Source organism: Halomonas sp. MES3-P3E, assembly GCF_002836035.1.
Lineage (GTDB): Bacteria > Pseudomonadota > Gammaproteobacteria > Pseudomonadales > Halomonadaceae > Vreelandella > Vreelandella arctica.
The window spans coordinates 1-113235 of record NZ_PJBT01000184.1 but is presented as its reverse complement, the minus strand read 5'-3'; the positions used below and the strand labels follow the sequence as shown (position 1 = coordinate 113235).

Here is a 113235-nt window from a genome sequence, read left to right as displayed (position 1 = left end):
CTTGAAGCACTGGTTGCTGACCTGAAACGCCTCAAGCCGAGCGCGTCGAAAGGCATTTACTTTAAGAAAATGACCATGTCCACTACTATGGGTCCGGGTTTGACCATCGATCACACTTCCTTCGCGTAAAACAAGTCTGTTTTCGTGTAAGACAAAAGATCGATAGGTTTGAAGTAACAGGTTTGAAGTAAGAAGTTTGTAGTAAAAACTGAGCAAGAACTTTGCGGTCCCCCGTTTGGTTGTTAAAACTGCCGGGGCATCGTCAAAGACCGCAGGTGCCGCGCTTGGCAAGTACGCTTTACGGTACATACAAGCGCGGCTTAATTGCCTCAGAAGCGCCTGCGCAGATGGTGTGGCCGCCAGTTGGTTAAAGCTTAAACGGCTTTCTGGTGAGCACCATCCCCAAGGCTTCCCGCGTTGCAATACGTTATTTGCAATAAGACGCGGGAAGAGATGGTAACCACCGGAACCTTCCTGGGTTCCGGCACGAAGGAGTGATCACTGTGCCACTAGCACTTGAAGGCAAGAAAGCGATTGTTGCCGAGGTCAGTGAAGCGGCCAAGGGCGCACTCTCCGTCGTAGTTGCTGATTCTCGCGGCGTTACGGTTGGTAAAATGACCGATCTGCGCAAGCAAGCACGTGAGAATGGTGTAGAGCTACGTGTTGTTCGTAACACGCTGGCTCGCCGCGCTCTCGAGGGCACTCAGTGGGAGTGCTTAAACGATAGCTTCGTTGGTCCTACGTTGTTGGCCTTCTCTACTGATCATCCGGGCGCTGCCGCTCGTCTGTTCAAAGAGTTTGCTAAAACGGACAAGAACTTCGAAGTAAAAGCGTTGGCCTACGAAGGTGAGCTGATTCCGGCTGCTGACATCGACCGTCTGGCAACCCTACCGACTTACGACGAAGCAATTGCCAAGTTGATGTCGGTAATGAAAGAAGCCTCCGCTGGCAAGCTGGTTCGTACTCTGGCCGCACTACGCGACCAGAAGCAAGAAGCCGAAGCTGCTTAAGCAGTGTTTCTTGCAGGCGGCGTGAACGATCTGATCGATACGCTGCCTGAACCGAGCAATGAATCCTGAGTTCTCGGCTGACCGAGACTCCCGCAAAGTTAGGAATGAAACAATGGCACTGTCTAAAGACGATATCATCAATGCTGTAGCCGACATGTCCGTAATGGAAGTTGTCGAGCTGATCGAAGCAATGGAAGAGAAATTCGGCGTTTCTGCAGCGGCTGCCGTCATGGCTGGTCCTGCTGCTGGCGGCGAAGTAGCTGAAGAACAGACTGAATTTGACGTCGTTCTGACCGCTGCTGGCGACAAGAAAGTTAACGTGATCAAAGCAGTACGTGAGATCACTGGCCTTGGCTTGAAAGAAGCTAAAGGTGCTGTTGACGGCGCTCCGGCGACCATCAAAGAAGGTCTGTCTAAGGACGACGCTGAAGCAGCTAAAGCTAAGCTGGAAGAAGCGGGCGCAACCGTCGAGCTCAAGTAAAACTTGTGCGGACGGCTTTACGCGCTGCGTAAGCTTCCACGGCTGGCGGCGGGATATCCCGCTGCCGGCCTTTTTCTGTTGTTACTGATGTTTGATATATAAAGGCAGCAGTGCTGTTTGCATACAGCAGAAACAACAGAAACGTAGAAATAGTGTGATCTACGACAGTGTTATCGACGACTGAGTTATCGAACTAGATTTTCGACGGCGAGCTACCGATTTAGGAGCTTGCTGTCTGTGTCTGACGAAGCCCGCCGGGCAGCGATGACCACGCATCGGTCACCCATGGTGAACAAGCTGGGGAATACAGATGGCTTACTCATATACTGAGAAAAAACGCATCCGCAAGGATTTCGGCAAACTGCCCCAAGTGATGGATGTGCCTTACTTGCTGGCGATCCAGCTTGATTCCTATTACGACTTCCTCCAGCAAGATCGTTCGCCCGACGAGCGTCACGAAATTGGTCTACACGCGGCGTTTAAGTCCGTGTTTCCGATTGAGAGCTTCTCCGGCAATGCGGCGCTTGAGTACGTCAGCTACCGTTTCGGCACGCCGGCGTTCGATGTCAAGGAGTGTCAGCTGCGCGGCGTGACTTATTCCGCCCCGCTGCGTGTTAAGGTTCGCTTGATCATCTATGATCGCGACTCCTCGAACAAAGCAATTAAAGATATCAAAGAGCAGGAAGTCTACATGGGGGAAATCCCCCTGATGACCGAGAACGGTACCTTTGTTATTAACGGTACTGAGCGGGTTATCGTTTCCCAGCTCCACCGCTCGCCCGGTGTGTTCTTCGATCACGACAAAGGTAAGAGCCACTCCTCTGGTAAGTTGCTCTACTCAGCCCGCGTGATTCCTTACCGTGGCTCCTGGTTAGACTTCGAGTTCGACCCTAAAGACAACGTCTTTGTACGTATTGACCGTCGCCGCAAACTGCCGGCCTCGGTACTTATGCGTGCGCTGGGAATGAACACCGAAGAGATTCTTGCTGAGTTTTTTGAAACCAGCGTCTTCCACATCGAGAAATCCGGTTTCTCTGTGGAGCTGGTACCGTCGCGTCTGCGCGGCGAGACGGCGACTTTCGACATCAAGGATGGCGAAGGTAATGTGATTGTTGAAGAAGGGCGTCGTATCACCCAGAAGCACATTCGCCAGCTAGAAAAAGCCGGCCTTGAGCGTCTGGATGTGCCGATGGAGTACCTGTTCGGCAAAACCCTGGCTAAAGATCAAATCGATACGAAGACCGGTGAATTGATCTGCCCGTGCAACACCGAGATCACCCCGGAAGTGCTCGAACGTATGGCTCAGGGCGGCATTGCGCTGATTGAAACCCTGTACACCAACGACCTTGATTGCGGTTCTTTCATCTCCGACACCTTGCGTCTGGATGCGACTAACTCCGCGCTTGAAGCGTTGGTCGAAATTTACCGCATGATGCGCCCAGGCGAGCCGCCGACCAAAGAGTCCGCCGAGACGCTGTTTAACAACCTGTTCTTCTCTGAGGACCGCTACGACCTGTCGGGCGTTGGCCGCATGAAGTTCAACCGTCGTCTGCGTCGTGACACTGACACCGGCTCCGGCGTATTGGATCGCAAAGACATCCTGGATGTGCTGCGCGAGCTGATCAATATCCGTAACGGCTTCGGTGACGTTGACGATATCGATCACCTGGGTAACCGTCGTATTCGCTGTGTAGGCGAAATGGCCGAAAACCAGTTCCGCGTTGGCTTGGTGCGCGTAGAGCGTGCCGTCAAAGAGCGTCTTTCCATGGCGGAAAGCGAAGGCCTGATGCCGCAAGACTTAATCAACGCCAAGCCGGTCGCGGCGGCGGTGAAAGAGTTCTTTGGTTCCAGCCAGCTTTCGCAGTTTATGGATCAGAACAACCCGCTTTCTGAGGTTACCCACAAGCGTCGTGTGTCTGCACTCGGCCCCGGTGGTTTGACCCGTGAGCGCGCTGGCTTCGAAGTACGTGACGTTCACGCCACGCACTACGGACGTCTTTGCCCGATCGAAACGCCAGAAGGCCCGAACATTGGTCTGATTAACTCGCTGGCAACCTACAGCCACACTAACAGCTACGGTTTCCTTGAAACGCCGTACCGTAAAGTGGTTGACCGCCAGTTGACTGACGACATCGTTCACCTCTCGGCGATCGAAGAGGGCGACTTTGTTATCGCCCAGGCGTCAGCAGCGGTAGATGAGTCCAACAAGCTAAGTGATGACCTGGTTCAGGTACGTCACCGCGGTGAAACGACCTTTATGCGTCCTGAGCAAGTGACGCTAATGGACGTATCGCCACGTCAGGTCGTCTCCGTTGCAGCGGCATTGATTCCGTTCCTGGAGCACGATGACGCCAACCGCGCCTTGATGGGTTCTAACATGCAGCGTCAGGCGGTACCGACCTTGCGTGCTGATAAGCCGCTGGTAGGTACGGGCATGGAGCGCTTTGTTGCCCGTGACTCCGGCGTCTGTGCGGTGGCCAATCGCGGCGGTGTTATTGATTCCGTTGATGCGCGTCGTGTCGTGGTGCGGGTTAATGAAGATGAAATTATCGGCGGTGAAGCCGGTGTTGATATCTACAACCTGACCAAGTACACCCGCTCGAACCAGAACACCTGTATGAACCAGCGCCCCATCGTGCGGCCTGGCGACAATGTGGCGCGTGGCGATATCCTCGCCGACGGCCCATCTGTTGATATGGGTGACCTTGCACTGGGTCAGAACATGCGCATCGCGTTCATGCCCTGGAACGGTTACAACTTCGAGGATTCCATCCTGCTTTCCGAGCGGGTTGTTCAAGAAGACCGTTTCACTACGATCCACATTCAGGAACTGACCTGTGTGTCTCGCGACACCAAGTTGGGTTCTGAAGAGATTACCTCTGATATTCCGAACGTGGGCGAGTCTGCGCTCTCCAAGCTGGATGAAGCGGGCGTTGTTTACATCGGTGCTGAAGTCGGCCCCGGCGACATTCTGGTCGGTAAGGTAACGCCGAAGGGTGAAACCCAGCTGACGCCCGAAGAGAAGCTGTTGCGTGCCATCTTCGGCGAGAAAGCGTCTGACGTTAAAGACACCTCCCTGCGTGCCCCCACCGGCATGAAAGGTACGGTTATCGACGTACAGGTGTTTACCCGCGACGGCGTTGATAAAGACTCCCGCGCGCTGACCATTGAGCGCATGCAGCTTGATGAGGTGCGTAAGGATCTTCAGGAGACCTACCGCATTGCTGAAGACGCTACCTTTGAGCGTCTAAAGCGTACCCTGGATGGTCAGGCGGTTAACGGTGGCCCGAACCTTAAGAAAGGCGACGTGCTGGACGAGGAGTACCTCGACGAGCTGCCGCGTCAGCAGTGGTTCAAACTGCGTATGCAGGATGAGTCATACAACGAGTTGCTGGCTCAGGCCGATGAGCAGCTTGAAATCCGTCGTAAAGAGATGGATGAGCGCTTTGAAGATAAGAAGCGCAAGCTGACCCAGGGCGATGACCTCGCGCCGGGCGTGCTGAAAATTGTCAAGGTCTACATGGCCGTTAAGCGTCGCATCCAGCCAGGCGACAAGATGGCCGGTCGTCACGGTAACAAAGGTGTTATCTCGGCGATTATGCCCATCGAAGATATGCCGTTTGACGAGAAGGGCGAGCCGGTTGATGTGGTGCTAAACCCGCTGGGCGTACCGTCGCGGATGAACGTTGGTCAGATCCTTGAGACTCACCTGGGTATGGCGGCACGTGGCTTGGGCGTCAAGATCGAAGCCATGCTGCGCGATGCGCGCGGACAGCAAGTGGCCGAGATTCGTGACTTCCTGGGGCAGATTTACAATACGCAAGGTACGCGTGTTGAAGATCTCGATTCCCTGACTGACGATGAGATCATCGCTCTGGCGAAGAATCTCAAAGGGGGTGTGCCAATGGCCACACCGGTGTTTGACGGTGCCAAAGAGCACGAAATCAAGCACCTGCTGAAGCTGGCAGACATTCCTGAGTCGGGTCAGATGGCCCTATTCGATGGCCGTACCGGTGACGCCTTTGATCGTCCGGTTACCGTCGGCTACATGTATATGTTGAAGCTTAACCACTTGGTAGACGACAAGATGCACGCGCGTTCTACCGGTTCTTACTCGCTGGTTACCCAGCAGCCCTTGGGTGGTAAGGCACAATTCGGTGGTCAGCGCTTCGGTGAGATGGAAGTGTGGGCGTTGGAAGCTTACGGCGCCGCTTACACGCTTCAAGAGATGCTCACCGTCAAGTCGGACGACGTCGAAGGCCGCACCAAGATGTATAAAAACATCGTGGATGGCGACCACACCATGCAGGCAGGCATGCCGGAATCCTTCAACGTACTCGTGAAGGAAATCCGCTCGCTGGGCATCGATATCGAGTTAGAGAGCTAGGAGCCGTCACATGAAAGATTTGGTGAAAGTACTCAAATCGCAGTCTCAGTCCGAAGAGTTTGACGCGATCAAGATTACCCTGGCGTCGCCGGACATGATTCGCTCCTGGTCATTTGGCGAGGTGAAGAAGCCTGAGACCATCAACTACCGTACCTTTAAACCGGAGCGGGACGGTCTGTTCTGCGCCAAGATTTTTGGCCCGGTAAAGGACTACGAGTGCCTGTGCGGCAAGTATAAGCGCATGAAGCACCGCGGCATTATTTGCGAAAAGTGTGGCGTTGAAGTGACCAAAGCTGCCGTGCGCCGTGAGCGCATGGGGCATATCGAACTCGCCTCGCCGGTGGCACACATTTGGTTTCTGAAGTCACTGCCGTCGCGTATCGGCATGTTCCTCGATATGACCCTGCGTGATATCGAGCGCGTGCTGTATTTCGAAAGCTTTGTCGTCATCGATCCCGGCATGACCACGCTGGAGCGTGGTCAGCTGCTCAACGATGAGCAGTACTTCGAAGCATTAGAAGAGTTCGGCGATGACTTCGATGCCCGTATGGGGGCCGAAGCCGTTCAAGAGCTACTCAAAGATATCGATCTGGAAGAAGAGATTAACCACCTGCGTGAAGAAATTCCGCAGACCAACTCTGAAACTAAGATCAAGAAGCTTTCTAAGCGCCTGAAGCTGCTGGAAGCCTTCTACCACTCTGGCAATGCGCCGGCGTGGATGGTTATGGAAGTGCTGCCCGTGTTGCCGCCGGACCTTCGTCCGTTGGTACCACTGGACGGTGGCCGTTTCGCGACCTCTGACCTCAACGACCTTTACCGTCGTGTGATCAACCGTAACAACCGCTTGAAGCGTCTGCTGGATCTCAATGCACCGGATATTATCGTGCGCAACGAGAAGCGGATGCTGCAGGAAGCAGTCGATGCACTGCTGGATAACGGTCGTCGTGGCCGCGCGATCACGGGCTCTAACAAGCGTCCGCTGAAATCGCTCGCCGACATGATCAAAGGTAAGCAGGGTCGTTTCCGTCAGAACTTGCTGGGCAAGCGCGTCGACTACTCGGGCCGTTCGGTGATTACCGTCGGTCCGACCCTGCGCCTGCACCAGTGTGGTCTGCCCAAGAAAATGGCGCTCGAGCTGTTCAAGCCATTCATCTACTCCAAGCTGCAGTCGCTGGGCTACGCCTCAACGATCAAAGCCGCCAAGAAGATGGTCGAGCGTGAGCTGCCGGAAGTGTGGGACATCCTCGCCGATGTTATCCGCGAACACCCGGTACTGCTTAACCGCGCACCCACGCTGCACCGTCTGGGTATCCAGGCGTTTGAGCCGCTGTTGATCGAAGGTAAAGCGATCCAGCTACACCCGCTGGTATGTGCCGCCTACAACGCCGACTTTGACGGTGACCAGATGGCGGTACACGTACCGCTGACCCTGGAAGCCCAGCTTGAAGCGCGTGCGCTGATGATGGCCACCAACAACGTGCTGTCGCCCGCTAACGGCGAGCCGATCATCGTGCCGTCGCAAGATGTTGTTCTGGGTCTTTACTACATGACCCGCGAAAAGATCAACGCCAAAGGCGAAGGCATGGTGTTCTCTGACCTTAACGAGGTCGAGCGCGCGTTTGGTACCCAGTCTGTATCGCTGCACGCCCGGGTCAAAGTGCGTCTGGACGAAATCGATATCGAAGAAGAGAGCGGCGAGCGCAGCTTCCACCGCCGTATTTACGATACGACGGTAGGCCGTGCACTGCTGTTCCGCATTCTTCCGGAAGGTGTCCCCTTCGCGCTGATCGATCAGCCGATGAAGAAGAAGGCGATCTCCAGCCTGATCAACGAAGTCTATCGTCGTGCCGGCCTTAAGCCGACCGTCATCTTCGCTGACCAGCTGATGTACACCGGCTTTCGCTTGGCGACTTGGTCCGGTGCCTCTATCGGTGTTAACGACTTCGTTATCCCCGAAGCGAAAACCGAAATCGTTGACGCGGCGGAAGCCGAAGTTAAAGAGATCGAAGACCAGTTCTCTTCTGGCCTAGTAACAGCGGGTGAGAAGTACAACAAGGTTATCGATATCTGGTCGAAGGCGAACGATAAAGTCGCTAAGGCGATGATGGTCGGCATCTCGAAAGAGACCGTTATCGATCGTGATGGCAACGAGGTTGAGCAAGATTCGTTCAACAGCGTCTTCATCATGGCCGACTCTGGTGCGCGTGGTTCGGCTGCACAGATTCGTCAGTTGGCCGGTATGCGTGGCCTGATGGCCAAGCCGGATGGCTCGATCATCGAAACGCCGATCGTTGCCAACTTCCGTGAAGGTCTGAACGTACTTCAGTACTTCATCTCGACCCACGGTGCACGTAAAGGTCTGGCGGATACGGCTCTGAAAACGGCCAACTCCGGTTACCTGACGCGTCGTTTGGTCGACGTGGCGCAGGATTTGGTTATCACTGAAGTGGACTGTGGTACTGAAAATGGCCTGACGCTGCATCCGATCATCGAGGGCGGCGACATCATTGTACCGCTCTCCCAGCGTGTACTAGGTCGCGTGGTTGCGCAGGATGTCGTGCATCCGGGCAGCGGCGAAGTATTGATCGCTAAAGGGACATTGCTCGACGAGAAGTGGTGTGCAGAGCTCGACACCATGGGCGTCGACGAAATTATCGTACGCTCCACGATTACTTGTGAGACCGCACATGGCGTGTGTGCCTCCTGTTACGGCCGTGACTTGGCCCGTGGCCACCAGGTCAACATCGGTGAAGCTGTCGGCGTTATCGCTGCCCAGTCAATTGGTGAGCCGGGTACCCAGCTGACCATGCGTACCTTCCACATCGGCGGCGCAGCATCGCGTTCATCAGCCGTGGATAGCGTACAAGTGAAGCACGGCGGCAAGGTTCGCCTGCACAACATCAAGCATGTTGAGCGTGGTGACGGCAAGCTAGTGGTGGTCTCTCGTTCGAGCGCCTTGGCTGTTGCGGATGACCATGGTCGTGAACGCGAGTACTACAAGCTGCCTTACGGCGCCGAACTCTCGGTACGCGACGGTGACGTCGTGGATGCCGGTGCCATAGTCGCCAAGTGGGACCCGCACACGCACCCGATCGTTGCCGAAGTAGAGGGTAAGGCGCAGTTCATCGATCTTGACGAAGGTGTCACCATGCACCGTAGCGTCGATGAGATGACTGGCTTGTCCTCTATTGAGGTGATCGAGTCTGCAGCGCGCCCCATGGCTGGTCGCGATAAGCGCCCGATGGTTATGCTGCAAGACAGCGCTGGTGAGTATGTTTCCGTATCCGGTTCCAACACGCCGGTGCAGTACTTGCTGCCAGGCAACTCGATTATTTCGGTCGACGATGGTGTCACTATCGGTGTGGGTGAAGTCGTTGCCCGTATCCCGGTAGAAGCCTCGGCGAACAAAGATATCACCGGTGGTCTGCCACGCGTTGCTGACTTGTTTGAGGCGCGTAAGCCGAAAGAGTCGTCTATCCTGGCGGAAATCAGCGGTGTCGTTAGCTTTGGTAAAGAGACTAAAGGCAAGCGTCGCCTGATGATTACCCCGGAATCCGGCGATCCGTTTGAAGCCTTGATTCCGAAGTGGCGTCAAATTGCCGTCTTTGAAGGCGAAACGGTTGAGAAGGGGGAAGTCATTTCTGATGGCCCGAGCAACCCCCATGACATCCTGCGTTTATTGGGTGTTGAGGAGCTCGCCAAGTACATTACGGCAGAAGTACAAGACGTTTACCGTCTCCAGGGCGTTGGTATCAACGATAAGCACATTGAAGTGATTGTGCGTCAGATGCTGCGTAAGGTAGAGATTGCTGATTCAGGCGACTCTGATTTCATCACGGGCGATCAAGCCGAGCTTGTGCGTGTGCTGGAACAGAATGAACGTCTTGAAAAAGAGAAGAAATTCCCAGCCAAGTACCAACGCATGTTGCTGGGTATTACTAAGGCCAGCTTGGCCACCGAGTCGTTCATTTCCGCGGCCTCCTTCCAGGAGACCACCCGCGTATTGACCGAAGCAGCGGTGACCGGCAAGCGTGACTATCTGCGCGGTCTAAAAGAGAATGTGGTAGTGGGTCGTCTGATACCGGCAGGTACTGGCTTGACTCACCACGCAGAACGTCGTCGCAAGCGCGAAGGCGTTGAGCAACTGTTCAATCCCTCGGCGACCGAGGTAGAGCAGGAGCTAGGTGCCCAGTTAACCGCTCTCGACTCTGACGACGAGCTGTAAATTTGGTGCTTAAAACAAGCAGTAAAATTAGTAAGTAGCATAAGTTGCTGACCTAAAAACGTCACCTTGCTGGTAAAACCGCCAGCAAGGCTTGACGGCACCTAGGGTCAGCCTTTAGAATGCGCAGCCTTTAACAGTGGGGTGGGTGCGCCCGCATCCGCTGCACGTATTTGTTAAAAAGGCTACTTGTTGAAAGACAAGGCAACCATTGGAGTCAGCTAAACACCATGGCAACGATTAATCAGCTAGTGCGCAAGCCGCGCAAGCGCCCCGTCACTAAAAGTGACGTGCCCGCGCTGCAGGCCTGTCCGCAAAAGCGCGGCGTATGTACGCGCGTTTACACTACTACCCCGAAGAAGCCGAACTCGGCCCTGCGTAAGGTTTGCCGTGTGCGCCTTACCAACGGTTTCGAAGTGTCTTCTTACATCGGTGGTGAAGGTCACAACCTTCAAGAACACTCTGTCGTTTTGATTCGTGGCGGTCGTGTAAAGGATTTACCAGGTGTGCGTTATCACACCGTTCGTGGCGCCCTTGACACCTCTGGCGTTCAAAATCGTCGTCAGGGTCGTTCTAAATACGGTACTAAGCGTCCTAAGTCCTAATAAGGCTGGGGTAGCTGTATAGCATGGCCGATTTTATTGGGTGTGCTGAGTAGCGATTATCACGAATTTGACGGTCTGATAAGAGTAAGGTCGGGCGACGCTTTGTCTTAGTACAAGCTCATGAGTTCCGGGTTTACCTGAAAGATCCTTAATTGAGGGCTTATCATGCCTAGAAGAAGAGTAGTAGCTAAACGCGAAATCCTGCCGGATCCTAAGTTCGGAAGTGAGCGTCTGGCGAAGTTCATGAACCACCTGATGGTCAGCGGCAAAAAGTCCATAGCTGAGCGTATCGTCTACGGTGCGTTGGACAAGGTTGCCGATCGTAGTAAAGAAGATCCGCTGGAGATCTTCGACAAAGCGCTGGAAGCCATCCAGCCCATGGTCGAAGTGAAGTCGCGCCGCGTTGGTGGTGCGACCTATCAGGTGCCGGTTGAAGTACGTCCGTCTCGTCGCCAAGCGCTAGCAATGCGCTGGCTGGTAGACGCGGCGCGTCGTCGCGGTGAGAAAACCATGGTGCAGCGTCTAGCAGGCGAAATGCTGGATGCCGCGGAAGGTAAAGGTTCTGCCGTTAAGAAGCGCGAAGACGTGCATCGCATGGCAGAAGCCAACAAGGCCTTCTCGCACTACCGTTTCTAAAATCGGTGTTTCTAGAAACTGCGTTTCTAAGCACGGCGTTTTTAAGTACGGCTTTATGGTTTTTATATGCACGTTGTTCAGCATGGCGAAGTGTTTGCTGAGTCGCGTTGTTGCAACGCATTAGTTGCAATACCCAGCCGCTACCATGCAGTGGTAGCGGCGGACGCATAAGCCTCGCTTGCATACGTCGCTAAATTAACGAGCATCGCCAACAAACGGGAGTTTCACCGTGGCACGCAAGACTCCACTAAATCGCTATCGTAATATCGGTATCGTCGCTCACGTTGACGCGGGTAAGACTACGACGACTGAGCGGGTACTGTTCTACACCGGCCTTTCCCACAAAGTGGGCGAAGTGCACGACGGTGCTGCGACCATGGACTGGATGGAGCAGGAGCAGGAGCGTGGTATCACTATCACCTCAGCTGCAACTACCTGTTTCTGGCAGGGCATGAACAAGCAGTTCCCTGAGCACCGTATTAACATTATCGACACCCCAGGGCACGTTGACTTCACGATCGAAGTTGAACGTTCTTTGCGCGTACTTGATGGCGCGGTTGTTGTACTGTGCGGTTCTTCCGGCGTTCAGCCGCAGACCGAAACTGTATGGCGCCAGGCCAATAAGTACGAAGTGCCGCGCATGGTCTTTGTCAACAAAATGGACCGTACCGGTGCTGATTTCTTCATGGTTGTCGACCAGTTGAAAGAGCGTCTGGGTGCTAATGCTGTGCCGATCCAGATTAACTGGGGCACGGAAGAGGACTTTAAAGGTGTTATCGACCTTATTCAGATGAAAGCCATCCTGTGGGATGAAGAAAGTCTGGGTATGACCTATGACCTCGTGGATATTCCTGCTGAGCTACAAGAAACAGCAGAAAAGTATCGCGAAGAGATGGTCGAGGCTGCTGCCGAAGGCTCTGATGAGCTGATGGAGAAATACCTTGAAGGCGGCGAGCTAACGATTGAAGAGATCAAAGCTGGTCTGCGTGCGCGCACTCTGGCTAACGATATCGTTCTGGTTACCTGTGGTTCTGCCTTTAAGAACAAGGGTGTTCAGGCCGTGCTGGATGGCGTTATCGAATTCATGCCTTCGCCGACAGAAGTTAAGGCGATCGAAGGTGAGTTGGATGATAAAAACGGCACCGTTGATACCCGTGAAGCGGACGACAGTGCACCGTTTGCGGCGTTGGCATTTAAAATCGCCACCGACCCCTTCGTTGGTACGCTGACCTTTATCCGCGTCTACTCGGGCGTTCTGAAATCTGGCGACGGTGTTTATAACTCCGTTAAGCAGAAGAAGGAGCGCGTTGGCCGTATCGTTCAGATGCACGCCAACTCCCGTGAAGAGATCAAAGAAGTACTGGCGGGCGATATCGCCGCTTGTATCGGTCTCAAGGACGTCACCACCGGTGATACCCTGTGCGACATCGATAACAAAATTGTTCTCGAGCGTATGGAGTTCCCGGATCCGGTTATCTCGGTTGCTGTAGAGCCTAAATCTAAGGCAGACCAAGAGAAGATGGGTGTCGCTCTGGGCAAGCTTGCTCAGGAAGATCCCTCCTTCCAGGTTAAAACCGACGAAGAAACCGGCCAGACGATTATTTCTGGTATGGGTGAGCTTCACCTGGACATCCTCGTTGACCGTATGCGTCGCGAGTTTAAGGTTGAAGCCAATATCGGTAAGCCGCAGGTTGCCTATCGCGAAACGATTCGCGGCAGCATTGAGCAAGAAGGCAAGTTCGTGCGTCAGTCCGGTGGTCGTGGTCAGTATGGTCACGTATGGCTGCGTATCGAGCCGCTGACAGCAGAAGAGAAGGGTGAAGGCGAAGACGAACTGTTCTTCAAGTTCAACTCTGAGATCGTGGGTGGTGCGGTTCCGAAGGAATACGTTCCCGCGGTTGAGAAGGGTGCTTACGAGCAGCTCAAAAACGGTGTCATCGCGGGTTACCCGATGATCGACGTTAAAGTGTCGCTGTTCGACGGCTCCTTCCACGACGTGGACTCCAACGAGACTGCGTTTAAGATTGCTTCTTCTATGGCAGTGAAAGAAGGTGCCAGGAAGGCCAAGGCCGTGCTGCTGGAGCCGGTGATGAAGGTCGAAATCGTGACCCCCGAAGAATTTATGGGTGACGTCATGGGCGACCTGAGCCGTCGTCGCGGCTTGGTGCAGGGCATGGATGACTCTTCTTCTGGTAAAGTCATTCGTGCAACGGTGCCACTGGGCGAGATGTTCGGTTATGCAACCGATCTGCGCTCACAAACCCAGGGCCGTGCGAGCTACTCTATGGAGTTCTCGAAGTACGACGAGGCGCCCTCCAGCGTCGTTGAAGCCGTCATCAATCAAAACGGTTAACCGTTAGCTAACGTAAAGAGGTTATAGCAGTGGCTAAGGAAAAATTTGAACGTTCCAAACCGCACGTCAACGTCGGCACCATTGGTCACGTCGACCACGGTAAAACGACTCTGACAGCGGCCCTAACCCGCGTGTCTGCTGAGGTTTTCGGCGGCGACTGGCGTGAATTTGATACCATCGATAACGCTCCTGAAGAGCGCGAGCGCGGTATCACGATCGCTACTTCCCACGTGGAATATCAGTCTGAAGAGCGTCACTACGCTCACGTTGACTGCCCAGGACACGCTGACTACGTCAAGAACATGATCACCGGTGCTGCGCAGATGGACGGCGCGATCCTGGTATGTTCTGCCGCAGACGGCCCGATGCCGCAAACTCGCGAGCACATCCTGCTGTCTCGTCAGGTTGGCGTACCGTTCATCGTTGTGTTCCTGAACAAAGCGGACATGGTCGATGACGAAGAGCTGCTCGAGCTGGTAGAAATGGAAGTTCGCGAACTTCTAGACCAGTACGACTTCCCGGGCGACGACACGCCGATCATCACTGGTTCTGCCTTGATGGCGCTGAACGGTGAAGATGAGAACGGCATGGGTACTACTGCGGTAGCTAACCTGATCAAAGCTCTGGACGAGTACATTCCTGAGCCGGAGCGTGCTATCGACCAGCCGTTCCTGATGCCGATTGAAGACGTGTTCTCTATCTCTGGTCGCGGTACTGTTGTTACCGGTCGTGTAGAGCGCGGCATCGTTAAAGCGGGCGAAGAAGTGGAAATCGTGGGTATCCGCGACACCACCAAAACGATCGTTACCGGTGTTGAAATGTTCCGTAAACTGCTCGACGAAGGTCGTGCTGGTGAGAACGTTGGCGCCCTGCTGCGTGGTACTAAGCGTGATGACGTCGAGCGTGGCCAAGTATTGGCCAAGCCGGGCACCATCAACCCGCACACTACCTTCGAAGCAGAAGTTTACGTACTGTCCAAAGAAGAGGGTGGTCGTCACACGCCTTTCTTCAAGGGCTACCGTCCCCAGTTCTACTTCCGTACCACCGATGTAACCGGTACTTGTGAACTGCCGGAAGGCGTTGAAATGGTCATGCCGGGTGACAACGTTCAGATGGTTGTTACCTTGATCGCTCCGATCGCAATGGACGAAGGTTTGCGCTTCGCTATTCGTGAAGGCGGCCGTACTGTCGGTGCTGGCGTTGTGGCCAAGATCGTCAAGTAAGCTACATGCTTGAATGATGAAGGGGGCTCTGATGAGCCCCCTTTTCTGCGCACCAACAGCAAATGTTTGACATGGGCTTTTGGCGTGCCTATAATGCGCATCCTTTGAATGCGTGGGTAGACGGCTCGCGCCGTCGACATCCATTGGAGTTTAAGGCAAATGCAGAACCAAAAGATTCGCATTCGGTTGAAAGCATTCGACCATCGCCTGATCGATCAGTCCACAGCGGAAATTGTTGAAACTGCTAAGCGTACTGGTGCTCAGGTTCGTGGCCCGATCCCGCTGCCGACCAATCGCGAGCGTTACACCATCCTGATCTCGCCGCACGTCAACAAAGATGCGCGTGACCAGTATGAGATTCGTACGCACAAGCGTGTGCTCGACATTGTTGAGCCGACCGAGAAAACTGTTGACGCTTTGATGAAGCTTGATCTCGCCGCAGGCGTAGACGTGCAAATCAAACTCAACTAATTACACTAGTCACTTTGCGGCCCAGCGCTCATCGCTCTTTATAAAGAGTTGGCATGAGCAGCAGCCGCCGCGCCGTGAGGCGCCATACAATGTGCTAGTGGAATGCTCTGGAAAGGGCAGCCATAGCGGGTGATAGCCCCGTACACTATAGGAGACTGAGTATGACTATCGGTTTAGTCGGTAAAAAGGCCGGGATGACCCGTGTCTTTACCGAAGACGGCGCGTCTGTGCCCGTAACCGTTATTGAAGTTGATCCTAATCGTGTTACACGCGTTAAATCTGTCGAATCTGACGGTTACGCAGCGATTCAGGTCACATCTGGCTCTCGCAAAGCGAAGCACCTCACCAAAGCGCAAGCGGGTCAGTTTGCCAAGGCGGGTGTTGAAGCTGGTCGTGCACTGATGGAATTTCGTCTTGCAGAAGGCGAAACAATTCCTGAAGTGGGCGGCGAAATCACCGTATCCCTCTTCGAAGCTGGTCAAATGGTTGACGTGACTGGCACCTCTAAGGGTAAAGGCTTCCAGGGTGCTGTTAAGCGCTGGAATTTCCGTACCCAAGACATGACTCACGGTAACTCTCTGTCGCATCGCGCGCCGGGTTCTATCGGCATGTGTCAGACTCCGGGTCGCGTTTTCAAAGGCAAAAAGATGGCCGGTCAAATGGGTAACGCCCGTTGCACCGTGCAGAGCCTTGAGATCGTCCGTGTCGACGCCGAGCGTAACCTGCTGCTGATTAAAGGCGCCGTACCGGGTGCTCCCGGTAGTGACGTTATCGTTCGCAGCGCCGTGAAAGCAGGCTGAAGGGGATAATTACCAATGAATCTGAATCTTGCTGCAGGCGCGGGTACCGTTGAAGTAGCCGACGCCACTTTTGGCAAAGAATTCAACGAAGCGCTTGTTCACCAGGTTGTCACTGCCTATTTGGCGGCTGGTCGTCAGGGAACCCGCGCACAAAAGAGTCGTTCCGACGTTCGTGGCGGTGGTAAGAAGCCGTGGCGTCAGAAAGGCACCGGTCGTGCACGTGCCGGTACCATCCGCTCTCCGCTATGGCGTAGTGGTGGCGTAACCTTCGCGGCGCGTCCGCAAGACTACACCCAGAAGGTTAACCGCAAGATGTACCGTGCAGCGATGCGCTCCATCTTGTCTGAGCTGGTACGTCAAGAGCGTTTAGTCGCGATTGAAGAGTTCGTCGTCGATGCGCCTAAGACCAAGCAGGTAGCTGCCAAGCTGAAAGAGCTCAACCTTGAAAAAGTGTTGATCGTCACTGAAGAAATCGACGAGAAGCTCTATTTGGCCGCACGCAACCTTCCCCACGTTGACGTGGTGGATGTCGCGGCAGCTGACCCGGTAAGCCTGGTAGCCTTTGATAAGGTCCTGATTACCGTCTCCGCCCTGCGTAAATTCGAGGAGAAGCTGGCATGAACCAGGAACGCGTATTTAAGGTTCTGCTTGGGCCGCACGTGACCGAAAAGGCCGCAATGGCAGCCGAGCGCAACCAGTACGTTTTCAAGGTAGCATCTGATGCTACCAAGCCCGAGATCAAAAAGGCCGTTGAAGCACTCTTCGGCAAAAAGGTCGGTAGTGTTCAGGTTCTGAACATGAAGGGTAAAACAAAGCGTACTGCGAACGGCGTTGGCCTGCGTAAGGGTTACCGCAAAGCGTATGTGACCCTGGCTGCGGGTGAAACGCTCGAAGACTTCTCTGGCGCCGAATAAGGGCAGGAGTACGGATAATGGCAATCGTCAAGACCAAACCCACTTCCGCCGGTCGTCGCCACGTCGTCAAGATCGTTGGCGAGGAACTGTTTAAAGGCCGTGCCTATGCACCGCTTTTGGAAAAACAGTCCAAGTCCGGCGGCCGGAATAACTACGGTCGTATCACCACCCGCCACGTGGGCGGTGGTCATCGTCACCACTATCGGTTGATCGATTTCAAGCGTACCAAGGATGGCATTCCTGCCACCGTTGAGCGCCTGGAGCACGATCCCAACCGCAGTGCGCACATTGCACTGCTGAAGTATGCCGATGGTGAACGTCGTTACATCATTGCACCGAAAGGTGTCAGCGCGGGTGACGTGCTGGAATCTGGTGTTAACGCGTCAATCAAGAAAGGCAATGCCTTGCCGCTGCGTAACGTTCCGCTGGGTTCTACGGTGCACTGCATCGAACTCAAGCCGGGCAAAGGTGCGCAGATTGCTCGCAGTGCCGGTACAAGCGCCCAGTTGGTTGCTCGTGAAGGTAACTATGCCACCTTGCGTCTTCGCTCTGGCGAAATGCGTAAAGTGTTGGCCGAGTGCCGCGCGACGTTGGGTGAAGTGAGCAACTCTGAGCACAGCCTGCGTCAACTTGGCAAGGCCGGTGCGAAGCGCTGGAGAGGCGTGCGTCCGACTGTTCGCGGTGTCGCGATGAACCCAGTCGATCACCCACACGGTGGTGGCGAAGGCCGCACCAGTGGTGGTCGTCACCCGGTATCCCCATGGGGTGTGCCGACTAAGGGTCACAAGACGCGTAAGAACAAGCGCACCGACAAGCTGATCATTCGTCGTCGTAATAAGACGCGTTGATCTAAATTGCCAAGACATTAAGAGGTAACGGCTGTGCCACGTTCACTAAAGAAAGGTCCCTTCATTGACCTTCATCTTTTGAAGAAGGTAGAGGCTGCAGTGGAGAAGAGCGATCGCAAACCAATTAAGACTTGGTCGCGTCGTTCTATGATCCTGCCCAATATGGTAGGCCTCACTATCGCGGTCCATAATGGTCGCCAACACGTCCCGGTGCACGTCTCCGAGGAAATGGTTGGCCACAAATTGGGCGAATTCGCTGCTACTCGCACTTATCGCGGGCATGCGGCGGATAAAAAAGCCAAACGGTAAGCCAGAGAGGATTGAGAGATGGAAGTCACAGCTAAGCTGCTTGGCGCTCGTTTATCCGCCCAGAAGGCCCGTTTGGTGGCTGACCAGGTGCGCGGTAAACCTGTCGCCGAGGCACTCGACCTGCTGACCTTCTCACCGAAGAAGGCTGCCAAGCTGGTTAAGAAGGTGCTGCAATCCGCGATTGCAAATGCGGAAGAAAATAACGGCATGGATATTGACGAGCTGCGTGTCTCGACCATCTGCGTCGATGAGGGCATGACGCTCAAGCGTATCAAGCCGCGTGCCAAGGGGCGTGCGGATCGTATCTTGAAGCGCACGTGCCACATCACCGTCAAGGTAGCCGAGAAGTAGGAGTCGACCGATGGGTCAGAAAGTCAATCCAACAGGCATTCGACTGGGCATCGTCAAAGACCATGCTTCTGTCTGGTATGCTGAGCGCGGCGCTTACGCCGATAAGCTCAATAACGATCTCGAAGTGCGTAGCTTCCTGGAAGAGCGTCTTAAAAGCGCCTCTGTTAGCCGCATCCACATCGAGCGTCCGGCGAACAATGCCCGCATCACCATTCACACTGCCCGTCCGGGTATCGTGATTGGTAAGAAAGGTGAAGATGTCGACCGTTTGCGTCGCGATCTCACCCAGATGATGGGTGTTCCCGTGCATGTGAACATCGAAGAAGTTCGCAAGCCGGAGCTGGATGCCAAGCTAGTCGCTGCTAACGTAGCGGGTCAGCTTGAGCGTCGCGTTATGTTCCGTCGTGCTATGAAGCGCGCGGTACAGAACGCAATGCGTCTTGGCGCTGGTGGCATCAAGATTCAGCTGTCAGGTCGTCTTGGTGGCGCTGAAATCGCACGTACCGAATGGTACCGCGAAGGTCGCGTTCCGCTGCACACGTTGCGTGCGGATATCGACTACGCCACTTACGAAGCTCACACCACCTATGGCGTTATCGGCGTCAAAGTGTGGATCTTCAAGGGTGAAATCCTCGGCGGTATCGAGGAAGTACGTGCCAAGGCCAAACAGCCTGCCGGCAACGCGCCCAAGAAGAAAGGTTCCAGGTAAGGGGAGAGCGAGTCGATGTTACAGCCCAAGCGTATGAAATTCCGCAAGATGATGAAAGGCCGCAACCGTGGCCTGGCGCATCGCGGAAGCAAGATCAGCTTCGGGGAATACGGCCTTAAAGCTACTGGTCGCGGCCGCATCACTGCGCGTCAGATCGAAGCAGGCCGTCGTGCGATCACACGTCACGTAAAGCGTGGCGGTAAGATTTGGATCCGCGTATTCCCTGATAAGCCGATCTCCAAGAAGCCGCTCGAAGTTCGTATGGGTAAAGGTAAAGGTTCTGTTGAGTACTGGGTTGCCCAGATCCAACCGGGTCGGGTCCTGTATGAAATTGAAGGCGTGTCGGAAGAGCTCGCTCGTGAAGCGTTTGAGCTTGCCGCACAGAAAATGCCCTTATCCACCACCTTTGCGAAACGGACGGTGATGTGATGAAAGCCCAGGAAATTCGTGAAAAGTCCGCAGGAGAGCTCCAGGAGCAACTCCTCGAACTCCTCCGCGAGCAGTTTAACCTGCGCATGCAGAAGGCCACTGGCCAACTGAGCCAGACTCATCTGCTCAAGCAGGTCCGCCGGGATATCGCCCGCGTTAAGACTTTGCTCAACGAGAAGGCAGGTGATTGAGATGGCCGAAGAAAACACAAAGCGTACGCTCACCGGTAAAGTGGTGAGCGATAAGATGGACAAGTCCATCGTCGTCATGATCGAGCGGCGCGAGCGTCACCCGATCTACGGAAAATACGTTAAGCGCTCCACCAAGCTGCACGCCCATGATGAGGCGAACCAGGCTAAGGCAGGCGATACGGTCTCTATTCAAGAGTGCCGTCCGCTTTCCAAGAAAAAAGCTTGGACGCTGGTCGAGGTGGTTGAACACGCCAAGGGGTAATCCCAAGGCTTGTCAATCAGTGCAGTCAGATTAGGTTTGGAGAAAACCGATGATTCAGACTCAGACAATGCTGGATGTCGCCGACAACAGCGGAGCGCGCCGGGTGCAGTGCATCAAGGTGTTAGGCGGATCACACCGTCGTTACGCTCGCGTTGGTGATATCATCAAGGTCACGGTTAAGGAAGCGATTCCGCGTGGCAAGGTCAAAAAAGGCCAGGTGCTAAAAGCGGTCGTGGTCCGGACCCGTAGTGGCGTCCGTCGTCCCGACGGTTCGCTCATCCGTTTCGATGGAAATGCGGCAGTTTTGTTGAATAACACCAACGAACAGCCCATCGGTACCCGTATTTTTGGGCCGGTGACTCGTGAACTTCGTAATGAAAAGTTCATGAAGATCATTTCCTTAGCGCCTGAAGTGCTGTAAGGAGCGAGGCGGATATGCAAAAGATCAAACGTGACGATGAAGTCATCGTCATCGCCGGGAAGGATAAAGGCAAACGTGGCACCGTTAAGCGGGTATTAGAAAACCGCTTCTTGGTGTCCGGTGTGAACATGATTAAACGTCACACCAAGCCAAATCCCATGGCGGGAAATCAGGGCGGTATCGTCGAGCGTGAGGCTCCGATTCACGCGTCCAACGTAGCCATCTTCAATTCGGAGACCGGTAAGGCGGATCGCGTCGGCTTCCAAGTGAAGGAAGACGGTACCAAGGTACGTATCTACAAGTCGACGCAGACGCAGATCGACGCCTAACGCGAGTCGGGTAGCAAAATGGCGAACTTGAAAGAACGTTATCAAAACGAGGTAGCAGCTCAACTCAAAGAAGAGTTCAGCTATGCCAACGTTATGCAGGTACCCCGGATCACGAAAGTGACTCTGAACATGGGTATCGGCGAAGCAGTCAACGATAAAAAGTTGATTGACAATGCCATCGGCGATCTAGAGAAGCTCTCTGGTCAAAAACCGTTGGTGACCAAGGCACGTAAGTCCATCGCGGGCTTTAAGGTACGTGAAGGTTGGCCAATCGGTATTAAGGTGACCCTGCGCGCTGAGCGCATGTGGGACTTCTTGGACCGTTTGGTTTACATCGCGATTCCCCGCGTGCGTGACTTCCGTGGTCTTAACCCGAAGTCTTTTGACGGTCGCGGCAATTACTCCATGGGTGTGCGTGAGCAGATCATCTTCCCGGAGATCGAGTATGATAAGATCGATCGTATCCGAGGGTTGGACGTCACTATCACTACTACCGCCAAAACCGACGAGGAAGGTCGTGCGCTACTAACCGCACTGAACTTCCCCTTCAAGAAATAAGGGTTGGATCATGGCTAAGAAAAGTATGATAGAGCGTGAGCTTAAGCGTACGCAGCTGGTGGCAAAGTATGCCACCAAGCGCGCAGAGCTTAAGAAAATCATCTCGGATGTGAACACGTCTGAGGAAGACCGCTTCGAGGCGACGCTGAAGCTGCAGCAATTGCCGCGTGACTCAAGCCCGGTACGTCAGCGTAACCGCTGCCGTATCACCGGTCGTCCGCACGGTTTTTACAACAAGTTCGGCCTCGGCCGTAACAAGCTGCGTGAAGCCGCCATGCGTGGCGACGTTCCTGGTCTTAAAAAGTCCAGTTGGTAACGCCACGTAGTATCATCAGGAGCGCACATTAAATGAGCATGCAAGACACTCTGGCGGATATGTTTACCCGTATCCGCAATGCGCAGATGGCCACCAAGGAGACGGCTACCATGCCGTCCTCCAAGCTGAAAGTACAAGTGGCCCGAGTGCTAAAGGAAGAAGGCTACATTGCCGACTTTACGGTTGCCGAAGGTGTTAAGCCTGAGCTAACCATCACTCTCAAGTACTTTGAGGGTAAGCCGGTCATTGAGCATATTCAGCGGGTTTCCAAGCCGTCCCTGCGCCGTTACATGGGTAAGGACAACTTGCCTAAGGTCGCCGATGGTCTCGGTATCGCGATTGTCACCACGTCAACGGGTGTCATGACCGATCGTGCCGCGCGCCAAGCGGGTGTCGGTGGCGAAGTCATCTGCACCGTATTCTAGGAGGCTGGAATGTCCCGCATAGCGAAATATCCGGTTAAAGTGCCTGCCGGCGTTGACATTAAAATCAATGCCGACCAGCTGACCGCCAAAGGCGGCCAGGGCACGCTATCTATGACGATCCACTCTGATGTAGTGGTTAATCAAGAAGATGGCCAGCTGACCTTCGCCCCGAGTGAGTCTGCCAAGAGCTGGGCAATGGCCGGTACTACCCGCGCCTTAGTTCAGAACCTGGTAACGGGCGTATCCGAGGGTTTTACACGAACTCTCGAAATTGTTGGCGTCGGTTATCGTGCCCAAGCTAAGGGCCAGACGCTCAATCTTTCACTGGGCTTCTCGCACCCGGTCGACTACGAACTGCCTGAAGGTGTCTCAGCGGAAACGCCGAAGAACACCGTGATCGTGCTGAAAAGCGCGGACAAGCAGCAGCTCGGTCAGTGCGCCGCGGAAATCCGCGCTTTCCGTCCGCCCGAGCCGTATAAAGGCAAGGGTGTACGGTACGCCGACGAGCAGGTGCGTCGCAAAGAAGCCAAGAAGAAGTAAGGCAGGGTTATGAACGCGAAGAAAGAATCTCGTCTCCGTCGTGCCCGCCGCGCTCGCGCGAAGATCCGCGAGCTGGGCGTGTATCGCCTGTGCGTCAACCGTACCCCGCGTCACATCTATGCGCAGATTATCTCGCCGGATGGTGGCAAAGTGCTAGCCAGTGCTTCTACGCTGGACAAAGCACTGCGCGAGGGTGCGACCGGCAACTCAGATGCGGCCTCTAAAGTAGGTGCTCTGATTGCTGAACGCGCTAAAGAAGCAGGCATCACCCAGGTGGCCTTCGACCGTGCTGGCTTTAAGTATCACGGCCGCGTCAAGGCGCTGGCCGACGCCGCACGTGAAGGCGGCCTGGAATTCTAAAGGGTTTTACGATGGCGAAGAACGAACAGCAAAGCGGTGATCTGCAAGAGAAGTTAGTGCAGGTCAACCGCGTCGCCAAGGTGGTCAAGGGTGGTCGTATTTTCGGCTTCACCGCACTGACCGTCGTTGGTGATGGTAAAGGTCGTGTCGGTTTCGGTCGTGGCAAAGCACGTGAAGTGCCTGTCGCGATCCAGAAAGCGATGGATCAAGCTCGTCGCAACATGGTCAAGGTGAACCTTGCTGGCCATACGCTGCAGTACCCGGTCAAAGCCCGTCACGGTGCTTCCAAGGTGTACATGCAGCCGGCTTCCGAAGGTACCGGTATCATCGCCGGTGGCGCCATGCGCTCTGTACTAGAGCTTGCCGGTGTCCACGACGTACTGGCCAAGTGCTACGGTTCCACCAACCCGGTTAACGTGGTGCGAGCGACTGTTAAAGGTCTCTCCTCCATGCAAGCACCGGAAGACGTGGCCGCCAAGCGCGGTCTGTCTGTCGAAGCGATCACGGGGTAAGGCACCATGGCAGCAACGATCAAGGTTACCCAGATCCGCAGCACCATCGGCATTATGCCCAAGCACAAGGCTACTATGAAAGGCTTGGGCCTGCGTCGCATCGGTCATACGGTTGAACTGGAAGACACCCCTGCCGTACGCGGCATGATCCACAAGGTAACTTACCTTGTGCGCGTTGAGGGAGAGTAATCCATGAAACTCAATAACCTAAGCCCGGCTCCGGGCTCCAAACACGCTGCAAAGCGTGTGGGTCGTGGCATCGGTTCCGGTCTTGGTAAGACCGGTGGCCGTGGCCACAAAGGTCAGAAATCACGTAGTGGCGGCAGTGTTAAGCCCGGTTTCGAAGGCGGTCAGATGCCTTTGCAGCGTCGTTTGCCGAAATTCGGCTTTACGTCTGCGAAGTCGCTGGTCTCTGAAGAAGTACGCCTGGCTGAGCTTGCTAAAGTTGCCGGTGGCGAAGTCACCATGGCATCTTTGAAAGAAGCCAACGTGCTGAAGGATGCTACGCTACACGCGAAGATTATCCTTTCTGGCGAATTGAAAACGGCGGTTACCGTTCGCGGAATCAAGGTCACCAAAGGTGCCCGTGAAGCGATCGAAGCCGCTGGCGGCAAGGTAGAGGACTAAATGGCCAAGTCAGGAAAAATGCCGGCGATGGGCAGCGGTCTGAGTGAACTGTGGGCGCGTTTGCGCTTCGTGCTCCTCGCCATCGTGGTGTACCGTATTGGTGCCCACATTCCCGTTCCCGGTATCAATCCTGACCAGCTTGCTGCCTTGTTTAGGGAGCAACAGGGAACCATCCTAGGCATGTTTAACATGTTCTCGGGTGGCGCCCTGGAGCGCATGAGTGTCCTCGCCCTGGGTATCATGCCCTATATTTCGGCGTCGATTATCATGCAGCTCATGACTGCGGTCTCCCCTCATCTTGAGCAGCTCAAGAAAGAGGGTGAGGCTGGCCGCCGCAAGATTAGCCAGTACACCCGCTACGGCACGGTGATACTGGCATTTGTCCAGGCAACCGGTATGTCCGTCGGCCTGGCTAGCCAAGGCATCGCGTACAGCGCTGACTTTAGCTTCTACTTCACCGCCGTGATTACGTTCGTATCAGGCGCGGTGTTTATGATGTGGCTAGGTGAGCAGATTACCGAGAAGGGCATTGGCAACGGTATTTCGCTGCTAATCTTTGCCGGTATTGTCGCTGGACTACCCAGTGCCGTGGGCCAAGCCTTCGAGCTTGCCCGTAATGAAGGGGCCTGGAATGTTCTGCCGCTGTTAGCGTTGTCTGCGTTAGGTATTGCGACTGTCGCCTTCGTGGTTTTCATCGAGCGTGGCCAACGCCGCCTCAAGGTGAACTACCCCCGGCGTCAAGTGGGCAATAAGATGTATGCAGGGCAAAGTAGCTACCTGCCTTTGAAGGTCAACATGGCTGGCGTTATTCCGGCGATTTTTGCCTCCAGTATTCTGCTCTTCCCGGCCTCTATCGGTCAGTGGGTAGGTGCCGGTGAAGGTATGGAGTGGTTGCAGCGTGCATCTCAGGCATTAGGCCCAGGTCAACCGCTTTACATCTTGCTTTTCGCGGCGGCAGTGGTATTCTTCTGCTTCTTTTACACAGCGCTGGTCTTCAACCCCAAGGATGTGGCTGACAATCTTAAAAAGTCAGGCGCTTTCCTGCCGGGCATTCGCCCCGGCGAGCAGACCGCTCGCTATATCGACAAGGTCATGACACGTCTGACCCTGTTCGGTGCCTTGTATATCACTGCGGTTTCCTTGATGCCCCAGTTCTTGATTGTGGCGTGGAACGTGCCGTTTTTCTTCGGCGGTACCTCGTTGTTAATCGTAGTCGTGGTCATCATGGACTTCATGGCCCAGGTGCAATCGCATCTCATGTCGCATCAGTATGACTCAGTGATGAAGAAGTCCAACCTGAAAGGCTACGGTAGCGGCGGTATCATGCGCTGAGGCGCCGCCCACCCCTATTAAGTTAGTGAGGGGGCGTGCCGCGAGCCGGTTTTTGGAGAAAGATCGATGAAAGTTCGAGCTTCCGTAAAGAAAATGTGCCGTAACTGCAAGATCATTCGTCGCAATGGCGCTGTCCGCGTCATCTGCAGCGAACCACGGCACAAACAACGCCAGGGTTAATCCCCCTGGGTTGTATTAAGCGGTGCCAGCATACCCCTTGCCTTAGGGCGCTAAAAGGGGTATGCTGTTGCGCCTTTTGTAGATGAATAAACGAGCAAGCCGCTCAAATTTCGGAGTAAGCTGATGGCCCGTATTGCAGGCGTCAATATCCCGGACAACAAGCATGCGGCGATCTCGCTGACCTATATCTTCGGGATTGGCCGTACCCGTGCTGAGCACATCTGTGCAGCAGCCGGTATTGCCATGAATGCCAAGATCCAGGACCTGTCTTCTGAAGAAGTCGACACCCTGCGTTCTGAAGTTGGCAAGTACACCGTAGAAGGCGACCTTCGTCGTGATGTCACGCTTAACATTAAGCGTCTCATGGACTTAGGCTGCTACCGTGGTCTGCGTCATCGTCGTAGTCTTCCGCTGCGTGGTCAGCGGACTAAGACTAACGCGCGCACCCGTAAGGGCCCGCGTAAGCCGATCCGCAAATAACACGCACGTTCTGGCGTAAAGACAGGAATAGACATCAACATGGCTAACCCGCGTAGTAACCGTAAAAAGGTTAAAAAGCAGGTAGTGGACGCGATTGCGCATATCCATGCCTCTTTTAACAACACGATCGTGACGATCACAGACCGCCAGGGCAACGCTCTTTCTTGGGCGACTGCCGGTGGTTCGGGTTTTCGTGGTTCTCGCAAGAGCACCCCGTTCGCTGCTCAAGTGGCAAGCGAACGTGCAGCAACTGCTGCAGCCGAGTATGGTGTGAAAAACGTAGACGTACTGGTTAAAGGTCCAGGACCCGGTCGTGAATCCGCCGTGCGTGCACTGAATGCCGCCGGCTTCCGCGTGCAAAGCATCGTAGACGCGACGCCCATTCCCCATAATGGCTGCCGTCCGCCGAAGAAACGCCGCGTTTAAGGAGACAGATTCATGGCTCGTTATATTGGACCGAAGTGCAAACTGTCTCGTCGTGAAGGCACCGACCTCTTTTTGAAGAGTGGTGTGACTCCCTTCGAGAAAAAGTGTAAATCCGAGCAAATCCCGGGTGTACACGGCCAGCGTCGTCAACGTCTTTCAGACTACGGCTTGCAGCTTCGCGAGAAGCAAAAAGTACGTCGCATGTATGGCGTACTCGAAAAACAGTTCCGTAACTACTACAAAGAAGCCGCTCGCCTGAAAGGCGCGACTGGTGAAGTATTGTTGCAGTTGCTCGAATCCCGACTGGATAATGTCGTCTACCGCATGGGCTTCGGCTCGACTCGCTCTGAAGCGCGTCAGCTGGTCAGCCACAAGGCGATTTCCGTGAACGGCCGCACCGTTAACGTAGCTTCCTATCAAGTGAAGCCGGGTGACGTTGTTTCCATTCGCGAAAAGGCGAAAAACCAAGCACGTATTCAAAGCGCGTTGTCCATTGCGGCCAACCGTGGCGATATCGCTTGGATCGAAATCGACGCCAAGAAGATGGAAGGCACTTTCAAGGCTCTGCCTGAACGCGGTGACCTGTCTGCCGACATCAACGAAAACCTGATCGTCGAGCTGTACTCCAAGTAAGCAGTTTTCTGTTTCTTGTCAACCTGGTGCGGGTGTAACGCCCGCGCCAGGTCGTACCGAGTACCAAGTATCCGTTTGGCAGCCTGAAAGGTGTTCATATGCAGCGTTCAGTGACAGAGTTTCTACGTCCTCGCGACATCAAGGTCGAAGAAATCAGCGCACATCACGCCAAAATCGTGCTCGAACCGTTCGAGCGTGGCTTTGGTCACACCCTGGGGAATGCACTGCGTCGCATTCTGCTTTCGTCTATGCCCGGCTGTGCCGTGGTAGAGGCTGAAATTGCTGGCGTCGAGCATGAATACAGTGCGCTCGAAGGGGTGCAGGAAGATGTCATTGAAATCCTCCTGAACTTGAAAGATGTTGCGATCAAGATGCACAGCCGCGATGAGGCGGTGCTCACGCTGAACAAGCAGGGCCCAGCCGTCGTCACCGCTGGCGACATTGCGCTTGATCATAGCGTCGAAATCGTCAACCCGGACCACATCATTGCTCATGTCAATGAAGGTGCCGAGCTGAAAATTCAGCTTAAGGTAGCGCTGGGTCGTGGCTACGAACCGGCTGACGCGCGTGGCTCTGATGAAGAGACCCGTGCCATTGGCCGCCTGCAGCTGGATGCCACCTTCAGCCCTGTCCGCCGTGTTTCCTACTCGGTTGAAGCCGCTCGTGTTGAGCAGCGCACCGATCTCGATAAGCTAATTATCGATCTGGAAACCGACGGTACCCTGGATCCGGAAGAGGCTATCCGTCGCAGTGCGACCATCCTGCAAGAGCAGCTGGCCGCCTTCGTCGACCTGGAAGCTGATAAAGAACAGGAAGTCGAAGAGGAAGAGGATCATGTTGATCCAATTCTATTGCGCCCCGTAGACGATCTTGAGTTGACCGTTCGCAGCGCGAACTGCCTAAAAGCCGAGAATATTTATTACATCGGTGATCTTATCCAGCGCACAGAAGTTGAGCTGTTGAAGACACCGAATCTCGGTAAGAAATCTTTGAATGAAATCAAAGACGTATTGGCGGCTCGCGGCTTGTCCCTTGGCATGCGGTTGGAAAATTGGCCTCCGGCAAGCCTGAAGGACGACAAAGCCTCCGCGTGAGCGTCGACTTGAGTCCCAGTTTGGTAAGGAATTACAACCATGCGTCATCGTAAGAGTGGTCGTCATCTGAATCGCACCAGCTCGCATCGTCAGGCCATGTTCAAGAACATGTCTGTCTCGCTGGTCGAGCATGAAGTCATTAAGACAACCCTGCCTAAAGCCAAGGAGCTGCGTCGCGTTATCGAGCCGCTGATCACCTTGTCTAAGCAGGATAGCGTTGCAAACCGTCGTTTGGCATTTGCCCGCACGCGCTCTAAAGAAGCCGTCGGCAAACTGTTCAACGAACTAGGTCCGCGTTATGCCGAGCGTCCGGGCGGTTACGTCCGTATTCTTAAGTGCGGTTTCCGCACCGGCGACAACGCACCTATGGCGTTCGTTGAGCTAGTTGACCGTCCGGTTGTTGAAGAAGCCGCTGCAGAAGAGTAATTTTCTGCGCTAGGTTTTTTTAGTAGCGATCGAAAACCGACCCCTCAGTGGGTCGGTTTTTTTATGGCATATATTCATCTTCTTTTGATACGTATGTAACTTCTCTTTTTCTAAGCCTAACTCCGTATATACTCAGCTTATTATTAAAAGTACCTAGCATGGCCGTGCAGAGCAGGGAAAGCCTTGCGTTGCACCTTGAATATGGCATGGTAGTGAGGCCATGGATCAGTCACAGTACGTTGATAACAAGCAAGGGGCAGGTATGTATGCGAGGGTAAAACAGATCGCCGTTGGCGGTGCATCAGCGGTATGGTCATTGAGTGTGGTTTTGCTGCTCATGCTGGCAATGGTCTCCAATGCTCACGCCGACAATCCACGCTATGCAGGCATTGTGGTGGATTTGGATAATGGCGAAGTCCTTTACGCTGAAAATATTGACGATCAGCGTTATCCTGCTTCGCTGACCAAAATGATGACCCTGTATTTGACCTTTGAAGCGCTGGAAGCGGGCACGTTGCGTTTAGATCAGCCCTTGCCGGTTTCCCGTTTTGCAGCAGCAAAGCCAGCCGTCAAGCTCTGGCTTGCTGCAGGTAGTTCTATCCCCGTCGACACGGCCATACGTGCGCTAGCGGTTCGCTCGGCTAATGATGTTGCCGCGGTGGTTGCCGAAGCACTAGGCGGTAGCGAAGCGCGTTTTGCACAGATGATGACCACCAAGGCGCGCGAGCTCGGCATGCACGCGACCACCTTCCGCAATGCTTCTGGCTTGCCTGATGACGGCCAAGTCACCACCGCACGGGATATGTTGACGCTCTCAGTACGCGTAATGCAGGATTTCCCTCAGTACTACCACTACTTCGGTCTCCAGGAATTTACCTACCGCGGCACACGGCATACCAGCCACAACCGTCTGGTGCGTGATTATCCTGGCGCTGATGGGCTGAAAACTGGATTTATTAGAGCGTCTGGTTTTAATGTGGCGACCACTGCAGTGCGCGGTAATCGGCGATTAGTGGCAGTGGTGATGGGCGGTTTTTCATCTCAGTCGCGTGATACCCATATGGCCAATTTGCTGGACCGCAGCTTCTTGCGAGCTTCACTACGTGATCAACGTAGCTGGGTGGCCGACACCACCTTTTCACAAGAGTTTATGGCCTTTGCCCCTCCCGCTCAGCCGGTTTCCCCACCAACACCTGAACCACGTCAGCCGCTATTGGCCGTCGTAGAAACGACTACGCTTTCGCCCTCCGCGAACACTGCCGCTTCAACGCCCGCCGTGGACCTTGAAGAACAGTTGGCCGATATAACCAGCGTTCAGCGCCCCACGCCTGAAAGCGAGATGCCGCAGCCCGACCCTTTGCAGGCCTTTATTGAGCGCGAACGTCAGCTTGCGTCTGTCAATGAAACAGGCGGCGGCTGGGGAGTTCAGGTAGGCGCCTTTAGCCAGGAGGCCCAGGCTCGTCAATTGGCGCAACAGGCGGCTCAGCGTATTGCGCAAAGTTTAGGTGGTCGTGTGGCTATCGACACCGTAGAGGGCCAGAACCCGGTTTACCGCGCTCGCTTAATGGCGTTGGATGAACAGCGCGCCCGTCAAGCGTGTCGCGAACTGCACTCCCAGGGGATGGACTGTATGGTCGTTAACGCCAGCTTGTAAGCTGGTTAAGCTGGCGTTGGTTCAAGCGCTGACCCAAGTGCGTATCACCCCGCCACTCGTTATTGGGCGGGGTTTTTGCTTTTAAGCAATTGGCTGGCGATTACCGGCTAACAACAACTAAGGAGAGAGCGGTGACCACCTCACTGAAGGGCATACTCTGCATGTGTATGGGGGTTCTTTTTCTCGCCCTGGGAGACGCCGTTTCCAAGTGGTTAGGCGAGACACATTCGCCGCTGCAGATTATTTTTTTCCGTGCTTTAGTCTCGCTACCAATGATTGCGCTGCTTGCCCATTTTGCGGGTGGTTTACGCAAACTACGGACGAAACGCCCAGGCGTTCATTTGCTGCGTGGTTTGATCTATACCGCCACCATGGTCTGTTTCGTCTGGGGATTAACGCTGTTGCCCCTGGCGGAAGCGACGGCAATCGCCTTTGTGGCACCGTTATTTGTCACCCTCCTGTCGGTGCCCTTGCTAGGAGAGCGTATCGACCCACCGGTACTGATCGCCTCGTTAGTCGGGTTTGTGGGTGTGCTGATTGTGGTTCGCCCTAACGGTGATGCCTTCCAGCTAGGCGCGCTGGTGCTGGTCGCCGCGGCGCTCTTTTATGCGTTGATGATGATTACCGCACGTCGCTACGGCGCCCGTGAACACTTATGGGCAATGCTGTTTTATATGACTTTTGTGCCACTCGTGGTAACCGGCTTAACGCTGCCATGGGTATGGCAACCCCCCCAGCCCTGGCACTGGGTCGGTTTTTTCACTTCTGGAATCTTCGGCGTTGCGGCGACCGCCTTTATTACCCTGGCGTTTCGGTACGCCCCAGCCGCCATTGCCGCCCCGTTTGATTACACGGCGATGCTTTGGGCAGTGCTTCTCGGCTGGTGGTTTTGGGGGGAAATGCCCGACCTCTGGGTCTGGGTGGGCAGCGCCCTGATTATGGGCAGCGGATTAGCGGTCGCGTATCACGACCGCCGCACCACCCTTAAACGCCGCCCTACTGCCTAGCAGTACGCTTAAGCGAACTGGTAAACGTCCATCGCCAGTACGCCGTGTTCCACGCTGTTGTGTAGCTGGGTGGCGTTACCGCCAGCGCCCATCGCGACCAGCAAGGGTTGAAAGTGCTCTGGCGTGGGGTGATTCTTCCGCGCGCTAGGGGCGTTCTCCCAATTTAGCAACGCCTCACGGTCATTGGCGATCAGGTGATCGTGTACCCAGCGCGCAAATTCATCTACCCAACCGGGCATTGGGCTATCTTGCGCCATCAGTTCATATAGATTATGGGTCAGGCTGCCCGAGCCGATAACCAAAATGCCCTCATCCCGAAGTACCGATAACTGTTCACCGAGTGCCGCAAGCTGCGCACTGCTCCAGCGCACCGGCAGCGATAATGAAACGACAGGTACATTAGCGTCTGGAAACATTAGCGAGAGCGGCACCCAAACGCCATGGTCGAAGCCGCGCTCTACCGGTTTGGCGCCCAACAACACGGCCAGCCGTTCAGCCAGTTCAGGGTCGCCAGGGGCGGCATATTGCAAATCAAAAAGCGCCTGCGGAAAGCCACCAAAATCGTGAATCGTCTTCGGTTTGGCGCTGCTACTGACCTGTAGCTCGCTGCTCTCCCAGTGCGCCGAAACCACTACCACCGCTTTAGGCGAGAGCTGACTGCCAAGTTCACGCAGAAACGTATGGGCAGATGTTTTATTCAGCGCCAGCATGGGTGAACCATGGGAAATAAATAGACTAGGTAACATGGGTAGATCTCCACGGTAGTACCGGCGCTTGCGGTGGAGCAAGCGCCGGTGATGAGGTTAGGCGAAGCGACGGTTTAACACCCAGTGACCACTTCCTAAACCCGCTTGAGTAATGAGGGCCAGCGTCCAAAACACCGGGAATTCCCAACCGCCACCAGCATTCGAGAACATCCAACCGTTACCCAAGTGTACCCAAGCGGCACCCAGCAGTACCGGTACCAGTGCTAGGCTTACCCAGCGAGTGTATACGCCGAGCAGAAGGGCTATCCCACCGCCCACTTCAGCAGCAATGGTTAAGTAGGCTAAGACCCCCGGCAAACCCAGTGACTCAAAATAGCCGACCGTACCCGGTACGGTAAATACCAACACTTTGAGCAAACCGTGAGCGAGGGCCATAACGCCGAGGCTGATGCGCAGAAGCGTAATAGCATAAGGCTGTAGAGAGGGAGTGGCCGTAAGTGATGATTGAGTCGTCATTTGAGGAGCTTCCATCTGTGTGGTTGATGGAGCTACTTTACAGCTAGGCCAGGGTGAGATAATCAGCGCGTTATGCACATCACTGTTGCGTAATAGGCGACAATCCAATCGCCTGTTCCCAAATAGGTGGATCTCCCCACGCCTCGGTAAGCAGATCGATAAAGCGCTCCACCTTGGCGGGCAGATACCGCCGGGCAGGGTAGAGCGCGTGAACGTCGAGCCGCACCGCGGGCTCGTCGGTTAAAATCGGCACTAACCGCCCGCTGACAATACTCTCCGTGACCAGAAAACTGGGCTGTTGTGCGATGCCTAAGCCCGCTTCAGCAGCCTGGGTCAGTACATCACCATTATTGCTCTCCAGTGGGCCATTAACCGTCAAAGACTGCGTAGCAATTTGCCAGTCAGCGCTCTGCTGGCCACTACGATATCGCAGGCAGCGGTGCTCATTAAGGTCGTTAACGCTAACGGGTTCGCCGTGGGTGGCAAGATACTCAGGGGAGGCACAAAACAGCAAACGGCAGCGGGTCAGGCGGCGTGCCACCAGGCTGGAGTCGGGCAGGCTGCCGATACGGATCGCCACGTCATAACCCTCTTCAAGTAGATCAACGCGACGGTCATTAAGGTCCAGGCGCACGTCAAGCGCCGGGTGGGTAAGCATAAACTGGGTGACGAGTGGCGTTAAGTAGCGGGTACCAAAACTCATGGGCCCATTTACGCGTAAACGGCCGCGCACATCGCTGGTACCTTGGCCAACTTCAGCAGCGGCTTCATCGAGCGCTTGCAGCACACCCTGGGCGCGCATTAAATAGCGCTCTCCTGCTTCCGTGAGATGCAGGCGACGCGTAGTGCGCTGTATCAGTCGCGCCCCGAGTGCCTTCTCCAGTGCCATGACCTGACGCGACACGCGGGTACGCGAAATATCGAGTGCTTCAGCTGCCCGGGTATAGCTACCCAGCTCGGCGACTCGCACGAAAGCAACGATATGCTCTATTTGGTTCATGACGCAGCAGCGACCTGAAAGGCGCGTGCCGCCTGGAAAGGATCGGGTTGGCCGCAAATGGCTGAAATCACCGCTAATCCGTTCGCTCCCGCCCGCTGCACACTAATGGCATGCTCAGCTTTCAACCCACCAATCGCCACGCTGGGCAGTGGGCACGCTTTGACCAGCGAAGCCAAGCCGCCAAAGCCGATAGGCTGGGCGTGGTCCTGTTTGCTCACTGTTGCAAACACGGGCCCAATGCCAACGTAATCAATTAACGCCATGGGCGCCGCTTGGAGCTGAGCGAGGGTATTGATCGACAGGCCAATAATCGCCTGTTCACCTAGCGCTCGGCGTGCTTCCTGAACAGCGGCATCGCTCTGACCGACATGCAGGCCATCTGCCTGACTCTCTAGCGCTACCTGTAAACGGTCGTTAATGATGAGCGGCACCCCGGTGCCTGCCAGCAGTGCTTTTAGCCGCTTGGCCTGAGTAACCATCTGTTCATCGCTGGCATGCTTATCGCGTAGCTGCACGATGGTCACACCACCTCTTACCGCTGCTTCAACCGTCTGCTCTAGGCCATAATCGTCGCAAAGCGCAGTGTCGGTCACCAAATAAAGCGATAGATCATACGGCATGGAGTGACTCCAACTGAGTATGAGCAGAGAGGTCGTCAGGGGTAAGTTGATAAAGCGCATCCAGCAGAGCGACTTGGAAACTGCCTGGGCCCTGAGCAGTACTGCCCGCCCGCTCGCCAGCGACGGCAAAGCAGCCTAGCGCCGCGGCGGTGGCTTCCAGCGGGGCTTCACGGTTGGCCGCAACAAAGGCGGTGACCAGTGCGCTAAGGCCGCAGCCTAACGTTGTGACACGGGGCATTAAGGGGTGGCCACCGTTAATACGATAGTGCTGTGTGCCATTCGTCACCCAGTCGCTTTCACCGGTCATCGCGACAACGCAGCCATGTTTTTGCGCTAGCGCTATCGCTGCGTCTATGGCTTGGTCGGCGGCAGCTGTCGAGTCCACGCCGCGGCCTTGGTTGGCTAACCCATTAAGCGCCAGAATTTCAGAGGCATTGCCACGAATCACGCTAGGCTTTAACGCGAGTAACCGCGTGCACAGCGATTGTCGATAGCGGGTCGCGCCAACGGCGACAGGATCTAATACCCAGGGAATCGAGTGCTGGCTGGCGGTGGCCGCTGCGGTCAACATCGCGTCCGCCCAGTGGGCAGAGATGGTACCAATGTTGATCGACAGCCCGGCAGAAATAGCGGTGAACTCTGCCACTTCCTCTGGAGCATGCAGCATTGCGGGTGACGCGCCCGTGGCTAGCAACAGGTTGGCCGTGCTGTTCATGGCGACATAATTGGTCATGCAATGGACTAACGGTGTCACTGCGCGCAGCGTTGCAAGGTAATCGCCAAGCGGAGGTAGGGTCATAGCATCCTCCCGGCGGGGAGGTGGTAAGCGGTACCATGACTCCCTACGCCGGTGTTATCCGGTTCAGGTTCAAAGGGTGCGTCTCAGCCCAACCGTAACGGAGGGCGCCCCTGTCGAGCGCTTACTATCCTTGCCTGGAGTAGCCCTGTAAACCCCTGGATACAGACGATGGCAATCTAACGAAACGAAATACGCGTGCCGTAGGTGAGCATCTCGTCAGGCGTTATGGCTTTCCCCTCTATCCCAATCATTTCGTCACCGCACTGGTCAGCGAAGGTCAGCACGCCGTGGGTCAAGCCAAGTTGGCCTAAGGTATCGCGGATTTCACCCGTGCCGAGAAAAGTACTGACGTGCCCTTTGTTATCACTGAGGTCAGACACGCCGTTAGCGTGATGAAAGCGCACTCTGTAAATCCCATCCATCGACTCCACTTCAACAATGGGCGAAAAGCCGTTGTGAAGCGCATTGGAAAGTTGCTTGAGGGTTAAGTGATCACCCAGCGTCATATCAATCGCAGTCATAAAAACCTCCTGAAGGACGCCCTCAATCAGGGGCATCGATCATGTGGCGGGAACTTCTTTTGTAAATCTTATGGATAATAAGTGTAGGGTTTTTGTTTAGGATTGCTAGTGCGCTTACCGGTGCCCCGATACGACACTGCCTACGTGCTTGTAAGGGCTAGCATTCTGGCAATAAAGCCCCCATGGTAAGCGGTATGTGAGGCTCAATAGAGTCAATGAACAGTATTAGCGACAGGAGAGCGTGATGAGTTTTCAAGGTGAGCAGCATCCTGGTGTCGTCGATACACCGCCTCAAACCCAAGGATTCCGTTTAAACCACACCATGCTGCGGGTCAAAGACCCCGAGCGGGCGCTGGCGTTCTACTCAAAAGTGTTTGGCATGCAGGTACTGCGGCGGCTGGATTTCGAGGAGATGCAGTTCTCGCTCTACTTTTTAGCCAACGTGGAGCCGAGCGACAGCGTGCCGGAAGAGACTGACGCGCGTACCGTATGGACGTTTAGCCAGAAGGGGCTGTTGGAATTGACCCACAACTGGGGGACTGAAAACCAGGAAGATTTCGCCTATCACGATGGCAATGCCGAGCCCCAGGGCTTTGGGCACATCTGCTTTAACGTGCCGGATTTGGCAGCGGCACAGGCATGGTTTGACGAGCACGACGTCACCTTCGTAAAACGCGCTGATCAGGGCAAAATGAAGGATGTTATCTTCGTTAAGGACCCGGATGGCTACTGGATCGAAGTAATTCAGGCAGACCTGATGGCGGGTAAAAGCGACGCATGAGGCACGCCAATGGCTGAACTACTGTTCCGGCTGCGCCACGTTACCGACGAAGAGGCCATGGAAGTGCGTGACCTGTTGGCCGACCATGGCTTTGATACCTATGAAACCCAGGCGGGCTTTTTCCGCCTGGGGGTCGATGCTATCTGGCTACGTAATCCACATCAGCATGATGCGGCTATCGCCGCGCTAGACGCCTATCAGGCGGAGCGCCTTGACCGCGTCCAGCGTGAGCATCAAGCAGCGGTTGAGCGGGGCGACGCGGAAACATTGTGGCATCGCTTGGCCGCTCACCCGCTGCAGGTGGTGCTGGTGCTGTTAGCCGTGGGGCTTATTGCGGCTCTTACGCTGCTGCCGTTTCTGGGCTTATCACGAAGCTAAGCACTAAGCTATGCGGGCGGCAGATGACCGCGTTTGAGGTACATCATCACGCCATTTTCACCGGCGGTGAGTGCAGGGGCTGCGCCGCTGGGGTAGCGACACCAGGTGCCCGCCGTGTAGCTATGCTCGCTATCGCTTAGGCTGCCTTCAAGAATCAAAAACTCCAGGCCGCCCAGCAGCGTGGGGTAAGTGATGGAGGTGCCCGCCGACCACCGTTCCAGGCTGGTGCGCTCCTGCTTGTAGGTGTGCAGCATCTTGTAGGCAATGCGCGGGCGACGATCCGGCTGCCAGGGAAGCCGATGCGCAGGTACCGCCAGCTGGAGCGTGTCGTTGGGGTCAAACTGGTGCAGTTTGACAAAAATCAGCGCGCCTTCCTCGCCAATCTGTGGCGTGTGGCCGGTACCGATGGGGTTTCGTAAGTAGCTGCCGGCTGGGTAGCGCCCATGCTCATCGGCGAACACGCCTTCCAACACCAGGATCTCTTCGCCGCCGCCGTGGGTATGCCGCTCAAATTGCGTATTAGGCGCGTAGCGAACAAGACTGGTGGCACGGGCAACTTCATCACCAATTCGGTCAAACATCATGCGCTCGACCCCCGCACTGGGGGAATCGACCCACTGATACTCTTCCGGGGTAACACAGGCAAAGTGGCTAAAATCGGCGTTTAGACGCATGGGAAAGGGCTCTTCGCAGTGAAGGTAAGTATCGGGGAGGAGTAATAGTCTCCTTATTGACAGCGAAAAATGCAACTTTAGGTTGTTTGATCTTAGCGATGATGCCATAAAAAATGCCGCCAACGGCGGCATTAGACTGTTTTAAGCGAGAGAGACTCAGTGGGCTTCTGCCAGTGCGGTAAGCAGTTGGTGCGCTGCTTCTATGCGGGCACCATTGGGGTAGTTACGGTTAGCCAGCATCACAATGCCGATCTGCTCGCTGGGCACAAAAGCCACATAGCCGCCAAAGCCGTTGGTTGAGCCGGTCTTGTTATAAAGCGCCTCTTGCCGAGGGGCTAAAGGGGGCGTTAAGCGGTTGGCAGGGTTGGGCTCTAATATCATCTCAAGTGAGTTACCTGCCAGCAGCTGCTCAAGCGTTACTGGGTAGGCGTAGCTTTCCCAGCCCAGCCCCTGGGTCATATTGCCGACCTCAAAGTACCCCGTGCGCGTGGCCGTCAGGGCTTGGCGTAGGGGGGCTTCCAGCGCTGAGTCATTCATGTGGGCTTCCACAAAAGTGAGCACATCTGCAGCAGTTGATTTCAAGCCGTAAGCCTGAGCATCCAATACGCCGGGGTTCACCCGAATCGGCTCATCTTCTTTCGAGTAACCGTAAGCGTAGTGCGCCTGCTGTGCTTCAGGCACTTGGTAAAAACTGTGGTCAAGCCCTAACGGTGAGAAGAGATGTTCCTCCATCAATGCTGCATAACGCTTTCCGAGACGTTGGGCGGTTAAATACCCCATCAGCCCTATGCTCGGGTTGGAGTAGAGCCGATGACTGCCAGGCGTGGATTCAGGCTGCCACTGGCGATAGTAGTCGACCATTGCCGCTTCGTTGTTAACCGCCTCGGGAAACTGCAGCGGCAGTTCACCCGCGGTGTAAGTGCCCAATTCCAGCAATGTGATCTCATCGAAGGCACTGCCTTCAAGGGCAGGCAGGTGCTCGCTGGCCGCGTCGGAAAGCGAAAGCGCACCGCTGGCCTGCGCGTAGCCTGTTAACGCCGCAGTGAAAATCTTACTGATGGAGCCCAGCTCGAACAGCGTCTCATCGGCGACCGGAATCCCCGCTTCTTGATTGGCGAGGCCATAATTAAAGTAGTGCTGCTGGCCGTTGATGCTCAGCGCGACCGCCATGCCCGGGATGCGGTGCTCATCCATCAGTGGGGCGATAGTCTCGTTCACCAGCGCTTCAACTGCGTCGCTATCGGCTGTTTCAAGCGCCCAGGCAGCGCTGCCGAGCAGGAGTGAGTTGGTCATGAGAAAGGAGGTTGTTACCGCTACTAACTTACGCATACCAAGATCCTGTGGTAGTGGGTGCGGCAAGTAAGTTAGGGGTATGGCCAGCCGCAAAGAGCGTGATAAAGATGATTGGTGATATGGCTGCTCATATCTATCACGACGTGAGCAGCGTTTATAACCCTATCGGCTTAGTGATTATGCTCACTGTGGTCATGGTCATCGTGGTCACGCTCATGATCGTCATGACCGGGCTTTATATATCCGGGCTCTGCTAACGCATCATGCAGCACACGGGCATTGTGGCGCATCATGCCCAGGTAAGTGCTGGCTTCGCCTTCTGCGGTCAATGCATCGGCGTAAAGCGTACCGGCGATCGGCAGGCCGGTCTCTTCGGCGAGCTGGTTGATGATCGACTGATTGGTCATGTTCTCATGAAACAGCGCCTGTACGTTCTCCTGCGCAATCACATCCACTAGCGCGGCCATGCTGGCGCCACTGGGGTCGGCTTCGGTCGAAAGCCCCACCGGAGAGAGAAAGTTCACCCCGTAAGCGCTGGAAAAGTAGCCAAAGGAGTCGTGGCCGGTAATCACGCTGGTGGAAGCCGGAATCTCATCAATTAGCGCACGAATCTCGGCGTCTACCTCGACCATTTCCTGTAAATACTGCTCCGCATTGGCGCGGTAAGCATCGGCGTTATCGGCATCCGCGGCGATTAAACCGTCACGAATATTGGCGACATACACCTCGGCTTGCTGCATATCCTGCCAAGCGTGCGGGTCTTCATTACCATGGTCGTGATCGGCGTGGTCGTCATGCCCATGCTCTTCATGATCCTGCTCTTCGTGAGCGTGCTGGTCATGCCCATGCTCCTCATGGCCGTGCTCGTCATGGTCTTCATGCTCAGCGAAAGAGAGTGGTTCAACGCCATCCGTCGCGGTGACCAGTGCACCTGAATAATCGCTGGCGCTAATCAAACGCTCCATCCAGCCCTCAAACAGCAGACCGTTGAACACCACCAAATCCGCGTTCGCTAGAGAGCGGGCGTCTCCGGGGCTGGGGGAGTAGACGTGGGCATCGCCGTCGGCAGCCACCAGCGAGGTCACCTCAACATGCTCGCCGCCTACGTTTTCCACCATATCCGCCAGTATCGAGAAACTGGTCACCACCTGAACGCGTTCATCAGCGATAGCGGCAGGCAGTGCCAGCAGGGCGGAAACACCCACTAACCAGCGCGACGGCCGATAGGATAAATAGGCAAGCGACATGCAACACTCCTTACGATAAGTATAAATAGGGACGATTAAGACCCTTGCTCCACGGCCAATGGCGTTGTCTTACGCCGCAGCTTGGCTGCCAAGCTGTGATAGCGACCAAACAGGGCCGAAAACAGATACCCCGCCCCGGCCAGCAGAATAATGCTCGGGCCAGAAGGAATATCCAGATGGAAAGAGAGCAGCAGGCCGCCAGTACTCGCCACCATGGCCAGTACAATCGCGATGCCGATCAACCCCTCAAGCCGTTTACTCCAAAAGCGTGCGGAGGTAGCAGGCAGCATCATCAAGCCCACCGCCATTAGCGTGCCCAGGGTTTGAAAGCCGGCGGTTAAGTTCAGCACCAGTAACCCCAAAAACACGCTGTGCACCCAACCGCTACGGCGGCTTTGGCCGCGTAAGAACAGCGGGTCTAAACACTCCACCACTAATGCGCGAAACACGATGGCCAGCGTCACCACAATCAGCGTGCTGATGCCTGCAATCAGTAGTAGCGCGGTGGAGTTGATTGCCAGAATCGAGCCAAACAGCACATGGGTAAGATCTACACTGCTGCCGCCAATCGAAATCAGCATGACACCGGCGGCCAGCGAAATGATAAAGAAGCTCGCCATGGCGGCATCTTCGCGCTGGCCGCCCATTTTTGAGACCGCCCCTGCCAGCAGCGCGACCATTAAGCCAAACAGTACCCCGCCAATGCTCATGATCGGCAGCGAAAACCCTGCCAGCAGGAACCCCAGCGCAACGCCCGGCAGAATGGCGTGGGCCATGGCGTCACCAATCAGGCTCATGCCGCGCAGCACCAAAAACACTCCCAGCGGCGGGGCGGCCAGCGAAAGCGCCAAACCACCCACCACCGCACGGCGCATAAAGCCGTAATCGAAGGGGCTGATCAGCCACGCATTAAGCAGATCCAGCATGACGACCTCCGAGAGTAAACGGCACCACTTGCGCGGGTGAATGGTGATCAGTAAGCGCACTCGGCGCGACCCAACGGCCATGGCCGCCGTTTAGCATCAACACTTCATCGGCCAAGCGTTGCAGGTGATCCATATCGTGGAGCACGACAATAATCGTCGCGCCGTCGTCCGCCATCTGGCGCAGGATGCGGATCAAAATATCCACGGTCTCGCTATCCACGTTGGCAAACGGCTCATCAAGCAGCAGCAGTTCGGCTTCCTGCATCAGTGTGCGGCCGATCAGTGCGCGCTGGCGCTGACCACCGGAAAGCTCGCCCAAGGGGCGGTGGGCCAAGTGCGAGATCCCCAGCCGCGCCATGATCTCGCGACCCTTGCGATAGTGCGCTGCACAGTAGCCGGTTAACGCGCCGTGGCTGGGCCAACTGCCAGTCATCACCAGCTCTTCCACACTCATCGGGAAGGTCAGGTCTAACGCCAACTGTTGGGGCAGCCACGCCCGGCGCTCTTTGGGTACCGTACAAACCACTTCACCGTTAATCGGCCGCAGTTCACCCATAATCGCCTGAATCAGCGTGCTTTTACCGGCCCCGTTAGCGCCGATCAGCGCGGTAATGGCGCCCGGTTGAAAGTCGCCCTCAAGGTGTTCAAGCACCGTGCGGCGCGCTTGAGCCAAATGCAGATTATGCAACTGACAGCGTGATAAAGAGCGCTGACTCATCCTAGCCACCCACCAGCCCAAACCACCAAACACCAAAGCACCAACAACGGCACGGTGACAAACAACAGCCGTTTAACAGCCGATAATGACATCAAGGAGAAGTGACAAGGACCTTCCTTGTTATGGCGGTGCGTATGCTCACTCATCAGGCGGCCTCGTGTAATTTCAAATAGGTTATAACATAACATTTGGAAAAGCCAAAAAATTGCTGAATATTTTACGCGTTAATGCCGCGCTGACAACGAAAAAGCGCTAGCCGAAAACTGCCGACAGCGCTTTTTAGAGTCACAAATAAGTGGGGGAGATTGGCGCAGGCAGTTGGCGTAAAAACCTAGTAGCGCCAGGTAGCACCAAGCTGCTGTGGCCCTACATGGAGTGCATATTCACCAGGAATAGTCATCGGACCCAGCGATAGATTAGCGGGTTGGAAGCGATTAATCGCAGAGGTCGCCTGATTCGGCTGTGTCCAAATCTGTAGCTCGTTGACCAGCATGCCCGTCGCGAAGTTGATGGCGCCATCGCTTTCACGACCATCGGCAGCAATTACCGCCCCCGCCACACCATTAACCACCAATGAGCCCACGCGAGCGCCCCAGCCGCGCCGCTCACGTTCCGCCTGGGAAAGCTGTAACCCCAACGCCTGCACACCGCTTAGCTCGCCGCTGGCTTTCAAACGCTCATATTCGGCCAACGCCGCCGGGTGCGGCTGGCGGTCGGTCAGCATACCGCCCAGCGCCAGCGCAGATTTCACCACCCCCACTCGCGCATCAAAACGGTCATCCGCGTCGTTTGCCTCACTCGACTGGTACGCATTCACTGCCAGGCTAGTGCCGTAAATGCCTGTCCAGCCCCACTGCCAAACATGCGCATGGCGCGCGCCATCCTCAAACACATCATCGTACTCACTCCACTGCCCGCCGGTTTGAGCCTGGGTTTGTGCGTGGGCCTGCAAAGAGACAGGTAGGGCAATCACCAGCGTCGTAACCAGCGCGGAGAGAAGACGAAAAGCATGCATAAGGAAGTGCCTATTAACGGGATCAATAGCGCTAAGCGTAGCACGGCGTTCGCGGCTGGCTAGCGTGGAATAACACGAAGCGAAGTATGACTAAGATTCATGGTGTTTGCTCATAAAGAATGATTAGATGAGGAGAGACGATAACCAGGAGCGCCGCATGGATGACTTTTCGCCCAATGACCTAAAAACCATTCTTCATTCCAAGCGCGCTAACCTCTATTACCTTCAGCATTGTCGAGTGTTGGTGAATGGTGGCCGCGTAGAGTACGTCACCGATGAAGGCAGCAAATCCCGCTATTGGAATATCCCCATTGCCAACACCACCTCGATACTGCTGGGCACCGGCACCTCGATTACCCAGGCAGCCATGCGCGAGCTTGCCAAGGCAGGCGTATTAGTTGGGTTCTGCGGCGGCGGCGGTACGCCATTATTTGCTGCCAATGAGGTCGATGTAGATGTCGCCTGGCTGACCCCGCAAAGCGAGTACCGGCCCACGGAGTACCTGCAATACTGGGTGCGCTTTTGGTTCGATGATGTAAAGCGCCTGGATGCCGCCCGGGCGTTTCAGCAGGCGCGACTTGCCCGTATCGAAGCGCTGTGGACCAGCCGTGTTATGAAAGATGCAGGCTTTGGTATATCCACTGATCACCTGCAGAGTGCCCTTGCCCATCATCGCGAAGCGATTACCCAAGCCCCCAGCACCGTTGACCTGCTGACCCTAGAAGCACGTTTAACCAAAACGCTGTTCAAGCTGGCGGTGAATGCCGTTGATTACGGGGACTTCACCCGTGCCAAACGCGGCTCGGGCACTGACCCTGCCAACCGATTTCTTGATCACGGCAACTACCTTGCTTACGGCCTGGCGGCGACCGCCACCTGGGTGCTGGGGATTCCTCACGGGCTTGCGGTACTCCACGGTAAAACCCGCCGGGGCGGGCTGGTGTTTGATGTAGCCGACTTGGTAAAAGACGCGGTGATTCTGCCCCAGGCATTTATTTCCGCCATGCGCGGCGATGAAGAGCAGGAATTTCGCCAAGCCTGCATCGAGCGCTTAACGCGCACCGAATCCCTCGACTTTATGATTGATACGCTCAAGGAAGTCGCCCAAGAGCTAGGGCAAGAGTCGGGGGGTGGCGAAGCATGAACGTGCTGTTGATTTCCCAGTGCAACAAAAACGCCCTTAAAGAAACGCGCCGCATCCTTGATCAGTTTGCCGAACGCCGGGGCGACCGCACCTGGCAAACGCCGATCACCCAGGCCGGGCTGGACACACTGCGCAAACTGCTGCGTAAAAAAGCCCGCAAAAACACCGCCGTCGCCTGCCACTGGATTCGTGGTCACGACCACAGCGAACTGATGTGGGTAGTGGGGGATGCTTCAAGGTTTAATATCAATGGCGCAGTGCCAACCAATACCACCGCCAGAGATATATTGCGTCGTCGCGATGAAAACGACTGGCATAGCGGTGAAGATATTCTCCTGCTCACCGCGCTAGCTGCGCTACTGCACGACCTGGGAAAAGCTTGCGACGCCTTTCAGCTACGGCTTAAGGGCAAGCTGGAAGGCCGCAACTTATACCGTCATGAGTGGATATCGCTACGCCTGTTTCAGGCATTTGTGGGTAATGACGACGATGCCACTTGGCTGGCGCGCCTGGCCGAAGGTGACTATCAAGAGCAGGACTGGTTGGAGGGGTTAGAGCGTGATGGTCTGGATGAGGCTACTTCAGCGGTGTTTAGTCATTTGCCGCCGCTTGCCGCTGCGCTTGGTTGGCTAGTACTTAGTCACCATCGGCTGCCCTTAAAGCCGCCGTCGTACGATAACGATATTCCCAGGCGCTGGGGTGGAAGCATCAACCTGCAAGCCGAGCAACTGCCTGCGTTATTTGAGTCGATTAGCGCCGAGTGGAACGAAATTCCTGAGACGCAAGACCCAAATCGCATCGCGCCCTACTGGCAATTTAGTGGCGGGTTACCCGTTAGCACAACACGCTGGAGGGAACGCGCCACAAAGCTTGCCACGCGTTTACAGGCGCGGCTGGACAAAGATGGCCATTGGTTGGAGAGTCACTACGTCATGCACTTAGCGCGGCTAAGTTTAATGCTGGCCGATCACCACTACTCAAGCCTGGAAGACCCACTGCATCGAGTGCGTGGTGAGTCCAACTATCCACTGGTTGCCAATACCGTGCGCAAAACCGGCAAACCCAATCAGCCATTGGATGAGCATATTCTTGGCGTCGAAAAGCACGCCGCCGCGGTCGCCCGTGCGCTGCCTAGCGTCGACAGCCACTTGCCCCGTTTAGCCCGCCATAAAGGTTTTCGTAAGCGCAGCAGTCACCCGCGCTTTCGCTGGCAGGATAAAGCCTTTGATCTGGCCCAATCGCTTAGAGCGCGCAGCCAGCGCCAGGGCTTCTTTGGCATCAATATGGCATCCACCGGCTGCGGTAAAACCTTGGCGAATGGGCGCATTATGTACGCGCTGGCCGACCCTCAGCAGGGCGCGCGCTTTAGCATTGCGCTGGGGTTACGCACGCTGACTCTGCAAACTGGTCAAGCCCTTCGTGAGCGTCTGAATCTGGGTGAAGATGAACTCGCCGTGCGCGTAGGCGGCAGCGCCAATAAAGCTCTGTTTGCGCACTACGAGCAAGAGGCCGAAGCCAGTGGCTCGGCATCTAAACAGGCACTTATCGAAGAAGACGCCCACGTGGTGTTTGATGGCAATTTTGATAGCCACCCCGTACTGCGCCGACTGAACGATGAACCGGGCACCCGAGCGCTAACCGCCGCACCTATTTTGGTATGTACCGTTGACCACCTGGTGCCCGCCACGGAAAGCACGCGCGGCGGTCGGCAAATCGTGCCAATGCTGCGCCTGATGAGTAGTGATTTAGTCCTCGATGAAATCGACGATTTCGATATTAACGACCTGCCCGCGCTTACTCGGCTCGTCAATTGGGCGGGACTTTTGGGATCACGGGTGTTGCTTTCATCGGCCACCTTGCCGCCCGCGTTGGTCGAAGGGTTGTATGAAGCCTACCGCAGCGGTCGCGAAGCCTTTCAACGCCACCGAGGCGAACCGGGTTTGGCGGTCGATATCTGCTGCGCCTGGTTCGACGAGCACGACCGCCAACATGAAAACTGCGCCAGTAGCGAGACCTTCAAGGCGACACATCAGGCTTTTGCCAAGCGCCGGCTAGAGCGCTTAGCCTCCAGCCCGGTGCGACGCAGTGGCGATATTTTAGCGTTGCCAGCGTTGGGTAAACGGCCAGAAGAAATCAGGCCCGCAGTTGCAACGCTGCTACGCGAACATGCATTGGCGATGCACCAGCAGCATCATTCCGTTGACCCCCACACCAGCAAGCGCGTCAGTTTCGGTCTGATTCGCATGGCCAATATCGACCCCTTGGTGGATGTGGCCAGGGCACTGTTTCAGCAGGGCGCGCCAGAAGGTGTGCGCATTCACCTCTGCGTTTACCACTCGCGCCACCCGTTGGTGATGCGCTCGGAGATTGAGCGCCGGTTAGATAAAACGCTGCAACGGGCCGAGCCCGAGCGCGTGTTTCAGCAGCCCGATATCCGCCGCCTGCTGGATAGCAGCGAAGAAAACGACCACCTGTTTATCGTGCTGGGCTCGCCGGTCACCGAAGTGGGCCGCGACCACGATTATGACTGGGCCATTGTCGAGCCTTCTTCCATGCGCTCAATTATCCAACTAGCGGGCCGGGTGCGCCGACACCGCGAGCAGGCCTGTGAAGTGGCCAATATTTTGCTGCTAGAGACCAATCTAAAACACCTGGAGCGCGCGGATGAGCCCGCTTTTCATAAGCCAGGCTTCGAAACGAAGATGGCCTGGAAACTTAATAGCCACTCACTTACCACGCTGTTAACTAAAGATGAGTACCAGGTGATAGATGCCCGCCCGCGCGTGCTGGCGCGGGAAGTGCTGCACGCTAAAGAAAGTCTCGTCGATTTGGAGCATGAGCGGCTGCATCAACTGATGATCGAACAGCCCGCCGAACCGTTAACCAAAAAAGAGATCAGGCTTGGCAAGCAGCCCAAGCCACCACCGCTGGGGGCCTATAGTTGGTACGCCGTACCACAGGTGCACTTAACCGGTGTATTGATTCAGCGTGACCCATTTCGCAAGCAGCTCGAACCTGAAATAACCCTAGCGCTGCTGCCCGATGAGGGAGGAGAAACCTGGACACTACACCGCGTAGACGATGGCGCAAGGCGAGGTGAAAAGCTCTACGTTCTGGTGGAGGAGAGCCTGCTGGTGCGGATAGACCTGACAAAAGAGCAGGGCGAGCGGATTCAGCCCTGGGGAGCCAACGACTATTTAACAGCCCTGGCTGACTTGGCAGAAGACTTGGATATCTCCCTTGATCGCGCCGCTCGCACCTTCGGCACGGTAACCGCCTCGGCTAGAAACCAACGCTGGGGATATCACCCGGTGCTGGGATTTTGGCGGAGTAAATGAAGGCCGGTGATAGACACCGGCCCGCTGCCTGGGCGGCAGCGTAAGTTACTCTGATTAAGAAACTTTTCTGAGCTGCCTGGGCGGCAACAAAAATATGGTAGTGGCACGGGCAGTCAAAGTCATTTTCTATTTTAATTACACTAATTAATAAACTGGTTGATAATTTTAGAGTGGTGCCCTAATATCAATTTAGCCAAGGGGTGGTCGCACACCTCCTTGGCTAGCTTGAAACACATTCGTATATCGTCGTTACCCAAATCTGCAGGGTCAGAGCAGATAGGAGGAATCTGAGCATGATTGGCTATCATGTAAACATAATATTTTGAGGCCGATTTTTAGATCGGCCTGCCAGATGCCCCGAGGCGTATTGCCTCGGGGCTTATTTTGGCACGAATTTCAGTGATTCCCAAATTCGTAAGGATAAATAATGCCTACCATTCCTAGTGGAAGTTGGCAGCAACTCCGAACATTAGTCGAAGTTTTTTTAAAAGATCGCTTCGATACCAAGGCGGAAAAGCTAGCTCCCGACGATCCAAAATACCAAGCACTGGTTGAACAGTTCCAATTCGATACCTGGATCAACGATGCGGCAAGGCGCGTTGGTCAACTGCAAGTCGTCACCCACTCGCTAAAACCTATCCACCCCGATGCCAAAGGCTCCAACCTTTACGCTCCGCCCGAATCGCTACATACCCACAACCTTGTTGGCAGTCATGTACTACCCGCTAATTTTGCGGGCGATGTGGTGGGGAACGCCGCAGCCTTGGATGTTTATAAGTTCTTGAAGCTGCAGCTCGAGGGAAAATCGCTGCTTGAGCGTGCGCTAGAAAATGATAGCGAGTTTGCCAAAGCGTTAAGCGATAACCCCGAACAAGCCCAGGCGTGGATCAGCGCCTTTGCGGCGATTACCGAACCGCGTGGCGAGCACGCCTCACATACCCGAGGCAAACAGCTCTACTGGCTGGTAGGTGATGATGCCGCAGACGTAGAAAGTGATGCCGAGAATTTTCATCTATTAGCACCGCTCTATGCCACCTCGCTGGCCCACCGCGTATTTCAAACCATTAACCATGACCGCTTTAGCGAAGAGGCTAAAGAGGCACGTAAAGCTAAACGGGAGGGCAACTACGCTGAGCAACCCGTTCACAGCTACCCCAACTTGGCCGTACAAAAAATGGGCGGCACCAAGCCGCAAAATATCTCGCAGCTGAATAGCGAGCGGGGCGGTAACAACTATTTGTTGGCGTCGCTTCCGCCCAGTTGGAATGTCCGTGATATTCGCCCACCGCTAAAAGTAGCATCGGTTTTCTCCCATCCAGGCGTATTTGGCAGCCGCTCAGAAGTGCGCGCCCTTGTTAAAGACCTCAAGCGCTTTCTGGAGACCAACCCCTCTACCGACATGCACACCCGCGATTTACGTGATGACTACACCGCCATGCTGATGGATGAACTGGCGCTGTTTGCCATGCAAATGCACAGCCTACCTGCCGGGTGGAGTGCGGATGAAAAATGCGAATTGGTCGCCGAAGAAGCCTTTTGGTTAGATCCTGGCCGTGCCGAGGAAGATGCCGCTTTTCGTGAAGCACGAAACAGCGTGGAGTGGGCAGACGAGATTCGCCACCGCTTTGCTAACTGGCTCAATGCTGCGTTGGGTGAAAAGCTCCCATTAGGTGATGTGGAATTTCGCCACTGGCAGAAAACGCTGGCAAAAGATGCCACCCATCAACGCCTGCTAGATCGTGACCGCCGCTGGATGGAAAACCTAATGGAAGACTTAACCAACCTGCCAGGAGGTGATGACGATGAGTGAAGTGAAAAACCTCCTGGTTTTACCACGCCTGCGGGTACAAAACGCTAATGCGATTTCCAGCCCAATGACCTGGGGCTTTCCTGCCATGAGTGCTTTTGTGGGATTGATGCACGCCCTGGAACGCAAACTCTATGCAGCAGGCATCAACGTTTCGCTCGGTAACGTCGGCGTTATCTGCCATGACTTTGAAGCCCAGGCCACTGAAGGCGGCTATATCCGTGGTTTTCATCTCACCCGTAATCCAGTGGATAAAACTGGCGGAACGGCAGCGATTGTAGAAGAAGGGCGCATCCATCTGGATATCACGCTGATCTTCACGATTGATTCAGCCGCGGCAGAAAGTGAGCATGATGAGATTGCCAAACAAATCAGTGAGATCGTTGCAGGTATGCGTATTGCCGGTGGTAGCGTCATCCCTAACCGCGCCGTGCCAAGCCACAAGCAACGCCCGCAATGGGTCGCGCTTGATGACGATGAAGAAAAGCGGCAAAAGCAGTTCGAACGCCTAAAACGGCGCTGGCTGCCGGGCTTTGCGCTAACCCTGCGCGATGACTACCTCGCCGAGCACCACCAGACGCTGCAACAGCAGAACCCGGATGCCAGTTTGCTGGATGCGTGGCTGGATCTTTCACGGCTCAATCACCACTGCGCCCTGGAAAATGAAGGTGAATCCAACGAGAAGCCCGTTTGGCAGGCTCAGCGCCCCTATCGCGGCTGGCTGGTGCCTATCCCTGTAGGTTACGGCGCTATTTCCGATCTATTTAATCCCGGCGAAGTGGCCAATGCTCGCGATGCCAAGACTCAGTTTCGCTTTGTTGAAAGCCTCTACTCCATTGGCGAGTGGGTCAGCCCCCACCGCATGAAGCAACCGGAAGACCTGCTTTGGTACGTTGATAACGACGAAGAAGCGGGACTTTACCGACTCAATAACGATTACCACCTTCGCGCCACTGCCCAGTAAACCAGGAGCTCTATCATGGCTAAAAACGATACCCTTAAAACCGCTTCCGTCCTCGCCTTTGAACGCAAGCTCGACCCTTCCGATGCCCTGCTTTACGCCAGCAGCTGGGAAAAGCGGCAAGATAATCAGCAGTGGCAGCCGGTAGAAGTGCGCGAAAAGTCGGTGCGCGGCACCATTTCCAACCGCCTGAAAGCCAAAGACCAAGACCCCGCTAAGCTAGACGCAGCGATTGAAAATCCCAACCTGCAAACGGTGGATGTCGCCACGCTGCCCCACGATGCAGACACCTTAGTTGCTCGTTTTACGCTGCGCGTATTGGCGGGTGCCGGAACGCCTTCGGCCTGTAATAACGCCGAGTACCAAGCCAAGCTGGAACAGGCAGTTGCCGAGTATAAACAAGCGCAAGGCTTCGGCGAGCTGGCGCATCGCTATGCCAATAACCTCGCTAATGGCCGCTTTCTGTGGCGTAACCGCATGGGCGCTGAGCAAGTCGAGGTAAGCGTTCGCCAATTGGCGCAGGGTAAAGCCACCAAAGAGTGGACGTTTGATGCACTGTCGCTTTCGTTGCGGGCCTTTGAGGAGACCGCCGAGCTTAAAGAACTCGCCGGTGTTATCGCCGCCGCGTTGGTGGGGGAACAGCACTTACTGCTAGAGGTAGTGGCCTATGTGCGCGTGGGCAGTGGCCAAGAAGTGTTTCCTTCACAAGAGCTGATTCTTGAGCGGGGCCGGGGTGATAAGAGCAAAACGCTTTATCACGTCAGCAACATTGCCGGTATTCACTCGCAAAAGTTGGGTAACGCCATTCGTACCATCGACACCTGGTACCCCAATGAAAACGATGATGATCTTGGGCCGATTGCCGTTGAGCCGTATGGCTCAGTGACCACGCAGGGTAAAGCGTACCGCCAGCCCAAGCAGAAAGCTGATTTCTATTCACTCCTAGATAACTGGATGATCAAGGACCAAGTGCCTACGAAGGAAGATCAGCACTTTGTGATGGCGACCCTGATTCGCGGTGGTGTATTCGGCGAAGCGGGGTAAACCATGGATCACTATATCGACATTCGTTTAAGGCCCGATCCTGACTTTGCCCCGGCAATGTTAATGGGCGCGCTTTATAACAAGCTGCACCGGGCGCTGTTTGATTTACATGCCGAAGATGTAGGCGCCAGTTTCCCAGGCTATAAGCACGGTGTTCGCGCTCGCACACTGGGCGATCACCTTCGCTTGCATGGCACGCAAGCACGTTTGCAGCAGCTAATGAGAGCGGACTGGCTAACCGGTATGCGCGACCACACCCAGGTGAGCGAAGTGCTTGCGGTACCTGCAAATACTCAGCATATAAACGTGGCGCGTAAGCAATTTAATACGGGCAGTGAAAGCCGGGCCAAACGTTACGCCAAACGGCATGATATTTCAGAAGCAGAGGCGCGGAAGATTTATGCCAAGTTGGCTGAACGACGCATTGAGCTCCCCTTTGTGCAGATCAATAGCCGCTCCACCCAGCAGCGTTTTAGCCTGTTTATTGAACATAGCAAACCGTTGGCTTCTGCAACGGAAGGCACGTTTAGCCATTACGGCCTAAGCCCCAACGCCACGGTGCCCTGGTTTTGACCCTTTTTTCTAGCATGAAAATTGGCCACCAATAATCAACCACTTAGCGGTGTCACTCTGAAAAGGGTGATACCGCTTTTTTCGGCTAAAGCTCTTTAACAATCAGCACATTAATTTTGGTATGCTCTAGTGCGCTGCCGCCCAGGCAGCTCAGAAACTGGTTGCGGAGCGGCTCAAAGCTGACGCCCTGGTGCGCTGCCGCCCAGGCAGCTCAGAAAATGCTGCCTAGGTTCATCTGCTCAACAAACGCGTGCGCTGCCGCCCAGGCAGCTCAGAAAAGATCCGCGACATGCGCTCGCCCGCCGCCGAAGTGCGCTGCCGCCCAGGCAGCTCAGAAATCGTCTAGCAGCTGGTAACCCATAGCCCATACGTGCGCTGCCGCCCAGGCAGCTCAGAAATTATTGCCTTTGATGTGGTCGTGACCGGTACCGTGCGCTGCCGCCCAGGCAGCTCAGAAAACCAGCAGTCAGCGGGGGCTCAGCGTCAACGCGTGCGCTGCCGCCCAGGCAGCTCAGAAATAGCACGACCCCAGCATCACATGCCGCCAACTGTGCGCTGCCGCCCAGGCAGCTCAGAAAACAATTAATAAGCAATCGGAATACTCTTTACAGTGCGCTGCCGCCCAGGCAGCTCAGAAAAGGAAGCTTCTTTATATTGGGAGTCGTTAAACGTGCGCTGCCGCCCAGGCAGCTCAGAAAGTCTGGCTTGGGTTGCTTGCCGTGTAATTGCTGTGCGCTGCCGCCCAGGCAGCTCAGAAATGCAGCTACACGCCGTATGCCCGCGAAGAGTTGTGCGCTGCCGCCCAGGCAGCTCAGAAACACTCATTACCTGCGAGATCACCTTGAGGCGTGTGCGCTGCCGCCCAGGCAGCTCAGAAATGTGCGCGGCGTTGCTGTGTGATGCTTTGCCAGTGCGCTGCCGCCCAGGCAGCTCAGAAAAAAGACTTGGATGAGAACGGCGAACCGCTGGAGTGCGCTGCCGCCCAGGCAGCTCAGAAAGTCCGGCGTTGTTGAGCGTCCCGGCATCTTCCGTGCGCTGCCGCCCAGGCAGCTCAGAAAATCACGATGCCGCCATCCATACCCGGTACCATGTGCGCTGCCGCCCAGGCAGCTCAGAAATCTAGCCCTAGCAGTATTTCAACCCGTGACGTGTGCGCTGCCGCCCAGGCAGCTCAGAAAGACCGTGATTCCGCTGTCAACTCAGGCTGACCGTGCGCTGCCGCCCAGGCAGCTCAGAAAAGACGGCGAGCCTTGCGCAGCACTTCGTAGTGGTGCGCTGCCGCCCAGGCAGCTCAGAAACGCAAACAACTCTCCGAGCTAAAGCCTGAAGCGTGCGCTGCCGCCCAGGCAGCTCAGAAATAGCTCCACCGGCTGCGCGTTGATCAACGTCAGTGCGCTGCCGCCCAGGCAGCTCAGAAAATGATGGTGGGTATCGCGGATGACAACCAGGAGTGCGCTGCCGCCCAGGCAGCTCAGAAACACACCAGCCTAGCTCCACCGGCTGCGCGTTGGTGCGCTGCCGCCCAGGCAGCTCAGAAAGCATCGCATCTATGTGCGTCGCCGCACCGTGCGTGCGCTGCCGCCCAGGCAGCTCAGAAACCAAAAAGCGGCCTCTGGCAACCGCACTCGTAGTGCGCTGCCGCCCAGGCAGCTCAGAAAAGACGAAAACGGCTGGCATATTATTCTTTGGAGTGCGCTGCCGCCCAGGCAGCTCAGAAACATGATTGCCGAATTCGCCTGCCGCTTTATGAGTGCGCTGCCGCCCAGGCAGCTCAGAAATTCACGCAACAGCGCCTTTAGCTCGTCTTCCTGTGCGCTGCCGCCCAGGCAGCTCAGAAAGCGCCGCACCCAAGCCGGAGGACGTATGACAGGTGCGCTGCCGCCCAGGCAGCTCAGAAAAGCTCGGTCGATTCCTTTTCGGCTACTTCGGTGTGCGCTGCCGCCCAGGCAGCTCAGAAATCGAGCGCATCTCAATCAGACCATGCCAAGCGGTGCGCTGCCGCCCAGGCAGCTCAGAAATCTGGCATCCCGCCATCGATCATTGCTTTAAGGTGCGCTGCCGCCCAGGCAGCTCAGAAACTCTCAAAAATCCGCGCCTCCTCGGCTTCCTCGTGCGCTGCCGCCCAGGCAGCTCAGAAAAAAAGCTAGCATGTGCCGAACCTGCGCCCACATGTGCGCTGCCGCCCAGGCAGCTCAGAAAATCCCATGTCGGGCAAAGCCTTGTCTGGGCGGGTGCGCTGCCGCCCAGGCAGCTCAGAAAAGGTACTCGTTAAACGCCTGCACCGTCTCTCTGTGCGCTGCCGCCCAGGCAGCTCAGAAAATGAACCACGGCATTACTCACTTATACGTAGGGTGCGCTGCCGCCCAGGCAGCTCAGAAATGTTCGCCATGACTACTTTGGCGGGGTGGCGTGTGCGCTGCCGCCCAGGCAGCTCAGAAAATAAAGCTCATGAACAACCACCGGAATCTTTTGTGCGCTGCCGCCCAGGCAGCTCAGAAATTACGCGCTATACCTAGTCGCGTAACTGCAAAGTGCGCTGCCGCCCAGGCAGCTCAGAAACATACGCAGCTCACCCTCAGCGGGTGATGTGAGTGCGCTGCCGCCCAGGCAGCTCAGAAAAATGAAAAGTCTACTGGGTGGTATTCTCCGCTGTGCGCTGCCGCCCAGGCAGCTCAGAAAATTCTCTTCTGGATCGCTGTAACTGACGGAAAGTGCGCTGCCGCCCAGGCAGCTCAGAAAAGGAACAAATGCTCTGGATTCACGCATAAAGGGTGCGCTGCCGCCCAGGCAGCTCAGAAAGCCGACGTAGGGGCACATCGAAATAAGCGACTGTGCGCTGCCGCCCAGGCAGCTCAGAAATTCTGCTACTAATTACGACATGACTGCTATTGGTGCGCTGCCGCCCAGGCAGCTCAGAAAGCAAGACAGCGGCGCGACCAATGAAAAGTCTAGTGCGCTGCCGCCCAGGCAGCTCAGAAAGGCACGAGAGCAATTCCGGGGCGAATGGCTGGAGTGCGCTGCCGCCCAGGCAGCTCAGAAACCAGCAGTTTGCTGGGACACGCCTCGCGGTCAGTGCGCTGCCGCCCAGGCAGCTCAGAAATTTCTGATCGATACAAAGAAGTTGGCGAGATCGTGCGCTGCCGCCCAGGCAGCTCAGAAAAATAGCCTGGCTGAGATTGAACAGTTGCTACGGTGCGCTGCCGCCCAGGCAGCTCAGAAAGGCTTCGCCCTCACACCGCCCTGGTTACGGTTGTGCGCTGCCGCCCAGGCAGCTCAGAAATTCGAGCGCGCTTTTTTAGATCTGTTGGGTGAGTGCGCTGCCGCCCAGGCAGCTCAGAAAACGCCCCGCCTGCCCTGGTTACGGGCGCGACGGTGCGCTGCCGCCCAGGCAGCTCAGAAAATCGGTGGCCGCGAACACCGCCGCCGTTTCGGGTGCGCTGCCGCCCAGGCAGCTCAGAAACAACCCCTACGCAAAAGCCCTCAAGGCCAACGGTGCGCTGCCGCCCAGGCAGCTCAGAAACGCGACGGTGAAGTCATGGTGCGCATTCTGCGGTGCGCTGCCGCCCAGGCAGCTCAGAAAGTCCCAAATGATGGACCGCCGTGATGCCAACAGTGCGCTGCCGCCCAGGCAGCTCAGAAAAGGAAGAAGCGGCGATCCTTTTCATGCTGCTTGTGCGCTGCCGCCCAGGCAGCTCAGAAAGTGCGCACGCGAAAGTAGCGCTTCTTGGGATCGTGCGCTGCCGCCCAGGCAGCTCAGAAAGCTGGCGTGCTGATGGGCAAAGACCGGGAAGGGTGCGCTGCCGCCCAGGCAGCTCAGAAATAACGATTCGTTAGAGGTGCTGGATAAGCTGCGTGCGCTGCCGCCCAGGCAGCTCAGAAAGCCCACATCGAGCAGCGCCTGGGCGAACTGCAGTGCGCTGCCGCCCAGGCAGCTCAGAAAACGATGAAATCTGGATGTCGGCAGGCGACCTGGTGCGCTGCCGCCCAGGCAGCTCAGAAAATGAAGTAGCGCGCGGGTTTTTGGGCCTGCGAGTGCGCTGCCGCCCAGGCAGCTCAGAAAAAATAGACCTCGTCGACGCCGCCGACCGCCTAGTGCGCTGCCGCCCAGGCAGCTCAGAAAATCGACACCGGTGCCACGTTCGGCGTTGGCCTGTGCGCTGCCGCCCAGGCAGCTCAGAAATTCTGGCACGAACGGCGCGCGCACTGCTTGCAGTGCGCTGCCGCCCAGGCAGCTCAGAAACAGTACTTCAGCAACAAGGACAATAGCACCCGGTGCGCTGCCGCCCAGGCAGCTCAGAAAATTCCTGTTCCTGCCGCGCGGTGCTGTCATCTGTGCGCTGCCGCCCAGGCAGCTCAGAAAAATGTGGGTAGGAGGTTCGCCTCGCTTCTTTGGTGCGCTGCCGCCCAGGCAGCTCAGAAAAGCCCGCGTATGAGCTGGTCATTGATGAGCTCGTGCGCTGCCGCCCAGGCAGCTCAGAAAACGCGCAGCACAAAGGTTTGCGCGCTGGCGCCGTGCGCTGCCGCCCAGGCAGCTCAGAAAATCGACTGGGCGCAAGGCGGGCCGCTAATCGCGTGCGCTGCCGCCCAGGCAGCTCAGAAAGGACGCTAGGTGGCTGCGCAGGTTACGGGCGTGTGCGCTGCCGCCCAGGCAGCTCAGAAAAAGCTAGCTCGCAATCCTGTTAGCTACGAAGCGTGCGCTGCCGCCCAGGCAGCTCAGAAAGGAACTGGAAGCCAGCTTTGCAGATCGCCAAGGTGCGCTGCCGCCCAGGCAGCTCAGAAAAGTAGCTCGGCAGACTCCAAGTGCTCGCTAAGGTGCGCTGCCGCCCAGGCAGCTCAGAAATCGCTTATGCCGTCAATCTCCCGCATCGCGAAGTGCGCTGCCGCCCAGGCAGCTCAGAAATGGAGGCCAAGCAGCAATTCAACCGTGCGTTAGTGCGCTGCCGCCCAGGCAGCTCAGAAAATCTGACCCTGATGCGTCATTCACTACACCCCGTGCGCTGCCGCCCAGGCAGCTCAGAAATTTCAAGTCGGACATGATGGGCCGCTTGTTGGGTGCGCTGCCGCCCAGGCAGCTCAGAAAAGGTGGCTTTTGCCGGTGCCTACCGTGCCCATGTGCGCTGCCGCCCAGGCAGCTCAGAAACGCCGGCATCCCGCGCAAGTTCCTAGGCTCAACGTGCGCTGCCGCCCAGGCAGCTCAGAAAGAACGAAGCCTTGAAGGCGCTCGGCAAGCTGCGTGCGCTGCCGCCCAGGCAGCTCAGAAAACTACGTCGTCGGGCAAGCCAGCGGGCGGGACGTGCGCTGCCGCCCAGGCAGCTCAGAAAATGTCAGGCGTGACTATCTTGCCTTTGGTGCCGTGCGCTGCCGCCCAGGCAGCTCAGAAATGGAATCGGCCGCTGTTGGGATTCACGCCCATGTGCGCTGCCGCCCAGGCAGCTCAGAAAGTTCCAGGCTTCGGCCTTCTCGATGTTGCCCTGTGCGCTGCCGCCCAGGCAGCTCAGAAACGCCACCACCCCCGCCGCCTGGGAATTCTCCAGTGCGCTGCCGCCCAGGCAGCTCAGAAAGCTAGAAAGCCAGGCCAGTGAGGCGGGCGAGAGTGCGCTGCCGCCCAGGCAGCTCAGAAATGACGCTATTGGCGTGCCGACCCAGTGGGGTCGTGCGCTGCCGCCCAGGCAGCTCAGAAACTAACCATTTCAGTGCGTGCCGATGCGAAATTGTGCGCTGCCGCCCAGGCAGCTCAGAAAAAAGCAGCGGCTATCCCCAGCGTCAACACCGAGTGCGCTGCCGCCCAGGCAGCTCAGAAAGACAAGCTGCCGCCCGTATCGCGAATGTAGTCGTGCGCTGCCGCCCAGGCAGCTCAGAAAAAGGGTAAATTCAAATCAACGGCCCCTCCCTCGTGCGCTGCCGCCCAGGCAGCTCAGAAAACCCGCGCCACCAAGCAGCCGCGCAAATGCCCGTGCGCTGCCGCCCAGGCAGCTCAGAAACAAGGCGAACCCACATCACCAAGCTGTTCACCGTGCGCTGCCGCCCAGGCAGCTCAGAAAATTCGTCGCGCAGGGCATCTTGAGTGCTGGCCGTGCGCTGCCGCCCAGGCAGCTCAGAAAATTCGTCGCGCAGGGCATCTTGAGTGCTGGCCGTGCGCTGCCGCCCAGGCAGCTCAGAAATGTTCAAGCGCCCAGGCGTAGGCATCCTGCTCGTGCGCTGCCCAGGTAGCTCAGGTAAACGTCAACGAAGCGCAGAAGTATGGGTGAGAGTACGCTGCCGTCCAGGCAGTTTTGCTAGATTTAAGATGTGTACTGGTAGTATCGCTGTGCGGTGCTTTCGGGGTGCGCTAGCGCTCATGCCAAGCTACAAGTGACGTGCATTGGGCGAGTAAGTGGTTAGGCCTGACTGCTTTCATGCGATTTAGTGCTCGACAGGTTGAAACGTTACCGCTTCATCGAAACTGTACATACACTTTTCTGGAAAAGCGTGCAGCTCGCTATCGGTCTCAATCGCTGCTGCGCGGCGTGCATCTTCGTACGCTTCGCTCATCAGTTCAGGTAATGATGCTTTTAGGCTGGGGTTGTCGTTCAGTAAGCGATTCGTTTTGGCTTGGGCATCAATGATCGTCAACCGCCAGCTACGTGAGCGGCGTTCGGGCTGGTGATCCCATTTCAGCAGGTGCATTAACAGACGAGCCAATTGGCTGACCAGCGCGCGCCGTTCGCTTTTGCCCATGCTCTCAATCTCCTCGGCGAGGTGCTCAAGATCAAGTTGCTCCAGTTTCCCCGCCCGCAGTAGCCCAGCTTGCTCCAGGGCCCAGGCATAGGCATCGTGTTCATAATGTACGGCCATAGTGATACTCCTCTAAAACCGCTAAACCACTTTGCATTTGTTTAGTGTAAACGCAAGAAGACAACAGGCGACAATATTGAAGTGAGTATAAATTTACATGGTGGCTTCTGTTAACTGTTGCTAACGCGGAGTGTGAGGATAGTTTGCCTGCCACCTTAGGTGATTAATTTGCGCTGTAGCTCAGGCAGCTCAGAAAGATGTGGGAGTTCGAGTCTCCCCATCCGCAATAAATATGATAAGTGCCTTTGGTATTGCTGCGCGTAATCGCAAGGCCATCAATGTGGTTGCGATTACGCTACTCAAGAATGGCTGCTTGGCTATTCAAATTCACACAAAAAAGCCATCGCGTTGGATGGCCTCTGTTACTGAAATCAGGAACGCGCTAACGCGTTAATCTTCTTTCGGCGGTGTTTCCATGGCGCGTTTGTCGTCGGGTACCCGTACGATGTGGCCGACTTCGAGCTTGCTGTGGCGTTGGTGGCGGCCGCCGCTGGTGTCGATAATGGCGACAACTTCGCCAATGCTGACAGCGTCATCTTCGCGGTAGGCTTCTACTTTGATGCGTACCATCATGCCCTGGAAACGTGCGGAAATAATATCGCCTGGGTCGGGTGCCCTGTGGTCGGGGTCGTTTTTAAAGTATTCCGCTACGCTGGCGCTGCCGGGTTCGTCCCATTCAATATGCTGATGCATTGTGGTCTTCCTTGTCGTGTTGGATGTTGCTTCAGTGTAGTGCGTTCAGCTGCTTACTTCATCAGGGCTGGCGGTGCTTTCTAAACCGCCTGGGCTTGCTGCCTCTGCTCGCGCTTCATTGGCTTGTTCTTCATTCTGCTCTTCAATCTGTTCTTCAGTTTGCGTTTCAACTTGTGTTTCAGCTTGTTTTTCAATTCCCGCTACGCTGTTTGTTTGCCCCACGTATTGAAACAGGAAATTGAGCGCGGCGGGTAGGCTGGCGCGCCAAACCTGCCATGTGTGGCCGCCGGGGTAAAGGTCGAGCCGTACCTCGTTGGGTTGAATGCGCTCCATGGCTTGGCGGAGTAAGCGGGCGTGAAATTCTGCGTCGTAAACGTCGCTGCGCCCGGCGCTGATATACAGTGGTACGGGGGGAAGGTCGCCTTCTTCATCGGTGCCGCGGGGGGTGACACGCAGGCGGTACTCTTCTAAATGGGCGGTGTAGTTGAGGGTTTCCCAAAGCTCGCGGTCAAATTGCCCTTGGTCATTAATAAAGGCTGGGTGGCGCCAGGCGGAGGAGTTGCGCGGTGGTAGGGGGGCGTAGCTTGCGGGGCTAAGCGCCGCGACGGCGGCAAATAAATCAGGCCGTTCTAGGGCGAAGTTAAGCGCACCGTAACCACCGGCGGAAAGCCCCGCTACGCCACGTAGGTGGCGTTCTTGCCCAACGCGATAGGTAGCTTCCACGTGGGGCATTAGGTCATTAAAAAACGCGCTACGGGCGGGTTCGTTATGGCCATCTACCCACCAGCTGCGGCTGCCGGGCATAATGAAAACTGCCGGGGGTATATGCCCTGCGCGAATTAACCTGTCGGCTACCTGTTGTAAATTGCCGCGGGAAACCCAGTCGCGGTCGGTGCCAAAAGAGCCGTGCAGCATGTAAATGACGGGATAGGGCGTAGTCGACTGGGTGTCATAATTATCAGGTAAATACACGCTATAAGGGTAATCGTAACCGAGGGTGGATGAGGAAAAATAATGATGCTCAACGTCGCTTGCCAAGCTGTGGCCGCTGAGTGTTAGCCACCCAATAAAAGTGGTGAGTAGGGTGCGAAACCGGTAGGAGAGGAAAGGTGGTTTTGGGATGAACACGTTTTCTCCGGAATTAAACTAGTTTAATAAAGTCGGACAGCGCGGCGGTACTGGTTGTTCATCGTAGCTATGCAGACTCGTTATGCCGAGCAGTTACACAAAGTAGCCATGCAGGATAGCAGGTTAGGCGTATGTAGCGGCGGGAGGCCCAATGCGAAAAATTGAAGAGATCTATTGGTTGCGCGCTTACGGCTGTATAGCCGTTTTTTTGTTTCATTTATTAGATCACGTCAATCAACGCCTCGATAATGTCGCCACTGATTTAATGCGCCTGCCGCTGGTGCTGGGTACGCCAATATTTCTGTTTATATCGGTCTTTGTGTTTGCTGTTCGCTACGATAAATCCGTGCCGGAGGGGTTTCTTATTCAGCGCGTAAAGTATGTGATGGTGCCGTACTTTGTGTATGGCTTTATTTATTCCACCGCTGAATGGTTAAGCCAACAGGCGTCGGATGAGCCGGTGGGGTTCGTGGCTAATGCTATCGAGTATTACGTTTATGCGGGCTGGCATGGCTATTTTTTGATCATTGCGATGCAGTTTTACGTGGCTTATTGGCTGTTTACCCGCTGGCAGCTGTGGCGATTGAATCCGGTGCCATGGTTGTGGGGTGCCTGCGTTATCAGCATGGCGTATTGGGGGCTGGCTTATTGGTTTGATGTTGATTTGCCCGGCTACCTGCTGTGGATCGCCCCGCTGGGGTGGATCTATGTGTTTTTCCTGGCGCTGGTGCTAGTGCGCTACTACCCGCTAGCTCAAGAGGGTGTACTCGCTGAGCGGCCCACCTGGATGCAGCAATTGGCGCACCCGGCGTGGTTGGTGCTGTTGGTGGCGCTAATTATAGCGGCGACGTTTGCGGGTTGGCTGGCGTTTTCATCCAAAGAGGTGTGGGTGATTCCATTTTTCGTGCTGTTTACGCTTTGCGCCATGCGTTATTTGGCTGGGCGCCCGGCGCCATTGTGGGTGCGCCACATCAATGCGTATTCGTTTGGGATTTACTTGGCCCACCCCATGTTCTTTGTGCTTGCCGATCTGGTCGTTGAGCCTTTGTCGTTGCCGATTGGGGTGTATGCGCTGGTACTCATCGTCGTGGGACTCGCCGGGTCGGTGGCCCTTAATAAATTGGCGAATACCACCACACTGGGAGCGATGCTGTTTGGCAAGCGCTTGAAGGTTCGGTAATGGAAATATGTGAGTGCATAAATCGAAAGGCACGGCTTACCGCTTCGATGTGTAAGCGAGATCCGGGTCGTTGGGCAGCATGGCGGATGTGTGTTCAGCAGCCTGGCTAAGCAAGCGGCCGCTGTACGTTTTTAAGCGAGTGGGGCAGTCATGCAAACGCTGTAAAAAATCGTCAATCGCGCTGGCGTCATCCAGCTCGGGATCAAATCCACCTAAGCGCTCAAGCCAGGCCCGCCTGACGGCGATGTAGGGCGGTAACAGCAGCGTGCTTGCCAATAAGCGGCGCAGGATGCGTTTGGCTAATGATGGCTGAGCAAGGCCAACAATTAAGGCATCAAGGTTGTAGGTGTTCAATTGCGGGTAGAGTGAGCCCCAGAGGCTGGCAGGCAGTGGCTGCTTCTGCAGCGCAATAATTAACCACTCAGCTTGGCTGGCAAAGGCTGCTTTATTGAGGCGTGCGCCTAGTGGTAGCTTGGGGGTGATCAAGCAATGAGTGTGGTAGCGCTGCTCAATCGAGCTGAGACGCGCATGGGCTTGCGTGCTGGTTACCAAAATGGGCAGCAAGTGGTCGGCTACGCCAGAATCACGTATGGATTTTAAGTGGCGTGGCAACATGTTACCCGTCACCATGGCATCAACGATAAAGCAAACCGACCCCATTTGCCGACTCCGATTGTGAGCAAATCTATCAAATTGTAATTTATTGTAGTATCTGGCTTATTTGGGTAGCAAGTAAAAAAACTTGCGAGCCAAAAAAGAGGGCTCACTATTATTCATGCACTTTATTGGCGCATAAAACATTATTTTTGCCCTGTATTGGTGCGCTATGGCTTTTTTAAACAGCTGCCGAACCAGCATTTAGCTGCTATGCGTCATCAAGAGGCATCCTTGTCCACTTTTTAACGTTTATAAAACAATTGGTTGCTGATTTTTTATGCCATCTTGGTGCAGGGTTGGCATGTTCTCTGCATTATATTTGCAAGCGGCTAGCGGGCCGTAGGCATAAGCCCTACGACGTGCTAAAACGATAGCCGGTCTGAAATGCTCGCTGAGCGATTTGTTCACTAATGTCAGGCAAACGTTGAGCGAACAAGAATGACAAACGTGCGGTTTAGCGCGTATTTTGTCGAACAACACATTTATCGGTAGCTTACAGTCGTTAACTTTAAGCCACGCTCATACCGGAGGACTCTATGTCAGCCAAGACTCTCGCGCTAATTGAAGAACATGATGTTAAGTGGGTAGATCTGCGTTTCACCGACACTCGCGGTAAAGAACAGCACGTGACTGTGCCTGCTCGCGATGTGAACGAAGAATTCTTTGAGAATGGCCAGATGTTTGATGGCTCTTCTATCGAAGGTTGGAAGGGCATTAACGAATCCGACATGATTCTGCGCCCGGAAGATGGCACTGGCTATCTCGACCCCTTCACCGAAGATGCGACGCTGGTTCTGCGCTGCGACATCATCGAGCCGGCCACTATGCAGGGCTACGATCGTGACCCGCGCTCCATCGCCAAGCGCGCTGAAGCTTATCTAGAGTCTACTGGCCTGGGCGACACTGCGTTTTTCGGTCCTGAGCCTGAATTCTTTATCTTTGACGAAGTGCATTGGAAGTCTGACATTCAGGGCTCCATGTACAAAATCACGTCTGACGAAGGCGCTTGGGCGACCAGTAACCAGGTAGAAGGCGGTAACTTAGGCCACCGCCCGCGCGTTAAAGGCGGCTACTTCCCGGTTCCCCCGGTTGACAGCTTCCACGATATTCGTGGCGCGATGTGTAACACCCTGGAAGCGATTGGCCAGACTGTCGAGGTTCACCACCACGAAGTTGCCAACGCGGGTCAGAACGAAATCGGCGTTAAATTCAACACGCTGGTGAAGAAAGCTGACGAAGTGCAGGAAATGAAGTACGTGATCCACAACGTGGCGCACGCGTATGGTAAAACGGCGACCTTTATGCCGAAGCCGCTGGTAGGCGACAACGGTTCTGGTATGCACGTTCACCAGTCGTTCTGGAAAGGTGGTGAGAACCAGTTCGCCGGTGACGAGTACGCTGGCCTGTCTGAAATGGCGCTTTTCTATATCGGCGGCATCATCAAGCACGCCCGTGCCCTAAACGCCTTTACTAACGCTTCTACCAACTCGTACAAGCGTCTGGTACCTGGCTTTGAAGCGCCGGTCATGCTGGCCTACAGTGCCCGTAACCGTTCTGCTTCTATCCGTATTCCTTACACCGCTAGCCCGAAAGGCAAGCGTGTTGAAGCTCGCTTCCCTGATCCGACTGCCAACCCGTACCTGGCATTCTCTGCCATGTTGATGGCCGGTATCGACGGTATCAAGAACAAGATCCATCCTGGCGATGCAATGGATAAAAACCTGTACGACCTGCCGCCAGAAGAAGGCAAGTTAGTACCGACCGTAGCACACAGCCTGGATCAAGCACTGGAAGCCCTCGACGCTGACCGTGCGTTCCTGACCGAAGGTGGCGTGTTCACCGACGAAATGATCGATGCCTACATCGAACTCAAGATGGAAGAAGTGGAGCGTATCCGTATGACGACGCACCCCATCGAGTTTGATATGTACTACAGCTGCTAATCAGCGCTTTTAGCACCTAACTGCTACCATCACCCTAGCGGTGGTAACAGTTGATAAAGACGCAGTTGATCAAAACGCAGTTGATCAAAATAGTATCAAAACCCCGCTTCGGCGGGGTTTTTCGTTATTGAGGGTGTGACAAGTGTGAGGAGCAGTATGGGCAAGCTAACCACGTACACGATCAGCTTCTTGATGGCCGCTTTGCTGGGCATCGGGGCGGCCATCATGTCAGGTGCGGCTTTTGGGCAAACGGTTTTCAGGGTCATTGATGAGCACGGCAACGTTACGTTTACCGATAACCCTGGCCGCGGCGGGGAGGCGTTGGAATTGGCACCGTTGCCAAGCCTGCCGCCTGGGTTAAGCGCAGCTACGGCCAGTGTAGCCACGCCCGCTACTGGGCGCCCACGTGGCAAGCCAGGGCAGCCTTTTATGCCGTATGACCATTTTTCGATTGCACTGCCCCAGCAAGGCGCACGGCTGCCGGAGCGAAGCACCGCGGTGGAAGTGGCTATTGCGCCTCCGCTGCGCGATGACCACCAAGTGCGGCTGATAGTGAATGGAGAGATTAGCCAGACCGCGCTGCACAGTGATGTTTTCTGGTTAACGGGGCTTCCTGCGGGGCAGCACGAGCTTCAAGCAGAGCTACTGGATAGTAGCCAGCGTTTACAGCACCGCACGCCCGCAGTGACGATTACGGTTCCTTAGACCGGGTGGTTAAAATCTCGAATGCACTAAATTGGTGCGGTTGTGGAGGCATTTGGCGCGGTGATTGCGCTAAAACGATCCATCTTCTTTTATTGCTATGCCCGCAAGCCGTGCAACTAGGCATAAATGCATAATTGGCGCGCTTTTTGCAGTTCCCTCATTGATTATCCACCTGTAGGTCTGCAACGGCGATGGAAGACGTAATTTCTCAGGACACCACCATGCATCAGCGTTTGCTTGAACATCTCACCACGGCGGTACTGCTGCTGGACGGCGAGCTGCGTGTGCGCTGGATGAACCCTGCCGCTGAAGCCTTACTAGCGGTTAGCTTAAGCCGCGTTCACGGCATCAGCCTAGATACGCTTCTGGGCGGTGTTGACAGCATCGATGAGGTATTGGCTAAAGCGCGGGATGCGTTTCATCCTTACACCCAGCGAGAAGCGCGTATTACGCCGCTGAACAGTGAGCCGCTGACGGTCGACTACACTGTAACGCCGCTATCGGACGACGAGTTACTGTTAGAAGTGGAGCCGCGGGATCGGTTAATGCAGATCTCGCGTGAAGAGGCGCTGACCACTCGCCAAGAAACCATCAAGATATTGGCCCGTGGGCTTGCTCACGAAGTGAAAAACCCGCTCGGCGGGATTCGTGGTGCTGCACAGCTGTTAGAACGGGATTTAGACGATCCGGCGCTGCGCGAATATACCCATATCATTGTGGAAGAGGTGGATCGGCTGCGCGACTTGGTCGACTCCATGCTGGGCCCTAACCGTGTGCTTAAGCATGAGCCGGTCAATATTCACCGGGTGTTGGAGCGTGTACGCGCGCTGTTAATTGCCGAGCATCCCAGCGTTGTTATTAGCCGCGATTATGACCCCAGTTTGCCCGACCTTTCCGGCGATGAATCTCAAATGATTCAAGCGGTACTCAACGTTGCACGCAACGCCGTGCAAGCCATGAGCGATGCTCAAACCCCTGAACCTACCTTAATATTGCGCACCCGCGCCCGGCGACAGTTTACCCTCGGGGCGGAACGCCACCGCTTAGTCAGTGAAGTCTCGGTGATTGATAACGGCCCAGGCATTCCCGATACGCTGCAGGAAACGCTGTTCTACCCGATGGTGTCAGGACGCGCAGAAGGCAGTGGCCTTGGGTTATCGATCGCCCAGTCGATTTTGCACCAACATCAAGGATTGATCGAATGCGACTCACGACCCGGACATACCGAATTTCGTTTACTGATTCCATTGGTAATAATTTTACCGGAGAAGCGTCATGACTGAGGCTACACGTACCGATGTTGCGCGGGTGGTGATTGTCGATGACGACCGCGCTATCCGCTGGGTGCTGGAGCGCGCCTTGGCGCAGCCCGATCTCGATGTTGAGTGTATTGAGCGTGCAGATACAGCCCTTGCGCGTTTACTGGAAAGCCCTCCCGACGTGCTGGTCACCGACATTCGTATGCCAGGCATCGACGGCCTGGACTTAATGGCGAGAGTACGCGAGGCGCATCCCGATCTACCGGTGATCGTGATGACCGCCCATTCCGACCTAGACAGCGCCGTCGCTTCCTATCAGGGCGGGGCGTTTGAATACCTGCCTAAACCGTTTGACGTTGATGAAGCCCTGGCGCTGGTGCGCCGCGCCGTGGCCCACGCCCGGGAACGCCAACGACCGGTCGCCGTGCCGGAAGGCTTAAACGCTGAGATTATTGGTGAAGCGCCCGCGATGCAGGAGGTGTTTCGCGCCATTGGCCGTCTTTCTCACTCGCATATCACGGTGTTAATCAACGGGGAGTCGGGGACGGGTAAAGAGCGCGTTGCCCAGGCGCTGCATCAGCATAGCCCGCGTGCCGGTAAACCCTTTATCGCGTTGAACATGGCGGCGATTCCTCGCGACTTGATCGAATCGGAGCTGTTTGGCCATGAGAAGGGTGCTTTTACTGGGGCGGCACAGCAGCGCCAAGGGCGGTTTGAGCAGGCCAACGGCGGCACACTGTTTTTAGATGAAATAGGCGATATGCCATCGGAAACCCAAACGCGCCTGCTGCGCGTGCTGGCGGATGGTGAGTTCTATCGCGTCGGGGGGCATACGCCGGTCAAAGTGGACGTGCGTATCATCGCCGCTACTCACCAAAATCTAGAAGTGCTGGTGGATGACGGCCGCTTCCGGGAGGATTTGTTCCACCGCCTGAACGTGATTCGTATCCACCTGCCGAAACTGGCTGAAAGGCGCGAAGATATACCACGTTTAACCCGACACTTTCTGGCCGAAGCGGCGAAAGAGCTGACTACCGATATCAAGGTGCTGACCAGTGAAGCGGAAGCCCACCTAACACGCTTGCCGTGGCCCGGTAACGTGCGGCAGTTGGAAAATATCTGCCGGTGGCTGACGGTGATGGCGTCGGGGCGTGAAATCCTGGTTGAAGATTTGCCGCAGGAACTGCGCTCGCCAAGCGCTTCCGAAAGTAGCGCCCATGGCGATTGGCGTACGGCGTTTCGCGACTGGGCGGATCATGCCTTGGCCGAAGGCCATACCCATCTTTTGGAAGAGGCGGTGCCCGATTTTGAGCGGATTCTGATTGAAACCGCTTTAAAGCATACCGGTGGACGCAAAGGTGAAGCCGCTGAACTGCTTGGCTGGGGGCGTAATACACTGACCCGCAAATTAAAAACGCTGCTGCCAGCACTGGCTGACGAGTAAAGGCTAAGCAGTCGTTACTGCTCAAGGCGTTTAATCTCAGCCAATATCGCCTCAGCTTCTTCGGTAAGGGTGGCATTGGCGCGCATATCGCCGTTACGAGACGCTTCCATCGCGGCTTGCAGTTTACGCTCATAATTTTGCTGGAGTTTCTTTTTGGGGTCGCGCTTAAACATGCCAAACATAAGCAATTTCCTCACTATCTGGTTTTGGTGTACACCATTTGTATAGGTTTTGGTTGCTTGTGTCGAATGTTTGTTTTGGTCAGCGGTTATGCGTCGTTCTGAGAGTCCGCGCTGCATTGACATAGAAAGCGCTCAAAATCGACCAAAATGGTGTCGAGGCTGGCGTGTAAGCGGTGATCATCGTCCACCATTCTCAGCGACAGCCGCTGCAGGCGAGCACGTTCAATCACCGGTTCAGGGGCAACGATATCATCGCGCCAGCCGTGAACAATGTGCGTGTGGCGTGCCTGGATGGTGGGCGACGTTTCAGGGTAGGCGGCTATGCCTAACGCGGGGGCTAACAAAAAACAGCCTAATACGGGCTGCTGAGCGCTGACGGCCGCGCTTAGCCACCCGCCCAGGCTTGAACCTGCCAGTACACAGTGGGCAGGGTCATCACCGCGCTCGGCTATCACCTGTAAAAGATGCTGAAGACGTTGCTGGGGCTCTGCCATGCCTCGATAGTCCATTACCACGGGCTCACAATCATCTAGTTTTTCAGCAACGCCTTTTAGTGCCTGGATTTTAAGTGCCCCTGGGCCGCTCTCTAGGCCGTGGGATAAGTAAACAGTCATCATCACGTTTAGCTCGCTGAGCGTTGGATAGCTTCTCCACCCTGTTCGATATCCTCACCAGCACCCCGAATGGTATTGCAACCACTTACCAACAGAAGTGTGGTCATGACGAGTATGGCAAGCGCAATAGTACGTTTCATAGCGGTTTCCTCAAAGGCATGGGCGTGCGTCAAACATTGATAGAGCTGTCTGGACACTTTTTAAAGCAAAGCCTTTTTATAGCAAAGTGGGAAGGTTCGTTAGCAAAAATAATCGCTGTTGCGCCGTTTCGCCATCATTTTAATGTGTTTCAGCTAGATAGATGTGTCTTGATAACGTGTGCTTATGTCGCATGTGCCAGTTCTACACATCAAAAGTGCAGGGAAATTAGCCTATTTGGAGATGTTTGTTGTTTTTAAGTTATTGTTTTTAATTATTAATGTTGATTATTGGCATGGCTTGGCGCAGTCCCTGCAGCTACTGAGTAGTTGCGTAGAAGTTCAGTTGTTTAGCTCTAGCCGTTTAGATAATTGTTATTAGTAACTAAGTGAGTGGGTTGAGAGAAAAAAGGAAGGCAGGACGCCGAAAGACAAACAGGGAGTTAAGTTAAAGGACAATCCGCCCACTCACTGGTTGCAGCGCAAGGAGGCGCTGTTCATCAGACCAAGGAGTGGAGTCGGTGCAAAACGGCCATCTCGTGAAAACGGGGTGGTCTTTTTGCGTGCGAAAAATATTTTAAGTACTTGATTTTTATATATTTTAAAATTTAGCTTTTTGCATCGCTTTTGTACACACAGCTCTCGTACAGATAAAACCTGTGTTTTAGTCTATCCTTTCGATAAAACCAAATGTAGCGGTTAGAAAACGTCAACGTAACGACCGCACACGACCAGGGACAAGATTATGGCGATGGCATTGATGTTATGCATGTTTGTTTTGTTCTTAGGGTTTTCGGGGGTTGGTGTGTATATGATGTTTAAGACATCTTTCATGGCCACTATGGACGAGCGCGATGACATGCCTCCCGACATTTAACCAACTGCTCTAACCATAACAATTATTTAAAAATAACTAAAATGCCCGCGTAAGCAGGCATTTTGCGTTAGTGCTTCCAACGGCCTTTGCCTCGCTCAGGCACCATACGCTCGAAATAGAGCAAGCCAAATGCAAGCCAGCCCACGGTTAATAAGCGGTAAAAATAAGTCGGAAGAAAACGGCCATTACCCCATCCAATAAAGGCTGACCAAGGCAAAGGCATAGCCCAATGCAGCGCCTGCCAGTACATCACTCACATAGTGCAGCCCCAGTCCGACGCGGGAGATCGCAATCAGTAGGGATAGCGGTAGGATCACCGGTAGTAGCCAGGGGGTGTGAGCGGCTACTAATACGCTAAACATCACCGCATGCATGGTGTGACCGCTGGGGAAACTATAGCGATCACGCGCCGGTTCACAGCAGAGGATGCCTTCGCTGTAAGTGATAAAGGGACGTTCGCGACATAAGCGTGTTTTTACCAGTCGATAAACGGCGACGGCAAATAACGCGATCACGCTGTACTGCAGCACTCGCCAAGAACCATTTGGCTGAAGCCAAGGTTGGGCCAGAATCAGCAGAACCCAGACAGGCCAATCGCCTAAACGGCTGGCTGCTTGAAGAGTAATACGCCAGGGGCGATACAGCGAAAGCCGCGATATGCGCTGGCATAATTGCCACTCTAGTAAGTCAAGACGGTCGAATACGACAAGCGGACGCGGGCGCATGGTGAGCCTCCTGGGCTTGGTGTAAATAACGCAAAAACTGCTCGGCAATCCCTGTCCAGCTCTGTTCAAGTGCACGTAAGCGCGCTACTCGACCTAGGCGCGCGTAGTCAGCGGGGTGCTGGCACAGCTCGACCGCTGCCTGCTGAAAGGCAGTGCTATCACCAGCGGCGACGGTAACACCGTTATAGCCACTATTAATGAGTTCGGCGCTGGCAGCATGGTCATAAGCCACCACGGCTAAGCCGCTGGCCATTGCTTCTGCAACTACATTCCCCCAGGTTTCTGAAAGCGAGGGGAAAATAAACAGATCGGCACTGGCATAGTGGCGAGCCAGCGACTCCTGCCCCACGAAGCCGGTGAAATGCGCGTCCGGTAGAGCTTTCTCCAGCTGTGCCCGCGCAGGGCCATCGCCCACGATGACCTGCGCGATATCAGGACGTACTTCGCGCATGGCTTGAAGGCTTTCATGAAGCAGGGTGAGGTTTTTTTCGGCGGCTAACCGACCAACGTAAAGTGCGACGGGCTGATGTTCGCCTACGCCCCAGCGCTGGCGCAATTGCGTATCACGATGGGCAGGTGAGAAGCGTTCTCCGTCTAGTCCACGTGACAGCACATGGATATCCCGAATCCCTTGCTGTTGAAGCGTATTAGCTTGCTGATGGGTAGGTACTAACGTTAGGTCGCAGCCGTTATGAAAGTAGCGAAGGTAGCGCCGTGTGGTCGATGCCAGCCAGGTGACACCATAATCTTCACAGTAGTGGTCAAAGTTAGTGTGCCAACCCGCCACTAGAGGGATATTGAGCCGCCGCGCTGCTTGGCGAGCAGCCCAGCCGAGCGGGCCCTGGGTTGCTAAGTAGATGACATCGGGGCGATGTTGGTCCCAAAAGCGCCGCAATGTGGCGGGTGTGACTAACCCCACCTGTACATCGGAGTAGCCGGGTAAAGCAAGGCGCTGCACTTGCAGTTCGCTGTTCACCCCTGTTGCATGACTAGGGGTTCTTGGGCGAGGACGAATAACATCAACCGGCACTCCTTGCCGACGAAGTTCGTAGCTTAACCGGCTCAGCGTATGGGCAACGCCATTAATATCCGGTGACCATGTTTCACTGACGATGCAGAGCCGCATAAGCGATCCATCCCTTTATCACGTTTTTATGCAGTGTGGGCAGAGTGAATGACACTGCCGAGTCAAATGGATGAACAAGCGATGACAACGTGGTAAGGAATGATAACGAACGGCAATGCCATGACTGTCAGAAAGCCAATCGCGCGATTATCACCTAGGCTGGGTAGGACGCATTATAAATGGCAACAGGGAGACAAACATGAAGCCGACAGTGGTAATTACGGGAGCCAATCGCGGCGTAGGTTTAGCGTTGGCAGAGCACTATTTTGACGCTGGGTGGCAGGTTATAGGCGTTTGCCGTCAGTCGTCGGAAGAGCTCGAACGCGTGGCTAATCAAGTGATTGAGAGCATTGATGTGACCCAGCCAGATGATATCGTCCGCCTGATAACGGCGCTCGACGGGCAAGTGATCACGCTGTTAATTAACAATGCAGGCATGCTGCGTGATGAATCGCTTGGCGATATTGATCTCGACAGTATCCGAGAGCAGATGGAAATTAATGCCTATGCGCCGTTGCGGGTGGTCGAGGCGCTGCTCCCCAACCTTGCCGAAGGCAGCAAAATCGCCAATATCACTAGTCGAATGGGCTCAATTGCTGATAACGACTCCGGTGGGCGCTATGGTTATCGAGCCTCTAAAGCAGCGCTGAATGCGTTTGGTAAATCGCTGGCAGTAGATCTGAAGCCCAAAGGTATTGCGGTAGCCCAGCTTCACCCAGGCTATGTGCAAACACGCATGGTCAATTTTGGTGGGTTAATAAGCCCGCAAGAAGCTGCTTTAGGGATTGCTGCCCGTATTGAAGCGCTGACACTAGATAACAGTGGTGGGTTTTGGCATAGCAATGGGGAGCTTCTTTCCTGGTGATCGTTGCGGGACATGAAAAGCATCCTTTGGTTGCACCGTTGTCATTCGCCAGGATAGCGAATCGGTATCTACACTCGTAACTCCGATAATTGGTTCAAGGAGGAATGCGATGAAAATGTATTTACGTTTCGGCGCTATGATCGTGACGGCGACCGTGATCATGTTGGGATTGATGTACCTGAACACTTACCAGCTAGATCATGTCACTTTTAGTGAAACCCGTACCTACATGGCTATTGTCATGGGTGCCACGATGGCAGTTGTCATGCTGGGTTTCATGCTTGATATGTACTCTAAAAAGGGCGTGAACCTGGCTATTTTGGTGGGCAGCATCGTGGTCTTTGCCGGGGCGCTTTGGTTGGTGCGTAGCCAGCAGACGGTGGATGATGTTTCCTATATGAAGGCGATGATTCCGCATCACTCTATTGCCATTCTGACCAGTGAGCGTGCTCAGATAACCGATCCCCGCGTACGCGAACTCGCCGATTCGATTATCGAGACCCAGCGGGAAGAGATCGCAGAAATGAAAGCATTAATAGCGGATCTTGAAGATGAGTAATAACGTTTAGTGAAACCGCTACTGGTGGGTAGGTTGGAACAAGATTATCGAAATTCAGTTGGCGGGTAGTCGGTCGGACATTGGCTTGGAAGGCGCTATGCCATCGGTTCACGCATAGCGCTTCCAACTTTTATGTCGGCCGGTGCCCTGTCACTCCTCATCAATGATACTTTTAAAACCACCGAAAATGAGTCGCTTGCCATCAAACGGCATTGGATTAACATCCATCTGCAAGCGCGGGTCTTGCATGACCTTGGCCATTCCTTCATCACGCACGGCCCGCGATGGCCACTCTATCCAGGAAAAGATGATGCTTTCGTCATCCTTGCGTTTGACCGCCATGGAAAAGGAGGTCACTTCCCCTTCGGGGACATCGTCTCCCCAGCACTCCACGATCCGCAGTGCGCCGTGCTCCTTGAAAACAACGGCCGCGGCACGGGCATGCTCAATAAACGCATCTTTATTAGCGCTGGGCACGGCAGCGACGAAACCATCTACATAAGGGTGTGTAAGCTTGCTCATGGCTGTTCTCCTATTACTGTTTTATTGTGCTTTAGGGGGGAGTTCTCGAACGGGGCGTACCTCAATGCTGCCCAGCCGGGCTGGTGGGATGCGGCTAGCCAGCTGCAGCGCCTCATTCAAGTCGTGGGCTTCGAGCAGGTAGAAGCCGGCCAACTGCTCCTTGGTTTCCGCAAAGGGGCCATCGGAGATTAATGTCTCGCCATCGCGTGCACGCACGGTGGTAGCGGTTTCTACTGGCTGTAACGCTTGTCCGGCTAGGTAGTGGCCGTTGGTGCTCAAGCGCTCTACCCCGGCGATACACTCCTGATTGAGGTCTTGCCATGCCTGTTCGCTCATGGCGTTGATAATCTGCTCTTGGTAATACACCAGCGCAACGTACTTCATGGGGAGTCTCCTTCTGTGGTCAAGGGACAGTTGTCTGACGAGACATTTATCATCCAGCCGACGCCAAAACGGTCGGTTGCCATGCCGAACCCTGGTGACCAGAAGGTCGCTTCGAAAGGCATGATGATCTTTCCACCCTCCGCTAGTTGAGCAAAGGTTCGTGCGGCCTGCTCGATATCCTGATACTCCAATTGAACCTCTACCCCTTGCGGTGGTGTATAGCAGTCAGCCGCCATATCGGCGCCCATCAAGCGGCGGCCCCGTAGATTCAGCGAAGCATGGATAATGCGGTCGTGGAGTTCCGGCGGTGAGTGTTCAACTGCGGGCGTTTCAGCATAGGTCAGCAGGCACTCCAGCTGCCCTCCGGTGACATCGGCATAGAACTGCATGGCCTCCCCGCAGGTGCCGGGAAAGGCAACGTGCACGTTCATGGCATTCGGTACACGAGCAAGGTTACGGTGCTGCTCGAGTCCGGCGCCGGGCTCAAAATCCTCCAGCGAGAAGTAGCGCCGCAGCTCCAGGGTCACGTTGCCATCGGCATCCTGGGTGGGCCACTGCTGGGCCCACTCAATGGCCGCCTGTAGGGAGGGGACTTCGAGCACACTGTAACCGGCAATACGCTCACTGGCTGGATACAAAGGCCCGGGGATGATGGTGGGCTCACCGTTTTTGAACCGGATCAGACACCCGTCACTGGTCGGATGTAAGCCATCGCCGCTCAAAAACACGCCTGCCTCGGTCATGCGCTGGTTATAAGCAGCCATGGCGGCAAGCATTTCCTGGGATGGCATAGCACCATTCTCTGTATTGGCATCGGCACGGCGTATCAGCATGAATTTCATTGAGAGAGCCTCCTGGTTGGTCAGGGTAGTGACTCTCTCTAGTCGTTTGGCATCGTCTTGAATCGACATAGCCTAAGCATTTTTTTATGGGGAATTTTCGAGCTCTGCCAATCGCCTGTTCAAAAACCGTTTTTCTGGCTCCAGAGTGGCCAACAGTAGCGCTTGCTGATAGGCGTTACGTGCGGCCTCATGCTGGCCTTGGCGGCGCAGTAAATCTGCTTTTGCGGCATGAAAGAGATGATAGCGGCTTATTTGCGGGTGATGGGCGATGTCGTCGAGTAACTTCAGGCCGGTGTCGGGCGCACCATTCATGGCAATGGCGACCGCACGATTCAGCGCCAGGATGGGGGATGGAAAACCTCGGCAGAGGACATCGTAGAGCCTGACGATACGCCCCCAATCGGTCTGCTCGGCGCGGCTGGCCTGGGCGTGTACGGCGGCAATCGATGCCTGAAGGGTGTAGTACCCGGTAGGGGTGAGCGCCAGCGCCTGTTCCAGCCACGCTATGCCGACGTGGATATCCTCTTGGTGCCATAGGCGTCTGTCCTGAGCATCCAATGTCACCAGTTCTCCGTCGTTATCCTGGCGCGCATCCCGGCGGGCATTGTTAAGCAGCATCAAGGCCATCAGCCCAAATACCTCACCCTGGGGCAGTAGCCGTGCCAGCTCATTGCCCAGTCGCATGGCTTCTTGGGTTAGGCTGATATCGACCACGCTGGCGCCCGTGCTGCGTGAGTAGCCCTCATTGAAGACCAGATAGATAACTTGGAGCACATCGGGTAGGCGCTCGGGTAACTCTTCCTGGGTAGGCACGGCATAAGGAATATGCGCATCGCGAATTTTACGTTTGGCTCGTACGATACGCTGAGCCAGCGTCGGAGGCTTCATCAGTAGCGCGCTGGCTACTTGCTCAGTGGTCAAACCGCATATTTCGCGAAGCGTCAGGGCAATCCGTGCTTCCATGCTCAAACTTGGGTGGCAGCAGGTAAATAGCAGCCGCAAGGCGTCGTCTTCGATAGCCGTTAGCTCAAGATCCAGCGTCTCTTCTGTAGGTAACCGCTCTGTGGGTAATAGCAAGTGAGCCCGACGGCGAGCAGTACTGCGCTGGCGGATTTGGTCGATTCCGCAGTGGTAGCCGGTGCGAATTAGCCATGCCGTGGGGTTATCAGGTTTGCCGTTAACTGGCCACTGTTGAACAGCCGCCATAAAGGCGTCCTGCATGGCTTCTTCGGCCAGCTCAAAATCCCCCAGCAGGCGTATCAGCGTCGCCTGCACGCGCCGGGAGTGCTCACGATACAGGTCATCAATGGATGCAGGTTCAGTACTCATCAAGGGAGATCCGTAAGCTTTATCTCAAACGTAGCGCATGGTTTCTCCGTTGACTTGTTTTTTGGGAGGGAGGCGTTCAATCCCCTGTGCGTTTCCCCGTGGCGCTGTTGAAAGGATGCAGCGCGTCCCGGGTCACAAAAAATCGCAGGGTTTCGCCTTCGGCTACCGGCGGCTGGCCCGACACGCGGATGACCGTGGGCTGGTCGCTATCAGCGAGGGTCACGTACAGGTGGCTTTCGGCACCGGCGGCTTCAAACAGCGCAAGCGTAGAGTCGACAGTTAGGTAAGGCGTAGTCGGCGGCGCCAGGTGCATATCGTCCGGTCGAATGCCGACGATATCGGTACCTTCGGGCAGGTTATCCAGCAGGCCGTTGGCACCCTGGGCTTTGAGGTAATCCACCGGCAGCATGTTCATGGCGGGCGAACCGATAAAGCCGGCCACGAACATGGTGGCAGGGCGGGCGTAGATCTCCATTGGCGTGCCCACTTGCTCAATCTGACCGGCGTTTAGTACCACTAAGCGATCGCCCAGGGTCATGGCTTCCAACTGATCGTGGGTCACATAGAGGCTGGTGGTTTTCAGTCGTCGCTGTAATTGCTTGATCTCCACGCGCATCTGCACACGCAGTTTGGCATCCAGGTTGGAAAGCGGCTCATCAAACAGAAAGGCCGCAGGCTCGCGCACCAGAGCGCGACCCATGGCTACCCGCTGGCGCTGGCCACCTGAGAGCTTGCGCGGCTTGCGATCCAGAAAATCCTCGATCTCGAGCATCTTGGCAGCAATGCGCACGCGCTTTTCAATCTCGTCTTTTTTAAACCCACGGTTTTTAAGGCCGTAGGCTAGATTGTTGTACACCGTCATGTGCGGGTAGAGCGCATAGTTCTGAAACACCATGGCGATATCACGCTCGGCGGGCTCTAGCTTATTGACCACTCGGTCACCGATTTTGAGCGTGCCTTCGGTAATGGTTTCAAGCCCCGCTACCATGCGTAGCAGGGTAGATTTTCCGCAGCCGGAAGGCCCGACTAGCACTACGAATTCACCGTCTTCAATGTGTAAGTCGATGCCTTTTACCGCGTTCACGTTGCCGGTGTAGGTTTTCTTTAGCCCTTCCAAGGTAATGCTGGCCATGCTTATTTCTCCGTCTCGGTCAGGCCTTTCACGAACAGGCGTTGCATAAACAGAATCACTAATACTGGCGGCAGCGCGGCCATCACCACTGCGGCCATCACCAAATGCCATTGTGGGTTCTCTTCCGAGGTCATGCGCTGAATGCCCATCACGATGGTGGTGTAGTCGGGGTCAGTGGTGATCAGCAGTGGCCAGAGATACTGGTTCCAGCCATAAATGAACATGATCACAAACAGCGCCGCGATGTTAGTCACGGAGAGCGGCATTAATATGTCTTTAAAGAATTTGAACGGCCCGGCGCCGTCCACCCGGGCGGCTTCGAGCATCTCTTCGGGAATGGTCATAAAGAACTGACGGAATAGAAAAGTCGCGGTGGCTGAGGCAATCAATGGTATCGACAGCCCGGCAAAGCTATTGAGCATATTAAGGTCCGCGACCACCTGAAAGGTGGGGATAATGCGCACCTCAACCGGCAGCATCAGGGTGACGAAGATCAGCCAGAAGAAGAACATCCGAAAACGGAAACGGAAGTAGACAATCGCAAAGGCGGAAAGTAGCGAAATGGACAGCTTTCCCACGGTGATGGCCATGGCCATCACAAAGCTGTTCCAAAGCATCAGCGCGGCAGGCGGGGAGTTCGCTGACGATATGCCCGATTGCCACATCTGGGTATAGTTTTCGATTCCATGGCTGCCGGGCAGCAGCGGTAGGGTGCCACGCATTAACTCACCCGGCGCCTGGGTCGAGGCCACCAGGGCGATATAAACCGGAAAGACCACCAGCGCGACGCCGATGATTAACACGGTATGGGCGAAAAAATTGGCCCATGGGCGATTTTCAACCATGACAACACTCCAACGAGGCCGATTTAATAGTACGTTTGTTAATAGTTCACGCGCCGCTCAATAAAGCGGAACTGAATCACCGTGAGCACCACCACAATCACCATGAGGATCACCGACTGAGCTGCGGAAGAACCCAAATTGAGGCCTACAAAGCCATCGGCGTAAACTTTGTAAACCAAGATATTGGTCGACTGAGCCGGTCCGCCTTGTGTAGTGGCGTGGATAATGCCGAAGGTGTCGAACATGGCGTACACCACGTTAACCACCATCAAGAAGAAGGTTGTGGGTGAAAGCAGTGGGAAAATGATCGTCCAGAATCGCTTGATAGGGCTGGCGCCATCAATTGAGGCTGCCTCAATGAGCGATTGCGGAATAGACTGTAGACCCGCCAAAAAGAACAGAAAGTTGTAAGAGATTTGCTTCCAGGCCGCGGCAAGAATTACCAGCAGCATGGCGTCGCTCCCCGAGTTTCGGTGGTTCCACTGGTAACCGACCATTTCCAGCATATAGGGCACGATGCCGATGGAAGGGTTGAAGATAAACCACCACAAAACACCGGCAATCGCAGGCGCAATGGCGTAAGGCCAAACGAGGAGCGTGGTATAGGTGCTGCGTGAACGAATCATCCGGTTCACAGTGCTAGCCAGCAGTAGCGCCACCGACATTGATATCAGCGTGGTGCCAACAGCGAATATGGCGGTCACCGACATCGAGTTGAGGTAGCTACCGTCGCGAAATAGACGGGCAAAGTTTTCCAGGCCCACAAACGTAGACCGCAGCCCAAAAGCGTCTTCACGCAGTAGCGATTGGTACAGCGCCTGGCCAGCTGGCCAGATAAAAAAGATCAGAGTAACTATTACCTGAGGCGCCAGCAGCGCGAAAGGCAGCCATCGCCCCGGAAACGTCATGCGTTTAGTTTGCATGGGCAGCTCGCATGTAAACGAAAGCGCCGCCTACCCGAAAGGGCAGGCGGCGAAGTAAGTGCTTATTTACTGGTTGGCGGATTCAAAGTCACGCAGCAGCGCATTGCCGCGCTCTACCGCGTCGTCTGCGGCTTCCTGACCCGATTTGCCACCGGTCATCACGGCTTCCATCTCTTCGGAAATGATGTCGCGAATCTGTACGAAGTTGCCAAAACGAAGGCCTTTCGAGTTCTCGGTCGGCTCGTTGAGCGTCATCTGCTGCAGAGAAATATCCGCACCGGGGTTCTCTTCGTAGTAGCCTTGCTCTTCACTCAAATCCCAAGCGGCTTGGGTAATTGGCAAATAGCCTGTTTGCTGATGCCACTCTGCCTGTACTTCAGGCTGAGAGAGGTACTCAAAGAAAGCGGCAACGGCTGCATACTCTTCATCGCTGTGGCCTTGAAGTGCCCAGAGCGTAGCGCCACCGATAATCGAGTTTTGCGGTGCGCCTTCTACGTCGTCGTAGTAGGGCTGCATGCCAAAGCCGACTTCAAATTCTGAGTTGGCGGCGACATCGGCGCGGGAAGCAGAAGAGCCAAAGAAAATCGCACAGTCCTGGGAATAGAACATCGGCTCGGAATCCGGTCCGGTGCCGGGGCCAGCCCAGCGGTAAATGTTCTCTTCCTGCCAGTCGTGTAGGTTATCCCAATGGCGGGCGACCAGTTCATTGTTGAAATTTAGCTCGGTCTCCATGCCGCCAAAACCGTTTTCCAATGTGCCGAGCGGCGAGTTATGCATGGCAGAGAAGTTTTCCAGCATTACCCAGCTAGGCCAAGAAGAAGTGAAACCACAGCTAGCCGCCCCGGATTCGACGATTTGACGAGAGGCATCGGCCAGCGCTTCCCATGTTTCGGGCGGCTGCTCAGGGTCAAGGCCCGCTTCTTCAAACACGTCGCGGTTGTAGTACATGATTGGCGTAGAAGAGTTGAACGGGAAAGAGAGCATGTTGCCATTGGTGTCGGTGTAATAACCGACCACGGCGGGCAGGAAGGCGTCGTTATCGAAAGCGCGACCGTGCTCTTCCATCAGTTCATATACCGGATAGATGGCGCCTTTGGCGTTCATCATGGTGCCGGTACCAACTTCAAACACCTGCAGGATATGTGGCTGTTCGTTTGCACGGAAAGCGGCAATGGCACCGGTCATGGTTTCGGCATAGGTGCCGCGGTAGCTGGGCGTGACCTGGTACTCGTCTTGGGACTGGTTAAAATCCTCGGTGATGCCTTCAAGGATTTCACCGAGCTGGCCGCCCATGGCGTGCCACCAGCTAATTTCCGTGGCGGCCTGGGCGGATAGACTTAGGCTGGCAGTCGCCACCCCAACAGCAAGCGCGTGTAGTGATAAACGAGACATAACAGCTCCTTGTGGGCCTGAACTTAATCAGGTGTGCAGTGTGTTATTAAGTTTTATTGGATGCACTGAACAGTAGAAAGTGACGATGACGTTTTGATGAATGCGAGGTGAACACGCGATGACATTCATGGCTAATGACGGGGAGTAGGCGAAGTGTCGGGAGGGTGTTAGGGTTAGCGGTAAGCTATTTTTAAAAAGCTGTTGCTGAAAAGCTATTTTGGAAAGAGAACATAATGCCTCACGCTATCGCTCTACTCGAAAAACTGGTTGCCTTTGACACCACCTCCAGCGAATCCAACTTGGCGCTGATTGAGTATGTTGAAGGCTATTTGGCCGAGGTTGGCGTTAGCGCCGAGCGGGTGATGAGCCCCTGCGGCACCAAGGCCAATTTGATTGCAAGAATCGGCCCAGATGCCCCAGGAGGGGTAATGCTTTCCGGGCATACCGATGTGGTCCCCGTGGCAGGACAGCCTTGGTCGAGCGATCCCTTCACCCTGCGCGACGGTGATGATGGGCGGTTCTACGGGCGGGGTACCTGCGATATGAAAGGTTTTGTCGCCTGTGTCTTGTCGATGGTGCCTAACTGGGTGAAAGCGCCTCTGCAGCAGCCCATTTATCTTGGCTTCTCTTACGATGAAGAGATCGGCTGCGTGGGTGCGCCCAGCCTTATTAAGCGCTTTTACGAACACTACTCCACCACCGCCCATGTGATTGTTGGCGAGCCCACCAGCATGCAACCTGTGGTCGCGCAGAAAGGCGCTACCAACCTGCGCACTACGGTGACTGGCCAGGAAGCCCATAGCAGCCAAGTGAATCAAGGCACCTCGGCCATTCACGTGGCGGCAAGACTCGTCACCTTTATTGAAGACACCATGGCGGCGTTGGTCGAAGAGGGGCGAGTTGATGAAGCCTTTAACGTGCCTCACACCAGCCTACATGTGGGTAAAATCAAAGGCGGAACGGCCATCAATATTATGGCGCGGGAGTGTCAGTTCGAGTGGGAAATTCGCCACCTGCCGACCGACACCTTCGATGAGATATACGCGCGCTTTGAAACGTTTTGTGAACAGCTAACCGGCGAACTTAAGGCCAAAGGTAAGCACGTTGACATCACCACTGAGCCGCTAAACGTGACAGTGCCGGGCTTGGCCGACCGCGATAACGACCAGGTGCTTCGCTTAGCCAAAGACCATTTGCCAGCAGGGTGCTGCGACCATGCGGTGGCTTACGCTACAGAAGCAGGGCAGTTCCAGGGCCAGGGCTTACAAACCATTATTCTCGGTCCTGGCAGCATTGCCCAGGCGCATCAGCCCGATGAGTATATCGATATTGAACAGCTCGAAGCGTGCGAGGATTTTCTAACCAAAATGGGTAAGGCGCTCGAAAGGCCTGCTGAAGGAAGTTAATGGTCACCCAATAAAAATCCCACCCGGTTAAAGGGGTGGGATTTTTGGCGTTACCATTTCAGTGCTGAGGATGTTGTTCAAACAGCTCAGCTTTTGCATGGCGCATCACATCTTCGCACGCCTGCTGTTGGGCTAACTGCGTCAACAGGCGCTGAGTTACTTCGAAGCCCTTGCCTAAGCAAGTGTCCACTTCCTGTGGGCTAACGGCTGGCGTCACGCGGTAATCGATTTTTACCGTGCGCCCGCCACCTTCCAGTCGATCCGCAACTCCCCTGAGCCGCCACGCGATTTTCTCTTTCCAAGTTGCTGATTCTTCCGCGCCTTCGTTTACGCTAAACGTGCACTGCCATTCCGGTTTAAAGACCTTCATAGGAGAACCTCCAAAAATTTTGGAAAGAATGATCAATCGTGATTCGTACTCCGTCGTCTGAATGTATTGCCCCACTACTATATACCTAACGTGGCATGAAAATCGAAACAATAGTGATACACGTCGGGCGACGCGCATAGGATGTATCGGTTAGGCTATAGAAGATGACGTTAAAGAGCCTAAGCTATGACCCGCACGACTGATGTAAGTTGCCCCTGTGGTAGCGATTTAATGCTGAGTAGCTGCTGTGGCCGGTACCATCAAGGCGAGATAGCGCCTACCCCTGAAGCGCTAATGCGCTCTCGCTATTCGGCCTTTGCATTAGGCTTAAGCGACTACCTACTGGCCACGTGGCACCCCACCACACGGCCATCTGAACTTGGGCAGGATCCCGATACTGAGTGGAAGTCGCTAACCATTGTCTCAGCAGAGCCACCGCTTGGAGATAGCGGCTATGTTCATTTTAAGGCCTATTTTTATGAACGAAGGCGAGAGCAAAAAGGGTGGCATGTATTAGAGGAGGTTTCCCGCTTCGTTAAAGAGCAACAACGTTGGTGGTATATCGATGGCGCCCCGACGCTTGCCCGCGTAAAGCCACGCCGAAACGACCCATGCTTATGTGGTAGCGGGCGTAAATTGAAGGTATGTTGCGGTGAATAGTGGCATTGCCCAGCCTGGAAAAGCCGAACCTCAGTGGTATCTCTATTTGCTGGAGTGCCAGCGCGGTACTTACACAGGCATTACCAATAACCTCGCGAAGCGCTATCAAGCCCACTGCACGGGCAAAGGGGCGCGTTATACCCGTGCTAATCCGCCCATTGCGCTGCTGGGCGCCGAGCCGTTTGAAGACCGCGCCGCTGCCAGCCGAGCTGAGTATCAGTTAAAGCAGCAAACGCCGAGCCAAAAACGCCGCTGGGCCAAACAGTGGCCTATTCAGTTAGATGCCCATTAAGGAGTCGGAATGCTGACGTTTTATTCAGAGGACAGCCGCTTACGACAAGCGCGCACAGAGCTACATGACGGCGCGTTGGTCACCCCGTTTGAGTGCCCGGAACGCCTGGATTTAGTGCTAAAGCATCTCCGCCATTCTGGGCTTGGCGATATTCGAGCGCCCGCCGCCTACGGGCTGGCACCGGTGCTAGCGGTGCACGATCAAGAGTATGTGACGTTTCTAGCCAACTGCTGGAAAGCGTGGCAAGCGGCTGGACATGAGGGAGAGGCGATTCCCAATATTTGGCCCGCCCGAACCATGCGGGGGGATCGCATTCCGCAATCTGTTAGCGGTCAGCTAGGCTATTACGCGCTGGCAGCAGAAACGTCCATTTCAGAAGGTACCTTTGAAGCCGCGATGGCGAGTAAAGACGTGGCGTTGGGTGCGGTAGAGCATACGCTACAAACCGGCGAACCCAGTTTTGGCCTGTGCCGACCGCCAGGCCACCACGCCGCGTTTGATCAGTTCGGCGGGTACTGCTTTTTTAATAACGCCGCTATTGCCGCCCAGCGGGCGCTGGATGCAGGCAAGCGCCGGGTCGCCATTCTTGACGTCGATTTTCATCACGGCAATGGTACCCAGCAGATTTTCTACAAGCGTGACGATGTTCTATTTATCTCATTACACGGAGACCCTGAGGTAACCTTTCCGTATTACTTGGGCTACGCTGATGAAAGCGGCGAAGGTAAGGGCGAGGGCTTTAATATTAATTACCCGTTGCCGCCCGGTACCAGCGTGACCAAATGGATGGCCACACTGGAGCAGGCGTTGGCGCAGGTGAAAGCCGCTGAGTGCGAGTGTTTAATCGTATCGCTAGGGGTCGATATCTTTGAGGGCGACCCGATAAGTGCCTTCACTTTTACCAGCGCGGACTTCACTCTGTTAGGTGAACGTTTGGCGCAAGCGGGCTTGCCCTGTGTGTTTCTGATGGAAGGAGGCTATGCGGTAGATGAAATCGGTGTCAATGTAGTCAACGTGTTACAAGGTTTTAAACAGGCGCTATAAAACGGCCTGGAACTACATTTAAATAAGGGTAAAGGTTAACCGTGACAGCGGCCCCTAAATCGGGCAGGCTATTGCCCTTTCAACGGGCAGGGAGCTCAAGCGTGGCAGTGTATGGTGGAATTCAGGCACATGAATTGGAGCGTTGGCTTAATGCGTTAACCAACGCCGCCTATGACCGACGCTGCCCGCTGGTAAAAGTACACGGGGGCAATGCCCGTGCGCGTACTGCCCGCCAAGATCTGCTTCATTTGGCGAACGACTACCGCTGCGGCGACTCTAGCCGCGAGGAGAGCGCCGCCGAACTCGGCCGCTGGTGCCAAACCTACCTTTCAGAAGCGGAATGGTATGTGCTAGTCGGTACCCGCCAAGCGCCTGTGCCAACCCAAGGCACAGAAGCATTAAGCGAAGAAGAGCGAAGCCTTACCGTGCTCAAGCAGCACCGGGTGGGGTAAAAGCGCTTTCATAGCCAAGCCCGTTAATCCCCATGACGGCAAAACGATAGCACTGTTACAATGGATGAATGAACAGTGCTTTTGTTACGCCAACCGCCTCCCTCGACGACCCCTTCTATTACCTGACGAACTTTCGCTTCGTTTTGGCTTGGGTTGGAGAACGCCATGCTGATCTGCTTGCTGCAGAAGAGCTTACTTTTCTTGAGCAGTTCGAAAGCTTGCCCCAGGCCTCTCAAGCGCTTCTGGTGCGCATGGTCATGCGTAAAGGTGAGCTGTTTAGGCTCAGCAAATTAAGCTATACCGAAGTAGGTGACAGCGCTGAGGCGATAGCGTCATTGGTCGCGCTGGGCTGGGTCGATAATGATCCAGCGCTTAGCGTCGATGAGCTATTTAACCAGCTGCGACTCGCCGAGCTTCGCCACATTTTAGCCGATGAGATTCACGCCGCTGGGCTGAGCGTGTCTAGCGCTAAAACTATGCTCTACGACACCTTAACGAGCCAACTGCCACACACCGCACCCTTACAAGCATGGTGGCCTGATGCCAGCGATCAAATCGTGCGTCTCAAGGTAATGGAGACCTGCGACCGGCTGCGGCTGATGTTCTTTGGCAACCTGCGCCAGGACTGGGCGGAGTTCGTGTTGACCGAGCTGGGACTGCAGCGCTTTGAGACGGTACCCTTTACGCTGCGCTCTCGCGCATTCCAATCGCGCCAGGAAGTGGATACCTACTTAGCGCTCCATCAACTGCGTCAACGTCTTGATGCAGGAGAATTGCCCACTGATCTACATATTGAGGTGCCGCCGCGCGCGGATAACCGTTGGCTCGCTACGCGGCGTGCACGGTTACTGCTGCAGTTGGGCCGAGAGGCAGAGCGTAGCGGAGATGCAGCGCTGGCGCTGACGCTTTATCGCGATTCGGGCAGCAGCGAAGCGCGGATACGCCAGCTTCGGGTGTTGGAAAGGCAGGGCGAGCATCAGGCTGCTTTTGAATTGGCGAGCAAGGCACTCAATAGCAGCCCCAATGAGACAGAGCACCAAGCACTGGCGCGGCTGCTACCACGCTTGCGGCGACAGCTTAAACTACCTGCTTCGCCGAGTGTCCCGGAGCCCGCCCATGAGCGTTGGGACTTGCAATTGCCTGGGCCGCAAAGCGTTGAGCGCGCCGTGGCTCAAACCCTCAGTGAACCCCAGGCACCCGTCTGCTATGTGGAAAACAGCCTGATCACGGGACTGTTTGGCTTGCTCTGTTGGCCGGCAATCTTCGCACCACTGCCGGGCGCTTTCTTCCACCCTTTTCATAATGGCCCAGCGGATTTGTATCGCGACGATTTTGTGGCGCGTCGGCGTGACCTTTTCGATGCATGCCTAGGGAGCTTGGAAGACGGCAGCTACCGCGAAGTCATTCAGACGACTTGGCGCGAGAAAGCGGGCCTTTCATCGCCGTTTGTTCACTGGGCAATCGTTGATGAAGCGCTCATTGAGCTCGCACTGGCATGTATCCCACCTGAGCACCTTCGACACTGTTTTGAGCGGCTGCTGGGTGATCTGAAAGCCAACCGGGCAGGGCTGCCGGACTTGATTCAGTTTATGCCTGACGCGCCGGCTGGCGAACCGCGCTACCGGATGATCGAAGTCAAAGGCCCCGGTGATCGGTTGCAGGATAACCAGCGCCGCTGGCTGACGTTTTTTCACCGTCATGAGATGCCCGTCGCAGTGTGTTACGTGCGCTGGGTCGCCAGCGACGAGCTTGAGGTATGAGTACGACCTATCGCGTGGCGGTGCGGGCACTGTGTGATTTCACTGCCCGTGAAGGGGATCTCGATCATCGCTTTACCCCAGCGCCCAGCGCGCGGGAAGGCATCGAAGGGCACTCCCTTGTCGCTAGCCGACGCGGAGCAGACTATATTGCCGAACTTCCGCTGTCGGGTGTCTTTGAGGGAGTGGTCGTCACGGGCCGAGCGGATGGTTTTGACCCCGTGGCTATTCGCCTGGAAGAGATTAAAACCCATCGCGGCAGCTTGGAGCGCATGTCAGCTAATCAGCGCGCCCTCCACTGGGCACAGGTGAAAGTCTACGGCGCACTGCTATGCGCTGAGCGAAGCCTTGAGCAGATCACCTTAACGCTGGTTTATCTGGATATCGCCAGCGGTAAAGAGACGCTACTGAGCCAAGACGCCAGCGCCGCCGAGCTGCAGGCGTTCTTTGCCTCCCAGTGCCGCCGCTTTCTTAGCTGGGCGAAACAGGAGGCGGACCATCGCCAGCGCCGGAACGCTGGCCTACAAACCCTGCGCTTTCCCCACGCTGCATTCCGCCCCGGCCAGCGCGAACTTGCCGAAGACGTTTATAAAGCCGCCAGCACCGGGCGCTGCCTACTCGCCCAGGCGCCCACCGGCATTGGTAAAACGCTGGGCACGCTGTTCCCCATGCTTTTAGCGATGCCGCGACAGCAGCTGGATCGCATCGCTTTTCTGACCATGAAAACCCCCGGCCGTCGTTTGGCGTTGGATGCTCTCGCCACGCTGCGCGCCAGCCAGAGCGATGAAGCCCAGCCCTTGCGTGTGCTTGAGCTGGTGGCGCGTGATAAGGCCTGCGAATACCCCGATCGCGCCTGCCATGGCGAGTCTTGCCCGCTCGCTGCCGGTTTTTACGATCGTTTACCTGTTGCCCGTCAAGCGGCGGTGGAAGAGGGGTGGCTGGATCGCGAAGCGCTGCGCGAGGTGGCGTTGGCCCATGATGTTTGCCCCTATTATCTCAGCCAGGAACTAGCGCGCTGGGCGGATATGATCGTCGGTGACGTTAACCACTGGTTCGATAGCCACGCCCTGCTGCACGGTTTGGCCCAGGCCAACGATTGGCGAACGGGCGTACTGGTTGATGAAGCGCATAATCTGGTGGAGCGCGCCCGCGGCATGTACAGCGCTAAGCTCGATCAGCAACGCTTCAATCGGATACGCCGGTCATCACCCAAAGCGCTGGCGGGGCCTTTGGGGCGCTTAGCCCGCCAGTGGCAAAATGTGGTTAAAGACGCGGGGCTGGAAAATGAGGGTGGTCAGGGCAAGCCAGCCTACCGACTGCTAACGGCACTGCCCGATAAGCTCGTGGCCGCCGCTCAGCAAGTAGGGTCTGCCATCACTGATTATCTTGGCGAGCACCCCGAGCAAACCAGTTTTGAGCTTCAAGAACTGCTGTTTGAGGCGCTGGCGTTTTGCCGCTTGGCAGAGCGCTTTGGTGAGCACTCGTTGTGTGATATTACTCGCCATGGCCGCGGGCGAGCAGTGCTCGGGTTGCGCAACCTGATACCCGCCGACTTTCTGGCTGCACGGTTTAACACCGCGCACTCCGTGGTGCTGTTTTCAGCCACATTAAATCCCGCTCACTACTACCGGGATCTATTGGGTTTGCCGGAGAATACGCCCTGGCGCGAGGTTGTTTCTCCTTTCTCAGCGTGCCAGCTTGAAGTGCGTATTCGCAGCGATATTTCGACCCGCTTTCATGATCGAGAGGCGTCGATTGAGCCGATGGTGGCGGCCATGGCGCAGCAGTATCAGCGCAAGCCAGGCCACTACTTGGCGTTCTTCAGCAGCTTTGCCTACCTGGAAGCCGCGCTGAACCACTTTCGCGAGGCGCACCCAGGCGTCCCCGTTTTCAGCCAAACCCGTGGCATGCCCGAGGCAGCGCGGGAGGCGTTTCTAGCGCGCTTTACGCCCGGCGGAAAAGGCATCGGCTTTGCGGTGTTGGGCGGCGCCTTTGCGGAAGGTATCGACCTGCCCGGTGATAGGCTGATTGGCGCTTTTATTGCCACGCTGGGTCTGCCGCCGTTTAACGATTTTAACGAAGCGCTTAAAGCACGGCTAAACGCGCGCTTTGGTCAAGGTGACGACTATACCTACCGCATTCCCGGCATGATCAAGGTGGTGCAGGCCGCAGGGCGAGTGATTCGCAGTCCTGAAGATGAGGGCGTTGTGGTATTAATGGATGATCGTTTTGCCCAGGCCAGCGTGCGCTCGCTATTGCCAAGCTGGTGGTCGCTGGGAAATCCCAACCCATAATTTAGGACCCTAACGCGAGCTATGACAGATTTACTCTGGTACCAGTATGCGCTGATCGGACTGATATTTGCCTGGAGCGGTTTTGTGCGCACCAGCCTAGGGTTTGGAGGCGCTGTACTGGCGCTGCCGTTCCTACTGCTAGTGACAAACGAACCTCTGGTGTTCTTACCGATTATTGCTATTCATCTGCTGATTTTCTCCAGTTGGATTGCCTGGAACGGCCATCGCCAACTGCAGAAAGAGGGTGTGGGAGCCGATTCCCCTGAGAGCAATATCGATTGGAGGTACCTATTCAAAGCCCTGAAAATCATGATCATCCCCAAGCTGATTGGGGTGGTGGGGCTGTTAACGCTGCCCGCTCAAGTCATGACCAGCATTATTTTCGGCATTGTGTTCATTTATGCCATTGGCTACGTCCTCAACAGACCGTTCAAGAGTAAAAACAAATATGTCGACTACGTGCTACTGGCGCTCGGGGGCTATGTCAGCGGTACTTCACTGATTGGCGCGCCGCTAATTGTGGCGGTATTCGCTGCTCATGTGGCCAAGGAGCAGCTGCGGGATACCATGTTTGTGCTGTGGTTTATTCTGGTGGTCATCAAGATGGTCTCGTTCCTGATCGCAGGCGTAGACCTCCAGCTTATCCACCAGCTGTGGCTGTTGCCCTGTGCATTCATTGGTCACTTGGCGGGCGAGAAAGCCCACCGCTATATGCTGAAAGCGGACACCGGGCTATTTTTTCGCGTGCTGGGCGCAGTGCTGATTCTGGTCAGTGTCGTTGGGTTGATTCACCCGCCCGCATGAATCCAGGCGGCGTACTCGCCGCCTGTTAAAGTTGGCTGTCTGCCTTAAGCGTCGTCTTGCCCAGTACGATCAGGGCGACGGCCAGCAGGCCGCACACCACTGCCATGCCGGTAAACACATTACGCAGCGAATCCAGCCAGATGACCGCCGGGGCGACCACCACCGGGGAGACAAACTGGCCGAAAAAGAAGGTCGAGGTAAAGCCACCAAACACTCGGCCGCGGACACGCTGCGGGGTGATTCGCATCAACCACGTGGTGGTATTCGGCATAAAGGCGCCAAGGCCAAAACCGGAAATGGCCGCGCCGACAATGGCCATGGCGTAGCTTTGGGTGAAGCCGACGATTAAAAAGCCGGTCGCCGCCAGCAAGAACCCTAAGACATAGATCGTCATCACCGACAGAAACGGTTTGTAGTAGCCGTAGCCAAAGGCCACGATGCTGGCCGTCAGTGCTGACATAGAGAGTGCAATGCCTATCGCTACACCGCTGATTTGCCCCTGTTGCGAGAGCAAAAAAGGCAGTTGCGCTGGAAACATATAAAACATCGCCATACTGATCATGGCAATAAGGTAGCCAATGCCTGTACGCATATAATCTACCTTCACCGGCGCACTGCCAGTATTACTGCCAGCTCCATCGCTGGACTTGGGTTCTTGTAGAATTGCCCAAGCGTAAGGCAGTAAAAGTACGCCGGTTAAGTAGAGTAAAAACGGGCCGCGCCAGCTCCAGTCAGAAAGGAGTCCGCCAAGGTTGATAAAAATAACCCCGCCCAACGCCATGCAGCTACTTTGCAAGCCCAGGAAGCGTACCCGCTCGGTACCATCAAAGTAATCACCCACCAGCGTAGTACTAATGCTGAGGATGCCCGCCACGGCAATGCCCATCAGTGCCCGTGAACTTAACAACAAATCCACACGATCAATAAAAAAGCCTGATACCCCAGCAAAGCCATAGATACACAGCATCATTAGAAGCAGTTTCTTGCGCCCAAAACGGTCGGCGAGATAACCCATTAATGGACTTAAAAGCGTAATCATCAGCGCTGGAATGGTCAGGATCAGTTGAATGATCACTTGGGGCTGATCAGGGAAGTGGCGGCTAATACCCGGCAGCGCAGGCGCAATAATCGCCCCCGACATCACGGTCATGGTGCTGGCAAAAAGGAGTACGGCCTTAATGTGTGTTAATTGGCTAATAGTCTTGGCCCACTTTAGAAGAGAAGAAGGGTTCAAAGCATAAATGCCAATCGTAGCATAGTTGTTAGCAGGCTATTTTATTTTTGAATGGCGCGTTTAATAGGAAGTAGCAGTGAGTGCTAACTATCTGTCACCTAGAACTACCACAAACAAAAACGGCCACTTGCTGTGTTAGCTAAGTGGCCGTTTTTAATAGTGTTCTTGGTCGGAATAGCAGGATTCGAACCTACGACCTCTGCCTCCCGAAGGCAGCGCTCTACCAAGCTGAGCTATATTCCGAAGGTTGTCGAGCTGTGCTCAACAACGGAGGTGGATCATACTTAGCCAGACGTATTTTTTCAAGTCCTCGGCGGCGCGAACTACCAATTTTTATGCTTGGCGATCAACCGCTAAGCGAGCCAGCTGGGCCATGCTGTCGCGGTAGGCGCTGGGTGGCAAGGCTTCTAACTGCTGTAAGGCTTTATCGGCCATCTCTTCGGCACGCTGGCGGGTATAGTCGAGTGCGCCGGTGGCGTGAATAATTTCCAGCACGGCGTCGAGTTGCTCAAGCCCGCCATCGCGAATCACCTGGCGAATCAGCTTGGCCTGTTCCGGCGTGCCTTGCTCCATGGCGTGGATCAGCGGCAGCGTCGGCTTGCCTTCGGCTAGATCGTCGCCAACGTTTTTGCCCATGGCATCGGCGTCGCCCTGGTAGTCCAGCAGGTCGTCAATCAGTTGGAAGGCGAGACCCAGGTAGCGGCCATAATACTGGAGTGCTTGCTCTTGCTCCGGCGTTGCTTCTGCCAGCACCGCACCGCTGTGGGAAGCCGCTTCGAACAGCATGGCGGTTTTACCCAAAATGGTCTCGAAGTAATCTTCTTCAGAAATACTGGGGTTGCCGATATTGGTCAACTGCAGCACTTCGCCTTCGGCGATGATGCAGGTGGCGCCGGAAAGAATCGCCATAATGCGCATCGAGCCCACATCGACCATCATCTGAAACGAGCGGGCGTAGAGGAAGTCGCCTACTAATACCGAGGGTGCATTGCCCCAGGCGTCATTAGCGGTTTTCTTGCCGCGCCGCATATGCGATTCATCCACCACGTCATCGTGTAACAGCGTGGAGGTGTGCATAAACTCTATTAAGGTGGCCAGCGGTATATGCTTGTCGCCGGTGTAGTCGAGCGAGCGGGCGGCCAGTAGTGCCAATAAAGGGCGCAACCGTTTGCCACCGCTTTCGGTAATGTACTGGCCGATGGTTTCAACCAGCGGTACTTTGGAATTGAGCTGCTCGACAATTGTGCGGTTGACGGCGGCGAAGTCATCGGCCACCACGGCGTGCAGCGGTGAAGGCGTTGGGCTGACGGGCTGGGCTGAGGAGACGTTGGCGGTCATGGAATCCGTTCATCGCGGCAGATGGAGGCGGTAAGTGCCGCCCGTATTTGTGGAGTAGATGTGGTCATGTGTTGGGGTCATGCTATGGGGCTGCCTGTTGGGCGTCAAGATACGAGCGACGGTTACACTTTAGTCGTTAACGGACTTAGCAATTGACAACGGCCTGTGGTCTTGCGGTAAGCGTAGATAGTCGTTATAATCCGCGACCCACTCATCATGCTCCCTGTCAGATGGCTCCAAAAGGGGCGCCACTCGCAGCAGGTCGATAAGAGCGTAAGGCGATGAGCGCTGCCGAAAGCGGCATTAACGACAAGTCCGGAGAGCGACATGTACGCAGTTATTAAAAGCGGTGGCAAACAGTACCGCGTTCAAGAAGGTCAAACGCTCAAGCTTGAGAAAATCGAAGTCGCCACCGGCGAAACGATCGAGTTTGACGAAGTGCTGATGGTTGCAGACGGCGATGACTTCAACATCGGTGCGCCGATGATCAGTGGTGCTAAAGTCTCTGCCGAGGTGGTTTCCCACGGCCGTGGCGATAAAGTGACCATCATCAAGTTCCGTCGTCGTAAGCACCACATGAAGCGTCAGGGCCACCGCCAGTGGTTCACTGAAGTCAAAATTACCGGAATTTCTGCGTAAGCGGTCAATTCCCTTAGGAGGATTTTGCAATGGCACATAAAAAGGCAGCTGGCTCCACGCGTAACGGTCGCGATTCCGAGTCCAAACGCTTAGGTGTAAAACTCTTCGGTGGCCAAGCGGCGACTGCGGGTAACATCATCGTGCGTCAGCGCGGCACGCGTTTCCACGCGGGCACAGGCGTAGGCCTAGGCCGTGACCACACGCTGTTCGCACTGAGCGACGGTTTTGTGAAGTTTGAGACCAAAGGTCCCAAAAACCGCAAGTTTGTTAGCATTGTTTCTGCCTAAACGGCGAATGCTATGCTCGTGACTGTGCAAGTTTGGTGACGAGAAAAAGGCCCCGCTATGGCGGGGCTTTTTTGTCGGTTAAATCTCTTTTCCAATACGCTTCACCACGATGTTTTTACCACCATGTCTTTATCAGTATGCTGGTGGGCATAAAGGGTTGGGCAACGAGTTGGAAAAAAAGTAGTGCATATTAGGGCGGCGGAAGCGGCCGGGAGAATCCAATGCAGTTCGTCGATGAAGCCTCGATTATTATTGAGGCAGGCAAAGGCGGCAATGGCTGTCTGAGCTTTCGCCGCGAAAAATATGTGCCCAGGGGCGGCCCCGATGGGGGCGATGGCGGCCATGGCGGCAGCGTTTACCTGATTGGTGACGATGCGCTCAACACCCTGATCGATTTTAAATTCCAGCGCTTCTATAAGGCCCAAAACGGTCAGGGCGGCATGGGCCGTCAGATGAGCGGCAAAGCCGGTGAAGACCTGCACGTCAAAGTGCCGGTGGGCACCACGGTCATTGATGAAGATACCCTGGAAGTCATCGCCGATGTGACCGACATTGGTCAAGTGGTGTTGGTAGGCGAAGGGGGCCGACGTGGGCTGGGTAATATTCACTTCAAGTCGTCGACCAACCGCGCACCGCGGCGCACCACGCCGGGCACCGAAGGCGATCGCCGTAACCTGCGCCTGGAAATGAAAGTCATGGCCGATGTGGGGCTGCTGGGAATGCCCAACGCGGGCAAATCCACGCTGATTCGCTCGGTGTCTGCGGCCAAACCTAAAGTCGCCAACTACCCGTTTACCACTCTGGTACCCAACTTGGGCGTGGTGAAACTGGGTATGCACGAGCACTTCGTAATGGCCGACGTACCCGGCTTGATTGAAGGGGCCTCAGAAGGCGCTGGTTTAGGGCTACGTTTTTTGAAGCACCTGACGCGCACGCGGCTGCTGTTTCATGTGGTCGATGTGGCGCCGTTCGATGAGTCTGACCCGGTCGAGGCCGCCAAGGCGATTGTTCACGAGTTGGGTCAGTTCTCCCCCGCGCTATCTGAGCGCCCCCGTTGGCTGGTGTTGAACAAGTTCGACCTGCTGCCAGAAGATGAGCGCGAAGAGCGCGCCCAGGCAATTATCCAGGCACTGAATTGGGAAGGCCCGGTATTCCGCATTTCCGCGATCAGTAGCGATGGCACCGATAAGCTGGTGCAGGCGGCCTACCGCTGGTTGACCGAGCAGCGTCGTCTAGAGAACGAAGATGAAGAGGCGCTGGCGCGCGAGCAGGAAATGCGTCGCCGAATGGAAGAGGAGTCGGTCGCGCGCACCGAGGCGCGCCTGGGTCGTCGTCGCAAGCGTGACGATGAAGATGATGACGATTTTGACGATGATGATTATGAAGTTGAAGTCGAATACGCCCCTTAGTGGTATGGCGCGGGTGTCTTCAGTAGTAAGCTTAAGTTGATAAGCAAAAAAGGGGCTGCGTTCGCGTGGCCCCTTTTGTAAGTGTCGGATTGAGGCGGGGTGGCATGGAAAGTAACGAGCAAATCCTAGGACGCGGCGCGTTGAGCCGTGCACGGCGGGTAGTGGTGAAGATAGGCAGTGCGCTACTCACCAACGATGGGCGCGGGCTGGATGAAACCGCCATTGGCGGCTGGGTCGATCAAATCGCCGCCTTGCACCAGCGGGGCGTCGAAGTGGTGCTGGTCTCATCAGGCGCCGTGGCGGCAGGTATGGTGCGCCTGGGTTGGCAGGTGCGCCCCAGCGCCGTGCATGAACTGCAGGCCGCCGCCGCGGTAGGCCAGAATGGCCTGACTCAGTGCTATGAACAGCACTTTGCCCGTCATCGCATGCTCACCGCGCAGATTTTGCTTACCCACGATGACCTTTCCAACCGCAAGCGCTACCTGAATGCGCTCTCGGCGCTGCGTACGCTGGTGGAGATGCGCGTGGTGCCGGTAATCAATGAAAACGACACCGTTGTAACCGACGAGATCCGCTTCGGCGATAATGATACGCTAGGGGCGCTGGTCGCCAATCTGCTGGAAGCGGACGCGCTGCTGCTATTGACCGACCAGGAAGGCTTGTTTGACGCCGACCCGCGGCACAACCCCAACGCCCAGATGATTGCCGAAGGGCGCGCGGACGACCCGCGCCTAGCCGCTATGGCAGGAAGCGGGGGAGCGCTGGGGCGGGGCGGTATGACCACCAAAGTGCGCGCGGCGCAGTTAGCGGCGCGCTCTGGGGCGGTCACGGTGATTGCCAGTGGACGCCAGCCTGATGTTATCAACCGGATTATGGCGGGCGAGTCGTTAGGCACGCTGTTGCGCCCGGATCAAGTGCCTATGGCGGCACGCAAACGTTGGTTGGCGGGGCAATTGCAGGTGCGCGGCACGCTGGTACTGGATGCCGGTGCGGTGAAAGTACTGCGCGATAAAGGCTCTAGCCTATTAGCGGTCGGCGTGCGCAATGTGCAGGGCAGCTTCAAGCGCGGTGATATGGTGGTGTGTGTGGATGAGCAGGGCGCCTCAGTGGCCAAGGGCTTGGTTAACTACGGCGCCGATGAAGCGCGCCAGTTGGCAGGCCAGCCCAGCCACCAGATTGAAGCGATTCTTGGCTACGTGGAAGCCCACGAGCTGATTCACCGCGATAACCTTGTGGTGGTTTAAACGTATCGTCGCTAGCGTATTACCGGCGGAAGAGGTACTTGGCGCGGCCAGTTGTCGGGCACCAAAAACAGCCGCTCATAGCGCTGCTGCTGCGGGTAATACAGCATCACTTGCTGGGGTGAGCGCCAGGCATGCACCTTTTCGAAAATGGCGGGCAACTGTTCTGCCATCGGGCGAAAGGCGCTGTGAAGGGGCGGTGCTAGCCAGTGAGGTTTTTCCAGCCATGCCATTTCAGGCCTTTCGGTTACACTCGCCGCCAGCGCAGGCCAATCGCGTAAGTAACACCACGTCCCACGGCGGTGATCGGCTGTCGCGCCTTCGGGCGCTGGCATTGCCGCGTGCCAGGGATAATAGAGTACGCCCGGCATTGCCAGTCGCTGGGTTAGCTGCTCGCCTAACTCACTACTTGAAACCCCAATGTCCCGTGGCGTCAGCCAGTGAGCGAGTGTTTCCAACGCGGGTGCCGTGGTGGAAAGTGGCAATTGATGGCGGCGCAAATGGCCGCACTTCAGCGCTAGGCTGTCTAACCCGCCGGGGCCAATCCAGCGGCTTTGGCTGGTGGCAGCGCCAGGCCCCTCCGGCAGCCCCAGGTAGAACTTGATTGCCACTTCCAAATGCACCGGTGCCGGGTTAGCACGCGTTCGGTAGAGCATATCCAGCTCGCCGAGCGTATTGCGCTTTCGGCTGATACGCACGTTGCGGGCCAGCAGCCGTGTATTCGGTGCGTGGTTTAACAGCGTGTGCCATAGGCGTTCGTGATAATGCCCCATGCGCATCGCCCGGCTGCCGTTCAATGCGCTCAACGGCGGTTGGCCAAGCTGGCGTAGCCAGGGAAGCAGTGTGCGCGCAAGTCCTAACTCTTCCATGGTGGGACGTCCTGCGCAGGGAATGGGCGGCGGCAGCTCCACAATATCCGGTGTGGCGATTAGCCAAGCTATATCGCGTAGTACGGGGTCACTAAGCCCTGAATAAAAGTGTCCGGAATCCAACCGCACCGTTGTGCCGGTTTTCTCATCATCCAACGCGCCATCACCGCCTTCATTCAGCACGAATTTCTCCTCAACACATTGATTAGCTCAGCGCTATGGTTTGGCCGCCAGCTGCTACGCTGTAAACACGTTATAACGTTAATCTCTTGAAATCCTACCCTGGCCAAGGAAAGGAGCGTATTGCATGGGTAATGCTAAGGCGAAAAAGGCTAAATCGAAAAATCAAACGGCCAAAACGACGAATAGCCAAGTGCCCCAAAAGCAAGCTGAAAAAACGGCTCCTCGAACACTAACACCAGAAATAGGTGCGGCGCTGTTTGAGGATGCCCGTTCACGCTTAGAAGATGTGTTCAACGCGCTCGATATTCACGCGGATGCCCAGGCGCGCCTGATGCAGCCCAGTCTTTCGCTGCAGGTGAGTATTCCCGTGCGGATGGACGACGGCAGCTTAAAAGCTTTTCCCGCCTGGCGAGTCCACTATGACACCAGTTTAGGGCCAGCCAAGGGGGGGGGTGCGTTTTCATCCCGATGTTAACCAGCATGAAGTCACTACGCTAAGTTTCTGGATGGCGGTTAAATGCGCGGTGGTTGGCTTACCTTATGGCGGCGGGAAAGGCGGCGTCCAGGTGGATGCCAAGGCGCTCTCTTCACTAGAGATTGAGCGGCTGGCGCGCGGCTACATCCGCGCCATTGCCGATATCATGGGGCCCGATCGGGATATTCCGGCGCCTGATGTGAACACCGACGCGACGGTCATGGGGTGGATGATCGATGAGTATGAGCAAATCGTGCGGGCTAAAGTGCCCGCGGCCATTACCGGAAAGCCATTACCGCTAGGCGGTTCGCCAGGGCGAGTGGCCGCCACGGGGCGAGGCGCGCTAAAAGTGCTCGATTTGTGGGCCGAGCGTGAAAAGCGACAACCGGAAGAGACCACTGTGGCGGTGCAGGGGTTTGGTAACGCGGCTTACCACTTTGCGCGGTTAGCCAGTGAACGTGGCTATCGTATCGTCGCGGTATCCGATACCACTGGTGCTTGCTACCACTCAGATGGACTCGATATTGAGGCTGTTAAACAGGCTAAGTCGAATAGCGGTAAGGTGACCGACAGCCAAGCAGGGAAAGCGATGACGGGGGATGAGCTGCTGGCGTTGGACGTGGATGTATTAGCGCTGGCGGCGCTTGAAAACCAAATTCACTGCGACAATGTGCACGAGGTGAAAGCAGGCGCTATCTTAGAGATCGCCAATGGACCACTGACTAGCGATGCTGATCAAACGCTTGCCAAGCGTAATGTGCCGGTGCTGCCGGATGTGCTCGCCAATACAGGCGGCGTGATCGTCAGTTATTTTGAGTGGCTGCAAAACCGGGCGGGAGAAAAGTGGAGTGAAGCCCAGGTGAATGAACGCTTGGACGCACTGCTGAGTGAAGAGGCTGGCAAGGTGTTAACGCGCGCAGGCACGGAGGATATCACCTACCGACAAGCTGCCTATCGCCAGGGCATCGAACGCATTGCGGCCGCTATTATGGCCCGGGGAAACTGTCAGGACTGTCGTTGATTAAAGACGCTTAAAGCGCAGCGGGCTCCCTATAGGGAGCCCGCAAAGCGATTAGCTAAGACCGTTAATCGCGGTCAATTTGGGTAACTTCAGAAGAGCCCTGACGCACACTGATTTCCAGCTCACGGCCATTTTCACCGCGGCCTTCGATATCGATGATGCCGCTCTTGTCGATATCAAGGTCTTCAAACTCAACCATACCTTCCTGGCGGGCAACGTCTAAGGCCTGGCGGATATCGTCTTCGCTCATGCCCCAGGCACCGGTAATTAGGCGCTCGCGTTTCTCTTCTAGCGTATCACCGTTATCAAGGGAGAAATCCACATCCGCGTACCACTCTTCGTCCAGCCAGCCTTCTACTTCTACGCGGCCGCGACCTTTAACGCTAATTTCTTCGTAGTGGCTGAACCCGTAATCATTGGAATGGGTCAATACGTCATCGATGCGATCCATCGGCAGCGAATCGGCCTGGGCACTGCCCGCCGCCGCTGCAAGTAGCAGGGCAGAGGTTGGGATCAGCAGCATTTTTTTCATGGTATTCATAGCAAATTCCTTCTTTACGTATTTAAACGTGAATGAGTGACTGACACTCAACGAATGCGACAGGGAATTTATACCATCGCTATACTTTCCTTAAGCTGACAAAACTGTTCATCTAGCGTTCATGTTGTCTTTGGCATGCTGGCACTATGAGTAAACTCCTATGTCACTTCATCAAGCCGCTACGCAGCGTACAGCGAAGCGCTCGGCGCAATGTCACTGGCTTGGCCCTGCTGCTATTGCTGGCGGGTAGTGCGGTGGGTGACCAGCCATGGGAATCGCTGCATGGCGAAGTAGGCCGCGGAGAGGTTGTTTCCCTCGACACCATCTTAGATTGGCTGGAAGCTCACTACATAGGCGACGTGCTGGAGGTGGAAGTGGAGCGTGAAGGAGGGTACGTGGAGTACGAAATCAAGCTGCTCGGCCCGCAGGGTCAAGTCGTCGAATTTGAATTCGATGGCCATAATGGCCAGCTGATGTCTATCGAGGGCGTGCGTATTAATGATATGCGTCGCTAGTGCCGTTACGACAAGCCTCGTTGCCATCGCGTTATTTGTATTCCCAAGTCGTTATCGAAAAGGGTAGTTAGCCAATGAAGTGTTTGCTGGTAGAGGACGACCAAGCGCTAGCGCGTGAGCTGAGCCAAGCGTTGCGCGATGGTGACTGGCTGGTAGAGCATGCGGCTAACGGCCAGGATGCCGATTTTCTAGTACGTACTGAAGCTTACGACACACTGATTTTAGATGTAGGGCTACCCGATGGGGATGGGACTCGCTGGCTGGCGGCGTGGCGGGAAGACGGTATTGATCTGCCTGTGCTGATTCTAACCGCTCGTGAGCGGTGGGCGGATAAAGCCGCGGGATTTACCGCTGGGGCAGATGACTACGTCACGAAGCCGTTCGAGCCAGCGGAAGTGCTGTTTCGCTTGCGTGCGCTTGTACGCCGCAGCCACGGTCACGCTCACCCAGTATTAAAAGTGGGCGAATTGAGTTTAGACACCCACACTCAGCACGTGACGTTGATAGGGCGCCCGGTCGGCTTAACCGCACAGGAGACGCGCCTGCTGGGCTATTTAATGCACGCGGCACCGCGAGTGGTGAGTCGTACCGAGCTTTCAGAGCATGTTTACGACCGCGACCATGAACCTGACTCTAACGTGATTGACGTTCAGGTCAGCCGCCTGCGCCGTAAGTTGGGCAGTTGGCGAATTGCCACTCAGCGGGGCCAGGGTTATCGGCTGTTAGCAGAAGAGCCTGGCAGCGAATGAGTCAAGCCAAAACGGCTTGGCGGGGTCGTTGGGCGCGGCGTTCCATCAGCCTGCGGCTATTGCTGGCCGTATTAGTGATGGTGGGGCTGGCCCTGCCTATCGCTGGCACGCTACTTTCTCACCATTACCATACCTCGGCCACTCAGGCCTTTGATGATCGTCTTGGCGCGACGCTTAATGTCATCATGGCGGGCGTGACTTATGACCGTTTAGCGCAGCAGCTTGTCCACGACCGGGCGCTGGGCGACCCGCGTTTTGAGAATGTCTACTCCGGCTGGTACTGGCAAATCACCGATGGCGGGCAACATACCCTGGCCTCTCGCTCACTATGGGATCAACGCCTGCCAGTGGTGGAGAATGAAAACCTCAGTGCGCGCTCATTAATCGGCCCGCGGGGGCAATCGCTGCGCGTGGTGGAGCGCGATATCTACCTGGCCCCGTTAGAGGAACCGCTACATATTAGCGTGGCCGCCCGAGACGATGTGCTCACCAACGATATCCGTGAATTCCAATATCTGTTGTGGGGCGGGTTGATCGGCTTGGGCGTGTTGCTACTCGGCGTGTTAGCACTGCAAGTTCGCTGGGGGTTAGCGCCGCTGCGCCGCATGCACGCCAATCTTCATGATGTGGAACAGGGCCGCAGCGAACAGTTAGATACCCGCTTGCCGGAAGAGTTAGCGACACTGGCGGCCTCAATGAACGCGGTGTTGGCACGCGATCAGCGCTTAATCGAGCGCGGACGCCATACCGCGGGCAATCTTGCCCATGCGTTGAAAACACCGCTGAGTGTGATGCGCCTGCAGCTTCGCCAGCTTCCAGAAGCGAACCGTGCCGCCTGGGCGGTAGAGTTGGAACGCTTGGATAGCGCGGTACGTCATCACTTGGCCCGAGCCTCCGCGGCGGGTGAAGGCGTGCGCTTTGCACCTATTGATCTACACCCTACGCTAACACCGCTACTTAATGGACTCTCCAGGCTTGCCCAGCGGCGCGGCATTGTGCTGCGCCAAACCTGGGGCCAGAAAATCAGAGTGCACATGGATGAGCAAGATATCCAAGAGCTGGTGGGTAACTTGATGGATAATGCGCTGCGCTGGGCGCATAGCGAGGTGCAGCTTAACGTGAAAATTGACGGTCAGAAGTTGATTTTAACCGTTAGCGATAACGGCCCTGGCATGTCGGAGGCAGAGTGCCAGCAGGCGGTTCAGCGTGGTCAACGGTTAGATGAGCACCGCTCTGGCAGTGGCCTGGGGCTGGCCATTGTGACCGATCTTGTCGCCCTGTATAGCGGCCAAATGCATCTTACTCGCGCCAGCACCGGCGGGTTAGAGGTAGTCGTCGAGCTGCCTGTGGTGGCGCATGGATAACGGAGACTTCATTGGATGAATGGCACTGATACGCTGCCCGATATATTAGCCGGCCCCTTATTAAGACGCATCAGCACGACTCGGCTGGTACTTTGGATGGTCGCCACTCGGCGATTAAATATGACGCTAATACTGCGGCCTGGGCAGAGTAATGCCGCGTCGATTGGTTTGGCGCATCATCAGCAGTGCATTCCTATCGGCCAGCGCGCCTTTATCTATCTAATTGATATTGATCTGGATTCACCGCTGCCCTGCGATGAGCGCATCGAGTATGACCTGCAAGTTGAAACGACAACGGGTAATTGGCGCTCATTGCCCGAATGGGCGCCATGGCTATGTTATGACGGCGCCGCTTATCCCGCCTTTGTGATTGCCTCGCGGCATCACCGGCTTATGCATGGTTCCTGCCGCAAACCCCATCACGACAGTGACGATGGTTTGGTGCGCGCCGATAGCTGGCTCGCCGAGCAGCAAGACGCCCCGGCAGAGTGGCCCGCTTGGCTGCTGATGACCGGTGATCAAATTTATGCTGATGATGTAGCCGGCCCTATGCTGCGCGCCGTGCATGCGCTCATAGCGCGGCTAGGGTTGGTGGATGAGTGGCTGGAAGGCGCCACGGTGGACGATAGCCAAGCCCTCTACGACTCGCCCGATAGTTACTATCAGCGCGCTGAGTTGCTGCCGGATGTGACCAAGAATGTGGCGCTACGCAAGCGCTTTTTTAGCGGCGTCAAGAAGCCGGTCTTTACGTCGGCGAATGCGCAGAACCATTTAATGACACTGGCTGAAATGCTCGCCATGTACTGCTTGGTATGGTCCCCCGAGCCCTGGCGAGTGATGACGTTCGACGCGCCTGCTTTAGATCAAAAAAATGCCGAGCTCTATCGTCAGGAGCAGGCGGTGATAGACAGCTTCGTGGCTGGTTTGCCGCAGTGCGCGCGGTTAATGGCGCACTTACCCAGCCTGATGATCTTCGATGACCACGATGTGACCGATGACTGGAACCTTTCCGCTGACTGGGAGCTCGCCGCTTACGGCCATCCGTTCTCGAAGCGCATTATCGGTAACGCCCTGGTGGCCTATTTGCTCTGTCAGGCCTGGGGGAATGACCCTGATAAGCTCAATCCATTAACCCATCACGCCTCGACGCTGCTGGGTGATGGCAGCCAGCCGCTGGTATGCGCCGAGCAAGATGGCTTCATTGAGCGGCTACTGCGTTTTCAGGGCTGGGAGTTTCAAGTGCCGGGTACGCCTACCTTAATCGTGCTGGATACCCGAACCCGCCGTTGGCGCAGCGAGCGCAATCTTAATCACCCTTCTGGGCTGATGGATTGGGAAGCGCTGATGGAGATGCAACAAGCGCTAATGGGGGCCAAAAGCGCGGTGATCATTTCGCCCGCCCCGATGTTTGGCGTCAAATTGATTGAGAGTATTCAAAGAATCTTTACCGCGGTGGGTAAGCCATTAGTGGTCGATGCTGAGAACTGGATGGCCCATCGCGGGGCGGCCAATACGCTGCTGCAAATATGGCAACACTCCAAAACCCCCGGCAACTACGTGATCTTGTCGGGCGATGTGCACTACTCGTTTGTCTACGACATCGTGGTTCGTCATCAGCGGCGTTCCCCCCACCTATGGCAAATCACGTCGAGTGGGATTAAAAACACCTTTCCCACCACTCTGCTCAATACCTTTGATCGGTTGAACCGCTGGTTATATGCGCCGTTGTCGCCACTCAACTGGTTTACCAAGCGTCGCAAACTGAGCGTTCACCCCCGAGACCCCGACCGCGCCAGCGCGGGCGAACGGCTCTGGAACGCCAGCGGCATTGGCTTGGTAACGCTGGACGAAAAAGGGCACCCGATTGATATTCGCCAGCTGGATGCTGATGGCTGCGATGTGGTCTTTCCGCCGCCCGAAAAGCCTCTTCAGTAAATAGCGTCTGTCGTTCAAAGCGGTTGGGTGTTCACTGCCTGATTAGTCATTTGTCATGATAGCGTCACGAAAATGACGCATGCTTGCAGCTTACCAATCACCGCTAGGGAAGGCTGCACATCAGTACCCGGCTGCCTTGTGAAGGTAAACGGGGGCTGATGAATAGGACAGTAGGCAAATGACCGCACAAGAAGCGCAGTGGCTTAATCAAATTATTGCGACCGAAGAGCTGCAGGTGCTCTTTCAGCCCATTGTGGATGCCAACCAGCAGGCGATTTATGGCTACGAAGCACTGATTCGTGGCCCCAAAACGTCACCGCTGCACTCGCCGTTACGGCTGTTTGATGTGGCCACCCAGGCAGGGCAGCTAGTGGAGTTAGATTTACTCTGCCGACGCTTGGCGATTCAACGCTTTGCCGAACTTGAACTGCCCGGCCTGCTATTTCTTAACGTCATGCCGTTAACCATCGTTGAGCGTGATTTTCGCGAAGGCTTAACGCTGGGCTTCATTCGCGAGAGCGGCCTTCCCCCAGAGCGAGTAGTGATTGAGCTCACCGAGCATGTGCCGATTCATGACTATGAGCTAATGCGCCAAGCGGTGGATCATTACCGTGACATGGGCTTTCAGGTGGCGCTGGACGATTTGGGGGCAGGGCACTCAAGCCTGCGCCACTGGTCAGAACTGCGGCCCGATTTCGTCAAGCTTGATCGGCACTTTATCTCAGGGATTGATCAGGAGCCTGCGAAGCGCGAATTTCTCCGCTCGATTCTTGATGTGGCGCGTAGCCTGGATTGCCAGCTAATAGCCGAAGGCGTGGAGACTGCGGCGGAGCATCTCTGCTTGTGGGAACTCGACCGTGGGCTCGCGCTACTGCAAGGCTTCTATTTTGCTCGGCCAAGCCCGCAGCCGCCTTTACAGCTCAACATGGTGCTGCCCGCGACAACCCAGTTAAAAAGCCCTGCTGGCCGCACTGCGCGCTCGATTTTGCGCACGATTGAGGCCATCACCACTGACTGCGCAGTGCCACTCATCTCCGAGCGGTTTCGCCGCCAACCCAGCTTACGCTGTGTGGCCGTATTGGAGGACGGTAAGCCCGTGGCAGTGGTGCGTCGCAATGCTTTTTTAACCCTGTTCACCAACCCTTATAGCCATGCGCTGTATGCCAAACGCTGCGTATTGGACGTGGCCGATGTACGCATGCTGGTGGCTGAAGCAGATACCCCGCTTGAGGTGTTGAGCCAGCAACTGACCGATAGCCACGATATTGAGCAGGAAGACTTTGTGATCACCAATGATGAAGGTGATTACGTGGGCATGGGTAATATCGTTGACCTTTTGCGTGAAATCACCGCGATTCAGGTGCGCCACGCGCGCCATGCCAATCCGTTGACCGGCTTGCCAGGCAATATCCTGATTAACGAAACGCTGGTCGCTTATTTAGCCGCCGAGCAGGGCTTTGCCGCCGCTTATGTCGATTTGGATAATTTTAAAGCGTTTAACGATGCTTACGGCTATGCCCGGGGCGATCAGGTGATTATTTCGCTATCGCGGCTGCTGCAGGCCCAGGTAGAAAGCGCTGGTGGCTTTATCGGCCATATTGGCGGTGATGATTTTATGATGTTGCTACCGCACAGCCATTGGGAAAGCGTTTGCGGCCAAATCCTGCGCTCATTTGAAGTGATGGCCCCCGGTTTCTATGAAGAAGCGGACCGGCTGAAAGGCGGGATTCAGACTGAAAGCCGACAAAATAGCGTGACGTTTTTCCCCTTTGTCAGCGTGTCGATTGCAGTAAAACCTGTCACCGATACAGCTACTTGCAGAGCGCTGGATATTGCCGCTGAGCTGTCTGAACTGAAGCATCAAGCCAAAAAAATTCCTGGTAACAGCCTGTTTGTTGAGCGTCGCGGTAGCTGCGTTAGCCAGTAAAGCGCCAATGTCATGTTACGTTAGCAAAATCGTCACCAAGCGGTCATATAAATGCCCCGTCGTTGTCATCTGAAATGGTCAGGATTGTGGCTATCTTTTAACAACACGTTAGGTGCCCCATGCAGATCTCCTCACTAGCCCATGCGCTTCCCCGCACATTGATCAGCGCCGCCGTTGCCAGCGCTTTTGCGTTGGTCGCGGTGAATGCCTCAGCGGATCTTTCATCGCGTTATGTCGATAACGATGGCGATATGATCGCTGATGCGCCTAGCGATGAGTCACAGTGGGCCGATCCCGATACGCTCGTGTTCGCCTACACGCCAGTGGAAGATCCGGCGGTTTACGCCGACGTGTGGTCTGACTTCCTGGAGCACCTAAGCGAAGCAACCGGTAAAGAAGTTCAGTTCTTCCCCGTGCAGTCCAACGCCGCCCAGCAGGAAGCACTGCGCGCTGGCCGTTTGCACGTCGCCGGTTTTAACACCGGTGGTGTACCGGTCGCGGTCAACTGCGGTGGTTTCCGCCCGTTTGCCATGATGGCGGCCGAGGACGGTAGCTTTGGCTACGAAATGGAGATCATCACTTATCCTGGCAGCGGCATCGAGACCGTTGAAGACCTGGAAGGACGCCAGCTAGCCTTTACCTCTGAGACCTCTAACTCTGGTTTTCGCGCGCCCTCCGCACTGCTGCGCTCCGAGTACGGCATGGAAGCGGGCGAAGATTTTGAAACCGCCTTTTCTGGCTCCCACGACAACTCCATCTTAGGTGTTGTGAACGAAGACTACGATGCCGCTGCCATCGCCAACTCAGTGGCACGCCGCATGCTGGCACGTGATGTTGTGGCAGAGGGCGATTACGAAGTGATCTACACCTCCGATACCTTCCCCACCACCGCTTACGGGCTGGCGAATAACCTGAACCCGGAACTTGCCGAGAAAATTCAGGATGCGTTCTTCAGCTATGACTGGGCAGGTACCCCGCTGGAAGCGGAATTCGCCAACTCCGGTGAAGCGCAGTTCATTCCGATTACTTATCAGGAAAACTGGTCGGTCATTCGCACCATTGCCGATGCTAACGGTGTGACTTACGACTGTGACTGATCGTTAAGGTAAACGGTACTGCACGGCCAGGAAGGCATCCCTTTCTGGCCGTTTCGCTATAAAAACGAGGCGGGAAAATGTTGACACTAAGCGGCGTTGGCAAGCGTTACCCCACCGGGGATCGGGCGCTGACGGACATTGAACTCACGCTGCCCAAAGGCCAGGTAATGGCGCTGATTGGGCCATCCGGCGCGGGTAAAAGCACCCTCATTCGCTGCGTGAATCGGTTAGTGGAGCCCACCCAGGGCAGCATTCGCCTGGAAGGCACGGAACTGACCAGGCTCTCAGGTCATAAGCTTCGCCACGCGCGCCGCTCAATGGGGATGATTTTCCAGGAGTATGCCCTGGTAGACCGGCTCACCGTGATGGAAAACGTACTCTCCGGCCAGCTCGGCTATGTGGGTTTTTGGCGCAGTTTTTTACGTCGCTACCCACAGGAAGCGGTCGTCGAAGCCTTTCGACTACTCGAGCGGGTAGGGCTGCCTCACGCCATCGATAAGCGCGCTGATGCGCTTTCCGGCGGCCAGCGCCAGCGCGTGGGCATCGCCCGGGCGCTTTTACAAAGCCCCAAGCTACTGCTGGTTGACGAGCCAACCGCCAGCCTCGACCCGAAAACGTCGCGCCAGATCATGCGCTTGATTCGCGAGCTATGCGCTGAGCGCGACTTGGCGGCAATCATCAATATTCATGATGTGGCCTTGGCGCAGCAATTTGCCGACCGGATTGTCGGCCTGCGCGCTGGGCAAATCGTCTTTGATGGACTGCCGAGTGAACTCACTAGCGAAATGCTCACGACCATTTATGGCGAAGAGGATTGGGATACCACCCCCGAGCCGCTGGATGACGAGGCCGATGACTCGGAAACGACTTCATACCAGCGCGACCTGCCGACGATGGCAGCCGGGAGTGCTCGATGAGCGAACGGGCAGAAACACGGCTATCACAGGGGCAAGCACGTCAGCAGGCGGCCCAGCGGGGCCAGTGGCGGCGTCTGCCGTTGATTGAAAGCCCGCGCTTGCGTTGGGGGTTGGCCGTAGGTGCGGTGATTTACGTAGTGCTGGCGCTCGCCTCGGTCGAAGTGAACTGGGCGCGGGTAGCCGAAGGCGCGGGGCGGGCGGTTAACTTCTTGGGCGCCTTTATGCAGCCTGATTTTGTTAGCCGCTACGACGACATCGTGGCGGGGCTGCTGGAAAGTTTGACCATGACGCTGACCTCCACGGTAGTAGGCGTGCTGTTGGCGATCCCGGTGGGCCTGGGCGCCGCGAGGAACATTTCGCCGCTACCGATCTACTTTATATGTCGCGCGATCATTGCCGTTTCGCGGACGTTTCAAGAAATCATTATCGCGATTCTGTTTGTGGTCATGTTTGGCTTTGGGCCGCTGGCGGGGATGATCACCCTGGCCTTTGCGACGATTGGCTTCATGGCCAAGCTGTTAGCGGAAGACATCGAAGACCTGGACTGGCGCCAGGTGGAAGCCGTGCGGGCAACGGGGGCAAGCTGGTGGCAAACCATGAACCATGCGGTTCAGCCCCAGGTCATGCCGCGCTTGATTGGGCTTTCGGTTTACCGGCTGGATATCAATTTTCGTGAGTCGTCGGTGATTGGCATTGTGGGCGCGGGCGGCATTGGCGCCACGTTGAACACCTCGCTGAGTCGCTATGAGTACGATACCTCTGCCGCTATTTTGCTGATCATTATCGCCATCGTGTTGCTGTGCGAGTACAGCTCGAGCCATGTCCGCCGCTGGACCCAGTGAGCGCTTATTAGCCGCCCCTGGCCTGTTATATTTGGAGAATCGCGATGCCAGTATCTACTAACACCCAGGGTCTGCCGGTTTGGCGGCGGCGCACCACCCGCGCCCAATGGCTGCAGTACCTGGCTTGGCTGGCGGGTGTCAGTCTCTTTCTGCTCTGCTGGAAGATGATTTCCGACAATACCATGTGGGTGTTTGTCGAAGACGCTGGACGCCAAGGGGCGGACCTGATCAGCCGCATGACGCCGCCGGAGTGGGGCTACGCCAATGTGCTCTGGAAGCCCATGTGGGACACCATTAACATCGCCACCCTGGGCACTGCCATTGGCATTATGATGGCGTTTCCCGTGGCGTTTATGGCCGCACGTAATACCACGCCGCACCCGCTGGTGCGCAGTCTGGCGCTGATGATCATTGTCTCATCCCGCTCGATCAACTCGCTGATCTGGGCGATGCTGCTAGTCACCATTCTCGGCCCTGGCGTGTTGGCGGGGATTATCGCCATCGCCCTGCGCTCGATTGGCTTTGTCGGCAAGCTGCTTTATGAGGCGATCGAAGAGATCCATCCGACGCCCGTCGAGGCGATAAGCGCGACCGGGGCAAGCCGCCTACAGGTGATGAACTATGGCGTGTTGCCGCAAGTCATGCCTGCCTTTGCCGGTATTAGCGTCTATCGCTGGGATATCAATATCCGCGAATCGACGGTGTTAGGGTTGGTCGGCGCAGGCGGGATCGGTTTGCAGTTAAATGCCTCGATCAACAGCCTCGCCTGGGACCAGGTCAGCGTTATTTTCATTATGATTTTCGCTACCGTGCTGGTGTCCGAGTGGGTTTCCGCGCGTGTGCGTCACGCGATTATTTAATCGACAGTGGCATCAATAAACGAGGGCTGAGTATGCGTTTTCCCGATGCGGAGATCACCACCATTGATTTATTGCGCCACGGTGAACCGGTGGGAGGACGTATGCTACGCGGCTCCACCGATCACCCACTGAGTGAGACGGGTTGGCAGCAGGTGACCGATGCCGTTATGCGCCATACGGTCGAAGGCCATCTGCCTTATGATGCGATTGTCACCTCGCCATTAACACGCTGTCGTGAGTTTGCGCTGTGGCTGGGCGAAGAGTTTGATCTACCCGTTCAGGTAGAGGATGACCTAGCCGAGCTGCATTTGGGGCAGTGGGAGGGTAAAACCCACGCCCAGGTGTTTGCGGAAGAGGGCACCGAACGAATGAGTGCGTTTTGGTATGACCCAACAACGGTGTCACCGCCAGACGGCGAAACGATACAGGCCTTTGATGCGCGCCTCGCTGAGGTATGGCAGCAGCTGTTAATCAGTCCGCCCGGTAAGCATGTGCTGGTCGTGGCGCATCTATTTGTCTGCAATGGACTACTGCGCCAAGTTATTGAGCAGCCGCTTTCGCGGGTGCTGGCGATGGATTTGCCCTACGCGGCGCTAAGCCGTGTGCGCCATGAGCGCCACTTGCTTGGTGAGACGACCTTTATTGAGTGGATTGGTCGTTAATCATTACCGTTAACCATGGGCGGCTAGGCATGCTTTTTGGGCGCCGCCCGTCACTCCCGTCCCATCTTGCGCTTTCCTAACTATCCTCGCTTTCCTATGACCGCCATCAATAAATGCAGCGCTTAGCCCCTTATACTGCGCCATGTTTTGCGGTGTAATACAAACGTCGCAAATACATTTAATTAAGTGGCTGAGTGCGGCAAACTCACATACACGCGTTACACGACGCGAATACTAATAATTGAGTACGCCGCTTACCTACCTGACACGTTATCAGTCTGAGGCTAAGCAATGAAAAATATCGTTAACCGCATTCCAATGCGGTTTAAATTTGCCTGTGTGCTACTGCTACCCTTGCTCGCGCTGGCGTGGTTCGCGGCTCAGGGCATCATGGAGCGCCGTACAGCACTGCAAGAGTTTGACCGCCTTCACACGATGACCGAGCTCGCCCAGCGAGCGGGGGATGCCGTTCACCAAATGCAGCTTGAACGCGGTATGACAGCGGGCTTTCTGGGCAGCGAGGGCGAGGCATTTGGTAACCGGCTGCGCGAGCAGCGGCCCAAGACCGATGATGCCGTCAACGCGTTTCAAGCTCAGCAGGCCTCTCTGGATCAAGCGCTCCTGACGCCTGCTGTTCAGCAGCAACTGCGTGAGATTGATGAGCGTTGGCAGCGTCAGGCAGCACTGCGTGAACGCGTTAGTGCGTTAGAGGTCACGACGGGCGAGGCATTAGGTCACTATACCGGCATTAACGGTCAGCTAATGGCCTTTGTGGGCTCGTTGGCACACCTCACTCGCGAGGGTGATATTACCCGCCAATTGAGTGCGTATTATCAACTTCTGGAAGCTAAAGACCTGGCTGGCATTGAGCGGGCGCTGCTGGCCAATACGTTTGCAGCAGATGGGATGCCACCGGATATGCTGCGGCGTTTTTTATCACTGCTTGGCGAAGAGCAGGCTTTTCTGGATGGTTTTCGCGTTCTGGCAGGGGAGCAAAGTCGCCAGCAGCTTGACCTAGCGTTAAGCGGTGTTGAGATCGATCGGTTGATGGAGCGGCGTGAGCTGGCGATCAGCCAAGCCAGTGAAGGTGGCTATGGCGTCGATCCGGAAGAGTGGTTTGAGTGGCAGACGGTAAAAATTGGCCGCTTGAAAGCATTAGAAGATCAAGTGGTTAACGCGGTGGTAACCGAGACAGTGACGCTACGTCAGGCAGCGCAGCAGGCGCTTTGGTTATATGCGGTGATTGCGCTGGTCGCGAGTTTATTGGCGATCATCACCGCTATACTGATCGTGCGTGCGATTACGACGCCATTGAGCCAAGCGCTATGTAGCATCGCCACCCGCGATAATGATTTAACCCAGCGATTAATCGTCCCTGGGAGCGATGAGCTTTCCCAGCTCTATCAAGCCTTCAATGAGTCCTCGGCAACGACCGAGACGCTAGTCGCTGATATCACCCGCAACGCACAGTCAGTGGCGGTGGCCAGTAATCAGATTGCTCAGGGAAATCAGGATCTAGCGCAGAGAACGGAAGAGCAGTCCGCCTCGCTGGTACAAACCGCATCAAGTATGGAGCAAATTACTGCGACGGTACGTCAAAGCGCTGATAATGCAAAGCAAGCCCAGCAGATGACCGATGATGTGGCTCACCAAGCTAAGGAAGCAAGCCTAGTGGCTTCACAAGCTCAGCAGGCAATGCAGCTTATCTTGCAAGCGAACGAACAGGTGACCAGCATTGTCGGGACTATCGACAATATCTCTTTCCAAACCAATTTGCTGGCGCTCAATGCATCGGTTGAAGCCGCGCGTGCGGGTGAGCATGGGCGTGGCTTTGCGGTGGTCGCTGATGAAGTGCGTAAACTGGCTAGCCGCAGCACAGAGGAAGCCAATCAAATTCGCCAGTTGATCGACAATAATGTAGCGAAGATTGCGGAAGGCGAAACGCTGGTCAACTCGACGAATGAAACCCTGGGGCACATTGCTCAGCGCGTTGAGCAAATGGCTCACTTAATGGATGAAATGGTCTCTGCCACACACGAGCAGTCGGCAGGGATCGAGCAAATTAATCGAGCCATGGCTCAGCTAGAGGACGTCACTCAGCAAAATGCGTCGCTAGTGGAGGAAGTCGCGGCAGCGAGCCGCTCGCTTGATGAGCAGGCCGACGATATGACTCGCCAAATGAGTCGTTACCAAGTGAGTGATAGCTACCCGCAAGAAAGCCGTCTCGCAATGTCTGTTGCATATAGCTAGTGTCATGACGACTGGCAGCCGCTCTTTTGGGCGCTGCCAGTCCTGCCCCTTAAGTTATTGCTCCTGCCGTCGATAATGTATTGTGTCGTTCAAAGAGCCTAAGCAGTAAGACGGTGTTAATATCGATCCTTATTCGAAGGAGATGTGGCGAAGTAGATTTAATATAGCCTATCTACGATACTATCTATCTAGAACAAACTATCGATAACAGATGATGGACGAGGAGAGCAGAGACATATGTATCAATCCTTGAATCTACAAAAGGAACAGTCTTTGTCTCAACAGCCCTCTGAGCCCACATCCCCACTTCCCCGCTCTAATGCGATGCCGACGGCGTCCGTTAGCAATACCGCGTCTCCTGTTGAATCCGCCTTTTGCTACGCCAATGAAGCGATCATTATTACCGATGCGGAAAACCGGGTAGTGGAAGTGAACCCCGCTTTTTGTGAGTTAACGGGGATGATACTGGGTGATGTGCAAGGCAAAACGCCTGAAGCGTTTAGTATTTTACCGTTGGATGATAGCCGTACAACGCGCTTGATGCGTGAAGAATTACAATTGCGGGATCGTAGTAAAAGCCAAGTGAGCTATCGCAGCCACGACGGCCAGTTTTACCCTGGCATGATGTCGATTAATCGCGTGCGCGATGAGCACGGTGCAATCGACCACCATGTGATTGTGCTTGCTGACCTTTCGGCCATTCCGGCGCATGCGCGCCATCTTAATCGAGAAGTCTATTTTGACGCGTTAACAGGGTTACCCAATCTGCAGTTGCTGACGCAATTGATCCAGGAATCTATGCAGCACGCAGAGGCTAAGCAGCTGCCGTTGGCGGTATGCTCGCTGGATATCGATTTCTTTAAAAACATTAATGATCGGCTTGGTACGTCGGTGGGCGATGCGCTGCTTTCCTCATTTTCACAGCGCATAAGCCATCTACTGTTCGGTGATGATGTACTGGCGCGGGTGGGCGGCGACGAGTTTGTGCTGTTACTCCACCATGGCGTAGACGAAGATTTTTTTGAGAAGTTGTTAGCCTCCATTCGCCAGCCACTTATGGTTGATGGCCAGAGTATTCATCTGACGGCAAGCTTAGGGGTGACGCGCTACCCGAATGATCACGTTCAGGGCGATGTATTGTTGCGCCATGCCAACCAGGCAATGTATCGCGCTAAACAGCGCGGTCGCGATACGTTCCACTTGTTTGATCCTAACCATGACCGTTTGCTGCAGGTGCGCCATGAGCAGCGTCAGCGGTTTATTGATGGACTCAATCATAATGAGCTGTGTCTTTACTATCAGCCCCAGGTCGATATGCGCAGTGGCAAAGTAGTCGGGGTCGAGGCGCTGATTCGTTGGCAGCACCCTGAAGAAGGATTGCTTGCCCCTGGCCAGTTTTTACCCATCATTGATACCACCCCGCTAGAAGTAAGTTTAGGCGAGTGGGTCATTGAGCGGGCACTTTGCCAATTAACGGAATGGCATGCCCAAGGCATCGCGCTGCCCATCAATGTGAATATCAGCCCTACGCATCTGTTAGTGAGTAGCTTTAGCCAACGTTTAGCCGAGCTATTGGCATGCCACCCTGATGTGCCGCCATCAATGCTAAAGCTCGAGGTGCTTGAGAGCGCCGCGATGCATGATGTTCAGGCCGCGCTGCACAATATGTCGCTCTGTCAGGCGCTAGCCCGGATTTCTCATAGCACCTCAGCAAGTACTGCACCCAAGACGGAATGCCACTAAAAAACTGTTGGCACGGCTTAAATTGCCTACTTTTTAACCACTCCCCGTCGTTCAGACACACTTCCCCCTTTCCCCCATTGCGTCGGGCCGGGGGCGCCCGAGCATTCAGCTCGGCACCAACCGCCTGACGAGATCGGATAGTTCCGCTTTATAGGGGTAACTGTCACTCATCAACACA

The 113235-nt window shown here is 55.6% G+C and carries 112 protein-coding genes, 1 tRNA gene, 1 pseudogene, 1 CRISPR repeat array and 1 riboswitch (1 of these 116 only partly in view); of the genes and pseudogenes, 79 read left to right on the top strand and 35 right to left on the bottom strand.

Going from position 1 to position 113235, the window contains the following annotated elements; translation table 11 throughout:
• The 39 genes from rplA to CXF87_RS14515 all read left to right on the top strand — a co-directional run.
• A protein-coding gene (gene rplA, locus CXF87_RS14705; RefSeq protein WP_101147118.1) for a 50S ribosomal protein L1 crosses the window boundary here: on the top strand, positions 1 to 129 show its end. 564 nt of this gene lie to the left of the window's left edge; the window shows 129 of its 693 coding nt (coding positions 565-693); the start codon falls outside the window, past its left edge; the stop codon is at positions 127 to 129.
• 374 nt (positions 130 to 503) lie between these two features.
• Positions 504 to 1010 carry a 50S ribosomal protein L10 gene (rplJ, locus tag CXF87_RS14700; protein ID WP_008959177.1) on the top strand — a complete coding sequence of 169 codons (507 nt, stop codon included), beginning with the start codon at positions 504 to 506 and terminating at the stop codon, positions 1008 to 1010.
• A 112-nt stretch (positions 1011 to 1122) separates the two neighbouring features.
• Positions 1123 to 1491, top strand: coding sequence for a 50S ribosomal protein L7/L12 (rplL, locus tag CXF87_RS14695; protein WP_008959176.1), 369 nt, complete (start codon positions 1123 to 1125; stop codon positions 1489 to 1491).
• A 310-nt stretch (positions 1492 to 1801) separates the two neighbouring features.
• Complete coding sequence (gene rpoB, locus CXF87_RS14690; RefSeq protein WP_101147117.1) at positions 1802 to 5878, top strand: DNA-directed RNA polymerase subunit beta; 4077 nt, start codon at positions 1802 to 1804, stop codon at positions 5876 to 5878.
• Between the two features lie 10 nt (positions 5879 to 5888).
• Entirely contained in the window at positions 5889 to 10103 is a 4215-nt protein-coding gene (rpoC, locus tag CXF87_RS14685; protein ID WP_101147116.1) for a DNA-directed RNA polymerase subunit beta', read from the top strand.
• A 227-nt stretch (positions 10104 to 10330) separates the two neighbouring features.
• Positions 10331 to 10705 carry a 30S ribosomal protein S12 gene (gene rpsL / locus CXF87_RS14680; RefSeq protein WP_008959173.1) on the top strand — a complete coding sequence of 125 codons (375 nt, stop codon included), beginning with the start codon at positions 10331 to 10333 and terminating at the stop codon, positions 10703 to 10705.
• A gap of 165 nt (positions 10706 to 10870) precedes the next feature.
• Complete coding sequence (gene rpsG / locus CXF87_RS14675) at positions 10871 to 11341, top strand: 30S ribosomal protein S7 (RefSeq protein WP_101147115.1); 471 nt, start codon at positions 10871 to 10873, stop codon at positions 11339 to 11341.
• Positions 11342 to 11570: 229 nt separating this feature from the next.
• Positions 11571 to 13694, top strand: a complete 2124-nt coding sequence (fusA, locus tag CXF87_RS14670; protein ID WP_101147114.1) for an elongation factor G — start codon at positions 11571 to 11573, stop codon at positions 13692 to 13694.
• Positions 13695 to 13723: 29 nt separating this feature from the next.
• Entirely contained in the window at positions 13724 to 14917 is a 1194-nt protein-coding gene (gene tuf, locus CXF87_RS14665) for an elongation factor Tu (protein ID WP_101147113.1), read from the top strand.
• Between the two features lie 159 nt (positions 14918 to 15076).
• A complete protein-coding gene (rpsJ, locus tag CXF87_RS14660; RefSeq protein ID WP_007112007.1) occupies positions 15077 to 15388 on the top strand; it encodes a 30S ribosomal protein S10 in 312 nt (103 codons plus the stop codon).
• A 161-nt stretch (positions 15389 to 15549) separates the two neighbouring features.
• Positions 15550 to 16188: a 50S ribosomal protein L3 gene (rplC, locus tag CXF87_RS14655; RefSeq protein WP_008959169.1), complete on the top strand. Its 639-nt coding sequence runs from the start codon at positions 15550 to 15552 to the stop codon at positions 16186 to 16188.
• A 15-nt stretch (positions 16189 to 16203) separates the two neighbouring features.
• A complete protein-coding gene (gene rplD, locus CXF87_RS14650) occupies positions 16204 to 16809 on the top strand; it encodes a 50S ribosomal protein L4 (protein ID WP_008959168.1) in 606 nt (201 codons plus the stop codon).
• On the top strand, positions 16806 to 17102 hold the full coding sequence (gene rplW / locus CXF87_RS14645) for a 50S ribosomal protein L23 (RefSeq protein ID WP_008959167.1): 297 nt from the start codon (positions 16806 to 16808) through the stop codon (positions 17100 to 17102). The genes rplD and rplW overlap by 4 nt, the downstream gene beginning before the upstream one ends.
• Before the next feature lie 17 nt (positions 17103 to 17119).
• Complete coding sequence (gene rplB / locus CXF87_RS14640) at positions 17120 to 17950, top strand: 50S ribosomal protein L2 (RefSeq protein ID WP_008959166.1); 831 nt, start codon at positions 17120 to 17122, stop codon at positions 17948 to 17950.
• A 33-nt stretch (positions 17951 to 17983) separates the two neighbouring features.
• The gene (rpsS, locus tag CXF87_RS14635) at positions 17984 to 18259 is read left to right on the top strand and encodes a 30S ribosomal protein S19 (RefSeq protein WP_008959165.1); all 276 of its coding nucleotides are present in this window, start codon (positions 17984 to 17986) and stop codon (positions 18257 to 18259) included.
• Between the two features lie 18 nt (positions 18260 to 18277).
• A complete protein-coding gene (gene rplV, locus CXF87_RS14630; protein ID WP_007112002.1) occupies positions 18278 to 18610 on the top strand; it encodes a 50S ribosomal protein L22 in 333 nt (110 codons plus the stop codon).
• Positions 18611 to 18620: 10 nt separating this feature from the next.
• The gene (gene rpsC / locus CXF87_RS14625) at positions 18621 to 19319 is read left to right on the top strand and encodes a 30S ribosomal protein S3 (RefSeq protein WP_008959164.1); all 699 of its coding nucleotides are present in this window, start codon (positions 18621 to 18623) and stop codon (positions 19317 to 19319) included.
• Between the two features lie 15 nt (positions 19320 to 19334).
• Entirely contained in the window at positions 19335 to 19748 is a 414-nt protein-coding gene (gene rplP, locus CXF87_RS14620; RefSeq protein ID WP_007112000.1) for a 50S ribosomal protein L16, read from the top strand.
• The gene (rpmC, locus tag CXF87_RS14615; protein ID WP_007111999.1) at positions 19748 to 19939 is read left to right on the top strand and encodes a 50S ribosomal protein L29; all 192 of its coding nucleotides are present in this window, start codon (positions 19748 to 19750) and stop codon (positions 19937 to 19939) included. The genes rplP and rpmC overlap by 1 nt, the downstream gene beginning before the upstream one ends.
• Before the next feature lies 1 nt (position 19940).
• Positions 19941 to 20201, top strand: a complete 261-nt coding sequence (gene rpsQ / locus CXF87_RS14610) for a 30S ribosomal protein S17 (RefSeq protein ID WP_007111998.1) — start codon at positions 19941 to 19943, stop codon at positions 20199 to 20201.
• Between the two features lie 49 nt (positions 20202 to 20250).
• Positions 20251 to 20622, top strand: a complete 372-nt coding sequence (gene rplN / locus CXF87_RS14605; RefSeq protein ID WP_008959163.1) for a 50S ribosomal protein L14 — start codon at positions 20251 to 20253, stop codon at positions 20620 to 20622.
• Between the two features lie 14 nt (positions 20623 to 20636).
• Positions 20637 to 20951, top strand: coding sequence for a 50S ribosomal protein L24 (rplX, locus tag CXF87_RS14600; RefSeq protein ID WP_007111996.1), 315 nt, complete (start codon positions 20637 to 20639; stop codon positions 20949 to 20951).
• Between the two features lie 18 nt (positions 20952 to 20969).
• The gene (gene rplE / locus CXF87_RS14595) at positions 20970 to 21509 is read left to right on the top strand and encodes a 50S ribosomal protein L5 (protein WP_007111995.1); all 540 of its coding nucleotides are present in this window, start codon (positions 20970 to 20972) and stop codon (positions 21507 to 21509) included.
• A 10-nt stretch (positions 21510 to 21519) separates the two neighbouring features.
• Positions 21520 to 21825 (top strand): 30S ribosomal protein S14, encoded by a 306-nt coding sequence (rpsN, locus tag CXF87_RS14590; RefSeq protein WP_008959162.1) that lies wholly within the window; start codon positions 21520 to 21522, stop codon positions 21823 to 21825.
• Between the two features lie 32 nt (positions 21826 to 21857).
• Positions 21858 to 22250, top strand: a complete 393-nt coding sequence (rpsH, locus tag CXF87_RS14585) for a 30S ribosomal protein S8 (RefSeq protein WP_008959161.1) — start codon at positions 21858 to 21860, stop codon at positions 22248 to 22250.
• A gap of 9 nt (positions 22251 to 22259) precedes the next feature.
• Positions 22260 to 22790, top strand: coding sequence for a 50S ribosomal protein L6 (rplF, locus tag CXF87_RS14580; protein ID WP_101147112.1), 531 nt, complete (start codon positions 22260 to 22262; stop codon positions 22788 to 22790).
• 9 nt (positions 22791 to 22799) lie between these two features.
• Positions 22800 to 23150, top strand: a complete 351-nt coding sequence (gene rplR, locus CXF87_RS14575) for a 50S ribosomal protein L18 (RefSeq protein ID WP_008959159.1) — start codon at positions 22800 to 22802, stop codon at positions 23148 to 23150.
• Between the two features lie 11 nt (positions 23151 to 23161).
• Complete coding sequence (rpsE, locus tag CXF87_RS14570) at positions 23162 to 23662, top strand: 30S ribosomal protein S5 (RefSeq protein WP_007111990.1); 501 nt, start codon at positions 23162 to 23164, stop codon at positions 23660 to 23662.
• Positions 23663 to 23668: 6 nt separating this feature from the next.
• Positions 23669 to 23851 (top strand): 50S ribosomal protein L30, encoded by a 183-nt coding sequence (gene rpmD / locus CXF87_RS14565; protein WP_008959157.1) that lies wholly within the window; start codon positions 23669 to 23671, stop codon positions 23849 to 23851.
• Positions 23852 to 23854: 3 nt separating this feature from the next.
• Positions 23855 to 24289: a 50S ribosomal protein L15 gene (gene rplO, locus CXF87_RS14560; RefSeq protein WP_101147111.1), complete on the top strand. Its 435-nt coding sequence runs from the start codon at positions 23855 to 23857 to the stop codon at positions 24287 to 24289.
• The gene (gene secY / locus CXF87_RS14555) at positions 24290 to 25621 is read left to right on the top strand and encodes a preprotein translocase subunit SecY (RefSeq protein WP_101147110.1); all 1332 of its coding nucleotides are present in this window, start codon (positions 24290 to 24292) and stop codon (positions 25619 to 25621) included.
• A gap of 66 nt (positions 25622 to 25687) precedes the next feature.
• Positions 25688 to 25801: a 50S ribosomal protein L36 gene (rpmJ, locus tag CXF87_RS14550; protein WP_008959154.1), complete on the top strand. Its 114-nt coding sequence runs from the start codon at positions 25688 to 25690 to the stop codon at positions 25799 to 25801.
• Between the two features lie 123 nt (positions 25802 to 25924).
• Entirely contained in the window at positions 25925 to 26281 is a 357-nt protein-coding gene (rpsM, locus tag CXF87_RS14545) for a 30S ribosomal protein S13 (RefSeq protein WP_007111986.1), read from the top strand.
• Between the two features lie 39 nt (positions 26282 to 26320).
• Positions 26321 to 26707 (top strand): 30S ribosomal protein S11, encoded by a 387-nt coding sequence (gene rpsK / locus CXF87_RS14540; protein WP_007111985.1) that lies wholly within the window; start codon positions 26321 to 26323, stop codon positions 26705 to 26707.
• 12 nt (positions 26708 to 26719) lie between these two features.
• Positions 26720 to 27340, top strand: a complete 621-nt coding sequence (rpsD, locus tag CXF87_RS14535) for a 30S ribosomal protein S4 (protein WP_008959152.1) — start codon at positions 26720 to 26722, stop codon at positions 27338 to 27340.
• 98 nt (positions 27341 to 27438) lie between these two features.
• A complete protein-coding gene (locus CXF87_RS14530) occupies positions 27439 to 28434 on the top strand; it encodes a DNA-directed RNA polymerase subunit alpha (RefSeq protein ID WP_008959151.1) in 996 nt (331 codons plus the stop codon).
• Positions 28435 to 28473: 39 nt separating this feature from the next.
• Positions 28474 to 28860 carry a 50S ribosomal protein L17 gene (gene rplQ, locus CXF87_RS14525; protein WP_008959150.1) on the top strand — a complete coding sequence of 129 codons (387 nt, stop codon included), beginning with the start codon at positions 28474 to 28476 and terminating at the stop codon, positions 28858 to 28860.
• Positions 28861 to 29122: 262 nt separating this feature from the next.
• Complete coding sequence (locus CXF87_RS14520; protein WP_101147146.1) at positions 29123 to 30514, top strand: D-alanyl-D-alanine carboxypeptidase; 1392 nt, start codon at positions 29123 to 29125, stop codon at positions 30512 to 30514.
• A gap of 131 nt (positions 30515 to 30645) precedes the next feature.
• Positions 30646 to 31521, top strand: a complete 876-nt coding sequence (locus tag CXF87_RS14515) for a DMT family transporter (RefSeq protein ID WP_232774935.1) — start codon at positions 30646 to 30648, stop codon at positions 31519 to 31521.
• An 8-nt stretch (positions 31522 to 31529) separates the two neighbouring features.
• Here CXF87_RS14515 and CXF87_RS14510 read toward each other — a convergent pair whose 3' ends face one another.
• The 6 genes from CXF87_RS14510 to CXF87_RS14485 form a co-directional block, all read right to left on the bottom strand.
• A complete protein-coding gene (locus CXF87_RS14510) occupies positions 31530 to 32267 on the bottom strand; it encodes a DODA-type extradiol aromatic ring-opening family dioxygenase (protein ID WP_101147109.1) in 738 nt (245 codons plus the stop codon).
• Between the two features lie 57 nt (positions 32268 to 32324).
• Positions 32325 to 32759, bottom strand: a complete 435-nt coding sequence (locus CXF87_RS14505) for a DoxX family protein (RefSeq protein WP_101147144.1) — start codon at positions 32757 to 32759, stop codon at positions 32325 to 32327.
• Positions 32760 to 32823: 64 nt separating this feature from the next.
• The gene (locus CXF87_RS14500; protein ID WP_101147108.1) at positions 32824 to 33744 is read right to left on the bottom strand and encodes a LysR family transcriptional regulator; all 921 of its coding nucleotides are present in this window, start codon (positions 33742 to 33744) and stop codon (positions 32824 to 32826) included.
• The gene (gene thiE / locus CXF87_RS14495) at positions 33741 to 34364 is read right to left on the bottom strand and encodes a thiamine phosphate synthase (RefSeq protein ID WP_101147107.1); all 624 of its coding nucleotides are present in this window, start codon (positions 34362 to 34364) and stop codon (positions 33741 to 33743) included. Before thiE ends, CXF87_RS14500 begins: the two co-directional genes overlap by 4 nt.
• Positions 34354 to 35163 carry a hydroxyethylthiazole kinase gene (thiM, locus tag CXF87_RS14490; RefSeq protein WP_101147106.1) on the bottom strand — a complete coding sequence of 270 codons (810 nt, stop codon included), beginning with the start codon at positions 35161 to 35163 and terminating at the stop codon, positions 34354 to 34356. The genes thiE and thiM overlap by 11 nt, the downstream gene beginning before the upstream one ends.
• 23 nt (positions 35164 to 35186) lie before the next feature.
• A riboswitch (TPP riboswitch) is annotated at positions 35187 to 35285 on the bottom strand.
• Between the two features lie 54 nt (positions 35286 to 35339).
• A complete protein-coding gene (locus CXF87_RS14485; RefSeq protein WP_101147105.1) occupies positions 35340 to 35684 on the bottom strand; it encodes a hypothetical protein in 345 nt (114 codons plus the stop codon).
• Between the two features lie 244 nt (positions 35685 to 35928).
• On the opposite strand from CXF87_RS14485, the gene gloA reads away from it, so the two are divergent.
• Positions 35929 to 36465, top strand: coding sequence for a lactoylglutathione lyase (gloA, locus tag CXF87_RS14480; RefSeq protein WP_101147104.1), 537 nt, complete (start codon positions 35929 to 35931; stop codon positions 36463 to 36465).
• 9 nt (positions 36466 to 36474) lie between these two features.
• Complete coding sequence (locus tag CXF87_RS14475) at positions 36475 to 36843, top strand: DUF6164 family protein (protein ID WP_101147103.1); 369 nt, start codon at positions 36475 to 36477, stop codon at positions 36841 to 36843.
• 8 nt (positions 36844 to 36851) lie between these two features.
• Here CXF87_RS14475 and CXF87_RS14470 read toward each other — a convergent pair whose 3' ends face one another.
• The 6 genes from CXF87_RS14470 to CXF87_RS14440 all read right to left on the bottom strand — a co-directional run bounded on the left by CXF87_RS14470 (position 36852) and on the right by CXF87_RS14440 (position 42716).
• Positions 36852 to 37517, bottom strand: a complete 666-nt coding sequence (locus tag CXF87_RS14470) for a cupin domain-containing protein (protein ID WP_101147102.1) — start codon at positions 37515 to 37517, stop codon at positions 36852 to 36854.
• Between the two features lie 156 nt (positions 37518 to 37673).
• Entirely contained in the window at positions 37674 to 38810 is a 1137-nt protein-coding gene (gene ampC, locus CXF87_RS14465; protein WP_431313164.1) for a class C beta-lactamase, read from the bottom strand.
• Positions 38811 to 38980: 170 nt separating this feature from the next.
• Positions 38981 to 40057 carry a metal ABC transporter solute-binding protein, Zn/Mn family gene (locus CXF87_RS14460; protein WP_101147100.1) on the bottom strand — a complete coding sequence of 359 codons (1077 nt, stop codon included), beginning with the start codon at positions 40055 to 40057 and terminating at the stop codon, positions 38981 to 38983.
• 35 nt (positions 40058 to 40092) lie between these two features.
• Positions 40093 to 40983, bottom strand: a complete 891-nt coding sequence (locus CXF87_RS14455; protein WP_101147099.1) for a metal ABC transporter permease — start codon at positions 40981 to 40983, stop codon at positions 40093 to 40095.
• Positions 40967 to 41701 carry a metal ABC transporter ATP-binding protein gene (locus CXF87_RS14450; RefSeq protein WP_101147098.1) on the bottom strand — a complete coding sequence of 245 codons (735 nt, stop codon included), beginning with the start codon at positions 41699 to 41701 and terminating at the stop codon, positions 40967 to 40969. The genes CXF87_RS14455 and CXF87_RS14450 overlap by 17 nt, the downstream gene beginning before the upstream one ends.
• Positions 41702 to 42032: 331 nt before the next feature.
• Positions 42033 to 42716 carry a hypothetical protein gene (locus CXF87_RS14440; RefSeq protein WP_101147096.1) on the bottom strand — a complete coding sequence of 228 codons (684 nt, stop codon included), beginning with the start codon at positions 42714 to 42716 and terminating at the stop codon, positions 42033 to 42035.
• 157 nt (positions 42717 to 42873) lie between these two features.
• Here CXF87_RS14440 and cas1f point away from each other — a divergent pair, with 157 nt between their 5' ends.
• From cas1f to cas6f, 6 genes are all read left to right on the top strand, one after another.
• The gene (cas1f, locus tag CXF87_RS14435) at positions 42874 to 43860 is read left to right on the top strand and encodes a type I-F CRISPR-associated endonuclease Cas1f (protein WP_101147095.1); all 987 of its coding nucleotides are present in this window, start codon (positions 42874 to 42876) and stop codon (positions 43858 to 43860) included.
• Positions 43857 to 47198: a type I-F CRISPR-associated helicase Cas3f gene (gene cas3f / locus CXF87_RS14430; protein ID WP_101147094.1), complete on the top strand. Its 3342-nt coding sequence runs from the start codon at positions 43857 to 43859 to the stop codon at positions 47196 to 47198. The genes cas1f and cas3f overlap by 4 nt, the downstream gene beginning before the upstream one ends.
• Positions 47199 to 47625: 427 nt before the next feature.
• On the top strand, positions 47626 to 49008 hold the full coding sequence (csy1, locus tag CXF87_RS14425; protein ID WP_101147093.1) for a type I-F CRISPR-associated protein Csy1: 1383 nt from the start codon (positions 47626 to 47628) through the stop codon (positions 49006 to 49008).
• The gene (gene csy2 / locus CXF87_RS14420) at positions 49001 to 49969 is read left to right on the top strand and encodes a type I-F CRISPR-associated protein Csy2 (RefSeq protein WP_101147092.1); all 969 of its coding nucleotides are present in this window, start codon (positions 49001 to 49003) and stop codon (positions 49967 to 49969) included. Before csy1 ends, csy2 begins: the two co-directional genes overlap by 8 nt.
• 15 nt (positions 49970 to 49984) lie before the next feature.
• Positions 49985 to 51010 (top strand): type I-F CRISPR-associated protein Csy3, encoded by a 1026-nt coding sequence (gene csy3, locus CXF87_RS14415; protein ID WP_101147091.1) that lies wholly within the window; start codon positions 49985 to 49987, stop codon positions 51008 to 51010.
• Positions 51011 to 51013: 3 nt separating this feature from the next.
• Positions 51014 to 51583, top strand: a complete 570-nt coding sequence (cas6f, locus tag CXF87_RS14410; RefSeq protein ID WP_101147090.1) for a type I-F CRISPR-associated endoribonuclease Cas6/Csy4 — start codon at positions 51014 to 51016, stop codon at positions 51581 to 51583.
• 129 nt (positions 51584 to 51712) lie between these two features.
• Positions 51713 to 57744: direct repeats of the CRISPR family, unit length 28 nt; unit sequence GTGCGCTGCCGCCCAGGCAGCTCAGAAA.
• 241 nt (positions 57745 to 57985) lie between these two features.
• On the opposite strand, the gene CXF87_RS14405 is transcribed toward cas6f, so the two are convergent.
• The 3 genes from CXF87_RS14405 to CXF87_RS14395 form a co-directional block, all read right to left on the bottom strand.
• Positions 57986 to 58417 carry a DUF29 domain-containing protein gene (locus CXF87_RS14405; RefSeq protein WP_101147089.1) on the bottom strand — a complete coding sequence of 144 codons (432 nt, stop codon included), beginning with the start codon at positions 58415 to 58417 and terminating at the stop codon, positions 57986 to 57988.
• 390 nt (positions 58418 to 58807) lie between these two features.
• Positions 58808 to 59110 carry a hypothetical protein gene (locus CXF87_RS14400; protein WP_101147088.1) on the bottom strand — a complete coding sequence of 101 codons (303 nt, stop codon included), beginning with the start codon at positions 59108 to 59110 and terminating at the stop codon, positions 58808 to 58810.
• Positions 59111 to 59155: 45 nt separating this feature from the next.
• Positions 59156 to 60238: an alpha/beta hydrolase gene (locus CXF87_RS14395; RefSeq protein ID WP_232774933.1), complete on the bottom strand. Its 1083-nt coding sequence runs from the start codon at positions 60236 to 60238 to the stop codon at positions 59156 to 59158.
• Positions 60239 to 60389: 151 nt separating this feature from the next.
• Between CXF87_RS14395 and CXF87_RS14390 the strand changes: the two genes are divergently transcribed.
• On the top strand, positions 60390 to 61418 hold the full coding sequence (locus CXF87_RS14390) for an acyltransferase family protein (RefSeq protein WP_101147087.1): 1029 nt from the start codon (positions 60390 to 60392) through the stop codon (positions 61416 to 61418).
• A gap of 36 nt (positions 61419 to 61454) precedes the next feature.
• On the opposite strand, the gene CXF87_RS14385 is transcribed toward CXF87_RS14390, so the two are convergent.
• The gene (locus tag CXF87_RS14385) at positions 61455 to 62078 is read right to left on the bottom strand and encodes a hypothetical protein (protein ID WP_101147086.1); all 624 of its coding nucleotides are present in this window, start codon (positions 62076 to 62078) and stop codon (positions 61455 to 61457) included.
• A gap of 533 nt (positions 62079 to 62611) precedes the next feature.
• Between CXF87_RS14385 and glnA the strand changes: the two genes are divergently transcribed.
• The 4 genes from glnA to ntrC all read left to right on the top strand — a co-directional run bounded on the left by glnA (position 62612) and on the right by ntrC (position 67426).
• Positions 62612 to 64018 carry a glutamate--ammonia ligase gene (gene glnA / locus CXF87_RS14380; protein ID WP_101147085.1) on the top strand — a complete coding sequence of 469 codons (1407 nt, stop codon included), beginning with the start codon at positions 62612 to 62614 and terminating at the stop codon, positions 64016 to 64018.
• 156 nt (positions 64019 to 64174) lie between these two features.
• Entirely contained in the window at positions 64175 to 64723 is a 549-nt protein-coding gene (locus CXF87_RS14375) for a DUF4124 domain-containing protein (protein ID WP_101147084.1), read from the top strand.
• Between the two features lie 221 nt (positions 64724 to 64944).
• Positions 64945 to 66006, top strand: a complete 1062-nt coding sequence (gene glnL, locus CXF87_RS14370; protein WP_035586359.1) for a nitrogen regulation protein NR(II) — start codon at positions 64945 to 64947, stop codon at positions 66004 to 66006.
• On the top strand, positions 65999 to 67426 hold the full coding sequence (ntrC, locus tag CXF87_RS14365) for a nitrogen regulation protein NR(I) (RefSeq protein ID WP_101147083.1): 1428 nt from the start codon (positions 65999 to 66001) through the stop codon (positions 67424 to 67426). Before glnL ends, ntrC begins: the two co-directional genes overlap by 8 nt.
• A 14-nt stretch (positions 67427 to 67440) precedes the next feature.
• Here ntrC and CXF87_RS21675 read toward each other — a convergent pair whose 3' ends face one another.
• The 5 genes from CXF87_RS21675 to CXF87_RS14340 all read right to left on the bottom strand — a co-directional run bounded on the left by CXF87_RS21675 (position 67441) and on the right by CXF87_RS14340 (position 71087).
• The gene (locus CXF87_RS21675; RefSeq protein ID WP_144408617.1) at positions 67441 to 67608 is read right to left on the bottom strand and encodes a DUF6435 family protein; all 168 of its coding nucleotides are present in this window, start codon (positions 67606 to 67608) and stop codon (positions 67441 to 67443) included.
• An 86-nt stretch (positions 67609 to 67694) separates the two neighbouring features.
• Positions 67695 to 68225 (bottom strand): YqiA/YcfP family alpha/beta fold hydrolase, encoded by a 531-nt coding sequence (locus CXF87_RS14360; protein WP_035564130.1) that lies wholly within the window; start codon positions 68223 to 68225, stop codon positions 67695 to 67697.
• A gap of 5 nt (positions 68226 to 68230) precedes the next feature.
• Positions 68231 to 68362, bottom strand: coding sequence for an entericidin A/B family lipoprotein (locus tag CXF87_RS14355; RefSeq protein WP_008956940.1), 132 nt, complete (start codon positions 68360 to 68362; stop codon positions 68231 to 68233).
• 1059 nt (positions 68363 to 69421) lie between these two features.
• Positions 69422 to 69961, bottom strand: coding sequence for a phosphatase PAP2 family protein (locus CXF87_RS14345; RefSeq protein ID WP_101147082.1), 540 nt, complete (start codon positions 69959 to 69961; stop codon positions 69422 to 69424).
• Positions 69924 to 71087 (bottom strand): glycosyltransferase family 4 protein, encoded by a 1164-nt coding sequence (locus CXF87_RS14340; RefSeq protein WP_101147081.1) that lies wholly within the window; start codon positions 71085 to 71087, stop codon positions 69924 to 69926. Before CXF87_RS14340 ends, CXF87_RS14345 begins: the two co-directional genes overlap by 38 nt.
• 199 nt (positions 71088 to 71286) lie before the next feature.
• Here CXF87_RS14340 and CXF87_RS14335 point away from each other — a divergent pair, with 199 nt between their 5' ends.
• Both CXF87_RS14335 and CXF87_RS14330 read left to right on the top strand, forming a co-directional pair.
• Entirely contained in the window at positions 71287 to 71952 is a 666-nt protein-coding gene (locus tag CXF87_RS14335) for an SDR family oxidoreductase (RefSeq protein WP_101147080.1), read from the top strand.
• A gap of 109 nt (positions 71953 to 72061) precedes the next feature.
• Positions 72062 to 72511, top strand: a complete 450-nt coding sequence (locus CXF87_RS14330; protein WP_035565191.1) for a DUF305 domain-containing protein — start codon at positions 72062 to 72064, stop codon at positions 72509 to 72511.
• A 150-nt stretch (positions 72512 to 72661) separates the two neighbouring features.
• Here CXF87_RS14330 and CXF87_RS14325 read toward each other — a convergent pair whose 3' ends face one another.
• The 8 genes from CXF87_RS14325 to ugpB all read right to left on the bottom strand — a co-directional run bounded on the left by CXF87_RS14325 (position 72662) and on the right by ugpB (position 79880).
• The gene (locus CXF87_RS14325) at positions 72662 to 73033 is read right to left on the bottom strand and encodes a DUF1428 domain-containing protein (RefSeq protein ID WP_008957045.1); all 372 of its coding nucleotides are present in this window, start codon (positions 73031 to 73033) and stop codon (positions 72662 to 72664) included.
• A 21-nt stretch (positions 73034 to 73054) separates the two neighbouring features.
• Positions 73055 to 73417, bottom strand: a complete 363-nt coding sequence (locus CXF87_RS14320) for a YciI family protein (protein ID WP_101147079.1) — start codon at positions 73415 to 73417, stop codon at positions 73055 to 73057.
• A complete protein-coding gene (locus CXF87_RS14315; RefSeq protein ID WP_232774932.1) occupies positions 73414 to 74328 on the bottom strand; it encodes a YciI family protein in 915 nt (304 codons plus the stop codon). Before CXF87_RS14315 ends, CXF87_RS14320 begins: the two co-directional genes overlap by 4 nt.
• 15 nt (positions 74329 to 74343) lie before the next feature.
• Positions 74344 to 75588: an RNA polymerase sigma factor gene (locus tag CXF87_RS14310; RefSeq protein ID WP_101147077.1), complete on the bottom strand. Its 1245-nt coding sequence runs from the start codon at positions 75586 to 75588 to the stop codon at positions 74344 to 74346.
• A 76-nt stretch (positions 75589 to 75664) separates the two neighbouring features.
• The gene (locus CXF87_RS14305) at positions 75665 to 76720 is read right to left on the bottom strand and encodes a sn-glycerol-3-phosphate import ATP-binding protein UgpC (RefSeq protein ID WP_101147076.1); all 1056 of its coding nucleotides are present in this window, start codon (positions 76718 to 76720) and stop codon (positions 75665 to 75667) included.
• A 2-nt stretch (positions 76721 to 76722) separates the two neighbouring features.
• Positions 76723 to 77565: a sn-glycerol-3-phosphate ABC transporter permease UgpE gene (gene ugpE, locus CXF87_RS14300; protein WP_035565202.1), complete on the bottom strand. Its 843-nt coding sequence runs from the start codon at positions 77563 to 77565 to the stop codon at positions 76723 to 76725.
• 38 nt (positions 77566 to 77603) lie between these two features.
• Complete coding sequence (gene ugpA, locus CXF87_RS14295; RefSeq protein ID WP_101147075.1) at positions 77604 to 78488, bottom strand: sn-glycerol-3-phosphate ABC transporter permease UgpA; 885 nt, start codon at positions 78486 to 78488, stop codon at positions 77604 to 77606.
• A gap of 66 nt (positions 78489 to 78554) precedes the next feature.
• The gene (gene ugpB, locus CXF87_RS14290; RefSeq protein WP_101147074.1) at positions 78555 to 79880 is read right to left on the bottom strand and encodes a sn-glycerol-3-phosphate ABC transporter substrate-binding protein UgpB; all 1326 of its coding nucleotides are present in this window, start codon (positions 79878 to 79880) and stop codon (positions 78555 to 78557) included.
• Between the two features lie 233 nt (positions 79881 to 80113).
• Between ugpB and argE the strand changes: the two genes are divergently transcribed.
• Entirely contained in the window at positions 80114 to 81286 is a 1173-nt protein-coding gene (gene argE, locus CXF87_RS14285; protein WP_101147073.1) for an acetylornithine deacetylase, read from the top strand.
• 58 nt (positions 81287 to 81344) lie between these two features.
• On the opposite strand, the gene CXF87_RS14280 is transcribed toward argE, so the two are convergent.
• Positions 81345 to 81656 (bottom strand): hypothetical protein, encoded by a 312-nt coding sequence (locus CXF87_RS14280; protein WP_008957053.1) that lies wholly within the window; start codon positions 81654 to 81656, stop codon positions 81345 to 81347.
• Between the two features lie 186 nt (positions 81657 to 81842).
• Here CXF87_RS14280 and CXF87_RS14275 point away from each other — a divergent pair, with 186 nt between their 5' ends.
• The 7 genes from CXF87_RS14275 (at position 81843) to CXF87_RS14245 (ending at position 88959) form a co-directional block, all read left to right on the top strand.
• The gene (locus CXF87_RS14275; RefSeq protein ID WP_101147072.1) at positions 81843 to 82316 is read left to right on the top strand and encodes a YchJ family protein; all 474 of its coding nucleotides are present in this window, start codon (positions 81843 to 81845) and stop codon (positions 82314 to 82316) included.
• Positions 82309 to 82608 carry a GIY-YIG nuclease family protein gene (locus CXF87_RS14270; RefSeq protein ID WP_101147071.1) on the top strand — a complete coding sequence of 100 codons (300 nt, stop codon included), beginning with the start codon at positions 82309 to 82311 and terminating at the stop codon, positions 82606 to 82608. Before CXF87_RS14275 ends, CXF87_RS14270 begins: the two co-directional genes overlap by 8 nt.
• A 9-nt stretch (positions 82609 to 82617) precedes the next feature.
• Entirely contained in the window at positions 82618 to 83652 is a 1035-nt protein-coding gene (locus CXF87_RS14265) for a histone deacetylase family protein (RefSeq protein ID WP_101147070.1), read from the top strand.
• A 101-nt stretch (positions 83653 to 83753) separates the two neighbouring features.
• Positions 83754 to 84104, top strand: a complete 351-nt coding sequence (locus CXF87_RS14260; RefSeq protein WP_035565219.1) for a hypothetical protein — start codon at positions 83754 to 83756, stop codon at positions 84102 to 84104.
• A gap of 68 nt (positions 84105 to 84172) precedes the next feature.
• On the top strand, positions 84173 to 85864 hold the full coding sequence (locus CXF87_RS14255; RefSeq protein ID WP_101147069.1) for a VRR-NUC domain-containing protein: 1692 nt from the start codon (positions 84173 to 84175) through the stop codon (positions 85862 to 85864).
• Entirely contained in the window at positions 85861 to 88155 is a 2295-nt protein-coding gene (locus CXF87_RS14250; RefSeq protein WP_101147068.1) for an ATP-dependent DNA helicase, read from the top strand. The genes CXF87_RS14255 and CXF87_RS14250 overlap by 4 nt, the downstream gene beginning before the upstream one ends.
• A gap of 21 nt (positions 88156 to 88176) precedes the next feature.
• Positions 88177 to 88959: a sulfite exporter TauE/SafE family protein gene (locus CXF87_RS14245; RefSeq protein WP_101147067.1), complete on the top strand. Its 783-nt coding sequence runs from the start codon at positions 88177 to 88179 to the stop codon at positions 88957 to 88959.
• Positions 88960 to 88984: 25 nt separating this feature from the next.
• Here the strand turns inward: CXF87_RS14245 and CXF87_RS14240 are convergent, their stop codons facing one another.
• From CXF87_RS14240 to ispB, 3 genes are all read right to left on the bottom strand, one after another.
• On the bottom strand, positions 88985 to 90109 hold the full coding sequence (locus tag CXF87_RS14240) for an MFS transporter (RefSeq protein ID WP_101147066.1): 1125 nt from the start codon (positions 90107 to 90109) through the stop codon (positions 88985 to 88987).
• A 250-nt stretch (positions 90110 to 90359) separates the two neighbouring features.
• A tRNA-Pro gene (locus CXF87_RS14235) sits at positions 90360 to 90436 on the bottom strand.
• A gap of 90 nt (positions 90437 to 90526) precedes the next feature.
• Positions 90527 to 91531: an octaprenyl diphosphate synthase gene (gene ispB, locus CXF87_RS14230; protein WP_008957067.1), complete on the bottom strand. Its 1005-nt coding sequence runs from the start codon at positions 91529 to 91531 to the stop codon at positions 90527 to 90529.
• A gap of 327 nt (positions 91532 to 91858) precedes the next feature.
• Here ispB and rplU point away from each other — a divergent pair, with 327 nt between their 5' ends.
• The 4 genes from rplU (at position 91859) to proB (ending at position 95110) form a co-directional block, all read left to right on the top strand.
• Positions 91859 to 92170, top strand: a complete 312-nt coding sequence (gene rplU, locus CXF87_RS14225; RefSeq protein ID WP_022520761.1) for a 50S ribosomal protein L21 — start codon at positions 91859 to 91861, stop codon at positions 92168 to 92170.
• A 29-nt stretch (positions 92171 to 92199) separates the two neighbouring features.
• Positions 92200 to 92457: a 50S ribosomal protein L27 gene (rpmA, locus tag CXF87_RS14220; RefSeq protein WP_008957069.1), complete on the top strand. Its 258-nt coding sequence runs from the start codon at positions 92200 to 92202 to the stop codon at positions 92455 to 92457.
• A gap of 221 nt (positions 92458 to 92678) precedes the next feature.
• A complete protein-coding gene (cgtA, locus tag CXF87_RS14215; protein ID WP_101147065.1) occupies positions 92679 to 93866 on the top strand; it encodes an Obg family GTPase CgtA in 1188 nt (395 codons plus the stop codon).
• A 104-nt stretch (positions 93867 to 93970) separates the two neighbouring features.
• Entirely contained in the window at positions 93971 to 95110 is a 1140-nt protein-coding gene (gene proB, locus CXF87_RS14210; protein WP_101147064.1) for a glutamate 5-kinase, read from the top strand.
• A gap of 11 nt (positions 95111 to 95121) precedes the next feature.
• Here proB and CXF87_RS14205 read toward each other — a convergent pair whose 3' ends face one another.
• Entirely contained in the window at positions 95122 to 96159 is a 1038-nt protein-coding gene (locus tag CXF87_RS14205) for a DUF1853 family protein (protein ID WP_101147063.1), read from the bottom strand.
• 124 nt (positions 96160 to 96283) lie between these two features.
• Here CXF87_RS14205 and CXF87_RS14200 point away from each other — a divergent pair.
• Positions 96284 to 97655, top strand: a pseudogene (locus CXF87_RS14200) (Glu/Leu/Phe/Val family dehydrogenase).
• A 64-nt stretch (positions 97656 to 97719) separates the two neighbouring features.
• On the opposite strand, the gene CXF87_RS14195 reads toward CXF87_RS14200, so the two are convergent.
• Positions 97720 to 98196 (bottom strand): hypothetical protein, encoded by a 477-nt coding sequence (locus CXF87_RS14195; RefSeq protein ID WP_101147062.1) that lies wholly within the window; start codon positions 98194 to 98196, stop codon positions 97720 to 97722.
• A gap of 146 nt (positions 98197 to 98342) precedes the next feature.
• On the opposite strand from CXF87_RS14195, the gene CXF87_RS14190 reads away from it, so the two are divergent.
• The 12 genes from CXF87_RS14190 (at position 98343) to CXF87_RS14135 (ending at position 113057) form a co-directional block, all read left to right on the top strand.
• Complete coding sequence (locus CXF87_RS14190) at positions 98343 to 98711, top strand: PepSY domain-containing protein (protein WP_101147061.1); 369 nt, start codon at positions 98343 to 98345, stop codon at positions 98709 to 98711.
• Positions 98712 to 98785: 74 nt separating this feature from the next.
• Entirely contained in the window at positions 98786 to 99460 is a 675-nt protein-coding gene (locus CXF87_RS14185; RefSeq protein WP_101147060.1) for a response regulator transcription factor, read from the top strand.
• A complete protein-coding gene (locus CXF87_RS14180; protein ID WP_008957077.1) occupies positions 99457 to 100824 on the top strand; it encodes a sensor histidine kinase in 1368 nt (455 codons plus the stop codon). Before CXF87_RS14185 ends, CXF87_RS14180 begins: the two co-directional genes overlap by 4 nt.
• A gap of 15 nt (positions 100825 to 100839) precedes the next feature.
• Positions 100840 to 102759: an alkaline phosphatase D family protein gene (locus CXF87_RS14175; protein ID WP_101147059.1), complete on the top strand. Its 1920-nt coding sequence runs from the start codon at positions 100840 to 100842 to the stop codon at positions 102757 to 102759.
• 178 nt (positions 102760 to 102937) lie between these two features.
• Positions 102938 to 104686 carry a bifunctional diguanylate cyclase/phosphodiesterase gene (locus CXF87_RS14170; protein WP_101147058.1) on the top strand — a complete coding sequence of 583 codons (1749 nt, stop codon included), beginning with the start codon at positions 102938 to 102940 and terminating at the stop codon, positions 104684 to 104686.
• A gap of 119 nt (positions 104687 to 104805) precedes the next feature.
• Positions 104806 to 105783, top strand: a complete 978-nt coding sequence (gene phnD, locus CXF87_RS14165) for a phosphate/phosphite/phosphonate ABC transporter substrate-binding protein (RefSeq protein ID WP_101147057.1) — start codon at positions 104806 to 104808, stop codon at positions 105781 to 105783.
• A gap of 77 nt (positions 105784 to 105860) precedes the next feature.
• Entirely contained in the window at positions 105861 to 106700 is an 840-nt protein-coding gene (gene phnC, locus CXF87_RS14160) for a phosphonate ABC transporter ATP-binding protein (RefSeq protein WP_101147056.1), read from the top strand.
• Entirely contained in the window at positions 106697 to 107542 is an 846-nt protein-coding gene (gene phnE, locus CXF87_RS14155; protein WP_101147055.1) for a phosphonate ABC transporter, permease protein PhnE, read from the top strand. The genes phnC and phnE (CXF87_RS14155) overlap by 4 nt, the downstream gene beginning before the upstream one ends.
• A 44-nt stretch (positions 107543 to 107586) precedes the next feature.
• Positions 107587 to 108402, top strand: coding sequence for a phosphonate ABC transporter, permease protein PhnE (gene phnE, locus CXF87_RS14150; protein WP_101147054.1), 816 nt, complete (start codon positions 107587 to 107589; stop codon positions 108400 to 108402).
• 32 nt (positions 108403 to 108434) lie between these two features.
• Entirely contained in the window at positions 108435 to 109064 is a 630-nt protein-coding gene (locus tag CXF87_RS14145) for a histidine phosphatase family protein (protein WP_101147053.1), read from the top strand.
• Between the two features lie 291 nt (positions 109065 to 109355).
• Positions 109356 to 111314: a methyl-accepting chemotaxis protein gene (locus tag CXF87_RS14140; protein ID WP_101147052.1), complete on the top strand. Its 1959-nt coding sequence runs from the start codon at positions 109356 to 109358 to the stop codon at positions 111312 to 111314.
• Between the two features lie 273 nt (positions 111315 to 111587).
• A complete protein-coding gene (locus CXF87_RS14135; RefSeq protein ID WP_232774931.1) occupies positions 111588 to 113057 on the top strand; it encodes a putative bifunctional diguanylate cyclase/phosphodiesterase in 1470 nt (489 codons plus the stop codon).
• The last annotated feature ends 178 nt before the right edge of the window (positions 113058 to 113235 follow it).

What these genes read in the sequence shown, in the direction of transcription:
- rplL (WP_008959176.1), top strand. Translation starts at nt 1,123, where the DNA reads ATGGCACTGTCTAAAGACGATATCATCAATGCTGTAGCCGACATGTCC.
- rpoB (WP_101147117.1), top strand. Translation starts at nt 1,802, where the DNA reads ATGGCTTACTCATATACTGAGAAAAAACGCATCCGCAAGGATTTCGGC.
- rpoC (WP_101147116.1), top strand. Translation starts at nt 5,889, where the DNA reads ATGAAAGATTTGGTGAAAGTACTCAAATCGCAGTCTCAGTCCGAAGAG.
- rpsL (WP_008959173.1), top strand. Translation starts at nt 10,331, where the DNA reads ATGGCAACGATTAATCAGCTAGTGCGCAAGCCGCGCAAGCGCCCCGTC.
- rpsG (WP_101147115.1), top strand. Translation starts at nt 10,871, where the DNA reads ATGCCTAGAAGAAGAGTAGTAGCTAAACGCGAAATCCTGCCGGATCCT.
- rpsJ (WP_007112007.1), top strand. Translation starts at nt 15,077, where the DNA reads ATGCAGAACCAAAAGATTCGCATTCGGTTGAAAGCATTCGACCATCGC.
- rplC (WP_008959169.1), top strand. Translation starts at nt 15,550, where the DNA reads ATGACTATCGGTTTAGTCGGTAAAAAGGCCGGGATGACCCGTGTCTTT.
- rplD (WP_008959168.1), top strand. Translation starts at nt 16,204, where the DNA reads ATGAATCTGAATCTTGCTGCAGGCGCGGGTACCGTTGAAGTAGCCGAC.
- rplW (WP_008959167.1), top strand. Translation starts at nt 16,806, where the DNA reads ATGAACCAGGAACGCGTATTTAAGGTTCTGCTTGGGCCGCACGTGACC.
- rplB (WP_008959166.1), top strand. Translation starts at nt 17,120, where the DNA reads ATGGCAATCGTCAAGACCAAACCCACTTCCGCCGGTCGTCGCCACGTC.
- rplV (WP_007112002.1), top strand. Translation starts at nt 18,278, where the DNA reads ATGGAAGTCACAGCTAAGCTGCTTGGCGCTCGTTTATCCGCCCAGAAG.
- rpsC (WP_008959164.1), top strand. Translation starts at nt 18,621, where the DNA reads ATGGGTCAGAAAGTCAATCCAACAGGCATTCGACTGGGCATCGTCAAA.
- rplP (WP_007112000.1), top strand. Translation starts at nt 19,335, where the DNA reads ATGTTACAGCCCAAGCGTATGAAATTCCGCAAGATGATGAAAGGCCGC.
- rpmC (WP_007111999.1), top strand. Translation starts at nt 19,748, where the DNA reads ATGAAAGCCCAGGAAATTCGTGAAAAGTCCGCAGGAGAGCTCCAGGAG.
- rpsQ (WP_007111998.1), top strand. Translation starts at nt 19,941, where the DNA reads ATGGCCGAAGAAAACACAAAGCGTACGCTCACCGGTAAAGTGGTGAGC.
- rplN (WP_008959163.1), top strand. Translation starts at nt 20,251, where the DNA reads ATGATTCAGACTCAGACAATGCTGGATGTCGCCGACAACAGCGGAGCG.
- rplX (WP_007111996.1), top strand. Translation starts at nt 20,637, where the DNA reads ATGCAAAAGATCAAACGTGACGATGAAGTCATCGTCATCGCCGGGAAG.
- rplE (WP_007111995.1), top strand. Translation starts at nt 20,970, where the DNA reads ATGGCGAACTTGAAAGAACGTTATCAAAACGAGGTAGCAGCTCAACTC.
- rpsN (WP_008959162.1), top strand. Translation starts at nt 21,520, where the DNA reads ATGGCTAAGAAAAGTATGATAGAGCGTGAGCTTAAGCGTACGCAGCTG.
- rpsH (WP_008959161.1), top strand. Translation starts at nt 21,858, where the DNA reads ATGAGCATGCAAGACACTCTGGCGGATATGTTTACCCGTATCCGCAAT.
- rplF (WP_101147112.1), top strand. Translation starts at nt 22,260, where the DNA reads ATGTCCCGCATAGCGAAATATCCGGTTAAAGTGCCTGCCGGCGTTGAC.
- rplR (WP_008959159.1), top strand. Translation starts at nt 22,800, where the DNA reads ATGAACGCGAAGAAAGAATCTCGTCTCCGTCGTGCCCGCCGCGCTCGC.
- rpsE (WP_007111990.1), top strand. Translation starts at nt 23,162, where the DNA reads ATGGCGAAGAACGAACAGCAAAGCGGTGATCTGCAAGAGAAGTTAGTG.
- rpmD (WP_008959157.1), top strand. Translation starts at nt 23,669, where the DNA reads ATGGCAGCAACGATCAAGGTTACCCAGATCCGCAGCACCATCGGCATT.
- rplO (WP_101147111.1), top strand. Translation starts at nt 23,855, where the DNA reads ATGAAACTCAATAACCTAAGCCCGGCTCCGGGCTCCAAACACGCTGCA.
- secY (WP_101147110.1), top strand. Translation starts at nt 24,290, where the DNA reads ATGGCCAAGTCAGGAAAAATGCCGGCGATGGGCAGCGGTCTGAGTGAA.
- rpmJ (WP_008959154.1), top strand. Translation starts at nt 25,688, where the DNA reads ATGAAAGTTCGAGCTTCCGTAAAGAAAATGTGCCGTAACTGCAAGATC.
- rpsM (WP_007111986.1), top strand. Translation starts at nt 25,925, where the DNA reads ATGGCCCGTATTGCAGGCGTCAATATCCCGGACAACAAGCATGCGGCG.
- rpsK (WP_007111985.1), top strand. Translation starts at nt 26,321, where the DNA reads ATGGCTAACCCGCGTAGTAACCGTAAAAAGGTTAAAAAGCAGGTAGTG.
- rpsD (WP_008959152.1), top strand. Translation starts at nt 26,720, where the DNA reads ATGGCTCGTTATATTGGACCGAAGTGCAAACTGTCTCGTCGTGAAGGC.
- CXF87_RS14530 (WP_008959151.1), top strand. Translation starts at nt 27,439, where the DNA reads ATGCAGCGTTCAGTGACAGAGTTTCTACGTCCTCGCGACATCAAGGTC.
- rplQ (WP_008959150.1), top strand. Translation starts at nt 28,474, where the DNA reads ATGCGTCATCGTAAGAGTGGTCGTCATCTGAATCGCACCAGCTCGCAT.
- CXF87_RS14520 (WP_101147146.1), top strand. Translation starts at nt 29,123, where the DNA reads ATGTATGCGAGGGTAAAACAGATCGCCGTTGGCGGTGCATCAGCGGTA.
- CXF87_RS14510 (WP_101147109.1), bottom strand. Translation starts at nt 32,267, where the DNA reads ATGTTACCTAGTCTATTTATTTCCCATGGTTCACCCATGCTGGCGCTG.
- CXF87_RS14505 (WP_101147144.1), bottom strand. Translation starts at nt 32,759, where the DNA reads ATGGAAGCTCCTCAAATGACGACTCAATCATCACTTACGGCCACTCCC.
- CXF87_RS14500 (WP_101147108.1), bottom strand. Translation starts at nt 33,744, where the DNA reads ATGAACCAAATAGAGCATATCGTTGCTTTCGTGCGAGTCGCCGAGCTG.
- thiE (WP_101147107.1), bottom strand. Translation starts at nt 34,364, where the DNA reads ATGCCGTATGATCTATCGCTTTATTTGGTGACCGACACTGCGCTTTGC.
- thiM (WP_101147106.1), bottom strand. Translation starts at nt 35,163, where the DNA reads ATGACCCTACCTCCGCTTGGCGATTACCTTGCAACGCTGCGCGCAGTG.
- CXF87_RS14485 (WP_101147105.1), bottom strand. Translation starts at nt 35,684, where the DNA reads ATGACTGCGATTGATATGACGCTGGGTGATCACTTAACCCTCAAGCAA.
- gloA (WP_101147104.1), top strand. Translation starts at nt 35,929, where the DNA reads ATGAGTTTTCAAGGTGAGCAGCATCCTGGTGTCGTCGATACACCGCCT.
- CXF87_RS14475 (WP_101147103.1), top strand. Translation starts at nt 36,475, where the DNA reads ATGGCTGAACTACTGTTCCGGCTGCGCCACGTTACCGACGAAGAGGCC.
- CXF87_RS14470 (WP_101147102.1), bottom strand. Translation starts at nt 37,517, where the DNA reads ATGCGTCTAAACGCCGATTTTAGCCACTTTGCCTGTGTTACCCCGGAA.
- ampC (WP_431313164.1), bottom strand. Translation starts at nt 38,810, where the DNA reads ATGACCAACTCACTCCTGCTCGGCAGCGCTGCCTGGGCGCTTGAAACA.
- CXF87_RS14460 (WP_101147100.1), bottom strand. Translation starts at nt 40,057, where the DNA reads ATGTCGCTTGCCTATTTATCCTATCGGCCGTCGCGCTGGTTAGTGGGT.
- CXF87_RS14455 (WP_101147099.1), bottom strand. Translation starts at nt 40,983, where the DNA reads ATGCTGGATCTGCTTAATGCGTGGCTGATCAGCCCCTTCGATTACGGC.
- CXF87_RS14450 (WP_101147098.1), bottom strand. Translation starts at nt 41,701, where the DNA reads ATGAGTCAGCGCTCTTTATCACGCTGTCAGTTGCATAATCTGCATTTG.
- CXF87_RS14440 (WP_101147096.1), bottom strand. Translation starts at nt 42,716, where the DNA reads ATGCATGCTTTTCGTCTTCTCTCCGCGCTGGTTACGACGCTGGTGATT.
- cas1f (WP_101147095.1), top strand. Translation starts at nt 42,874, where the DNA reads ATGGATGACTTTTCGCCCAATGACCTAAAAACCATTCTTCATTCCAAG.
- cas3f (WP_101147094.1), top strand. Translation starts at nt 43,857, where the DNA reads ATGAACGTGCTGTTGATTTCCCAGTGCAACAAAAACGCCCTTAAAGAA.
- csy1 (WP_101147093.1), top strand. Translation starts at nt 47,626, where the DNA reads ATGCCTACCATTCCTAGTGGAAGTTGGCAGCAACTCCGAACATTAGTC.
- csy2 (WP_101147092.1), top strand. Translation starts at nt 49,001, where the DNA reads ATGAGTGAAGTGAAAAACCTCCTGGTTTTACCACGCCTGCGGGTACAA.
- csy3 (WP_101147091.1), top strand. Translation starts at nt 49,985, where the DNA reads ATGGCTAAAAACGATACCCTTAAAACCGCTTCCGTCCTCGCCTTTGAA.
- cas6f (WP_101147090.1), top strand. Translation starts at nt 51,014, where the DNA reads ATGGATCACTATATCGACATTCGTTTAAGGCCCGATCCTGACTTTGCC.
- CXF87_RS14405 (WP_101147089.1), bottom strand. Translation starts at nt 58,417, where the DNA reads ATGGCCGTACATTATGAACACGATGCCTATGCCTGGGCCCTGGAGCAA.
- CXF87_RS14400 (WP_101147088.1), bottom strand. Translation starts at nt 59,110, where the DNA reads ATGCATCAGCATATTGAATGGGACGAACCCGGCAGCGCCAGCGTAGCG.
- CXF87_RS14390 (WP_101147087.1), top strand. Translation starts at nt 60,390, where the DNA reads ATGCGAAAAATTGAAGAGATCTATTGGTTGCGCGCTTACGGCTGTATA.
- CXF87_RS14385 (WP_101147086.1), bottom strand. Translation starts at nt 62,078, where the DNA reads ATGGGGTCGGTTTGCTTTATCGTTGATGCCATGGTGACGGGTAACATG.
- glnA (WP_101147085.1), top strand. Translation starts at nt 62,612, where the DNA reads ATGTCAGCCAAGACTCTCGCGCTAATTGAAGAACATGATGTTAAGTGG.
- CXF87_RS14375 (WP_101147084.1), top strand. Translation starts at nt 64,175, where the DNA reads ATGGGCAAGCTAACCACGTACACGATCAGCTTCTTGATGGCCGCTTTG.
- glnL (WP_035586359.1), top strand. Translation starts at nt 64,945, where the DNA reads ATGCATCAGCGTTTGCTTGAACATCTCACCACGGCGGTACTGCTGCTG.
- ntrC (WP_101147083.1), top strand. Translation starts at nt 65,999, where the DNA reads ATGACTGAGGCTACACGTACCGATGTTGCGCGGGTGGTGATTGTCGAT.
- CXF87_RS21675 (WP_144408617.1), bottom strand. Translation starts at nt 67,608, where the DNA reads ATGTTTGGCATGTTTAAGCGCGACCCCAAAAAGAAACTCCAGCAAAAT.
- CXF87_RS14360 (WP_035564130.1), bottom strand. Translation starts at nt 68,225, where the DNA reads ATGATGACTGTTTACTTATCCCACGGCCTAGAGAGCGGCCCAGGGGCA.
- CXF87_RS14355 (WP_008956940.1), bottom strand. Translation starts at nt 68,362, where the DNA reads ATGAAACGTACTATTGCGCTTGCCATACTCGTCATGACCACACTTCTG.
- CXF87_RS14345 (WP_101147082.1), bottom strand. Translation starts at nt 69,961, where the DNA reads ATGCGCCCGCGTCCGCTTGTCGTATTCGACCGTCTTGACTTACTAGAG.
- CXF87_RS14340 (WP_101147081.1), bottom strand. Translation starts at nt 71,087, where the DNA reads ATGCGGCTCTGCATCGTCAGTGAAACATGGTCACCGGATATTAATGGC.
- CXF87_RS14335 (WP_101147080.1), top strand. Translation starts at nt 71,287, where the DNA reads ATGAAGCCGACAGTGGTAATTACGGGAGCCAATCGCGGCGTAGGTTTA.
- CXF87_RS14330 (WP_035565191.1), top strand. Translation starts at nt 72,062, where the DNA reads ATGAAAATGTATTTACGTTTCGGCGCTATGATCGTGACGGCGACCGTG.
- CXF87_RS14325 (WP_008957045.1), bottom strand. Translation starts at nt 73,033, where the DNA reads ATGAGCAAGCTTACACACCCTTATGTAGATGGTTTCGTCGCTGCCGTG.
- CXF87_RS14320 (WP_101147079.1), bottom strand. Translation starts at nt 73,417, where the DNA reads ATGAAGTACGTTGCGCTGGTGTATTACCAAGAGCAGATTATCAACGCC.
- CXF87_RS14315 (WP_232774932.1), bottom strand. Translation starts at nt 74,328, where the DNA reads ATGTCGATTCAAGACGATGCCAAACGACTAGAGAGAGTCACTACCCTG.
- CXF87_RS14310 (WP_101147077.1), bottom strand. Translation starts at nt 75,588, where the DNA reads ATGAGTACTGAACCTGCATCCATTGATGACCTGTATCGTGAGCACTCC.
- CXF87_RS14305 (WP_101147076.1), bottom strand. Translation starts at nt 76,720, where the DNA reads ATGGCCAGCATTACCTTGGAAGGGCTAAAGAAAACCTACACCGGCAAC.
- ugpE (WP_035565202.1), bottom strand. Translation starts at nt 77,565, where the DNA reads ATGGTTGAAAATCGCCCATGGGCCAATTTTTTCGCCCATACCGTGTTA.
- ugpA (WP_101147075.1), bottom strand. Translation starts at nt 78,488, where the DNA reads ATGCAAACTAAACGCATGACGTTTCCGGGGCGATGGCTGCCTTTCGCG.
- ugpB (WP_101147074.1), bottom strand. Translation starts at nt 79,880, where the DNA reads ATGTCTCGTTTATCACTACACGCGCTTGCTGTTGGGGTGGCGACTGCC.
- argE (WP_101147073.1), top strand. Translation starts at nt 80,114, where the DNA reads ATGCCTCACGCTATCGCTCTACTCGAAAAACTGGTTGCCTTTGACACC.
- CXF87_RS14280 (WP_008957053.1), bottom strand. Translation starts at nt 81,656, where the DNA reads ATGAAGGTCTTTAAACCGGAATGGCAGTGCACGTTTAGCGTAAACGAA.
- CXF87_RS14275 (WP_101147072.1), top strand. Translation starts at nt 81,843, where the DNA reads ATGACCCGCACGACTGATGTAAGTTGCCCCTGTGGTAGCGATTTAATG.
- CXF87_RS14265 (WP_101147070.1), top strand. Translation starts at nt 82,618, where the DNA reads ATGCTGACGTTTTATTCAGAGGACAGCCGCTTACGACAAGCGCGCACA.
- CXF87_RS14255 (WP_101147069.1), top strand. Translation starts at nt 84,173, where the DNA reads ATGAACAGTGCTTTTGTTACGCCAACCGCCTCCCTCGACGACCCCTTC.
- CXF87_RS14250 (WP_101147068.1), top strand. Translation starts at nt 85,861, where the DNA reads ATGAGTACGACCTATCGCGTGGCGGTGCGGGCACTGTGTGATTTCACT.
- CXF87_RS14245 (WP_101147067.1), top strand. Translation starts at nt 88,177, where the DNA reads ATGACAGATTTACTCTGGTACCAGTATGCGCTGATCGGACTGATATTT.
- CXF87_RS14240 (WP_101147066.1), bottom strand. Translation starts at nt 90,109, where the DNA reads ATGACCGTGATGTCGGGGGCGATTATTGCGCCTGCGCTGCCGGGTATT.
- ispB (WP_008957067.1), bottom strand. Translation starts at nt 91,531, where the DNA reads ATGACCGCCAACGTCTCCTCAGCCCAGCCCGTCAGCCCAACGCCTTCA.
- rplU (WP_022520761.1), top strand. Translation starts at nt 91,859, where the DNA reads ATGTACGCAGTTATTAAAAGCGGTGGCAAACAGTACCGCGTTCAAGAA.
- rpmA (WP_008957069.1), top strand. Translation starts at nt 92,200, where the DNA reads ATGGCACATAAAAAGGCAGCTGGCTCCACGCGTAACGGTCGCGATTCC.
- cgtA (WP_101147065.1), top strand. Translation starts at nt 92,679, where the DNA reads ATGCAGTTCGTCGATGAAGCCTCGATTATTATTGAGGCAGGCAAAGGC.
- proB (WP_101147064.1), top strand. Translation starts at nt 93,971, where the DNA reads ATGGAAAGTAACGAGCAAATCCTAGGACGCGGCGCGTTGAGCCGTGCA.
- CXF87_RS14195 (WP_101147062.1), bottom strand. Translation starts at nt 98,196, where the DNA reads ATGAATACCATGAAAAAAATGCTGCTGATCCCAACCTCTGCCCTGCTA.
- CXF87_RS14190 (WP_101147061.1), top strand. Translation starts at nt 98,343, where the DNA reads ATGAGTAAACTCCTATGTCACTTCATCAAGCCGCTACGCAGCGTACAG.
- CXF87_RS14185 (WP_101147060.1), top strand. Translation starts at nt 98,786, where the DNA reads ATGAAGTGTTTGCTGGTAGAGGACGACCAAGCGCTAGCGCGTGAGCTG.
- CXF87_RS14180 (WP_008957077.1), top strand. Translation starts at nt 99,457, where the DNA reads ATGAGTCAAGCCAAAACGGCTTGGCGGGGTCGTTGGGCGCGGCGTTCC.
- CXF87_RS14175 (WP_101147059.1), top strand. Translation starts at nt 100,840, where the DNA reads ATGAATGGCACTGATACGCTGCCCGATATATTAGCCGGCCCCTTATTA.
- CXF87_RS14170 (WP_101147058.1), top strand. Translation starts at nt 102,938, where the DNA reads ATGACCGCACAAGAAGCGCAGTGGCTTAATCAAATTATTGCGACCGAA.
- phnD (WP_101147057.1), top strand. Translation starts at nt 104,806, where the DNA reads ATGCAGATCTCCTCACTAGCCCATGCGCTTCCCCGCACATTGATCAGC.
- phnC (WP_101147056.1), top strand. Translation starts at nt 105,861, where the DNA reads ATGTTGACACTAAGCGGCGTTGGCAAGCGTTACCCCACCGGGGATCGG.
- phnE (WP_101147055.1), top strand. Translation starts at nt 106,697, where the DNA reads ATGAGCGAACGGGCAGAAACACGGCTATCACAGGGGCAAGCACGTCAG.
- phnE (WP_101147054.1), top strand. Translation starts at nt 107,587, where the DNA reads ATGCCAGTATCTACTAACACCCAGGGTCTGCCGGTTTGGCGGCGGCGC.
- CXF87_RS14145 (WP_101147053.1), top strand. Translation starts at nt 108,435, where the DNA reads ATGCGTTTTCCCGATGCGGAGATCACCACCATTGATTTATTGCGCCAC.
- CXF87_RS14140 (WP_101147052.1), top strand. Translation starts at nt 109,356, where the DNA reads ATGAAAAATATCGTTAACCGCATTCCAATGCGGTTTAAATTTGCCTGT.